This is a genomic window from Rhodovulum sp. DZ06, from assembly GCF_050586345.1.
In the GTDB taxonomy this organism is placed as follows: domain Bacteria; phylum Pseudomonadota; class Alphaproteobacteria; order Rhodobacterales; family Rhodobacteraceae; genus JBOCEF01.
In genome coordinates, this window is record NZ_JBOCEF010000008.1 from 1 (window position 1) to 111,955 (window position 111,955).

General features: G+C 71.7%; 107 protein-coding genes (1 of these 107 cut by a window edge). 49 read left to right on the plus strand and 58 right to left on the minus strand.

All coding sequences use genetic code 11. The features are described from left to right. Positions 1–208 precede the first annotated feature (208 nt). Positions 209–670 (plus strand): type II toxin-antitoxin system RatA family toxin, encoded by a 462-nt coding sequence (locus ACQ5SO_RS05480; protein WP_430940572.1) that lies wholly within the window; start codon positions 209–211, stop codon positions 668–670. Beyond that, positions 667–1,191 (plus strand): hypothetical protein, encoded by a 525-nt coding sequence (locus tag ACQ5SO_RS05485; protein WP_430940573.1) that lies wholly within the window; start codon positions 667–669, stop codon positions 1,189–1,191. The genes ACQ5SO_RS05480 and ACQ5SO_RS05485 overlap by 4 nt, the downstream gene beginning before the upstream one ends. A gap of 368 nt (positions 1,192–1,559) precedes the next feature. Here the strand turns inward: ACQ5SO_RS05485 and ACQ5SO_RS05490 are convergent, their stop codons facing one another. The 5 genes from ACQ5SO_RS05490 to ACQ5SO_RS05510 form a co-directional block, all read right to left on the minus strand. Further along, positions 1,560–2,096, minus strand: a complete 537-nt coding sequence (locus tag ACQ5SO_RS05490) for a PEP-CTERM sorting domain-containing protein (RefSeq protein WP_430940574.1) — start codon at positions 2,094–2,096, stop codon at positions 1,560–1,562. Between the two features lie 129 nt (positions 2,097–2,225). Next, a complete protein-coding gene (locus ACQ5SO_RS05495; protein WP_430940575.1) occupies positions 2,226–3,386 on the minus strand; it encodes an ammonium transporter in 1,161 nt (386 codons plus the stop codon). A 203-nt stretch (positions 3,387–3,589) separates the two neighbouring features. Beyond that, positions 3,590–4,111 carry a CinA family protein gene (locus tag ACQ5SO_RS05500; RefSeq protein WP_430940576.1) on the minus strand — a complete coding sequence of 174 codons (522 nt, stop codon included), beginning with the start codon at positions 4,109–4,111 and terminating at the stop codon, positions 3,590–3,592. Continuing rightward, a complete protein-coding gene (locus ACQ5SO_RS05505; RefSeq protein WP_430940577.1) occupies positions 4,108–4,638 on the minus strand; it encodes a phosphatidylglycerophosphatase A family protein in 531 nt (176 codons plus the stop codon). The genes ACQ5SO_RS05500 and ACQ5SO_RS05505 overlap by 4 nt, the downstream gene beginning before the upstream one ends. Then, positions 4,635–5,882 carry a bifunctional 2-C-methyl-D-erythritol 4-phosphate cytidylyltransferase/2-C-methyl-D-erythritol 2,4-cyclodiphosphate synthase gene (locus tag ACQ5SO_RS05510; protein ID WP_430940578.1) on the minus strand — a complete coding sequence of 416 codons (1,248 nt, stop codon included), beginning with the start codon at positions 5,880–5,882 and terminating at the stop codon, positions 4,635–4,637. The genes ACQ5SO_RS05505 and ACQ5SO_RS05510 overlap by 4 nt, the downstream gene beginning before the upstream one ends. 140 nt (positions 5,883–6,022) lie before the next feature. On the opposite strand from ACQ5SO_RS05510, the gene dusB reads away from it, so the two are divergent. The 5 genes from dusB to ACQ5SO_RS05535 all read left to right on the plus strand — a co-directional run bounded on the left by dusB (position 6,023) and on the right by ACQ5SO_RS05535 (position 13,399). Then, complete coding sequence (gene dusB, locus ACQ5SO_RS05515; protein ID WP_430940579.1) at positions 6,023–7,033, plus strand: tRNA dihydrouridine synthase DusB; 1,011 nt, start codon at positions 6,023–6,025, stop codon at positions 7,031–7,033. Continuing rightward, positions 7,030–8,148, plus strand: a complete 1,119-nt coding sequence (locus ACQ5SO_RS05520; protein WP_430940580.1) for a two-component system sensor histidine kinase NtrB — start codon at positions 7,030–7,032, stop codon at positions 8,146–8,148. The genes dusB and ACQ5SO_RS05520 overlap by 4 nt, the downstream gene beginning before the upstream one ends. Continuing rightward, a complete protein-coding gene (gene ntrC, locus ACQ5SO_RS05525; RefSeq protein ID WP_430940581.1) occupies positions 8,145–9,626 on the plus strand; it encodes a nitrogen regulation protein NR(I) in 1,482 nt (493 codons plus the stop codon). The genes ACQ5SO_RS05520 and ntrC overlap by 4 nt, the downstream gene beginning before the upstream one ends. A gap of 84 nt (positions 9,627–9,710) precedes the next feature. Beyond that, the gene (locus ACQ5SO_RS05530; RefSeq protein ID WP_430940582.1) at positions 9,711–11,957 is read left to right on the plus strand and encodes an ATP-binding protein; all 2,247 of its coding nucleotides are present in this window, start codon (positions 9,711–9,713) and stop codon (positions 11,955–11,957) included. A gap of 32 nt (positions 11,958–11,989) precedes the next feature. Beyond that, positions 11,990–13,399 carry a sigma-54-dependent transcriptional regulator gene (locus ACQ5SO_RS05535; RefSeq protein ID WP_430940583.1) on the plus strand — a complete coding sequence of 470 codons (1,410 nt, stop codon included), beginning with the start codon at positions 11,990–11,992 and terminating at the stop codon, positions 13,397–13,399. Between the two features lie 45 nt (positions 13,400–13,444). Here the strand turns inward: ACQ5SO_RS05535 and ACQ5SO_RS05540 are convergent, their stop codons facing one another. Then, positions 13,445–14,056, minus strand: coding sequence for a hypothetical protein (locus ACQ5SO_RS05540; protein WP_430940584.1), 612 nt, complete (start codon positions 14,054–14,056; stop codon positions 13,445–13,447). Positions 14,057–14,304: 248 nt separating this feature from the next. On the opposite strand from ACQ5SO_RS05540, the gene trkA reads away from it, so the two are divergent. From trkA to hflX, 4 genes are all read left to right on the plus strand, one after another. Continuing rightward, positions 14,305–15,684, plus strand: coding sequence for a Trk system potassium transporter TrkA (trkA, locus tag ACQ5SO_RS05545; RefSeq protein ID WP_430940585.1), 1,380 nt, complete (start codon positions 14,305–14,307; stop codon positions 15,682–15,684). 3 nt (positions 15,685–15,687) lie between these two features. Further along, the gene (locus tag ACQ5SO_RS05550; RefSeq protein ID WP_430940586.1) at positions 15,688–17,217 is read left to right on the plus strand and encodes a potassium transporter TrkG; all 1,530 of its coding nucleotides are present in this window, start codon (positions 15,688–15,690) and stop codon (positions 17,215–17,217) included. Positions 17,218–17,364: 147 nt separating this feature from the next. Beyond that, entirely contained in the window at positions 17,365–17,598 is a 234-nt protein-coding gene (gene hfq, locus ACQ5SO_RS05555) for an RNA chaperone Hfq (protein WP_430940587.1), read from the plus strand. 15 nt (positions 17,599–17,613) lie between these two features. Beyond that, positions 17,614–18,990 (plus strand): GTPase HflX, encoded by a 1,377-nt coding sequence (hflX, locus tag ACQ5SO_RS05560; RefSeq protein ID WP_430940588.1) that lies wholly within the window; start codon positions 17,614–17,616, stop codon positions 18,988–18,990. Between the two features lie 31 nt (positions 18,991–19,021). Here hflX and ACQ5SO_RS05565 read toward each other — a convergent pair whose 3' ends face one another. From ACQ5SO_RS05565 to ACQ5SO_RS05630, 14 genes are all read right to left on the minus strand, one after another. Continuing rightward, positions 19,022–19,774 (minus strand): ABC transporter ATP-binding protein, encoded by a 753-nt coding sequence (locus ACQ5SO_RS05565; protein ID WP_430940589.1) that lies wholly within the window; start codon positions 19,772–19,774, stop codon positions 19,022–19,024. Continuing rightward, entirely contained in the window at positions 19,771–20,796 is a 1,026-nt protein-coding gene (locus tag ACQ5SO_RS05570; RefSeq protein WP_430940590.1) for an iron chelate uptake ABC transporter family permease subunit, read from the minus strand. Before ACQ5SO_RS05570 ends, ACQ5SO_RS05565 begins: the two co-directional genes overlap by 4 nt. Beyond that, the gene (locus ACQ5SO_RS05575; RefSeq protein WP_430940591.1) at positions 20,789–21,769 is read right to left on the minus strand and encodes an iron chelate uptake ABC transporter family permease subunit; all 981 of its coding nucleotides are present in this window, start codon (positions 21,767–21,769) and stop codon (positions 20,789–20,791) included. The genes ACQ5SO_RS05570 and ACQ5SO_RS05575 overlap by 8 nt, the downstream gene beginning before the upstream one ends. Next, entirely contained in the window at positions 21,769–22,686 is a 918-nt protein-coding gene (locus ACQ5SO_RS05580) for a siderophore ABC transporter substrate-binding protein (RefSeq protein ID WP_430940592.1), read from the minus strand. The genes ACQ5SO_RS05575 and ACQ5SO_RS05580 overlap by 1 nt, the downstream gene beginning before the upstream one ends. 497 nt (positions 22,687–23,183) lie before the next feature. Continuing rightward, entirely contained in the window at positions 23,184–23,633 is a 450-nt protein-coding gene (locus ACQ5SO_RS05585; RefSeq protein ID WP_430940593.1) for a YtoQ family protein, read from the minus strand. 100 nt (positions 23,634–23,733) lie between these two features. After that, positions 23,734–26,301, minus strand: coding sequence for a CHAT domain-containing protein (locus ACQ5SO_RS05590; protein ID WP_430940594.1), 2,568 nt, complete (start codon positions 26,299–26,301; stop codon positions 23,734–23,736). Further along, the gene (locus tag ACQ5SO_RS05595) at positions 26,298–32,339 is read right to left on the minus strand and encodes a filamentous hemagglutinin N-terminal domain-containing protein (RefSeq protein WP_430940595.1); all 6,042 of its coding nucleotides are present in this window, start codon (positions 32,337–32,339) and stop codon (positions 26,298–26,300) included. The genes ACQ5SO_RS05590 and ACQ5SO_RS05595 overlap by 4 nt, the downstream gene beginning before the upstream one ends. 14 nt (positions 32,340–32,353) lie before the next feature. After that, complete coding sequence (locus ACQ5SO_RS05600) at positions 32,354–34,114, minus strand: ShlB/FhaC/HecB family hemolysin secretion/activation protein (RefSeq protein ID WP_430940596.1); 1,761 nt, start codon at positions 34,112–34,114, stop codon at positions 32,354–32,356. Between the two features lie 181 nt (positions 34,115–34,295). After that, positions 34,296–34,616: a hypothetical protein gene (locus ACQ5SO_RS05605; protein ID WP_430940597.1), complete on the minus strand. Its 321-nt coding sequence runs from the start codon at positions 34,614–34,616 to the stop codon at positions 34,296–34,298. A gap of 410 nt (positions 34,617–35,026) precedes the next feature. After that, entirely contained in the window at positions 35,027–37,093 is a 2,067-nt protein-coding gene (locus ACQ5SO_RS05610; RefSeq protein WP_430940678.1) for a CHASE2 domain-containing protein, read from the minus strand. A gap of 141 nt (positions 37,094–37,234) precedes the next feature. Continuing rightward, entirely contained in the window at positions 37,235–38,569 is a 1,335-nt protein-coding gene (gltX, locus tag ACQ5SO_RS05615; RefSeq protein ID WP_430940598.1) for a glutamate--tRNA ligase, read from the minus strand. Positions 38,570–38,620: 51 nt separating this feature from the next. Further along, complete coding sequence (locus ACQ5SO_RS05620) at positions 38,621–39,133, minus strand: hypothetical protein (RefSeq protein ID WP_430940599.1); 513 nt, start codon at positions 39,131–39,133, stop codon at positions 38,621–38,623. A gap of 10 nt (positions 39,134–39,143) precedes the next feature. Further along, positions 39,144–39,605, minus strand: coding sequence for a hypothetical protein (locus tag ACQ5SO_RS05625; protein WP_430940600.1), 462 nt, complete (start codon positions 39,603–39,605; stop codon positions 39,144–39,146). After that, the gene (locus ACQ5SO_RS05630) at positions 39,602–41,272 is read right to left on the minus strand and encodes an NAD+ synthase (RefSeq protein WP_430940601.1); all 1,671 of its coding nucleotides are present in this window, start codon (positions 41,270–41,272) and stop codon (positions 39,602–39,604) included. The genes ACQ5SO_RS05625 and ACQ5SO_RS05630 overlap by 4 nt, the downstream gene beginning before the upstream one ends. Positions 41,273–41,652: 380 nt before the next feature. On the opposite strand from ACQ5SO_RS05630, the gene ACQ5SO_RS05635 reads away from it, so the two are divergent. After that, positions 41,653–43,086, plus strand: coding sequence for an MORN repeat-containing protein (locus tag ACQ5SO_RS05635; RefSeq protein WP_430940602.1), 1,434 nt, complete (start codon positions 41,653–41,655; stop codon positions 43,084–43,086). 152 nt (positions 43,087–43,238) lie between these two features. Here ACQ5SO_RS05635 and ACQ5SO_RS05640 read toward each other — a convergent pair whose 3' ends face one another. Beyond that, positions 43,239–43,853, minus strand: a complete 615-nt coding sequence (locus ACQ5SO_RS05640) for a PEP-CTERM sorting domain-containing protein (RefSeq protein ID WP_430940603.1) — start codon at positions 43,851–43,853, stop codon at positions 43,239–43,241. Positions 43,854–44,249: 396 nt separating this feature from the next. Between ACQ5SO_RS05640 and ACQ5SO_RS05645 the strand changes: the two genes are divergently transcribed. The 3 genes from ACQ5SO_RS05645 to ACQ5SO_RS05655 all read left to right on the plus strand — a co-directional run bounded on the left by ACQ5SO_RS05645 (position 44,250) and on the right by ACQ5SO_RS05655 (position 48,134). After that, on the plus strand, positions 44,250–45,806 hold the full coding sequence (locus tag ACQ5SO_RS05645) for a 2-isopropylmalate synthase (RefSeq protein WP_430940604.1): 1,557 nt from the start codon (positions 44,250–44,252) through the stop codon (positions 45,804–45,806). Positions 45,807–46,284: 478 nt separating this feature from the next. Further along, positions 46,285–46,620 (plus strand): hypothetical protein, encoded by a 336-nt coding sequence (locus ACQ5SO_RS05650; RefSeq protein WP_430940605.1) that lies wholly within the window; start codon positions 46,285–46,287, stop codon positions 46,618–46,620. After that, entirely contained in the window at positions 46,617–48,134 is a 1,518-nt protein-coding gene (locus ACQ5SO_RS05655; protein ID WP_430940606.1) for a TadG family pilus assembly protein, read from the plus strand. The genes ACQ5SO_RS05650 and ACQ5SO_RS05655 overlap by 4 nt, the downstream gene beginning before the upstream one ends. 123 nt (positions 48,135–48,257) lie before the next feature. Here ACQ5SO_RS05655 and dksA read toward each other — a convergent pair whose 3' ends face one another. Next, entirely contained in the window at positions 48,258–48,680 is a 423-nt protein-coding gene (dksA, locus tag ACQ5SO_RS05660) for an RNA polymerase-binding protein DksA (RefSeq protein WP_430940607.1), read from the minus strand. Positions 48,681–49,022: 342 nt separating this feature from the next. Here dksA and ACQ5SO_RS05665 point away from each other — a divergent pair, with 342 nt between their 5' ends. From ACQ5SO_RS05665 to ACQ5SO_RS05690, 6 genes are all read left to right on the plus strand, one after another. Further along, on the plus strand, positions 49,023–49,868 hold the full coding sequence (locus ACQ5SO_RS05665) for an AAA family ATPase (protein WP_430940608.1): 846 nt from the start codon (positions 49,023–49,025) through the stop codon (positions 49,866–49,868). A gap of 294 nt (positions 49,869–50,162) precedes the next feature. Further along, positions 50,163–51,146 carry a glycine betaine ABC transporter substrate-binding protein gene (locus ACQ5SO_RS05670; RefSeq protein WP_430940609.1) on the plus strand — a complete coding sequence of 328 codons (984 nt, stop codon included), beginning with the start codon at positions 50,163–50,165 and terminating at the stop codon, positions 51,144–51,146. A 129-nt stretch (positions 51,147–51,275) separates the two neighbouring features. Then, positions 51,276–51,752 (plus strand): GNAT family N-acetyltransferase, encoded by a 477-nt coding sequence (locus tag ACQ5SO_RS05675; RefSeq protein ID WP_430940610.1) that lies wholly within the window; start codon positions 51,276–51,278, stop codon positions 51,750–51,752. 73 nt (positions 51,753–51,825) lie between these two features. Further along, positions 51,826–51,999 (plus strand): hypothetical protein, encoded by a 174-nt coding sequence (locus tag ACQ5SO_RS05680; RefSeq protein WP_430940611.1) that lies wholly within the window; start codon positions 51,826–51,828, stop codon positions 51,997–51,999. A gap of 30 nt (positions 52,000–52,029) precedes the next feature. Continuing rightward, positions 52,030–53,217, plus strand: coding sequence for a vWA domain-containing protein (locus ACQ5SO_RS05685; protein WP_430940612.1), 1,188 nt, complete (start codon positions 52,030–52,032; stop codon positions 53,215–53,217). A gap of 78 nt (positions 53,218–53,295) precedes the next feature. Beyond that, entirely contained in the window at positions 53,296–54,045 is a 750-nt protein-coding gene (locus tag ACQ5SO_RS05690) for a methyl-accepting chemotaxis protein (RefSeq protein ID WP_430940613.1), read from the plus strand. A gap of 484 nt (positions 54,046–54,529) precedes the next feature. On the opposite strand, the gene ACQ5SO_RS05695 is transcribed toward ACQ5SO_RS05690, so the two are convergent. Further along, complete coding sequence (locus tag ACQ5SO_RS05695) at positions 54,530–55,249, minus strand: TetR/AcrR family transcriptional regulator (protein WP_430940614.1); 720 nt, start codon at positions 55,247–55,249, stop codon at positions 54,530–54,532. A 132-nt stretch (positions 55,250–55,381) separates the two neighbouring features. Between ACQ5SO_RS05695 and ACQ5SO_RS05700 the strand changes: the two genes are divergently transcribed. After that, positions 55,382–55,840, plus strand: a complete 459-nt coding sequence (locus tag ACQ5SO_RS05700; protein ID WP_430940615.1) for a DUF6653 family protein — start codon at positions 55,382–55,384, stop codon at positions 55,838–55,840. After that, the gene (locus ACQ5SO_RS05705) at positions 55,834–56,523 is read left to right on the plus strand and encodes a M48 family metalloprotease (protein ID WP_430940616.1); all 690 of its coding nucleotides are present in this window, start codon (positions 55,834–55,836) and stop codon (positions 56,521–56,523) included. Before ACQ5SO_RS05700 ends, ACQ5SO_RS05705 begins: the two co-directional genes overlap by 7 nt. 17 nt (positions 56,524–56,540) lie before the next feature. On the opposite strand, the gene ACQ5SO_RS05710 is transcribed toward ACQ5SO_RS05705, so the two are convergent. Continuing rightward, positions 56,541–57,098 (minus strand): RSP_2648 family PIN domain-containing protein, encoded by a 558-nt coding sequence (locus tag ACQ5SO_RS05710; protein ID WP_430940617.1) that lies wholly within the window; start codon positions 57,096–57,098, stop codon positions 56,541–56,543. A gap of 12 nt (positions 57,099–57,110) precedes the next feature. Then, positions 57,111–58,346, minus strand: coding sequence for an RSP_2647 family RNA methyltransferase (locus ACQ5SO_RS05715; RefSeq protein WP_430940618.1), 1,236 nt, complete (start codon positions 58,344–58,346; stop codon positions 57,111–57,113). A 209-nt stretch (positions 58,347–58,555) separates the two neighbouring features. Here ACQ5SO_RS05715 and mazG point away from each other — a divergent pair, with 209 nt between their 5' ends. Both mazG and ACQ5SO_RS05725 read left to right on the plus strand, forming a co-directional pair. Beyond that, a complete protein-coding gene (mazG, locus tag ACQ5SO_RS05720) occupies positions 58,556–59,383 on the plus strand; it encodes a nucleoside triphosphate pyrophosphohydrolase (RefSeq protein WP_430940679.1) in 828 nt (275 codons plus the stop codon). A gap of 220 nt (positions 59,384–59,603) precedes the next feature. Continuing rightward, positions 59,604–60,605, plus strand: a complete 1,002-nt coding sequence (locus tag ACQ5SO_RS05725) for a Fe(3+) ABC transporter substrate-binding protein (RefSeq protein ID WP_430940619.1) — start codon at positions 59,604–59,606, stop codon at positions 60,603–60,605. 149 nt (positions 60,606–60,754) lie between these two features. Here the strand turns inward: ACQ5SO_RS05725 and ACQ5SO_RS05730 are convergent, their stop codons facing one another. Continuing rightward, positions 60,755–61,780 (minus strand): hypothetical protein, encoded by a 1,026-nt coding sequence (locus ACQ5SO_RS05730; protein WP_430940620.1) that lies wholly within the window; start codon positions 61,778–61,780, stop codon positions 60,755–60,757. Positions 61,781–61,974: 194 nt separating this feature from the next. Here ACQ5SO_RS05730 and ACQ5SO_RS05735 point away from each other — a divergent pair, with 194 nt between their 5' ends. The 7 genes from ACQ5SO_RS05735 (at position 61,975) to ACQ5SO_RS05765 (ending at position 68,999) form a co-directional block, all read left to right on the plus strand. After that, entirely contained in the window at positions 61,975–62,415 is a 441-nt protein-coding gene (locus ACQ5SO_RS05735) for a Fur family transcriptional regulator (protein ID WP_430940621.1), read from the plus strand. A gap of 84 nt (positions 62,416–62,499) precedes the next feature. Further along, the gene (gene eno / locus ACQ5SO_RS05740; RefSeq protein WP_430940622.1) at positions 62,500–63,774 is read left to right on the plus strand and encodes a phosphopyruvate hydratase; all 1,275 of its coding nucleotides are present in this window, start codon (positions 62,500–62,502) and stop codon (positions 63,772–63,774) included. 154 nt (positions 63,775–63,928) lie between these two features. Then, positions 63,929–64,234 (plus strand): FtsB family cell division protein, encoded by a 306-nt coding sequence (locus ACQ5SO_RS05745; RefSeq protein WP_430940623.1) that lies wholly within the window; start codon positions 63,929–63,931, stop codon positions 64,232–64,234. Positions 64,235–64,405: 171 nt separating this feature from the next. Beyond that, the gene (pdhA, locus tag ACQ5SO_RS05750) at positions 64,406–65,416 is read left to right on the plus strand and encodes a pyruvate dehydrogenase (acetyl-transferring) E1 component subunit alpha (protein WP_430940624.1); all 1,011 of its coding nucleotides are present in this window, start codon (positions 64,406–64,408) and stop codon (positions 65,414–65,416) included. Between the two features lie 168 nt (positions 65,417–65,584). After that, positions 65,585–66,271 carry a hypothetical protein gene (locus ACQ5SO_RS05755; protein WP_430940625.1) on the plus strand — a complete coding sequence of 229 codons (687 nt, stop codon included), beginning with the start codon at positions 65,585–65,587 and terminating at the stop codon, positions 66,269–66,271. Positions 66,272–66,280: 9 nt separating this feature from the next. Next, positions 66,281–67,669 (plus strand): pyruvate dehydrogenase complex E1 component subunit beta, encoded by a 1,389-nt coding sequence (locus ACQ5SO_RS05760; RefSeq protein ID WP_430940626.1) that lies wholly within the window; start codon positions 66,281–66,283, stop codon positions 67,667–67,669. Positions 67,670–67,682: 13 nt separating this feature from the next. After that, the gene (locus ACQ5SO_RS05765; protein ID WP_430940627.1) at positions 67,683–68,999 is read left to right on the plus strand and encodes a pyruvate dehydrogenase complex dihydrolipoamide acetyltransferase; all 1,317 of its coding nucleotides are present in this window, start codon (positions 67,683–67,685) and stop codon (positions 68,997–68,999) included. 85 nt (positions 69,000–69,084) lie between these two features. Here ACQ5SO_RS05765 and cysE read toward each other — a convergent pair whose 3' ends face one another. The 26 genes from cysE to fabD form a co-directional block, all read right to left on the minus strand. Further along, entirely contained in the window at positions 69,085–69,900 is an 816-nt protein-coding gene (gene cysE, locus ACQ5SO_RS05770) for a serine O-acetyltransferase (protein ID WP_430940628.1), read from the minus strand. A gap of 208 nt (positions 69,901–70,108) precedes the next feature. Beyond that, positions 70,109–70,345: a hypothetical protein gene (locus tag ACQ5SO_RS05775; protein WP_430940629.1), complete on the minus strand. Its 237-nt coding sequence runs from the start codon at positions 70,343–70,345 to the stop codon at positions 70,109–70,111. 33 nt (positions 70,346–70,378) lie between these two features. Continuing rightward, complete coding sequence (locus ACQ5SO_RS05780; RefSeq protein WP_430940630.1) at positions 70,379–71,086, minus strand: DUF2793 domain-containing protein; 708 nt, start codon at positions 71,084–71,086, stop codon at positions 70,379–70,381. Further along, a complete protein-coding gene (locus ACQ5SO_RS05785) occupies positions 71,079–75,005 on the minus strand; it encodes a baseplate multidomain protein megatron (RefSeq protein WP_430940631.1) in 3,927 nt (1,308 codons plus the stop codon). The genes ACQ5SO_RS05780 and ACQ5SO_RS05785 overlap by 8 nt, the downstream gene beginning before the upstream one ends. 3 nt (positions 75,006–75,008) lie before the next feature. Next, positions 75,009–75,461, minus strand: coding sequence for an NlpC/P60 family protein (locus ACQ5SO_RS05790; RefSeq protein ID WP_430940632.1), 453 nt, complete (start codon positions 75,459–75,461; stop codon positions 75,009–75,011). Next, positions 75,458–76,345 (minus strand): DUF2163 domain-containing protein, encoded by an 888-nt coding sequence (locus ACQ5SO_RS05795; RefSeq protein ID WP_430940633.1) that lies wholly within the window; start codon positions 76,343–76,345, stop codon positions 75,458–75,460. The genes ACQ5SO_RS05790 and ACQ5SO_RS05795 overlap by 4 nt, the downstream gene beginning before the upstream one ends. Continuing rightward, positions 76,342–76,968, minus strand: coding sequence for a phage distal tail protein, Rcc01695 family (locus tag ACQ5SO_RS05800; protein WP_430940634.1), 627 nt, complete (start codon positions 76,966–76,968; stop codon positions 76,342–76,344). The genes ACQ5SO_RS05795 and ACQ5SO_RS05800 overlap by 4 nt, the downstream gene beginning before the upstream one ends. 15 nt (positions 76,969–76,983) lie before the next feature. Beyond that, a complete protein-coding gene (locus tag ACQ5SO_RS05805) occupies positions 76,984–77,649 on the minus strand; it encodes a phage tail tape measure protein (RefSeq protein ID WP_430940635.1) in 666 nt (221 codons plus the stop codon). Next, a complete protein-coding gene (locus tag ACQ5SO_RS05810) occupies positions 77,642–77,860 on the minus strand; it encodes a rcc01693 family protein (protein ID WP_430940636.1) in 219 nt (72 codons plus the stop codon). Before ACQ5SO_RS05810 ends, ACQ5SO_RS05805 begins: the two co-directional genes overlap by 8 nt. Then, the gene (locus ACQ5SO_RS05815; protein WP_430940637.1) at positions 77,857–78,180 is read right to left on the minus strand and encodes a gene transfer agent family protein; all 324 of its coding nucleotides are present in this window, start codon (positions 78,178–78,180) and stop codon (positions 77,857–77,859) included. Before ACQ5SO_RS05815 ends, ACQ5SO_RS05810 begins: the two co-directional genes overlap by 4 nt. Positions 78,181–78,184: 4 nt before the next feature. Then, positions 78,185–78,592, minus strand: a complete 408-nt coding sequence (locus ACQ5SO_RS05820; protein WP_430940638.1) for a phage major tail protein, TP901-1 family — start codon at positions 78,590–78,592, stop codon at positions 78,185–78,187. A 21-nt stretch (positions 78,593–78,613) separates the two neighbouring features. Then, the gene (locus ACQ5SO_RS05825) at positions 78,614–79,027 is read right to left on the minus strand and encodes a DUF3168 domain-containing protein (protein ID WP_430940639.1); all 414 of its coding nucleotides are present in this window, start codon (positions 79,025–79,027) and stop codon (positions 78,614–78,616) included. Continuing rightward, positions 79,024–79,383: a head-tail adaptor protein gene (locus ACQ5SO_RS05830; protein WP_430940640.1), complete on the minus strand. Its 360-nt coding sequence runs from the start codon at positions 79,381–79,383 to the stop codon at positions 79,024–79,026. The genes ACQ5SO_RS05825 and ACQ5SO_RS05830 overlap by 4 nt, the downstream gene beginning before the upstream one ends. Next, positions 79,380–79,964, minus strand: coding sequence for a head-tail connector protein (locus tag ACQ5SO_RS05835; RefSeq protein WP_430940641.1), 585 nt, complete (start codon positions 79,962–79,964; stop codon positions 79,380–79,382). The genes ACQ5SO_RS05830 and ACQ5SO_RS05835 overlap by 4 nt, the downstream gene beginning before the upstream one ends. Positions 79,965–79,975: 11 nt before the next feature. Further along, entirely contained in the window at positions 79,976–80,269 is a 294-nt protein-coding gene (locus ACQ5SO_RS05840; protein ID WP_430940642.1) for a hypothetical protein, read from the minus strand. A gap of 112 nt (positions 80,270–80,381) precedes the next feature. Beyond that, positions 80,382–81,533: a phage major capsid protein gene (locus tag ACQ5SO_RS05845; protein WP_430940643.1), complete on the minus strand. Its 1,152-nt coding sequence runs from the start codon at positions 81,531–81,533 to the stop codon at positions 80,382–80,384. Between the two features lie 57 nt (positions 81,534–81,590). After that, positions 81,591–82,196 carry an HK97 family phage prohead protease gene (locus ACQ5SO_RS05850; RefSeq protein ID WP_430940644.1) on the minus strand — a complete coding sequence of 202 codons (606 nt, stop codon included), beginning with the start codon at positions 82,194–82,196 and terminating at the stop codon, positions 81,591–81,593. A 13-nt stretch (positions 82,197–82,209) separates the two neighbouring features. Continuing rightward, positions 82,210–82,470 (minus strand): GTA head formation protein, RCAP_rcc01685 family, encoded by a 261-nt coding sequence (locus ACQ5SO_RS05855; protein ID WP_430940645.1) that lies wholly within the window; start codon positions 82,468–82,470, stop codon positions 82,210–82,212. Positions 82,471–82,473: 3 nt separating this feature from the next. After that, the gene (locus ACQ5SO_RS05860) at positions 82,474–83,655 is read right to left on the minus strand and encodes a phage portal protein (RefSeq protein ID WP_430940680.1); all 1,182 of its coding nucleotides are present in this window, start codon (positions 83,653–83,655) and stop codon (positions 82,474–82,476) included. Between the two features lie 25 nt (positions 83,656–83,680). Then, positions 83,681–84,952, minus strand: a complete 1,272-nt coding sequence (locus ACQ5SO_RS05865) for a DNA-packaging protein (protein ID WP_430940646.1) — start codon at positions 84,950–84,952, stop codon at positions 83,681–83,683. 4 nt (positions 84,953–84,956) lie between these two features. Beyond that, positions 84,957–85,283 carry a hypothetical protein gene (locus tag ACQ5SO_RS05870; protein WP_430940647.1) on the minus strand — a complete coding sequence of 109 codons (327 nt, stop codon included), beginning with the start codon at positions 85,281–85,283 and terminating at the stop codon, positions 84,957–84,959. Between the two features lie 365 nt (positions 85,284–85,648). After that, a complete protein-coding gene (gene mltG, locus ACQ5SO_RS05875; protein WP_430940648.1) occupies positions 85,649–86,635 on the minus strand; it encodes an endolytic transglycosylase MltG in 987 nt (328 codons plus the stop codon). Positions 86,636–86,645: 10 nt separating this feature from the next. Then, a complete protein-coding gene (gene fabF, locus ACQ5SO_RS05880; RefSeq protein WP_430940649.1) occupies positions 86,646–87,905 on the minus strand; it encodes a beta-ketoacyl-ACP synthase II in 1,260 nt (419 codons plus the stop codon). Between the two features lie 255 nt (positions 87,906–88,160). Then, a complete protein-coding gene (locus ACQ5SO_RS05885) occupies positions 88,161–88,400 on the minus strand; it encodes an acyl carrier protein (RefSeq protein WP_430940650.1) in 240 nt (79 codons plus the stop codon). A gap of 240 nt (positions 88,401–88,640) precedes the next feature. Then, a complete protein-coding gene (gene fabG, locus ACQ5SO_RS05890) occupies positions 88,641–89,378 on the minus strand; it encodes a 3-oxoacyl-[acyl-carrier-protein] reductase (protein WP_430940651.1) in 738 nt (245 codons plus the stop codon). Positions 89,379–89,383: 5 nt separating this feature from the next. After that, positions 89,384–90,325, minus strand: a complete 942-nt coding sequence (fabD, locus tag ACQ5SO_RS05895; RefSeq protein WP_430940652.1) for an ACP S-malonyltransferase — start codon at positions 90,323–90,325, stop codon at positions 89,384–89,386. 228 nt (positions 90,326–90,553) lie between these two features. On the opposite strand from fabD, the gene rpsF reads away from it, so the two are divergent. Genes rpsF through rplI form a run of 3 tightly spaced genes read left to right on the plus strand, consistent with a single transcriptional unit; the run spans position 90,554 to position 91,855 of the window. Then, the gene (rpsF, locus tag ACQ5SO_RS05900; RefSeq protein ID WP_430940653.1) at positions 90,554–90,943 is read left to right on the plus strand and encodes a 30S ribosomal protein S6; all 390 of its coding nucleotides are present in this window, start codon (positions 90,554–90,556) and stop codon (positions 90,941–90,943) included. A 20-nt stretch (positions 90,944–90,963) separates the two neighbouring features. Next, entirely contained in the window at positions 90,964–91,191 is a 228-nt protein-coding gene (gene rpsR / locus ACQ5SO_RS05905; RefSeq protein WP_430940654.1) for a 30S ribosomal protein S18, read from the plus strand. A gap of 10 nt (positions 91,192–91,201) precedes the next feature. Continuing rightward, positions 91,202–91,855: a 50S ribosomal protein L9 gene (gene rplI / locus ACQ5SO_RS05910; protein WP_430940655.1), complete on the plus strand. Its 654-nt coding sequence runs from the start codon at positions 91,202–91,204 to the stop codon at positions 91,853–91,855. A gap of 160 nt (positions 91,856–92,015) precedes the next feature. Here rplI and ACQ5SO_RS05915 read toward each other — a convergent pair whose 3' ends face one another. Then, complete coding sequence (locus ACQ5SO_RS05915) at positions 92,016–92,774, minus strand: metallophosphoesterase family protein (RefSeq protein ID WP_430940656.1); 759 nt, start codon at positions 92,772–92,774, stop codon at positions 92,016–92,018. Positions 92,775–92,870: 96 nt separating this feature from the next. Beyond that, the gene (locus tag ACQ5SO_RS05920; RefSeq protein ID WP_430940657.1) at positions 92,871–93,527 is read right to left on the minus strand and encodes a peroxiredoxin; all 657 of its coding nucleotides are present in this window, start codon (positions 93,525–93,527) and stop codon (positions 92,871–92,873) included. 137 nt (positions 93,528–93,664) lie between these two features. Between ACQ5SO_RS05920 and ACQ5SO_RS05925 the strand changes: the two genes are divergently transcribed. From ACQ5SO_RS05925 to ACQ5SO_RS05980, 12 genes are all read left to right on the plus strand, one after another. Beyond that, positions 93,665–95,167 carry a replicative DNA helicase gene (locus ACQ5SO_RS05925; RefSeq protein WP_430940658.1) on the plus strand — a complete coding sequence of 501 codons (1,503 nt, stop codon included), beginning with the start codon at positions 93,665–93,667 and terminating at the stop codon, positions 95,165–95,167. Positions 95,168–95,186: 19 nt separating this feature from the next. After that, positions 95,187–96,263, plus strand: a complete 1,077-nt coding sequence (alr, locus tag ACQ5SO_RS05930; RefSeq protein ID WP_430940681.1) for an alanine racemase — start codon at positions 95,187–95,189, stop codon at positions 96,261–96,263. Between the two features lie 58 nt (positions 96,264–96,321). Continuing rightward, the gene (locus ACQ5SO_RS05935; RefSeq protein WP_430940659.1) at positions 96,322–97,116 is read left to right on the plus strand and encodes an MlaE family ABC transporter permease; all 795 of its coding nucleotides are present in this window, start codon (positions 96,322–96,324) and stop codon (positions 97,114–97,116) included. A gap of 11 nt (positions 97,117–97,127) precedes the next feature. Continuing rightward, the gene (locus tag ACQ5SO_RS05940; protein ID WP_430940682.1) at positions 97,128–97,874 is read left to right on the plus strand and encodes an ABC transporter ATP-binding protein; all 747 of its coding nucleotides are present in this window, start codon (positions 97,128–97,130) and stop codon (positions 97,872–97,874) included. Beyond that, positions 97,871–98,422 (plus strand): paraquat-inducible protein A, encoded by a 552-nt coding sequence (locus ACQ5SO_RS05945; protein WP_430940660.1) that lies wholly within the window; start codon positions 97,871–97,873, stop codon positions 98,420–98,422. The genes ACQ5SO_RS05940 and ACQ5SO_RS05945 overlap by 4 nt, the downstream gene beginning before the upstream one ends. Beyond that, the gene (locus ACQ5SO_RS05950; RefSeq protein ID WP_430940661.1) at positions 98,419–98,730 is read left to right on the plus strand and encodes a hypothetical protein; all 312 of its coding nucleotides are present in this window, start codon (positions 98,419–98,421) and stop codon (positions 98,728–98,730) included. Before ACQ5SO_RS05945 ends, ACQ5SO_RS05950 begins: the two co-directional genes overlap by 4 nt. Positions 98,731–98,737: 7 nt before the next feature. After that, positions 98,738–100,108: a DNA repair protein RadA gene (gene radA, locus ACQ5SO_RS05955; RefSeq protein ID WP_430940662.1), complete on the plus strand. Its 1,371-nt coding sequence runs from the start codon at positions 98,738–98,740 to the stop codon at positions 100,106–100,108. Positions 100,109–100,270: 162 nt separating this feature from the next. Then, positions 100,271–100,909 (plus strand): CvpA family protein, encoded by a 639-nt coding sequence (locus ACQ5SO_RS05960; RefSeq protein WP_430940663.1) that lies wholly within the window; start codon positions 100,271–100,273, stop codon positions 100,907–100,909. A gap of 167 nt (positions 100,910–101,076) precedes the next feature. Beyond that, on the plus strand, positions 101,077–102,579 hold the full coding sequence (gene purF / locus ACQ5SO_RS05965; RefSeq protein ID WP_430940664.1) for an amidophosphoribosyltransferase: 1,503 nt from the start codon (positions 101,077–101,079) through the stop codon (positions 102,577–102,579). Further along, positions 102,576–103,256: an SDR family NAD(P)-dependent oxidoreductase gene (locus ACQ5SO_RS05970; RefSeq protein WP_430940665.1), complete on the plus strand. Its 681-nt coding sequence runs from the start codon at positions 102,576–102,578 to the stop codon at positions 103,254–103,256. The genes purF and ACQ5SO_RS05970 overlap by 4 nt, the downstream gene beginning before the upstream one ends. A 267-nt stretch (positions 103,257–103,523) precedes the next feature. Further along, positions 103,524–104,444, plus strand: coding sequence for a cation diffusion facilitator family transporter (locus ACQ5SO_RS05975; protein WP_430940666.1), 921 nt, complete (start codon positions 103,524–103,526; stop codon positions 104,442–104,444). A 223-nt stretch (positions 104,445–104,667) separates the two neighbouring features. Continuing rightward, complete coding sequence (locus tag ACQ5SO_RS05980) at positions 104,668–104,952, plus strand: hypothetical protein (protein ID WP_430940667.1); 285 nt, start codon at positions 104,668–104,670, stop codon at positions 104,950–104,952. A 39-nt stretch (positions 104,953–104,991) separates the two neighbouring features. Here the strand turns inward: ACQ5SO_RS05980 and ACQ5SO_RS05985 are convergent, their stop codons facing one another. The 4 genes from ACQ5SO_RS05985 to ACQ5SO_RS06000 form a co-directional block, all read right to left on the minus strand. Continuing rightward, positions 104,992–105,399, minus strand: coding sequence for a (R)-mandelonitrile lyase (locus ACQ5SO_RS05985; protein ID WP_430940668.1), 408 nt, complete (start codon positions 105,397–105,399; stop codon positions 104,992–104,994). A 41-nt stretch (positions 105,400–105,440) separates the two neighbouring features. Next, a complete protein-coding gene (gene der, locus ACQ5SO_RS05990; RefSeq protein WP_430940669.1) occupies positions 105,441–106,811 on the minus strand; it encodes a ribosome biogenesis GTPase Der in 1,371 nt (456 codons plus the stop codon). 197 nt (positions 106,812–107,008) lie between these two features. Beyond that, a complete protein-coding gene (locus ACQ5SO_RS05995) occupies positions 107,009–108,376 on the minus strand; it encodes a PQQ-binding-like beta-propeller repeat protein (protein WP_430940670.1) in 1,368 nt (455 codons plus the stop codon). Continuing rightward, positions 108,376–109,032, minus strand: a complete 657-nt coding sequence (locus ACQ5SO_RS06000) for a tetratricopeptide repeat protein (protein ID WP_430940671.1) — start codon at positions 109,030–109,032, stop codon at positions 108,376–108,378. The genes ACQ5SO_RS05995 and ACQ5SO_RS06000 overlap by 1 nt, the downstream gene beginning before the upstream one ends. Before the next feature lie 455 nt (positions 109,033–109,487). Between ACQ5SO_RS06000 and ACQ5SO_RS06005 the strand changes: the two genes are divergently transcribed. Together ACQ5SO_RS06005 and ACQ5SO_RS06010 are read left to right on the plus strand one after the other, a co-directional pair. Further along, positions 109,488–110,567 (plus strand): efflux RND transporter periplasmic adaptor subunit, encoded by a 1,080-nt coding sequence (locus tag ACQ5SO_RS06005; RefSeq protein WP_430940672.1) that lies wholly within the window; start codon positions 109,488–109,490, stop codon positions 110,565–110,567. After that, on the plus strand, positions 110,564–111,955 hold the 5' end (the start) of the coding sequence (locus tag ACQ5SO_RS06010; protein WP_430940673.1) for an efflux RND transporter permease subunit. The gene runs 2,082 nt beyond the window's last position; the window shows 1,392 of its 3,474 coding nt (coding positions 1–1,392); its start codon is at positions 110,564–110,566; its stop codon lies beyond the right edge, outside the window. The genes ACQ5SO_RS06005 and ACQ5SO_RS06010 overlap by 4 nt, the downstream gene beginning before the upstream one ends.

The following is a 111,955-nucleotide window of genomic DNA, read 5'->3' on the forward strand; positions in this document are numbered from 1 at the left end:
CCCCCCCCCCCCCCCCCCCCCCCCCCCCCCCCCCCCCCCCCCCCCCCCCCCCCCCCCCCCCCCCCCCCCCCCTCCTTTCCTCCTTCCCCCCCCCCCCCCCCCCCCCCCCGCGTTCATAGCCATAGCGAAAGGCGCGGGCGGCGTCGACCGCCCCCCCGCGACAATGCGCGCGTCGCACGCGCCCGGGCGGGCGCCTATGGCTGCGGCCATGCCCACGCACGCCGAAAAACGCCGCCTTCCCTATGACGCGCAGGAGATGTTCGCCCTGGTCGCGGATGTCTCGCGTTACCCCGAATTCCTGCCCTGGTGCGAGGGCGCGCGGATCCGCAAACGGACCCCGACGCCGGACGGGGGCGAGGTGATCGAGGCCGACCTGATCATCGGCTTCAAGATGTTCCGCGAGACCTTCGGCTCCCGCGTGACCATCAACCGGGCCGACAGCGTGATCGACGTGAAATACCTCGACGGCCCGTTCCGCTATCTCGACAACCACTGGCGGTTCGAGGAGATCGAGCCGGGCGCCTGCATCGTCGATTTCTTCGTGGATTTCGAATTCAAGAGCATCGTGCTCCAGAAGGTCATCGGCGTGGTGTTCAACGAGGCGATGCAGCGGATCGTGCGCGCCTTCGAGGACCGCGCGGCGCAGCTTTACGGCCCGCGGAGCCTGTGAGCGGGGCGGGGGACGACGCGCCCCCCTGGCGGCGCAAGACCCCGCGCTGGGTCCTCGCGGCGTTCGCCGGCGCCGTCGTCTTCCTGGCCGGCAGCGGCAAGCTCGCCTCCATGTGCGGCGATCCTTCCTACTCGCCGCAGACCCGCATGCTGATCTGCGCCCTCGCCGATCCCGGAATGCGCATCGGGACCGCGGATCACCGCTGGGTCCGGTTCCTCGCCGACCGGGCCATGGCCGCCGAGGCCGCCGGACACCGCGAGCGGGCCTTCGAGTTGCTGGACGACGCCTGGGCCGAGGCCCGCGCCGATCAGGACTGGAAGACCCTCTGGCGCTCCGGGAAAGAGCCGCGCTACCGGCCGCTGCCGTTCCTGATGATACGCGAGCTTCACGCCGGGAACCCGGCGCTGCTGGACGCCTGGGTCGCGAAGCCGCCCCGCGGCATGGGGCCGAACACTGAAAAGCGCAAAGCCTTCGAGCTGGCGTTGCAGGCGACGCAGGAGGGGGAGGCGGCCCCGCGCTGACCCGCGCCGCCCCGGGCCCGGCGCCGCATTGCGGCGCGCCATCCCACCGACCGGACCATCGGCTTGAAATGCGCGCCGTCCGCCGCATTTCTCTGGTCATGAGCGATCGCTGAACATTCGGCTGATGACCGCCGCCGCCCCATCTCTCTCTCCGGGGCCTGCGCGGCGGTCCCGTTCGAGCCCTTCCCGCTGCGCCGACGGCTCCGTCCGTCGGCCCCCGCGCCGGCCGCCCACGGGTTGCGCCAGGGCGGCGGGGCGCGTGGGGGACGGGCCGAACGGCGCTCTGCTTACAGTCCGGGCGCGCATATGCAAACGCCGCCGCGAGGGGGAGCCCTCGCGGCGGCGTTTCGCGTCGTGCAGCCCCGGCCTCAGGCCCGGCGGCGGCGCCCCACGAGGCCCAGCGCCCCGAGGCCCAGCAGCGCCAGCGGCGCGGCGGCGGGGAGGGGGACGTCCGACGGCCCGGTCTCGCCCGGCGCGGTCACGAAGGCGCCCCAGAGCACCACGCCGCCGACGGCGGTCGCGCCCTCGAAAGTCCAGGTGAACAGGATGCTGGTGGCGTCGAGCGACCAGGTCAGGTCCCGCAGCTGCGTGTCGATGAGCGAGAAGCCCACCAGCTCCTCGCCGCCCGAGAAGTCGAGATCCGAGAGCGAGATCTGGTAGTTGGGCCCGTAGGACACGCCGGGGTTCAGCGCGTTCCAGACGAACTGGTCGGCGCCGGTCCCGGAATCGAGGTCCATGGAGAAGCCGCCGAGCGTGTAATCATCGCCGGCGCCGACGGTCACGCTGTTGGCGTCGGCGTCCTGCACCCAGGTGATGGTCGCCTGGTCTCCGGTCAGGTTGGCGGCCTGGGCGGCGAAGGGCGCGGCGGCGCAGAACAGGGCGGCGGTGAAAATCGGTCTCATCATGTCTTCAATTCCCTGGATCCCGGGGGTTACGCACGCCGCGCAGCCTAATTTCGCGGGTGATGATTTGGAAACGAAAAGACCGCCGGAAGGTCTCCCTTCCGGCGGTCCATGTCGTCGCGTCCTGTCCGATCAGCCCACGATGTCGTAGGCCCGCTCGCCATGCGCGGTGTAGTCGAGGCCCTCGATCTCGTCCTCTTCGCTGACCCGCATCGGGAAGATGAAGGACACGCCCTTGGCGATCAGGAAGGTGGTGACCAGGGTCCAGACGCCCACGGCCCCGAGGGCGATGAACTGCGGCCCGAAGGCGCCGTGGCCGAAGACGGCGATCATGATGGTGCCGAAGATGCCGCCCACGCCGTGCACCGCGAAGACGTCGAGCGTGTCGTCGACCTTCAGCACCTCTTTCATCAGGGTCACCGCGTACTGGCAGATCACGCCCGCCGCGCCGCCGATGATCAGCGCCTGCACCGGGGTGGCCCAGCCCGAGGCCGGAGTGATCGAGGCGAGGCCCGCGATGGTGCCCGTCACGAGGCCGACCATCGACGCCTTGCCGTAGCGGATCTTCTCGAGCGCCGCCCAGGACAGGGACGCGGCGGCGGCCGAGATATGGGTGACGGTCAGCGCCATCGCAGCCCCGCCATCGGCGGCGAGCTGGCTGCCCGCGTTGAAGCCGAACCAGCCGACCCACAGCATCGAGGCGCCGATCATTACATACCCTGGGTTGTGCGGGGGCTTGTGGTCGCGCCGCTCGCCCAGCATCAGCGCCAGCACCACGGCCGCGAGGCCCGCGGTCTCATGCACCACGATGCCGCCGGCGAAATCCATGGTCCCCAGCTCGGACAGCCAGCCGCCGCCCCAGATCCAGTGCGCCACCGGCGCGTAGCAGATCAGCATCCACAGCGCCGAGAAGGTCATCACGAAGGCGAAGCTGATCCGCTCGACATAGGCGCCGACGATCAGCGCCGGGGTGATGATGGCGAAGGTCATCTGGAAGGCGAAGAACAGCACCTCGGGGATGGTCCCCGAGACGGTGTCGGCGTCGACCCCCGCCAGGAACATCTTGTCGAGGCCGCCCCACCAGCCGCCCTCGGCCGGGCCGAAGGCGATCGAGTAGCCGCCGATCAGCCACAGCACCGACATCAGGCAGGCGATGGCGATGCACTGCATCAGCACCGAGAGCACGTTGCGCGAGCGCACGAGCCCCCCGTAGAAAAGCGCCAGACCCGGCAGGGTCATGAACAGGACCAGCGCCGTCGCGACGATGATCCAGGCGGTGTCCGCACCGTTCATTCCGAGAACCCCTCGTTCTTGTCCCGCGGCCGGTTGATCCGCCGCGCGTTGATTTCCCGCGCGAGGGGATAGGCGCGGGGCAGGGGATTGGAAACGCTTTTACCGTTTGGTAAACGTGTTTTTGGTGCAGATCGGCGCGATTGCATAATTTGAGCGCAGGCGGCGCCCATATCCGGGGCGCCGCCTGGTCAAATTTTGCGTGGTCAAGAATCGGGCGCCGTTCCCTCGGCCTTCGCCGCCCGCGCCGCATCGCGCAGCAGGCGCAGCGCGTGATGCACCGAGGCGCGCCGCACCTCGCCGCGCCCCAGCGCCCCGAAGCGCATGTCCTGGGTCACGGTCGCGGCCCCGCGGCGGGCGAGGCCGAAGCACACCATGCCCTCGGGTTTCAACGCCGTCCCGCCCGGCCCCGCGACGCCGGTGAGGGAGACGACCAGCCCCGCGCGGGCGTGTTTCATCGCGCCCTCGGCCATCGCCTGCGCGACCTCCTCCGACACCGCGCCATGGTCGCGGATCAGGTCCGCGGGCACGCCCAGCGCCTCCATCTTCGCCCAGTTGGAATAGGTCACGAAGCCCCGCTCGGCCACGTCCGACGACCCGGCGACGGCGGTCAGCGCGCCCATCACCAGCCCGCCGGTGCAGCTTTCGGCGGTGGCGATCCTGAGGCCCGCCTCGCGCGCGGCCTGCAGGGTCTCGGCGGCGAGCGCCTCGGTTTCCGCGTCGATCACATCAGCACCCCGTGCGAGATCACGGCGGCGATGATCACCAGGATCGCGGCGAAGACGCCCGCCACCAGGTCGTCCAGCATCACGCCCACGGCGCCGTGCATCCGGTCGGCCCGGCCCACCAGCCAGGGCTTCCAGATGTCGAACAGGCGGAAGGCGAGGAAGGCGCCGACCCAGCCCGGCCAGGCGGCGAAGAACACCATCGGGTCGGCCTCGGCGTACCAGAGGCCGATGGAGAGGGGCAGGAGGGCGATCAACTGGCCCGCCACCTCGTCGATCACGACCTCCTGCGGGTCCTCGACCATCACCTCGCGCATGTAGAGCTCGGTCGCCACGAACCCCGCGGCGATGACCAGCGACAGGCCCAGCAGCAGCGCCACCGGCCCGCCCAGCGCCTGCAGCGCCATGCCGAAACCGAGACCGGCGAGCGAGCCCACGGTGCCGGGCGCCTTGGGCGACAGCCCCGCGCCGAAGAAGGTGGCGATGGGTTTGACCAGCGGGCTGGGCCCGGGAAGCTTCACGTCGCTCATGCGGCGTCTCCTTCAAGGATGATGCAGGCGGCGGCCTGGGCGGCGATGCCCTCCTGGCGCCCGGTGAAGCCGAGCTTCTCGGACGTGGTCGCCTTCACGGACACGCGGCCGACCTCGATGCCGAGGATCCGCGCCAGCTCCGCGCGCATGGCGTCGGCATGGGGGCCGATCTTGGGCCGCTCGCAGATGATCGTCACGTCGACATTCTGGATCCGCCCGCCGCGGGCGGCGACCCGCTCGGCGGCCTTTTCGAGGAAGATGTGGCTCGCCGCGCCCTTCCACTGCATGTCCGAGGGCGGGAACCAGCGGCCGATATCGCCCTCGGCGATGGCCCCGAAAATGGCGTCGGTCAGCGCGTGCATGGCGACGTCGGCGTCCGAGTGCCCGGACAGGGTGCGGTCATGGGGAATGTCCACGCCGCAGAGGGTCACGTGATCCCCCTCGGCGAAGGCGTGGACGTCGAAACCGGTTCCGAAACGGATGTCCATGGCGGGTCCTGTGATGAGAGCCGCGGCGCGGGCGATGTCCTGCGCCGTGGTCAGCTTGAAATTCTCGGCCGCGCCCGGGGTGAGGGCGCAGCGCAGCCCGGCGGCGGCGGCCACCGCGACGTCGTCGGTCAGCGCCTGTCCCGCGGCGGCCTCGTGCGCCGCAAGGATGGGGCCGAGGCGGAAGACCTGGGGCGTCTGCGCGCGCCAGAGCCCGTCGCGGGGCACGATGTCGCCAGCGGTGACATGGGGCGCGGCGGGGCCTCCGTCACCCCCTGCGTCACTCCCTGCGTCACCGGCGACGCCGCGGCGCAGGGTGTCGACGACGGGCTCGGACGGGCAGGCGCCGTCCCAGCCCGCCTCCAGCGCCGCCAGCGCCGCGTCCACCAGCGCGATGGGTACGAAGGGGCGGGCGGCGTCGTGGATCAGCACCGGCGTCTCCGGCCCGTGGGTCTCGGCCAGGGCGGCGAGGCCGAGGCGCACGCTGTCCTGCCGCTCGGCCCCGCCGATGACGGGGGGCGCCAGGGGCAGGGCGAGGCCGGCCACGGCGCGCTCGTATTCCGCCCGGTCGTCCCTGTGAATCACCACGCAGAGCGCGCCGACCGCCGGATGCGCGGCCAGCGCCTCCAGCGTCCGGCGCAGCACCGGCGCGCCCGCCAGGTCCCGATACTGCTTCGGCCCGCCCGGCCCCGCGCGCGTGCCGCGGCCTGCGGCCACCGCCAGGGCGACGGCGGGGCGGGTCTGGGTGGTGGCGGTCATGATCTGCTCAATCCATGGGCGATGCCGGGGGACAACAGGTCGCCCGGGCGGCGCCGCACGCTATCCCCCGGGCTTGCGAGGCTCAAGCATGAGAGGTACATGAAAGCACCCGTGCACAAACCTTGACCAGACAGACCCCGATGGCCCTTCGTATAGGCGACATCGATATTCCATCCATCGCGCTGCCCGCGCCGATGGCAGGGATCACCGATCTTCCGTTCCGTCGCCTTGCGGCGCGCTTCGGCGCGCCCGTCACCGTGTCCGAGATGGTCGGCGCCCGCGAGGTGGTCACCGGCCACGCGCAGACCCGCGCCAAGGCCGAGCTCGGCGGCGGCGGGATCGAGGGCGTGCAGATCGCCGGCCGCGACCCCGAGAGCCTGGCCGAGACCGCGCGCATGGCCGCGGGCGCCGGCGCGCGCTTCATCGACATCAACATGGGCTGCCCGGCCAAGAAGGTCACCCAGGGCCTCTGCGGCTCGGCCCTGCTGCGCGAGCCTGACACCGCGCTGCGGCTGATCGAGGCGGTGGTGGCGGCGGTGGACGTGCCGGTGACGCTCAAGACCCGGCTCGGCTGGGACGAGACGCTGATGACCGCCCCCGGCCTCGCCGCCCGCGCCGAGGCCGCGGGGGTGCAGCTGATCGCCATCCATGGCCGCACCCGGCAGCAGTTCTACAAGGGCCGCGCCGACTGGTCCGCCGTGCGCCGGGTGCGCGAGGCGATCTCGGTCCCGCTGCTGGTCAATGGCGACATCCTGGACGCCGAGGACGCGCGCGCGGCGATGGCGGCCAGCGGCGCCGACGGGGTCATGATCGGCCGCGCGCAGCAGGGCGCGCCCTGGACCGTGGGCGCGATCGGCGCCGAGCTTGCCGGGCGCCCCGGCCCCGCCATTCCCACCGGCGCCGCGCTGGCGGAGCTGCTGGTCGAGCACCACGAGGCGATGCTGTCCTTCTACGGGCTCGATGTCGGCCTGCGCTGCGCGCGCAAGCACCTGTCCTGGACGCTCGAGCGCCTTCCCGGCGCCGCGCCCCTGCGCGCCGAGCTGATGACCGCGCGCGACCCGGCCGCGATCCACGCCGCGCTGCGCGCCCGCCTTCCCGATCTTCCCGCCGAAGCCCCCCGCACCGAGGGGCGAAAGGACCGCGCCGCATGAGCACCGATCCCGCCTTCGAGGCCGTCTGGAACGCGCTGCCGCAAGCCGCGCTGATCCTTGACGAAAACGACCGCTTCAGCCGCGTGAACGGCGCCGCCGAAAGCTTCCTGGGCCTCTCCGCCCGGGCGCTGGTGAAGCGCCGCGCGCCGGACGTGTTCGGCCAGTCGAGCCGGGTGATGGACCTGGTCGGCCAGGCCCGCCGCGGCGCGGGCGTCAGCGTGGGCGAGCACGGGATGGAGCTCTCGCTCCCCGACCGGCCGCCGCGGATCGTCGACCTGCATGTCTGCTCGCTGACCGACATGCCCGGCTGCGCCCTGCTGCTGATCCATCCCCAGAGCATCGCCGAGCGCATGGACCGGAGCCTCACCCACCGGGCCGCCGCGCGCTCGGTCATGGGCCTGTCGGCCATGCTGGCGCACGAGATCAAGAACCCGCTCGCGGGCATCTCCGGCGCGGCGCAGCTGCTCGAGATGCAGCTCGGCGACGGCGAGACGGAGCTGTGCGAGCTGATCCGCGAGGAGGCCGACCGGGTGGCCAAGCTCCTCGAGAAGGTCGAGCAGTTCGGCGACAACCGCCCCGCGGCGCTGGAGCCGGTGAACATCCACGACGTGCTCGACAAGGCCAAGCTCTCGGCCAAGTCCGGTTTCGGCCAGCATGTGCGCTTCGCCGAGGAATTCGACCCCTCGCTGCCCCCCACCGCGGGCGACCCGGACCAGCTGATGCAGGTGTTCCTGAACCTTCTGAAGAACGCGGCCGAGGCCGCGCCCAAGGTCGGCGGCATGATCACCATCCGCACCTCCTACCGCCCCGGCATCCGCATGGCGGCCCCGAGCGGGCGGCGCGAGAGCCTGCCGCTCCAGGTCCTGATCTCGGATAACGGGCCGGGTGTGCCGGACGCGCTGAAACGCGACATCTTCGAGCCGTTCGTCACCTCCAAGGCGACCGGCTCGGGCCTCGGCCTCGCGCTCGTGAGCAAGATCATGGCGGACCATGGCGGGGTGATCGAATGTGAGTCCGACCCCGGCTGGACCACCTTCCGCCTGCTGCTTCCGGTCTGGTCCGAACCCAAACCCGCCGCCAAGGCGAAGACCCGCAAAAAGGGAGCCACGGCATGAGCATGCCCGCATCCATCGGCGGCACCGTTCTGATCGCCGACGACGACCGCGCCATCCGCACCGTGCTGTCCCAGGCGCTGACCCGCGCGGGCTGCCGCGTGCGCTCCACCGGATCGGCCAACACCCTGTGGCGTTGGGTCGAGGAGGGCGAGGGCGACGTCGTCGTCACCGACGTGATGATGCCCGACGGCGACGCGCTGGACCTGCTGCCCGCCATCCGCCGCCGCCGCCCGGAGCTTCCGGTGATCGTGATGTCCGCCCAGAACACGGTGATGACCGCGATCCGCGCCGCCGAAGTGGGCGCCTATGAATACATGCCCAAGCCGTTCGACCTGCGCCAGGTGATCGAGCAGGTGAAGAAGGCGGTCGACAGCCTCAAGACCAACCCGGGCGCCGCCGCCGCGATCAAGGCGGACGAGGGCGCGGGGCGCGACGAGGGGCTGCCGATCATCGGCCGCTCCACCGCCATGCAGGAAGTCTACCGGATCATGGCCCGGCTGATGAACACCGACCTGACGGTGATGATCAACGGCGAGTCCGGCACGGGCAAGGAGCTGGTCGCCCGCGCGCTCCATAATTTCGGCTGGCGCAAGCAGGGCCCGTTCGTGGCCGTGAACATGGCCGCCATCCCGCGCGACCTGATCGAGAGCGAGCTTTTCGGCCACGAGAAGGGCGCCTTCACCGGCGCCACCGAGCGGGCCGTGGGCAAGTTCGAGCTGGCCAAGGGCGGCACGCTGTTCCTGGACGAGATCGGCGACATGCCCCCCGACGCCCAGACCCGCCTGCTGCGCGTGCTGCAGGAGGGGGAGTTCACCCGCATCGGCGGCCGCCAGCCCATCGCCGCCGACGTGCGCGTGGTCGCCGCCACCCACCAGGACCTGCGCGAGCTGATCGCCGACGGCAGCTTCCGCGAGGACCTGTTCTACCGCCTCAACGTCGTGCCGATCCGCCTTCCCCCGCTGCGCGAACGGGTCGAGGACGTGCCCGACCTCGCCCGCGCCTTCCTGCGCCGCGCGGCGGATGAGGGGCTGCCGAAAAAGGCGATCTCGCCCGAGGCGCTCGAGGTCCTCAAGCGCCAGACCTGGCCCGGCAACGTGCGCGAGCTGGAGAACCTGATGAAGCGCCTCGCCGCGCTCTGCGCCGACGAGGTGATCGGGGCCGACGTGGTGGAGGAGGAGCTCTCGGCCCGCCCCACCTCGGGCGCGGCGCCGGAGGGCGAGCGGGGGGCGTCGCTGGGCGCCTCCGTCGAATCGCACCTGCGGGCCTATTTCCACCTGCATGGCGACTCGCTGCCGCCGCCGGGCCTCTATGACCGGATCGTGCGCGAGGTGGAGCTGCCGCTGATCGCGCTGACCCTCTCGGCCACCCGCGGAAACCAGTTGCGCGCAGCGGAACTGCTGGGGATCAATCGCAATACCTTGCGCAAGAAGATCCGCGACCTTGACATCCCGGTCACGCGCGGCAAGAAACTGATGTAATCGCGCAACAGCAGAAGGGGCCACGCCCCATTGTCCGGCGAGAGCATCGACGTTTCGGGGTTCGTCTCCCGGCATTTACGCGGGTTGCGGTCATCCCTGTCGCAGCCCGCGCCGACGCGGCGCCTGCGCAACTGGCTGGCGCTGGCGCTGGTGGCGATCGCGCCGCTGCTGATCTGGCTGACCGTCGCGGCGCTGTCCGAGGGGCGGGCCGGGCCGTCGGGCGCGTCGATGTCCGAGCTGCGGACCATCTTCCTCGCCGATCTCGTCTACATCATCACCGCCGCGGGGCTGCTGGTCTGGCGCATGGCGGCGCTGATCTCGGCCCGCCGGGCGCAATCGGCGGGCTCGCGGCTGCACCTGCGGCTGACCGGCATCTTCGCGCTGATGGCGCTGGCGCCGACCATCGTGCTGGCGGTCTTCGCCACGCTCACCGTCTCCTTCGGCCTCGAGGGCTGGTTCTCCTCCCAGGTCGGGGCGGTGGTGCGCAACGCGCTCTCCACCGCGCAGGCCTATGAGCAGGAGCACAAGCGCGCCATCCGCGGCGAGATCCTGGCCATGGCCAACGATCTGAATCGCGCCGGGGCGCAGGGGATCAACGACGGCGCCCTGGGCGAGCTGCTGCGCGCCCAGACCCGGATCCGCGAGATCCCCGAGGCCTATGTCTTCGACAGCGGCCTGACGCTGCGCGCGCGCGGCGAATTCTCGTATCTCTTCAGCTTCGATCCGCCCTCGCCCGAGGAACTCGCCCAGGCCCGCGCCGGCGACGTGGTGATCATCGACGACGACCAGAACGACGAGATCCGGGCGCTGGTGCACCTCACCAACTTCCTCGACTACTACCTCTACGTCACCCGGCGCGTGGACGGGCAGGTGCTGCGCCTGCTGGACGAGACCGAGGCGACGGTGCAGCTCTATGAGCACCTGGAGCGCGACCGCAGCGACATCCTGCTGCGTTTCTCGGTGCTCTATATCGGCTTCGCGATGCTGGTGATCCTCGCCTCGATCTGGCTCGGGCTGTGGTTCGCCGAACGCCTGGCGCGGCCCATCGGGCGGCTCGCGGGCGCGGCGAACCGGGTCGGGGCGGGGGATCTCGACGTGCGGGTGAAGGAGGAGCGCGGCGATGACGAGATCGCCGTCCTGTCCCGCGTCTTCAACCGGATGACCGAGCAGGTGAAGGGCCAGCGCGACGCGCTGGTGGACGCCAATCTCGAGACCGAGCGCCGCCGCCGCTTCATCGAGGCGGTGCTGTCGGGCGTCACCGCCGGGGTCATGCGCCTCGACGCCGAGGGGCGGGTGTCGCTGCTGAACGCCGCCGCCGCGGACCTCCTGGGCGTCGACCCCGGGGCCGCGACGGGCGAGCGGATGGCCGCGCTGGCCCCCCTCTTCGCCCCGGCCTTCGAGCGGGCGCGCGGGCGCGGCTCGGCCGAGGACCGGGTCTCGGGCCTCGTGCACGGGCGCGAGCGGGAGTTCTTCCTGCGCATCGAGCGGATCGAGCGCGAGGCGGATGACGCGGGCGAGGAGGGCGGCGCCGCCTGGGTGGTCACCTTCGACGACCTCACCGACCTCGCCTCGGCGCAGCGCATGGCCGCCTGGGGCGACGTCGCCCGCCGCATCGCGCACGAGATCAAGAACCCGCTCACCCCGATCCAGCTCTCGGCCGAGCGGCTGAAGCGCAAGTTCGGATCGCGGCTCGAGGGCGAGGACCGCGAGCGGTTCGACCAGTACGCCGCGATGATCGTGCGCCAGGCCGGCGACATCCGCCGCATGGTGGATGAGTTCAGCCAGTTCGCCCGGATGCCCGCGCCCGAGCTCGGGGCCCATGACCTCGGGCAGATCCTGCGCGAGGCGGTGATGCTGCAGGAAGAGGCCGGGACCCCCGTGCGCTTCACCTGCGAGATCGAGGGCGAGGCGCGGAAAATTCCCGTGGACCGGGGGCTTGTCATGCAGGCTCTCACCAACCTTCTGAAGAACGCCGGCGAGGCGGTGGAGGCGCGGCTGGCCGAGACGCCGGAGCCGGCGGGCGAAGTGCGCGCCGTGCTGACCCGCGACGCGGCCGGGGAGGTGGAGGTGATCCGCATCATCGACAACGGCGTCGGCCTGCCCGCCAATAGAAGCCGGTTGCTGGAGCCCTATGTCACGACGCGGGAGAAGGGCACCGGCCTCGGCCTCGCGATCGTCAAGAAGATCGCGCAGGACCATGACGGCTCCTTCGCCATCGACGACGCCCCGCAGGAATGGGCCGAGGGGCGGCGCGGGGCGATGGCGGTGATGCGGCTGCCGGTCGGCGGGCAGCCGAAGAAACTTGCCGGAAAGACTGAAGAACATGCCTGAAGGCATTGAAAATAATATGAAGGTGCGAGCAAATGGTTGACATCCTTGTGGTCGATGACGAGCCGGACATCCGCGAGCTCCTGACCGACATCCTGGAGGATGAGGGCTATTCGACCCGCCAGGCCTCGGATGCCGACGGCGCCTTCGCGGCGGTCGAGGCCGCCGCCCCGGACCTCATCATCCTCGACATCTGGCTGCAGGGCAGCCGCATGGACGGGATCGAGATCCTGCGCCGGGTCAAGGCCAACCAGCCCGACATTCCCGTGGTCATCATTTCGGGCCATGGCAACGTGGAGATCGCCGTCGCCGCGGTGAAGCAGGGCGCCTATGACTTCATCGAAAAACCCTTCAATATCGACCAGTTGATGATGGTGGTTTCGCGCGCGCTCGAAGCCAGCCGCCTGCGGCGGGAGAATACCGAGCTGCGCCGCACCGAGGCCCAGGCGGCCGAGATCGTCGGCGCCTCGCACGCCGTCGCCGCGCTGCGCGGCAAGCTCGACCGCGTGGCGCGGACCGGGTCGCGCGTCCTGCTCTCCGGCCCCGCCGGCTCGGGCAAGGAGGTCGCGGCGCGCTATATCCACGAGAATTCGGACCGCGCCGAGCGGCCCTTCATCGTGGTCAACGCCGCCACCATCACCCCCGACCTGATGGAAGAGACCCTGTTCGGGCGCGAACACGATGACGGGCGCACCGCGCCCGGCTGTTTCGAGCGCGCCCATGGCGGCACGCTCTTCATCGACGAGGTGGCGGAGATGCCCGCCGCCACCCAGTCCAAGATCCTCCGGGTCCTCGTCGACCAGCGCTTCCAGCGGCTTGGCGGCGCGGACACGATGAAGGTCGATGTGCGGGTGATCTCGGCCACGAGGGCCGACCTCGAAGCCCTTATTCGCGAAGGGAAATTCCGCGAGGACCTCTATCACCGCCTCTCGGTCGTCCCGCTCGAGACCCCGCCGCTGGCGGCCCGGCGAGAGGATATCCCGGCGCTGGCGGATCATTTCCTGGAAAAGCTCTCGATCGCCGAGGGACTGCCGCGCCGCTCGCTCTCCGACGAAGCGATCGCGCTGCTGCAGACCCAGGAATGGCCCGGCAACGTGCGCCAGCTGCGCAACATGATGGAGCAGGTGCTGATCCTGTCCCCCGGCGCGGGCGAGATCGCGGCGGACGAGCTGCCCTTCTCGGGGCAGCCCTCGGGCGAGGACGGGGACGGGCCGCGGCTTTCGGCGCTGATGGCCTCGATGCCGCTGCGCGAGGCGCGCGAGCTGTTCGAGCGCGACTACCTGATCGCCCAGATCAACCGCTTCGGCGGCAACATCTCCAAGACCGCGAACTTCGTCGGCATGGAACGCTCGGCGCTGCACCGCAAGCTGAAGAGCCTCGGGGTGGTCACCACCACCCGCGGCGGCGCGCGGGTCGCCGTGGCGGGCGAGGAAGACGAGGAATGAGGGCCGCGCCGGACGTCGCGTCCGGCGCGAACATCCCGCCGTATCTTACTGCGCCTGGATGTTTTTCGGGGCAGGGGGCAGCTTGCCCTTGCACGGTCCGAACGCCGTGAGGATGGTGCGCGCGCCGTCGAGCGGGAACTGCCCGATCCGCTGGCCGCGCGCGTCGTGGACATAGAGCGTCCGGCCGTCGGCCAGCGCCCGGATCAGGGCGCGCTTGGCCTCGGAGGCGTCGTCGACCGGGAAGGTCGCCGCGCCGTTGATCATCCGCCCCACCATGCCGCGGTTCTCGCCCGCGTCGATGCGCAGGATGATGCGCAGCTCGGCGTTGTTCTCCACCTCGGCCAGCTCGGGGCCGAGGAAGCGGAACATGCTCAGCCCCACATTGAAGGACATGTACTCGAACACCTGCTGCTGCGGGTTGCCCACCCCGGCGAAGCAGGAGGCGACGTTGTTCTCCATCCGCCGCAGGCCCAGCACCCAGGACCCGTCCTTGCGCAGCGGGTAGACCCCCGGCTCGGTCGGCAGCGCCTGGCGGTTCTTGGCCAGCGGCCCCTGCGCGCGCGGGGTCTGCGCCCCGGCGGGGGTTGCGGCCAGCAGCGCCGGGGCGGACAGCGCGGCGGCGACCAGCGCGGCGGTGAAAATGGATCTGGTGCTCATGTCGCTTGACGCTCCCTCGACGCTCGACCGTCCCGGGCCCCGGCGCGGCCATTCCGGCGCGCGCGGTCCCGGGCGGGCGGGGCGCAGCATAGCGGCGCGGGCGGCCGCGGGGAACCGGCGGGGGCGCGGCGCGCCGCCCATTTGACCGCGGCGCGGCGACGCTCCATAGTCCGGGCTTCAAGGGCGCGAGGGCGCCCGGCAGTCAAGGGAGCCTCCCGGCCCGCAAGGCGATCGGGAGCGCACGCGACATGAAGATCATCATCTGCGGCGCGGGGCAGGTCGGCTCCCAGATCGCGCGGCATCTTTCCAGCGAAAACAACGACGTGACCATCGTGGACCAGGACCCGGCCCTGGTTCGGCGGGTCACCGACAGCTACGACGTCTCGGGCGTCACCGGCTTCGCGTCCCATCCCGACGTGCTGGAGCGCGCGGGGGCCGAGGACGCGGACATGCTGATCGCCGCGACCTTCGCGGACGAGGTGAACATGGTGGCGTGCCAGGTGGCGCACTCGGTGTTCTCGGTGCCGCAGAAGATCGCCCGCGTGCGCGCGCAATCCTACCTGGCCCCGGCCTGGTCGGACCTGTTCCGGCGCGACCACATGCCGATCGACGTGATCATCTCGCCCGAGCTCGAGGTCGCGCGCGTCGCCCTGCGCCGCCTGCGCAGCCCCGAGGCGTTCGATTCCGAGAATTTCCTCGATGAGAAGGTGAGCCTGGTCGGACTGTCGCTGACCGATGAGTGCCCGGTGCTGAACACGCCGCTGCGCCAGCTCTCCGAGCTGTTCTCGACCCTGCGCGCCATCGTGGTGGCGTATCGGCGCGACGGGGTGCTGCACACGGCCTCGGCCGACGACCAGCTGCTGGCGGGCGACTCGATCTATCTCGTGGCGCTGAAGGAGGATGTCGCGCGCGCGGTGCAGCTGTTCGGGCGCAAGTCCGAGCCGGCGGCGCGGGTGGTGATCGTCGGCGCCGGCAACGTGGGCCTCTCGGTCGCGCGGATGCTGGAGAAGGACCCGGCCCGCCCGCGGGTGAAGATGGTGGAGCGCGACCGGCGCAAGGCCGAGGCGGCGGCGGAGACGCTGAACCGCACCATCGTGCTGCTGGGCGACGGCATGGACCCGATCCTGCAGGAAGAGGCGAATATCCGCGACGCCGACGCGATCCTGTCGCTGACCGATGACGACAAGTCCAACCTTCTGTCCGCCGCGCGCGGCAAGGCCGCGGGCTGCCGCGTCGCCATCGCGCTGACCAACGACCCGGGGTATGGCGAGCTTGGCGAGCGGCTCGGGCTCGACGCGCTGATCGTGCCGCGGGCGACCACGGTGTCCTCGATCCTGCGCCACGTGCGCCGGGGCAAGGTGCGCGCGGTCTACGCCGTCGGCGACCAGGAGGCGGAGGTGATCGAGGCGCAGGTCCTCGCCACCTCGCCCATCGCCGGCAAGCGGCTGCGCGACGCCAGTTTCCCCGAGGAGGCCGTGGTCGGCGCGGTGCTGCGCCAGAACGGGACCGTCGAGATGCCCTCGGGCGACCTGGTGATCCACGAGGGCGACCGGGTGGTCGTGTTCTCGGAGCGCCGCGTGGTGCGGCAGGTCGAGCAGCTGTTCCGCGTGTCGGTCGAGTTCTTCTGAGCCATGCGGTTCCGGGGCGTCCCGCTCATCCTGTGGTTCATCGGCGCGCTCGGCGCGCTGATGCTGGTCCCGGCGCTGTTCGCGGCGGTGGAGCGGGACTGGGCGGCGGCGCGCATGTTCCTCTACTCGGGCATCTTCACCCTCGCCGCCTGCGCCATCGTCGGGGTGGCCATGCGCCGCCCGTCGCGCGAATTCGCCGCCGCGCGGGGCGAGCTTCTGACCTTCGCGGGGGTGTTCGCGCTCGCCCCCGTCGCCGCCGCGATCCCGATGGCGCTGGCGCATCCGCCGCTGGGCGCCTTCGCGGCCTATTTCGAGGCGGTCTCCTCCCTCACCACCACCGGCGCGACGATGATCCCGCGCCCCGAGGCGGCCCCGCCCGCGCTGCACCTGTGGCGCGCGATGCTGGGCTGGATCGGCGGGCTGGCGACGCTGGTCGCCGTGGCCGCGGTGCTGGTCCCGCGCGGGCTGGTGGAGATGCCGGACGGCCCGACCCCCGATGACGGGCGCACGCCGGGATCCGGCGCGCGGCTGATCGCGCTCGACCGCGGCGACGCGCGGGTGCGCCGGGCGCTGGGGCGAATCGCGCCGCTCTATGCCGGGCTGACGCTGCTGCTGACGGTGCTGCTGCTGGCGGGGGCAGGGGGCGGCGAGGGGTTCCTCGCGCTCAGCCACGCGATGGGCGTGATCTCCACCAGCGGCATCACCGCGGCCTCGTCCGAGATGGGGCTCGGCGGCCGCTGGGCCGAGGCGGCGGCGCTCGTATTCATGGTGCTGGGGGCCAGCCGGCTGCCCTGGCGGCGGGGCCAGCGGGGGGTGCCCGCGCTCGAAGCCGCGCGCGCGGACCCGGAGCTGCGGCTGCTGGGGCTGACGGTGCTGATGGCGACCGCCTGGCTGTTCGGGCGGCACTGGATCGGCGCGCTGGAGCTGTCGGGCGGCGAGGAGGAGGGCATCGGCGCCGCGCTCGCCGCGCTCTGGGGCACGGTGGCGACGGTGGTCAGCTTCGCCACCACCACGGGCTATGTCTCGGCCGACTGGGTCGGGGCGCAGAACTGGTCGGGGCTCGACACCCCGACGCTGCTGCTGCTGGGGCTCGCCGGGCTCGGCGGCGGCGTCGCCTCCACCGCGGGGGGCGTGAAGCTGTTCCGGGCCTTCGCGCTGTTCCAGCACGCCCGGGTGGAGCTGACGCATCGCGCCCATCCCCATGCGGTCGAGCGCCCGCGACGGCCCGGCGGGCGGCTGGCGAATGAAACCGTGACCAACGCGCTGGTGTTCACGATGTTGTTCCTCGCCGCGCTGTCGGTCGCGCTGACGGCGCTGACCATGACCGGCATGTCCTTCGACCGGGCGCTGACCGCGGCCATCGCGGCGCTGGCCAATACCGGCCCCGCCTTCCCGCTGGTGACCGGAGATCCGGCGGCCTACGCCAAGCTGAACGACGGCGCGCTGGGGGTGCTCTGCGCCGTCATGGTGCTGGGCCGGATCGAGGTGCTGGCCTTGATCGCATTGGCGAATCCGACCTGGTGGCGCAGGTGACGCAAGCGCGCGGGGCGCATTTCGCACTTGCAGCATAAGCATGGGGCGTGCAATTCTGCCCCCGTCGGTCCGTGTGCGATCCGACAACAACTTTCCTTGCCCGGGGCGCCCCCCCCGCATCCGGGCCAATAACACCGGGGCCGAACCATGGCTGGCGACAAGCAGAACCTTCAGGACGCATTCCTCAATCACATCCGCAAGAACAAGATCGCCGTCACGATTTTCCTCGTGAACGGGGTCAAGCTGCAGGGCGTGGTGACCTGGTTCGACAATTTCTGCGTGCTGCTGCGCCGGGACGGGCAGTCCCAGCTGGTCTACAAGCACGCGATCTCCACCGTGATGCCGTCCCAGCCGATCAACCTTTACGACGGCGAGGATTGAGATTATCTGGCGCGCATGACAACGCGCGTCCTCGTCCTTCACCCCGATCTGAAATCCCGCGGCGCCAGGGGCGCGCGCGATGACGGCGCGCTTCTGCGCGACGCCCATGGCAAGCTGGAGGAAGCCTCCGGCCTGACCGCCGCCTTGCCGGGGCTGGAGGTCGCGGACGCCATGGTCGTCCGCGTCGCCGCCCCCAACCCGGGCCACCTGTTCGGCTCGGGCAAGGTCGAAGAGCTGAAAGCCCGCATCGCCGCCGAGGATGTCGGGCTGGTGATCATCGACGGCCCGGTCAGCCCGATCCAGCAGCGCAACCTCGAGAAAGCCTGGGACTGCAAGATCCTGGACCGCACGGGCCTGATCCTCGAGATCTTCGGCGACCGGGCCCGCACGCGCGAGGGCGTGCTGCAGGTGGAACTCGCCCACCTGCACTACGCCAAGTCGCGCCTCGTGCGGTCCTGGACCCACCTCGAGCGCCAGCGCGGCGGGCTCGGCTTCGTCGGCGGCCCGGGCGAGACGCAGATCGAGGCGGACCGCCGCGCGATCAACGAGAAGATCGCCAAGATCGAGAAGAAGCTGGAATCGGTGGTCAAGACGCGGACCCTGCACCGGGCCTCGCGGCGCAAGATCCCCTATCCGATCGTGGCCCTCGTCGGTTACACCAACGCCGGGAAATCCACGCTTTTCAACTACATGACCGAAGCGGACGTGATGGCGAAGGACATGCTCTTCGCCACGCTCGACCCGACCATGCGCGGCCTCACGCTGCCCTCGGGGCGCAAGGTGATCCTGTCGGACACCGTCGGCTTCATCTCGGACCTGCCCACCCAGCTCGTCGCCGCCTTCCGCGCGACGCTGGAGGAGGTGCTGGAGGCCGACCTGATCCTGCACGTGCGCGACGTCAGCCACGCCGATGCCGACGCGCAGAAGGCGGACGTGCTCTCGGTGCTCGGGCAGCTCGGCGTCGATGAGCGCGGCCGCGAGGCGATGATCGAGGTGCGCAACAAGATCGACCTGATGCCCGAAGAGGCGCGGCTGGCGATCCTGAACGAGACCGGGCGCGCCTCGGACGCGGGCGCGGTCTCGGCCGTGACCGGCGAGGGGGTCGAGGAGCTGGTGTCGATGATCGACGCGCGCCTCGGGGCCGAAGAGGTGGTGCGCCGGATGCGCCTGCCGCTGCAGGCGGGCGAGGGCCTGGCCTGGCTGCGGGCCCGCTGCACGATCCTCGACATGCGCCAGGACGACAAGGGATTCTGGCTGGCGCTGCGCGGCTCGCCCGAGGATTTCGGCCGCTTCGACAAGCGTTTCGCGGGCGTCGCCGACATCCTGTTCGAACAGCGCCCCCAGCCCGTGGCGGTGGAGGAGCCCGAGGAACCCGGCGGCTGGCAGCCCTGAGCCGCCGCCGCCGGACCCCGCCGGGCGCGCTTCAGATCAGCACCACCGGGCGGCCCGAGACCCGGGCCACCTCGGCCCCGGCGCCGAACACGTCGCGCAGCAGGGCAGGGGTGACGGCCGCGTCCGGCGGCCCGTCCACGGCGATGCGCCCGTCCTTCATCGCGATCACCCGGTCGGCATAGGCGGCGGCGGCGTTGATGTCGTGCATGACCACGACCACCGTCTTGCCATCCTCCTGCGCCAGGCGCCGCAGCTCCTGCATCAGCGACCGCGCGGCGGCGATGTCGAGATTGTTCAACGGCTCGTCCAGCAGCAGCACGTCGGTGGACTGCGCGAAGCTCATCGCCACGAAGGCCCGCTGGCGCTGACCGCCCGAGAGCGTGTCGAGGAACCGGTCCTGCAGGCCCGCGAGGTCGAACCGCGCGATGGCCGCCTCGACCGCCGCGCGGTCCTCGGGGCCCGGGCGGCCGCGCGACCACGGGTGGCGGCCGAAACCCACCAGCTCGCGCACCGTGACCCGGGCCGAGACCTCGGCCGATTGCGGCATGATGGCGAGGCGCCGGGCCACGTCGCGGTCCGGCGCGCGCCCGATCTCCAGCCCCCCGACGGTGATCCGCCCCGCCTGCAGCGGCGCCAGCCGCGCCACCAGCGACAGCAGAGTCGACTTGCCCGCGCCGTTCGGCCCGATCAGCGCCGTAAGGCCGCCCGCGGGAATGCTCAGGTCGATCCCGTGCAGGATCGGCGCGCCGCCGACCTGGTGGCGCACGCCCTCGATCTCGATCATTTCAGGCGTCCTTTCACCAGAAGCCACAGGAAGATGCCGCCGCCGATCACCTCGATCACCGCGGTGACGGGGGTGGCGAGGGCGAAGATCCGCTCCATCGCCAGTTGCCCGGCGACCAGCAGCAGCGCGCCCGAGAGCGCCGCCGCGGGCAGCAGCAGCGCGTGGCGGGCCGAGGGCAGGACCGCGTGGACGAAGGCCGAGACGACGAGTCCGAAGAAGGCCGACGGCCCCGACATGCCGCCCGAGAGCGGCCCGACCAGCGCGGTCGCCGCCGCCGTCAGCACGCAGGTCAGCGCCAGCGCCATGCGGCGCAGGGGGGCCGGCGGCTCGCCCAGGCCCGCCGCCGTCACCGGCCCCAGCGCCAGCACGTCGAGCCGCCGCCGCAGCGCCCAGGCGGCGGCGAAGGCGGGCAGGCAGGCGGCGGAGGAGGCGGCCAGCAGCGCCGTGTCGGCCTGCGTGAACCGCGCGAAGCTCAGCGCCTGCACGATCTGGAAATCCGCTGGATCGATCATGCGTTGCAGGAAGTTGGTGAGCGCGCGGATGAGGATCCCCAGCACCACGCCCGCCAGCACCAGCCGGACCAGGTCCTCGCCCGTCCGGCGCAGCAGCAGCCCGAACAGCAGCATCCCCAGCAGCGTCATCGCCCCGAGGTTCAGCGCGAACACCAGCGCCGGCGGCAGCGCCGAGAACCCCGCGCCGCCAAGCGCCGAGACCAGCGCCGTCAGCGTGAACACGTAAAGCGCGTCGAACCCCAGCGCCGAGGGCGTCAGGATCCGCGCCCCCGCGGCGGTCTGGAACAGGATCGTGGCGACCGAGATCGCCGCCCCGACCAGCGCCAGCTGCGCCAGTTTCGCGGCCCGGAACGGCAGCAGGAAGGCCCAGGCGCCCTCGGCCCCGATCAGCATGTAGCCCGCGCCCGCGACGCCCAGCAGCGCCGCAAGGATCAGCAGAACCCGCGCCCCGGGGGCGATGCGCGGGGGGCGGGGCGCGGCGGCGGCGGCGGTCATCGACAGCTCAGCCACGGGTCGGCCCCCGCAGCAGCACGGCGAGGAACAGCGCCCCCCCGAGCACGCCTGCAAGAACCGCCACCGGCACCTCGTACGGCGCGCGGATCACCCGCCCGAGGATGTCGGCGCCCAGCACCAGCCCCGCGCCCAGCAGCGCCGTCACCGGCAGCGCCCGGCGCAGGTCGTCGCCCATCCAGCGCGACACCAGGTTCGGCGCCACCAGCCCGATGAAGGGGATCGCGCCGACCGTCGTCACCGTCACCGCCGTCACCAGCGCCGTGGCCCCGAGCCCCAGCGCCCGCGCCCGCGCCACGTTCAGCCCGAGGCCCCGCGCCGTGGTCTCGCCCAGCCCCAGCAGCGTCAGCCGGTCGGCGGCGAACCAGGCCGCGACGGTCGCGCCGCCGGCGAGCCAGAGAAGCTCATACCGACCCTCAAGAACGCCCGATAACTCTCCGGTCAGCCACGTATCCACGAATTGCATCATGTCGGCCTGGAAGGCGACGAACGCCGTCGCCGCGCCGATGGCGCCGCCATAGACCAGCGCCGTCAGCGGCGCCAGCAGCGGCTGCGTCGGGGGCAGGGGCCGCAGCAGCGCCATCAGCCCCAGCGCGCCCGCCAGCGCCGCCAGCGACGCGATCCCCATCTTCACCCAGAGCGGCGCGGCGGGAAAAACCATCGCCGCCAGCAGGATGCCGAGCGCCGCGCTCTGGCCCGCGCCCGCGGTCATCGGCTCGACGAAGCGCGAGCGGGCGAGGATCTGCATGATCTGCCCAGAGACCGCCAGCGCCGCCCCGGCCAGCAGCGCCGCCGCGGTGCGCGGGATGCGGCTGACCAGCAGCAGCTCTCCCGCCGCCGGGTCGCGCCACAGGTCCGCGGGGCCCAGCGGAATGCGCCCGATGAACAGCGACGCCGCCGCCATGAGCAGCACGCCGAGCCCGCCAAGCAGCAGCCAGGGCGCGCCCGCGGCCGGAGCGCCTGCCGCGCGCATCACGCGCCTTCGCCGAGCGCGGCGATCAGCTCGTCCAGCGTGCGCGACAGCGCCTGCACGCCGCCCGAGGCGATGTACATCTCGGCCGGGGACAGGAAGATCACCCGGCCCGTGCGCCAGGCCGCGGTCCCGCGCACCAGAGGGTTGTCGAGCGTCGCCCGCGCGCCCTCGGCCGAGGCGCCGATGGCCGCGGCGCGATCGATGACGATCAGCGTGTCGGGATCGGCCTGGGCGATGTATTCGAAGCTGATCGCCTCGCCATGGCGGCCCGACTGGATCTCGGGCGCGGCCTGGGGCCAGCCGAGGGCGCTGTGCAGCCAGCCGAAGCGGCTCTCGGCCCCGAAGGCCGAGACGCGCGGGCCGTTGGTCAGCACGATCAGCGCGCGGCCCGCATCAGCGGCCAGCGCCCGGGCGCGCTCCAGCTTCGCCTCGAGCGCGGCGCGCAGGGCGTCGGCCTTGTCCTCTTCGCCCAGCAGCACGCCATAGGCCGAGAGCCGCGCCAGCCCCTCGGCCAGCACGTCGGTCCCGAAGGTCATGTCCGCCACGGGCGCGATCCCGGCCAGCGGCGCCGCGCGGGCGGCGGAGCGGCCGCCGGTGATGACCAGGTCGGGGCGCAGCGCGGCGATGCGTTCGAAATCGGGCTCGAACAGCGTGCCGGCCTGGGTGGCTTCGGCCAGCGCTTCGTCCATCCAGGGCGTGTGCATCGGCGCGGGAACGCCGACCGGGACATGGCCGAGCGCCAGCAGCGTGTCGACCGCGGCGGCGTCGAGCGCGACGATCCTTTCAGGGCGGGACTCGAGCGTCAGCGGCCCGGCCGCGGTCTGGATCACCCGCGGGCCGTCCTGCGGCGCGGCCCCGGCGGCGGGCGCGGCGAGGGTGAGGCAGGCGGCGGCGAGAAGGGCGCGAATGGCTGGCATGGGGGGCTCCGGGGGTCCGGGCGTCGCGGCCCCGGGGGGCGGGTTTGCGGCGACGCATAAAAGTTGACTGTTTCTGTCGGTAACTCCGAAGCGGCCGCAGGGTCAACGGCTTGCTCGACGGAAAAAGTCAGGTATTCGTGAGGCGCATGGCCCGGCGCGGCGCTCCCATGGCGCGGCGGAGCTTCCCGACAGGCCCGGCTTGCGCCAGGATGCGCCGCGCAAACCCCGTCCGATCCCGGATCCCCCAATGGATCAACGGGTTGGCAAATCTTTTACTATACATAATATGGATTATCAGGATTACGCATGCGCCGTGCAGCGCGCGGATGATCGGCGCCTGCACGCCCCGTTTTCCCGCGCTTCACCTGCACCCTGCTAGCCGTGGGATGCGCGGCGACGGGACGATCCTTTCATCCCCCTGGACACGGACCGGCGACGCGCGTGGATGGGGCGGCCCGGCCGCTCCATCCACCACCCCCGCCGCGCCCCCGTGCGGGTCAGCCCGGCAGGCGGCCGGTCAGCACGTAATCCAGCATCTGCACCACCTGCTCCGGCGTCTCGGCCACCGCCAGCGCGGCGGCGTCGACTTCCTTGAGCGCGTGCTGGTGCTCGGCCCCGTGCAGGATGATCAGCGATTTCCCCAGCGCCGCGGCATAGCCCGCATCGAAGGCGGCGTTCCACTGCTTGTACTTCTCGCCGAAGCGCACGACGACGACGTCGGCGTCCTCGATCCCCTTGCGGGTGCGGATGGCGTTGAGCTGCGCGCCCTTGCGGTCATGCCAGAACTTGTTCGGCTCGGCGCCCAGGATCGCGACGCCGCAATCATCGCTCGCCGCATGGTCGGTGACCGGAGAATTGAACGACACATCAAGGGCTTGCGCGCCCTCGGTGATGCGCTCGCGCCAGTCGGTGTGGATCTCGCCCGAAAGGTAAACCTTCAGCGTCATGTCTGCTCTCCCTCGTCCGGTTCGGGCCAAGGGATAGCGGCGCGGGGGGCCCGGGACCAGCCCCCTGCCCCCCGAAGGCGCCCCCGCCCCGCGGAAAAGATCACAGCGTGGTCGAGGCGTCGCCGATCAGCACGAAGGGCGCCCAGAACACCGGGTGGGACGAGCGCGGATCGCGCCGCATCCGCCGCTGCGCCTCCTGCAGGGCCTCGGACAGGGTCAGCCCCTCGTCCCGCAGCTCGCGGAAGAAATCGACCATCAGCGCCGTCGTCTCCTCGTCCGCCACGGGCCAGTGGGTCGCCAGCACCGCCCGCGCCCCGGCCGAGAAGAAGGCGCGCGCGAGGCCCGACAGGCTCTCGCCCCCCGCGCCGCTGATCCCGCGGGACCGCACCGCGCCATTGGCCGAGGCCGAGGCGCTCACCAGGTAGCCCGAGGCGGTGTTGCAGGCCGACAGGACCACCAGCTGCGCATCCATCTGCAGCCCGCGGATCTCGGACGAGGACAGCAGCCCGTCCGACTGTTCGCCATCGGTGGCGGTGACGGTCAGCGCGGGTTCGGTGAAGCAGTCCGGCGTGGGCCAGAGGATGCCGTGGGTGGCGAAATGCAGGACCTTGAAATCCGCCAGCGCGCCCTCGGCCGAGGCCGCCTCCAGCGCCTCCTGCGTGAAGGCCTCGCCCGTCTCCAGCTTCGCCGCGTCGCCGAACATGGTGGCGATCGCCCGCGCCTCGGCCCCGGTGCCCGGCAGCGCGCCGACCCGGTCCACCGCCTCGGCCAGCCGCCGGCAGGTGTCCGGCAGCCCCGAGACGCGCAGCACCTTGTCCGGGTCCACCCCGTCGCGGAAATCGCCCCAGGAGGCGACCATCTTCTGCGCCCGGCTGTCGCCCGCCCCGCGGCGGATGTCCACGAGGTTGCGCGGGGAAGGCACGTAGGAAATCGACACGCTGTCCCCGAGCCAGTCGAGCGCCTGGGGCCGCAGCTGCTGCCAGCCCTCGCGCGGGGGTTCCGTCAGCAGTACGTCCAGCGGCAGCGATTGCAGCGCGCCGGTGGTGGCGAAGACGAGGCGGTCATAGGCCAGCAGCCGCTCCTTGTCGGCCTGGAACAGCAGGCGGAACATCTGGTGCGACAGCGGCGCCGGGAACACCGGCGCAGGCGCCCCCGCCTTGGCCGTCAGCCCGCCGCGCAGGATCTGCACCAGAACCGCGATCTGGTCGCCGGTCACCGCGACGGGGCGGAAGGTCACCTCCTCGCGGTCGATGATCAGCAGGAAGCTGCGCGGCGCGCCGGCCAGCACCTGCACCATCGCCTCGCCGGGCGCGAGCTGGGCCTGGAGTTCTTCAAGCGACACCGGGGCCGAGATCGCCGACTGGTATTCCGGCGCGATCCGGTCGCGCGCCGCGCGCAGCGCCTCGACCTCCTCGCGCGCCGCCGCCACCTCCTCGGCCAGCGCCCGGGCCTGGTCGGCCTGGGAGAGCGGGTCGCGCAGCTGCAGCACCTGCAGCGCCTTGAGGTTGGAGTACCGCTCGGACGCCGCCTGCCAGGCGCGCACCGCCCGGGCCGCCTCGCCGTCGCCCTGCCCCAGCAGCGCCGCGGCGCCCGCCACGGTGCGCGCGGTGATCGACTGGCGGATGATCTGCGCCGCGCGGAAGATGCGGGCCCCCATCTCGCGCCGCCGCTCCGGCTGGTCTTCGGAGATCGCGAGCGCGAGGCGGAAGAACGGCCAGATGGTCCGGTAATCCACGATCACCGGGTTCTCCTCGTAGACGTGGAAGGCGCGCTCATAGGCGGCCAGCGCCGCGTCCCCGCGCCCCAGCGCGGTCAGCGCGCGCCCCTCGCGCAGCCGCGCCAGCGCCTCGAGCGGGGTGTCCGGCAGCAGCGCCGCGAACTGGTCCCCGGCCGAGGCGGCGTCGCGCCGCGCGGCCTCGTAATCGCCCTGTTCGAGCTTCACCAGGCTGCGCTGCGACAGGAACCGGGGCCGGTAGGCGGCGGCGGTGCGCGGGGCCACCGAGATCACGTCGAGCGCGCGGTTGATCGCGCGTTCGGCCCCCGCCGCGTCGCCCTCGAGCAGGCGGATATGCGCGAGCGTGTGCTGGTTCGACGCCTCCTCGATCAGGCTGCGCTGGTTCTCCACCCCGCCGCCGAGCGCCGACTGCGCCCCGGCGGCCGAGAGCGCCAGCTGCGCGCCGCCCGAGCTGCGCTCGAGCCGCTCCGCCGCCACCTCGACGAAGCTGCGGGCGCCCTCGAGGATCGAGCGGTTGAGCTGGTCCTGCGCGCGGTAGGCGCTGAGCAGCGCCCGGTCGCGGGCGCTTTCCTGCGGGTCCATGCCCGGCGCGTCGAGCAGCGTCTCGGCCCGGTCGAACAGACCGTCCGCGGTCACGAAACGCTCCTGGCTCGAATGCGCCAGCGCCTGGTTCATCAGGATGAAGGGGCGCGAGGGCGCGCGCGGGCAGGCCACGGCGTCGGGATCGAGATCATAGAGCCCCAGCAGTTCCGAGAACGCGTCCTCGGCCGCCTGGAAGCGCAGCCCGAAGCTGGCGCGCTGGCCGCGCAGCAGGGTCTCGGCCACCTGTCGGCATACCCCGCCCGAGGCCGAGAGCTGCGTCCCCTGCCCGGCGCAGCCCGCCAGCGCGGCGAGCGCGAGGATCGGCGCGGCGAGCCGCTTGAAGCGTGTCATTCCCCGCCCTCCGTTTCGGCGTCGGCCCCGTCTTCTTCCTCCTCCTCCTCGCGCTCTCGGCGCGCGAGGTCGACGGCGTCGAGATCGTCGAGATAGCCCGAGGGCACGCCCCAGAGCTCCTCGTTGCCGTAGGAGACGAAGAGCTCGAACAGGTCCTCGCGCTCGACGTTCAGGATCTGCGCGCGTTCGACCCGCAGCGTGGTCAGCACCCGCGGCGCGGCGGCGCCGGTGCAATCCACGATGTCGCCGATCACGCAGCCGTTGAGGTTGTAGACCGGCGCGCGCGGACCGCTGGGGAACAGCCCCGCGGCCTTGGCGCCCGAGCCGCCGATGAAGCCGAAGATCGACAGGAATTCGGGGGCCGTCGTCCCGCCATAGGTGAAACTGGCGACGTTGACGCCGAAATAGGCGTCGTCGGCCTCGAAGCTTGCGAACAGCGCGTCGGGGGCGAAGCCGACCACGTCGCCCGAGGCGTCGATCACCAGGTCGTCGGCGAAGAGATAGTCCGACAGCGCCTCGCCGCCCCCATAAAGGAACCGCGTCGCCGGGCTGTCCGCGTCCGGGTCGCGCGCGGCATAGGTGTGCCCGAAGCTGACATTGCGGGCCGAGACGATGGTCACGTCCCCCAGCGGCCCGGCCGCGCCCCAGTAGTCGCGCACGCGGATGTCGCCCGCCCCGGCCTTCAGCACCACCGATCCGCCCCCGGCGCGGTCGCCCACCGTCGCCGGGTCCCGGTCGGCGGGCAGGTCATTGGCGCCGTCCACGGCGCGGTCGAAGCGGATCAGGCCGCCCGACGGGTCCGCCCCGCCCGCGGTCGCGTCGACCGTCAGCGTCGCGCCGTCCGAAAGGAACAGGCGCAGGTCGGCCTCGGCCACCGCCTCGGCGCCCTGCAGGACCGGGTCTTCGCGCCCCGGCAGGCCCGGGCCGGTCTCGGGGATCGTCTCGTCACCCAGCGCGGTCATGCGCCCGTCGAAGATCACGTCGTCCGAGGTGGCCAGCGCGATGTCGCCCAGCACCTCGACCTGGCGGATGTGCAGCGCGCCGCCGTCGGTCTCGTCCCGCGCGGTGTAGCCCGCCGCGGCTTCCTCGGTCACCTCGAGCGATCCGGCGATGCGGCGGGCCGAGAGCGCGCCGCCGACATGGTTGCGTCCGTCATCCAGCACCACGTCGCGGTCGAACTCGGCCTCCGATCCCGGGACCTCGCCGAACGCGCCGGCCAGCGGCGCGCCCTGCGCCCAGCCCGAGGACAGGTCGAGATCGCCGGTCACGTCCAGCGGGCCCGAGAACGCCTGCGTCCCGGTCTCGGGCGCGCCTTCGGTCATCGCCAGCGCGGCGACCACGGCCGTGCCGCCCTGGCGGATGGCGGCGTCGCCCACGGCGCCGTCCGCGCCCGCCTGGAGCCGCGCATTCCCGCCCGCGGTCACGTCCGCAAGCAGGATCGAGCCGCGCTCGCTCCAGTGGAAATCGCCGCCGCTGAAGGCCGAGACCGCTCCGCCCACGATGTTGCCATTGGAAAGATAGATTTCACCCGCGGACAGGCGCAGATCGCCGCCGATGACGACAGCCGTGCCCGCGTCCTGGGTCAGCGCGCCCGTCGCCTCGATGCGCGCCGAGGCGGGCGTGGCGATGTCGGCCAGCGCCAGGTCCCCCGCGGCGGCGACCGCGATGGGTCCGCCCGCGTCGATCCCCAGCGTGCCGCCGAACCGGTGCGCGTCGGCGCCGGTCGGCCCCGGTAGACGCACCGCGCCCCCGGCGGCCAGCTCCGTGTCGCCCGCGACGTCGATCCGCGCCGCGCCCGCGGAGGCCCCGGCGGCGGGGATGACGCTTCCCTGGGGCTCTGCGGCCAGGATGTCGCCCCCGGCGGTCCCGCTCAGCGCCCCGCCGACCGTCGCGCCCGCGATCCGCAGGTCATCCCCTGCCCCGAGGCTCATGTCCCCGGTCGACGACACCGCCTCGGCGCGCAGCTCCGCCGCGGCCTCGACCGTCGCGGCGCCGTCCACGGCCACCCGGGTCAGCGCCACGTCGCCCCCGGTCGTCGCGGCGTCGAAGCTCCCCCCCAGCGCGGCGTCCGTCACCGTCATCCCCGCCCCGGCCGAGGCGCGCAGCGCCCCGCCGCCCGGGGCCCCGGCGGTCTGCAGGTCGGCGATGACCATCGCCCCGCCCGAGGTCAGCACCGCCGTGCCCGCCGCCGCCTCGGGCGGCAGCACGGGCGAGGCGCTGGGCCCGCCGATCAGCGCCCCGACGGTCCCGCCCTTGGCGCCGCCCCCGGCCGCCGCGGCGCCCGGCGCGCCGCCGACCGCGATCCGCACGTTCTGCGCCGCCAGCGCGCCCTCGGCCACGGCGCTGAGCGAGGCCGCCGCGATCCCGGTCAGCGCCGCGTCGCCGCGGCTGACCGCACGCAGCGCGCCCCCGGCGTCCAGCGCGTCCACCACGACGCCGCTCATCCCCGCGAAATCCGCGCCCAGATCGACCAGCAGGCGGCGCGCGTCGACGCCGCCCCCGGCCTCGACCGACAGCGCCCCCGCGCGCAGGTCCGCGACCACGGCGTCGCCCGTCTCCGCGGCCAGCCGCGCATCGCCGCCCGCGGTCAGCCCCGAGGCGGTCAGCGCCCCGGTCGCCACGGCGACGAGCCCGTCGACGGAGAGGGTGTCGAGGCTCATGTCACCAGTGGAAACAAGCGTCGCGTCACCCCCCGCGTCGACGCGCGAAAGCTGCATCCCGGCGCCCGACAGGTCCATCGCCCCGGCGACGGAGAGGTCGGTGAAGGTCCCGTCGCCGCTCACCGCCGTGGTGAGCGCGCCGGCCGTCAGGTTCGCCAGCGCCACGTCCCCCGCGCCCGAGACCCCGAGCGCGCCGCCGACGGTCCCGGTCGCGTCCAGCGCGCCCGACAGGTCCAGCCCGGCATCGCCCGCGACGGCGAGGGTCAGCAGCCCCTCCACCGCCACGCCCGAGATCGAGGCCGCCCCCGCGGTCAGCGCCACGCCCGCGTCGCCCTCAAGCCCGCCGAGATCCGCCGCCCCGCCAGCGACCAGCGCGCCGCCGCCGTCAAGGCGCAGCGCGCCCGGGCCGCTCACGTCGCCCGCGGCGTCCACGAGGCCCCCGGCCCCGAAACGCGCGCCCTCGGCCAGGATGCCGACCGCGTCGGCGCGCGTCTCGGACCCGGCGGCGAAGTCTCCGCCCAGCGACACCGTCCCCGCCTGCCGCGCGCCCGGCCCGCCGACCGTCAGCCGGTCGCCGCCCCAGCCGGTCACCGCGAACCCGTCCGCGTCGCCCAGGGCCGCGCCGCCCGCGGCGCCGCCCGTCACCGTGGCCAACTGGTTGTCGAGCCGCGAGAAATCCGCCGCCCCGCCCGTGTCCAGCGTCAGCAGCCCCGTCAGCGCCAGCGCGCCCGACTGGCCCGCCGTCCCGGGGGTGCGCACCACCAGGTTGCGCGCCGCGACCGAGGCGAAGTCGAGATCGCTCGCCGCGTGGACCACCACGTCGTCGCCGCTCAGCGACAGGGGGCCGAGCAGCAGGTTGGCGTCGTCGGTCAGCAGGATGTCGGCGGTCGAGGCGATGGTCAGCGGGCCCGTCACGGTCAGCGTCCCGCTCTGGGTCACGTCGCCGTCGGCGTTCACGAACAGCCCCGCGACCGAGGTCGCGCCGATCTCCAGCCCCGACTCCGAGACCAGCGTCACGTCGCCCCCGGTGCTCAGGCTCAGCGAGCCTTCGAACTGGTTGCCCGCGCTGGTCAGCTCCAGCGCGCCGCCGACGTCGAGCACCGCGTCGCCGCTGACCAGCAGGTTGCTGGTCTGCACCAGGTCGCCGCCGACGGTGATGCTGACATCCTCGCCCACCACCTGCGCGACGCTCAGGTCCCCGGCCGCCGCCAGCACGATGTCGCCGCGATTGTCGAGGGTCCCGAGGATCGACACCAGCCGCAGGTCGCCCCCGAAGCTGTTGGCCGGGTTCGACAGGTCGATCAGCCCCGCGAAGCTCTGGATCGTCGCGGGTCCGGCGACCGAGAGCGCCCCCGGCGCGATGATGTCCGTCCCGCCGGTCAGCTGCAGGCTTCCGGCGGTGATCCCGTCGATGGTCATCACCCCGCCGAGCCGCGCCGCCACCAGCGACGCGCCGCCGTCAAGGGTCAGCCCCCCCGCGACCGTGCTCATCCCGTTGCCGAAATAGAGCCCGCCCGCGTGGGAGATCGCGGTCACCGCGCCGCCATGCACCGAGGTCAGGTTGAGGCGCATCCGCCCCTGGCTCTCGTAGCGCGCGTCGCCCGCGACGGCGATGTCGCCCGCCTGGGTCAGCGTGCCGCCCGCCGTCACGTCGATCCCGCCCGCAAGGGCGAGGTCGGGCAGCGCCAGGTTCGCGCCGCTCTCGATCCGCAGCACGTCCGCCGCCGCCATCCCGGCGCCGTCCACCGCGCCCGCTTCCCCGACCCCGAGGGTCAGCGCCCCCGCGGCGGCGAGGCGGCGCGCGCCCGTGACCTGGATCGCGCCGTCCGCCGCATCGACCCCGCCGGGCATGGACGCGCCCGCGAAGACGGAGAGGTCCCCGGCCGAGACGAGATCGGCGTCCAGCACGATGTGCCGCCCGGCCTCGAGCGCCAGGGAGTCGCCGCCGAAATTCACGTCCGCGGCGATGGTCAGCGTGTCGGTGGCCTGGAGCAGCACGTCGCCGGTCATCAGCGACAGCGTTCCGGCATCGATGAACCAGCTGTCCCCGGCGCCCTCGCCCGCCAGGATCTGCGAATCCGACAGCGCGCCGTCATGCGTGTCCAGCAGCCCGACATTCAGGAAGGCCGGGTCGAACAGCACCGCGCCATCCGCGATCAGCCCCGAGACGTCCGGCGCGCTTTCCACCAGCAGCCGCCCGGCGGAGGAGACCGAGACCTCGCCCCCCGTCCGCCCGGCGGCGAAGACGTCGCCGCGCAGCGCCGTGCCCCCGGTCGACCACAGGGCCACCTTGCCGCCCGCGCCGAGGCCGCCATCCGCGCGCAGCGACGCGCCGGCCGAGACCAGCGCGATCCGCGCCGCCGACGCGGCGCCGTCGGCCTTGCCGATCGCGATCTCGCCGCCCCCGTCGCGCCCCGAGGCGTCCAGCGCCGCGCCCCCGGCGACGTGGATCACCTCGCCCGCAAGGCCGATCTTCCCGCCCTGCGCCCCCGACGCGTCCAGCGTGCCGGAGACGGCGACGGACTCGCCGCGCAGGATGATGTCACCACCGGAAACTTCCGCCGACGCGGCCGACACGACGCCGCCGACCGAGACCGTCCCGTCCACCGCGTCGCGCAGCCCCGCGGCGTCGAGCACGACCAGCCCGCCCTCCACCGCGATCTCGCCGTCGGCGATGATCTTCGCATGGGCCGCGGGGGCGGCGTCGGCGAGGTCCATCTCGAACATCCCGTCGCCCGAGATGTCGACCGAGAAGCTCTCCTTGCCCGCCATCACCACGCGGCCGAGCCGGGAGACGATGCGCCCGCGATGCCGGATCTCGGGCGCCACGAACCCGGCCAGCCCGGCCTCGGCGAAGCTGATCTCGCCCTGCAGGTCGATCAGCGCGTCGGCGGATCCGGGCGTGTCGAAGCGCACCGCGCCCCCGGCCATGAACCCCTCGTCATCCGAGATGTCGACCGAGGAGACCAGCAGCCCCCCGACATCGATCCGCGAGCTCGCGCCGAACATCACCCCGTTGGGGTTGATGATCCAGACATTGCCGTTCGCCTCGAGCGCGCCGTCGAACCGGGTCGCGTCGGTCGAGGTCACGCGGTTGAGCGCGACCGACCCCGCGTCGGGCTGCTCGAAGCGCACCACCTCGCGCGCGGAGGTGTTGAAGCCGTCCCACTCGATGATGATCCGGCGGCTGTCCTGCCGGATCGTGGTCACGTCCCCGGCCCGGTCGATCACGCCCTGCCCGCCGGTCACCACCCCGCCATCGGGGCCCGCAAGGACGGGCGCCCCCCAGCCGCAGGCGGCGGCGAGGGCGAGGGCGGAGGCGGCGCGGGTCGCGCCGGTGCGGGTCGGGCCCGGGCGGACGAGGACGGAGCGGGACACGGCGCGGCCTTTCGTCAGAATTCGCGCGAGGCGCTGAAGAAGAACCGCCACGCCTTCGACTGCGTGCGCTGGAGCGGCTGGTTCAGGGGGCGGGCGGCCTCGAGGTTCAGCGCGAAGCCGTAGGGCAGCGCGCTGCGCACCCCGAGGCCGGCCGAGGCCAGGGTGGCGACGCTCGGCGCGCCGCCCTCGAGGTTGCGGACCTTGGCGATGTCGGCGAAGCCGTAGAACGTCGCGTCGATGCGCGCGTCGAACGCATCGAACGTGGTCGGGATGCGGACCTCGCCCGCCAGGCCGACGCCGAGATCCCCGGCATATTCCGTCGGGTCGAAGGCGCGGCCCAGGGTCGGGCCGCCGATGGCGAATTCCTCGTAGGACAGCAGCGGCCGGTCGGCCCACTGCCCCGACAGCTCGGCCCAGAATTCCAGCGGCGCGACGGCGGGATGCACCAGCGTGCGCGCCGCGCGGCCGCGCACCAGGAAGAAGGTTCCGTCGCCGTCGGAGCGGCTCAGCCCCGCCTCGCCCGCCGAACTGGCGCCGAGGATCGGCAGGCCCGCGCGGGCCTCGAACGCCGCCTCGGCGGCGCCGAACGCGTCGCGCTGCTCCACCGACAGGGCCAGCTCGACCGCGCGGATGGAATCGTTCGCCGTCACCTGCCCCGGCGCGGTCGAGGTCCCCGGCAGCTCGCCGTCCATCTCCACGATCTCGACCCCGGCGCGGCCCGTGACCGACAGCGCGCGCGAGCGCAGCAGCGGCGTGACCAGCGCCAGCTCGAGCTCGGCCTGGCTGCCGAAGATGTCGAACGCCTTCACCTCGCCGCCCGGCCGGGTTTCGGAGTAGAGGGCGCGCGCCTGCAGCGCGGCGCCCCCGGCGGTCAGGTGGCGCTGGTGCTCCAGCTGCACCGTGAACCGCTCGGTGAAATCCTCTGGGAACGGGTCGTCGAAATCGCCCGAGCCGAACACCGAGAGCGCGGTGCTGTCGGCCATGTCGGACCAGCTGTTCCAGGCCGCGACCACGCCGTAGAGGCCGCGCCCGGCCAGCGGCGCCTGGCGGTTGTCGGCGAAGGCGACGATGTCGAGCGGCGCGCGCTCCATGTTGATGAACAGCCGCACCGCCCCGCGGGTCCCGTCGGCCCCGAGCTTGGGGACCGCGGCGGCGCGGGTGACGCCGGGAATGTCCGAGAGCCGCAGCAGCACGTCCTCGATCTGGTCGAGCCGCGGATTGCGCAGCCCGCGCAGCGGCGCGACGATCCGCTCGGCCAGCGCCCTGACCGGGCCGAGCGGGCCCGCCGGCTCCTCGACCGTCACCTCCTCGAGCACGGCCTCGAGCATCTCGAGCCGCGCCCGCCCGCCCTCGATCGACTGGGCCGGAACGATGACGCGGTTGAACAGGTAGCCGTCCGCGCGATACCGCGCCTGCAGCTCGGCCGCGATCTCGTAGAGCGCGTCGAGCCGGATCTCCTGTCCGATGCGGTCCTGGTAATAGGGGGCGAGCGCCCCGGGGGCGTAGACCGTGCCGCCCGACAGCTCGAGCGCCGTCAGCACGAAGCGGATCTCGGACGCGCCCGCGGGCGGGGTCTGCGAGGTGAGGGGGATCCGCGGCGGCCCGCCCAACGGCCCGGCCTGCGGCGTGCGCGTGTCGCGCAGCGCGTTGATCGCGTCGGCGGGCGCGATGTACCCGCCCTCCTGCGCCCATGCCGCCTTCGGCACGGCGCCCTGCAGCGCGAGGATCGCGGCCCCCAGAACCGCGACCGCCCGCCGGCGGCCTTGTATCGACAACCCCTCATCCTTCCAAAACGCCGGGGACCGCAATGCCGCCCCCGGCCTGCGCCGCCGGTCCCGCCGGGATCGGCCGCGCGGTGCGTGTTGCGACGGGTCCCCGGTCCGCGCCCCCTGCGCGCGGGTCCGGGCCGTCGCGCCCCCCTCGCCGCCTGCGGTCAGGCGGCGGGGCGGCGGCGGCTTACTGGTCCCAGGCGGGCGCGCGGATCGCGCCGACCACCTGCGCGCTGTCTTCGCGCGCGCGGGCGATGCGGGCCAGCGCGCCCGGCGTGTCGGCGGCGCCGCCGGCGATCGGGCCCTTGTAAGGCCCGGAGATGACGCGGGTCGAGCCGTCCTCGGCGATCAGGGTCACCGTCTCGCCTGCGGCGAGGGCGACGAGCTGGGTGTCGGCGGCGAAGGCGCCGACCGGCAGCGCGGCGGCGGTGGAGTCGACGACGTAGAGGTCCCCCGCCGCCGCGGGCGCGGCGGCGAGAAGGGCGAGTGCGAAAATGCTGCGTTTCATGGCGATGACCTTCATGCGGTATCGGGCGAACGCGGCGACCGTGGGTGACGGACGGCCTGTCGAAAACCAAAGTCGTGACGCGGCCGAACAGCGGCGCGCGCGGAGAGCTGTGTGACGGTGTCTGTGACCGAGCCCCCTCTCGATGAACGAATGGTAGCACGGCCATGGGCGCGCCGTCACACTTAAGGGCAATGCGGGCGAAATTGTGTTGGCGGAGCCCGCCGCGCCGCCGCGGGGTTTTAAAACCGTGAAATAATTGCGATCTCTGGCGCGCACGCCGCGGCCGGGCGCCGAACGCGCTGCATTCACGAGAAGAAAAAGGAAAATCGCGCACAGCTTCCGGGGGCGTCGATGACTGCGGAATTCCATTCCGCGACCTTCCACCCCCCCGCGCGCGGCCGGTCTTCGACTCAGGCGCCGACCCGGTCGTCGCGCGCCCCGGCCCGCAGCCGCGCCAGGTGCAGCGCCGCCAGCGCGTCGTCCGGGCGCGCCGCGACCAGCCCCGCGAAACGCGCCTCGGCCGCCGCCTCGCCGGCCGCCATCGCGTCATAGGCGGCGGCGTAATCCGACAGCTCGCGCGCGCTCATGTCCCGCGCCAGGCTCCAGGCCGGGGTCGCCCCCGCCTTGCCCTTGAGCGCGAGCCGCCCCGCCCGGCGCATCGGCGGCAGCGCGTCAGTCCCCGTCCCGGCCCCCGCCCCCGTCCCGGCCCCCGCCCCGATCTGGGCCAGCGCCGCCTCCCGCGCGGCGGAGGAGACGACGACCCGCGTGCCCAGCGTCTTGTTGATCGATTCCAGCCGCGCGGCGGTGTTCATCGCGTCGCCCATGGCGGTGAAGTCGAACCGCTTGCGGCCGCCGAAATTGCCCACGCTCGCCGCCCCCGAATGCACCCCGATGCGGGTGACCCCGAGGCCGAGATCGGCGTGGCGGCGGCGGAACTCCTCGGCGAAGACGTCCATCGCCGCCGCCGCGCGCACCGCGTTGGCGGCATGCATCGGGTCATGCGCCGCCGCCCCGAACAGCGCCACCACCGCGTCGCCGATGAACTTGTCGATCATCCCGTCATGGGCCCCGAGAATGTCCGACATGCCGTCGAAATACTCGTTCAGAAGCCCCGTCAGCACGTCCGGCGCCAGCCGCTCGGACATCTCGGTGAACCCGGCGATGTCGGTGAAGATGAACGAGATTTCCCGCCGCTCGCCGCCAAGCCTGAGGCTGTCGCGGTCGCGGGCCAGCCGGTCGACCATCGCCGGCTCGAGGTAATGCGAGAAGGCCTGGCGGATGAACGCCTTCTCGCGGAACGAGATGAACGCCTCGGCCACGCCGCCGAGGCCGAAGGCCAGCACCAACGCGATCATCGGCGGCGCGATCGGCAGGTACGGCCCGCCCCGCGCCGCCAGCGTCCAGGTGAGCGCGAGATACGCCCCCGCCGAGGCCGCGAAGGACGCCGCGCGCAGCCAGGCCGAGCCGCCCCGCAGCCCCAGCGCCGCGCCGATCAGCGCCAGGAACCCGGTCGCCAGCGCGCCCTTGGTCCCGTCCATGTCCCAGTTGTCGACCACCCGCCCGTCCAGCAGCTGCGCCAGCACATGCGCATGAAGCAGCACCCCCGGCTGGGTGCGGTTGGTCACCGTCGGATCGACGGCGAGCGAGGTTTCGTGCCGGTCCGTCTGCTCGAGATCCGCGCCGATCAGCACGTAGCGCCCGCCGAACCAGCCCTTCAGAAGCTGCGGCGGCAGGTTGGGGTTCAGCAGCACGTGCGCCGGCAGCACCGGGAAGGCGGGCTTGCCGTCCTTCGTCTCGCGCCGCCAGTCCACCAGGCCGCCCTCGAACGGAACCCGCCCGCCGGCGGTTTCCAGCAGCCGCGCGGGCAAGGAGCGGATCTCGGTCCCCTCCATCCCCACGGCGAAGCGGCGCACCACGCCGTCGCGGTCATAGCGCACCGTGGCGAAGCCCGGATCGGCGCCGGAGCGGGCGACGAAATCGTTCAGCCAGGCCTCCTGCTTGGGGCGCAGCCCGGCGCGGGAATCGGCCCAGGCCACCACCTTCGGCCCGTCGAAATCGCGCAGCGCCGCGGCCAGCGCCGCGTCCTTCTCGGGCTCGGTGGCCTGGTCGAACAGGATGTCGACCCCCACCGCCTTCACCCCGGCCTGCGACAGCCGCTCCACCACCGTCGCCAGGAACCCGCGGTCGACGGGCGAGCGGTAGGGGAACAGCGCCAGCGTGTCCTCGGTGATCGTCAGGATGGAAATGCGCGTGTCCTGCGCCCCGGAGAGCGGCGAGACGATGACCCGCAGCGTGTCGTTGGCCCCGGCCTCGAGATAGCGCAGCGTGTCGCGGTCGCGGAAGGCCGAGACGCAGAGCACGCTGATGGCGACGACGAGCAGGATGCCGACCGAGAGCCGCGGCGGCGGTCGGCGCAGGCGCGGCCGCGCCGGGGCGGCGGCGCCGTCCGGCGCTGGCCCGGTCTCCTGCTCGGTCACGGTCAAGCGCCCCTCCCCCGGTCCGGCCGCGGCCCGCCGGGGGCCGGGCGGACTGCTACGCCCTGCTTGCGGTCATGCTGCCGCCTGGCAGGAAATTTTACAAGCATGCCATGCGGTTCGGGGCCATGGCGCGGCGCGGGCTCAGCCGTGCGGGCCGCGCGGCGGCAGCGGCCCGCGCATCAGCGGCAGGAAGGCGGCCATGTCCGGCCCCGCCCGCCGCCCGGTCAGCGCCCGGCGCAGCGGCATGAACAGCGCCTTGCCCTTGCGCCCGGTCTCGGCCTTCAGCGCGCCGGTCCAGTCCTTCCAGGTCTCCGGGCCCCAGGGCCGGTCCGGCAGGCGCGAGAGCGCGAGCGCCACGTAATCGGCGTCGTCATGGTCCACGTCCGGCGCGGCGCCGTTCTGCGCGATGTCCCACCACTCCGCCGCCTCGGCCAGCGTCCCGAGATTGCCCTGCACCGCGGCCCAGAACGGCGCCGCGTCCGGCCCCTCGATGCCGAGGGCGGCGAGGCGCGGCGCGGCGTCCGCGAAGGGCGTCTCGTGCAGGATCCGGGCGGTCAGCGGCCCGAGATCCGCCGGATCCAGCTTCACCGGCGCCGCGCCGAAGCGCGAGAGGTCGAAGCCGGCGGCGATCTCGGCAAGGTCGCGCCGCGGCTCCACCGGGTCGGCCGAACCGAGGCGGGAGAGGAGCGAGAGGATCGCGGCCGGCTCGATCCCCTGCCCGCGCAGGTCCTGCAGCGACAGCGCGCCGAGACGTTTCGACAGCGCCTCGCCCCCCGGCCCGGTCAGCAGCGAGTGATGCGCGAAGCGCGGCGGCTCGGCCCCGAGGGCGCGGATGATCTGGATCTGCGCCGCGGTGTTGGTGACATGGTCGGCGCCGCGCACCACGTCGGTCACGCCCATCTCGGAATCGTCCACCGCCGAGGCGAGCGTATAGAGCACCTGCCCGTCCGCCCGGATCAGCACGGGGTCGGAGACGGAGGCTGCGTCGATGGACTGCTCCCCGAGGATTCCATCAACCCATTCAATGCGTTCGTGGGAGAGCTTGAAGCGCCAATGCGGGGCGCGCTGCGCCGCCAGCTCGGCCTTCTCCGCCTCGGTCAGCCGCAGCGCGGCGCGGTCATAGACCGGCGGCCTGCCCTGCGTGCGCTGGATCTTGCGGCGACGGTCGAGCTCCTCCGGCGTCTCCCAGCAGGGATAGAGGCGCCCCGACGCCTTCAGCGCCTCGGCGGCGGCTTCGTAGCGGTCGAGGCGCGCGGACTGGGTTTCCTCGCGGTCCCAGGCGAGGCCGAGCCAGGCCAGGTCCGCGCGGATCGCCTCGGCGAATTCGGGGCGCGACCGCTCCGGGTCGGTGTCGTCGAGGCGCAGAAGGAACGTGCCCCCGGCCTTCCTCGCAAGCGCCCAGTTGAACAGCGCGGTGCGCAGGTTGCCGAGGTGCAGCAGGCCGGTCGGGGACGGGGCGAAGCGGGTGATCGTCATGGGATTTCCCTGTCTGCGCAGAGGATTGTCAGGCGTTCTTTAGGCGGCGTATCAGGGCCGTTCCTTCTCCGGCGCGACCTGGCGGCAGGCCAGCGCCATCGGCTCCAGCCCCAGCGGCATCATGTGTTTGAGCCAGATCCGCTGCGGCCGCCCCGAAAGCGCGTTCATCAGCCCCTGCACCCGCAGGATGGCGACGCCGCGCGCGGGCTTCACCCCCTTCTTCACCGAGTAGCCGAAGTACTTGGACAGCATGGCGTTCTTGATCTGCCAGTATTCCACGTCCTCCCAGCGGATCAGCCCGTGGCGGCGGTCCTCCAGCCCCTCCGGGGTCACCCGCAGCAGCGGGCGCGGGTCCAGCGCCTCGCGGATCATGACCCCGCCGATCAGGAACAGGATCATGCAGGCGACCGGGACGACCGCGTCGCCCGCGCCGCCCTCGACCCATTTCCACAGCACGAACAGGCCGATGCCGTATTGCGCCAGCGCCCCGAGCCAGAGCTTGAAGCGGTTCGGCGGGAACTCGGTCGGCACGAGGTCGGGGTCGATCATGTCCGGGTGCATCATGGCGCGTCCCTCAGGGCTTCTGTTCGAGGTCGGGGCGGATCGCCCGGGCGGCGTTGAGCGGATCGCCGTTCGAGGTGTCGAAATCGTCCGCCGGGATGCGCAGCTGGTGTTTGTCGGCCATCATCTGGTCGCCGTGCAGGTCCTTGAATTCCGGGCCGCCGGGCGCGGTTTCGACCCAGAAACAGGTCTTGCCGCGGCGGCGCGATCCGAAATGCGCGAGGCCGTAGCCCGTGACCTGGTCCCAGCGCGCTTCCCCGGCACGCGACCAGATGCCGTCCGCGGTGACGCGCAGCAGCGGGCGCGGGTCGCGCGCCCGGCGCAGCGCGATGACCGCCCCCAGCGCCATGGCGGCGGCGAAGACATAGATGAAGGGGTGGAACACCGCGGCCACCGCCACGAGCACGGCGGCGGCGACCCCCTGGAAGGTGGCGGTGTTGCGGGCCCCGAGGCGCTTGGGGTGGAACTCGGTCATTCCGCCCGCCCCGAGCGGTCGCGCCAGGCGTTGGCGATGGGATAGCGGCGGTCGAGCCAGAAGGCCCGCTTGCCCAGCTTGGGCCCCGGGGCGGACTGGTGGCGCTTGTACTCGGCGATATGCAGCAGGCGCTCGACGCGCTCGACCGTCTCGAGGTCATGGCCCGCGGCCGTGATCTCCCGCACCGACTGATCTTCTTCGATCAGCCTGTAAAGAATGTCGTCCAACACATCGTATTCAGGGAGAGAATCGGAATCCTTCTGATCCTCCCGCAGCTCGGCCGAGGGCGGTTTCTCGATCACCCGGAGCGGGATCACCTCGCCCGCCGGGCCCTGCATCCACTCGTAATGCACCGAGTTGCGCCAGCGGCAGGCCGCGAAGACCTCGGTCTTGTAGAGGTCCTTGATCGGGTTCCAGCCGCCGTTCATGTCGCCATAGAGCGTGGCGTAGCCGACCGCGACCTCGGACTTGTTGCCGGTGGTCAGCAGCAGCTCGCCGAACTTGTTCGACACCGCCATCAACAGCAGGCCGCGGAAGCGGGACTGGATGTTCTCTTCGGTGATGTCGGGCGCGCGGCCCTCGAAGAGCGGCGCCAGCGTGGCCTCCGCAGCCTCGACGCCGTTCGAAATCGGGAGCTCATGCAAGGCGACGCCGAGCGCCCTGGCAACGCCCGCGGCATCCTCCAGCGAATGCGCCGAGGTGTAGCGCGAGGGGAGCATGATGCAGCGCACGTTCTGCGGCCCCAGCGCGTCGGCGGCGATGGCGGCGACCAGCGCCGAATCCACGCCCCCCGACAGGCCCAGCAGCGCCCGCTTGAACCCGGTCTTGCGCGCGTAATCCCGCGTCGCCTCGACCATGGCGCGATAGTTCAGCGCCGGCGCGTCGGGGATCGGCGCGAGCATCCCGGGCGCCACGCGCCAACCCTCGTCCCCGCGCTCCAGCGTCACCATCTCGGAATGGATGTCGAAGGGCGGGGCCTGGAAGGCGAGCGCGCCATTGGGCTGCACCGCGAAGCTGCCGCCGTCGAAGGCCTGGTCGTCCTGCCCGCCGGTGCGGTTGAGATAGATCACCGGCAGCCCCGTCTCGACCGCGCGGGCGACCATGTGCTGGTGGCGGATCTCCATCTTGCCGCGCTCGAAGGGCGAGCCGTTGGGGACCAGCAGGACCTCGGCGCCCGATTCCTCGTGCGTCTCGGCCACGTCCGGGAACCAGGCGTCCTCGCAGATCGGGATGCCGATGCGCACGCCGCGCACCGCGACCGGGCCCTGCGGGTCGGCGGAGGTATAGAGACGCTTTTCGTCGAACACGCCGTAATTCGGCAGGTGGTGCTTCTTCGCCGCCGCGATCACCTTGCCGCCGTCGAGCACGTGCCAGGCGTTGTAGAGCGCGCCCCCCTCGACCAGCGGCGCGCCGATGCCGAGCGCGGGGCCGTCGGCGCAGTCCTTCGCCAGCTGCGCGATGGCGGCGGCGCAGGCCTCCTGGAAGGCGGGCTTGAGGATCAGGTCCTGGGGCTGGTAGCCGGCGAGGAACATCTCGGGCAGCGCCACGAGATCGGCGCCGCGCGCCTTGCCGTCCTCCCAGGCGGCGCGGGCCTGGGCGGCGTTGCCGGACACGTCTCCGACCACGGGGTCGAGCTGGCCCAGCAGGATCCGGAACGTTTCGGTCATGGCGGCGCGGCCTCCTTCGCGGCGGGCGCGCGACGCGGCGCCCCGAAGCCGCGGCCTTAGCGCGGGGGGCCGGGACCGGCAAGCCTTAACGCCCGCGACGCGGCCCCGGCGGCAGGGGCCCGGCGGGGGTGCGGCGGGGGTCCGGCGGGGCGCGCGGCGCGGTGTCGGGGGCGTGGAAGACGGCGTTCATATCCGCCTGACGGATTAGATCCGGCAACGATGAACGACACTTGCACGCAAGTGTTGCGGGCCCGGATTGATCCACCTAAGGTGCTTTTGAACGCCGGTTCTTTGACTCGGCGTGGAGGACGTTTTCAGGGGGAACACGGCCGCGGGACCGGACTGGATTTCGGCGCGGCCCGGACAGGGACGAAAACGGTATGCGTGACTTGCGTTGCCATGTTCTGGCTGGCGCCGCCTTCGCCGCCGCGGCGGGTCTGGCCGCCGCTCCTGCGCTCGCGCAGGTGCAGACGAAACAGTACGACAGCGGCGATATCTACGAAGGCGAATTCAAGGACGGCCGCCAGCATGGCCAGGGCACCTTCCGGCGCCCTGACGGCTTCCAGTACACCGGCGAATGGGTCGAGGGCCGCATCGAGGGCCAGGGCGTCGCCACCTATCCCAACGGGTCGGTCTACGAGGGCTCGTTCCTCGACGGCGCGCCCGCGGGGATCGGCAAGATCACCTATGCCGACGGCTCGACCTTCGAGGGCGAGTGGAAGGCCGGCGTGATCGACGGCAAGGGCGTGGCCCGCTACGCCAACGGCATCGTCTACGAGGGCGAGTTCAAGAACTCCACCCAGAACGGCATGGGCGTGATGACCCGTCCGAACGGCTATCGCTACGAGGGCCAGTTCAAGGACGGCATGCCCCATGGCGAGGGCGCGGTGACCTATCCCGACGGCTCGGTCTACACCGGCCAGCTGGTCGCCGGTCAGCGCCACGGCCAGGGCGAGATCCGCCTGCCCGACGGCTTCACCTATGCCGGCGAGTGGTCCGAGGGCCGCATCCACGGCCAGGGCATCGCCACCCAGCCGAACGGCGACATCTACGAAGGCCAGTTCGTGGACGGAGAGCGCGAGGGCGAGGGCATCGCCCGCTACGCCAACGGCGACGTCTACACCGGCAGCTTCAAGGCGGATGAGCGCGACGGCGTCGGCCGCTTCGTCGCCGCCGACGGCTATGAATACGAGGGCGCCTGGGTCGAGGGCCGGATCGAGGGCGACGGCGTCGCCCGCTATCCCAACGGCTCGGTCCACGAGGGCCAGTTCGTCAACGGCGCGCCCCATGGCTACGGCAAGATCACCTATGCCGACGGCGGCTCCTACGAGGGGCAGTGGGCCGAGGGCGTGATCCAGGGCGACGGCAAGGCCACCTATGCCAACGGCGCGGTCTATGAAGGCCAGTTCCGCAACGGCAAGAACCACGGCACCGGCACCGTCTCCTACCCCGACGGCTACACCTATACCGGCGAATGGCGGGACGGGCTGCAGCATGGCGAGGGCGAGACGACCTTCCCCGACGGCGCGATCTACAAGGGCGGCTTCGTCGAGGGCCTGCGCGAGGGCCAGGGCTCGATCAAGATGCCCGACGGGTTCGAATATGTCGGCGGCTGGCTGGACGGAGAGATCCACGGCGCCGGCAACGCCAAATACGCCAATGGCGACGTCTACACCGGCAACTTCCTGAAGGGTCAGCGCCATGGCGAGGGCCGGATGGAATACGCCTCGGGCGCCGTCTATGACGGCTACTGGGTGAACGGTCGCCGCGGCACCAAGGAAGAGGCCGAGGCCTACGAGCAGCAGAACCAGTAAGGGCGCCTGCAGCCGCAAGATCAGGGGGGCGCCTTTCGGGGCGTCCCCTTTTTCGTTTGCGCCCCTGCCCCCGCCGGGCCGCGACCGGGGAGAAAGCGAAACGGCCGCCCCGTCGCCGGGGCGGCCGTTTCTCTCTCGCAGCCTGGGGCGGATCAGCCCCGGCGGCTTCGGCCCGCCAGCGCCAGCGCGCCGAAGCCCAGCAGCGCCAGCGGCGCGGCGGCCGGAAGCGGCACGTCCGAGGTGATCGACGGCGCGTCGTCGAAGGTCAGCGCGTCGAGGTAGAAGCCGCCGCAATTGGCCGAGCAGACCGCGGTCGGCGTCGGCAGCACCAGGTCCATGTAGGTCACGCCCTCGAACGCCGTCAGCCCGGCGAAGGAGAGGACGCCGACATCGACGCCGTTGGGGATCACCATGGCCGAGGCCTGGGCGCTGGTGTGGATGGTCAGCGTCTCGTCCCCCGTGCGGTCATAGACCGAGGTGACGGTGAAGGAGAGCACGTCGACGGCGGACCCGAAGGTGAAGCGCACCGCGTTGCCGCCATTGCCGTTATGGATCGAGATCGACCAGGTCCCGTCCGAGGCGTTCAGAGGGTCGTTGTTGACGTCGTAATGGTTCACCAGGTGCGTGAGCGTCACCCCGGCCTCGGTATAGGGGGTGGAGATCACCCCGGCCGCGGTCATGCCCTCGAAGGACACGACCTGGATGGCGGCGGAGGCCGGCGCGGCGAGCGCGGCGACGGCGGCCGCCAGAAGAAAGCGCGTTTTCATGGTGAAAGTCCCCTTCTACGGACGGATTTCAAAAACATCCGCCCATTCATGGCACCTTAACCTTGGCGCCCGCCTGGCGCAATGACGGCCCGGCCCCTCGGCCTGCAAGCGGGGCCGGGCCATCCGCCGCAATTCACCCTTTCCCTGGCGGGATGGCTGGCCTATAACCTCGGCCCATGAAGACGCCCTCGCGCATCCAGGCCCTCGCGGCCCCCAAGTCCCCGGCCCTTTCGGCCGGCGCGGACCTGCGCGCGCTTCTTCTTAGCCGCCCCTGAGCGTGCCGAGGTTTCGGCGCGCGCGCTCAGGGGGGGCTGTCCTTCGCGCCGGAAGAAACCTCAAGCGAAGCGTGACATGGCCTGAAGGCCCCGCTTCGCAGACCATCCAAGGACCGACGACATGACCGAAGCGACCGCGAAGAAAGACCGCGTGCTGATCTTCGACACCACCCTGCGCGACGGCGAGCAGTCGCCCGGCGCGACGATGAGCCATGCCGAGAAGCTGGAGATCGCGCAGCTGCTGGACGAGATGGGCGTGGACATCATCGAGGCCGGGTTCCCGATCGCCTCGGAGGGTGATTTCGCCGCCGTCTCCGAGATCGCCAGGCGCTCGAAAAACGCGGTGATCTGCGGGCTGAGCCGGGCGAACGAGAAGGACATCGACCGCTGCTGGCAGGCCGTGAAGCACGCCGCGCGCCCGCGGATCCACACCTTCATCGGCACCTCGCCGCTGCACCGCGCGATCCCGAACCTGACCATGGACCAGATGGCCGACCGGATCCACGAGACGGTCACCCATGCGCGCAACCTGTGCGACAATGTCCAGTGGTCGCCGATGGACGCGACGCGGACCGAGCATGACTACCTGTGCCGGGTGGTGGAGATCGCGATCAAGGCCGGCGCCACCACGATCAACATCCCCGACACCGTAGGCTACACCGCCCCGCGCGAGAGCGCCGACCTGATCCGCATGTTGATCGAGAAAGTGCCGGGCGCGGACGAGGTGATCTTCTCGACCCACTGCCACAACGACCTCGGGATGGCGACGGCGAACAGCCTGGCCGCCGTCGAAGCCGGTGCGCGGCAGATCGAGTGCACGATCAACGGCCTCGGCGAGCGCGCGGGCAACACCGCGCTGGAAGAGGTGGTGATGGCGCTGAAGGTGCGCGGCGACATCATGCCGTTCGAGACGGGCGTGGATTCGAAGAAGATCATGAACATCTCGCGCCGCGTGGCCGCGGTGTCGGGCTTCCCGGTCCAGTACAACAAGGCCATCGTCGGCAAGAACGCCTTCGCGCACGAGAGCGGCATCCACCAGGACGGGATGCTGAAGAACGCCGAGACCTTCGAGATCATGCGCCCCTCGGACGTGGGCCTGTCCGAGACCAACCTGGTGATGGGCAAGCATTCGGGCCGCGCGGCGCTGCGGGCCAAGCTGAAGGATCTCGGGGTCGAGCTGGCGGACAACCAGCTGAACGACGCCTTCGTGCGGTTCAAGGAGCTGGCCGACCGCAAGAAGGAGGTCTATGACGACGACCTGCTGGCGCTGGTCTCGGAGACCGGCGCGGGGCCCGAGGACGACCGCATCGTGGTCAAGGACCTGGTGGTGACCTGCGGCAGCCAGGCCCCGATGGCCCGCCTGACGCTGAGCATCGACGGCGAGGAGAAGACCGCGACCGCCACCGGCGACGGCCCGGTCGACAGCTGCTTCAACGCCGTCAAGCAGCTGGTCCCGCACGAGGGCAAGCTGGCCCTGTTCCAGGTCCACGCGGTGACGGAAGGGACCGACGCCCAGGCGACCGTCTCGGTGCGGCTCGAGGAAGGCGGAAAGATCGCCACGGCGCGGTCGTCCCACACCGACACGATCCTGGCCGCCACCAAGGCCTATGTGCAGGCGATCAACCGGCTGATGGTCCGGCGCGAGAAGACCGCGCCCGCCGCCGCGGCCGAGGGCTGATCGCCCCGCCCCGGCGCCCCGGGGCCAGGACGACGCGCGCGCCGCGCGGACCTTCCCGGTCCGCGCGGCGTTTTTCTTCGGGAATTTCCGGGGGCTGGCATTGATCGGCGGGGCGCGCTAAGCCTGCATTCAAGGTCTAGGCGCCACGATGCGAGCCGGGCCCGGCGAGGCCTCCGCGCCCGTCGGCCGCGCCCGCGCTGGTTGCGCGCCGGTTGCGCGGCGTCGCGATGCGTGGCGTTGTGGGGCGTGCGGGGCGGCTGCGCCCCGACCGGCCCCGGGCCTTCCCAAGGGCGCGCCCGGGGGGGGCGACGGCCCCGGGGTGTGACGACCCCGGGTTCGAGACGGCCCCGAGTTGAGACGGAGCGGCGAGCGTATGACGATCGGACAGTCCCATCCCGGCCCCGCGGCCGGTCCCGCGACACCCCTGGCCCGGACCCGCGCGGCGCTTGCCGACCGGCGCGGATCGGGACCCGGCCAGATGCTGTTCTGGACCGCGGTCTTCGCGGTGATGCTGGCGCTGATCGCCGATCTCTCGATGCTCTACACCACCAACGCGGCGATGTGGGACGCGGCGCGCGACACGGCGCGGCGGATGTCCGTGGGCGCGCTGAGCGCCGCCGACGCGCCCGGCCATGCCGCCCGCTCGGTCGCGCTGGGCGAGGCCTCCGCCTACACCGTCACCGCGACGGATGGCGCGGACGTGGTGGTGACCATCTCCACCCCGGTCTCCACCGCCTCGGTGGTCGGTCTCTACGCGGCCGCGGTGCCGGGCGAGCTGACGGCCCGGGTGACGATGATGAAGGAACCGAAGTGAGCGCCCCGACCCGGCGCCGGGCCGCGCCGGAGACGCAACCCGGCCCCCGCCTCCCGTCCCCGTCCCCTGCCCGCGCCCTGCCCGGCGCCGCCGCGGCGCGCGCCCGCGCGGCTTTCGCCGACCGCAGCGGCGCGATCAACATCTGGGCCGCGCTGGCGGTGGGGGTGGGCGGCGCGGTCGGCCTGTTCGCCCTCGACACCGCGAAATCCTACGAGGTGCAGGCCCAGCTCGCCGCCGCCGCCGATGCGGGCGCGCTGGCCGGGGCGATGACGCTCGAGGACGGCGCCGAGGCGGCCGGCAAGGCCGCGCGCGCCGCCGCCGGGCGGGTGCTGCAGGACGCGGGGCTCGCGCAGCAGGTCAAGACGGTGCGGATCGAGGTCGGCGGCTGGACGGTGGACGAGCGGCGCTTCGTCGAGGGCGTCGACCGGCCGGACGCGGTGCGGGTGATGCTGTCGCGCGCCGCCCAGGGCGGCAGCGCCGGGGACACCGCCTTCCTGCCGATCCTCGGCCAGCGCAGCTGGACCGCCACCGCGGAATCCGTGGCCGGGGCGCGCACGCTCTACGCCCCGCCGGACCAGCCGCTCGACCCCTGCCTCTCGGCCGGGATCGCGGCGCGGGGCGTGGTGGCGGCGGGCGGGAATCTCAGCCTCGCCGACGCCTGCATCCACGGCGCGCAGGGCGTGAGCCTCGGGGCCGGGACCACGCTGTCGGGCCTGGCGGAGGTGTCGATGGCCGATGCCGCGCAGCTCAATTTCGGCGAGACGCCGCCCGCGGACGTGGTCGCGGCGCTGGAGGGCGCCGAGGCGCTGAAGGCGCGCGAGATCGAGATCGGCGCGCCGGAAAGCGCGGACGAGCTGATCGCGGCCTATGCGCTGAACGCGCAGATGATCTCCATCGTCGACTGGAACCCCGCGGCGCTGTCCGACGGCGCGCGGGTCTACGTGCATTGCACGATCCCCGGGGTGCTGGACCTGCCCGCGGGGGCGTATGACGACGTGCATGTCACCACCAACTGCACCATCGGCTTCCGCCCCGGCGCGGTGTTCGCCAACTCGGTGATCGGCACCACGATGGACGCGGTGCAGGGCGGCGGGCTGCTGGACGCGGTGGCCATCGACGTGCTGGGCCTGCTGGTCGAGGCGCCGAAGGCGGATGCCGGGAAGAATGCGGGCAAGGAGGCCGACGCGGCCCCGGCGGTGGAGGCGCCGCTGGAGGGCTGGGCGATCTCGGGCGCCTCGGACGTCGCCATCGGCGCCCCGGACGGCTGCGCGCCCGGGGGCGGGACGCTGCTGATCGCGGATGGGGACGTGCGCTTCGGCTACGGGATGGGCCTGCACGGCTCCACCGTCATCGCGGCGGGCGACGTGGCGCTGCCGGTGGCGCCCTCGGGGCTCGAGGGGCTGGCGGTGCAGGCGGGCGGGCATGTCGGCCTGCCGCCGGACGCGGCGATCACGGGCTGCGACGGCACCGACTGGCGGATCGGCCTGGCGCGGCGGATCTCGCTGCTGCGCTGAGGGCGGACGCGGGCCGCGCGAGGGCCGCTTGCGCCCTGCCCGGCCCAGCAAAAACCCCCGCGGCCCGATGGGCCGCGGGGGTCTTCGTTCCAGCTCGGCGCCGGCGGGCGGCGGGCGCGCCGATCACTCGTCGCGGTAGACCCGCTCGCGGCGCTCGTGCTGCTCCTGCGCGGCGAGCGACAGGGTCGCGATCGGCCGGGCCTCGAGCCGCTTGAGGCTGATCGGGTCGCCGGTCACCTCGCAGTAGCCATAATTGTCTTCCTCGATCCGGCGCAGGGCGCTGTCGATCTTGGAGATCAGCTTGCGCTGGCGGTCGCGGGTGCGCAACTCCAGCGCGCGATCCGTTTCCGCGGAGGCGCGGTCGGCGATGTCCGGCGTGTTGAGCGCGGATTCCTGGAGGCCGGAGATGGTGTCGCGGCTGTCGTCGAGAAGGGATTCCTTCCACTCGATCAGCTTGCGGCGAAAATATTCCTTCTGACGGTCGTTCATGAAGGGTTCGTCATCGGAAGGCCGGTAGTCCGCCTCCAGCGCGATGTCGGCAACCATGTCTTTTTCACCCCAACTTGGTCGGGTGCAGCCGCGGCGCCTGGGCGCCAGCCGACCCGAGCTTTCTTCCCGGCCCGGTCGGGCGCCGCCCTTCCGCAAACCGTGGGGGGGATATAGACCCGCTGCGCCGGGTTGTCACGGCAATAAGCGTAAACCTTTGTAAAAGTTTAAAAACAGCACATCTCGCAGGCGGATTTTCCCGGGGGCGCCCGTTCGATGGGCGCCGCCTGACCGGATGACCAGCCCCTGCCGCGCGCCCGGATTGAAGCGTCGCTTGCATCCGGGCGCCCCAGCGGGCAGGTTCGCATACCACGGAGTATGCGCATTGAGGGAGCCTGTTTGATGCGGTTCGAAGGCACGCAGGATTACGTCGCGACCGAAGACCTGAAGGTCGCGGTGAACGCGGCGATCACGCTGGAGCGCCCGCTCCTGGTCAAGGGAGAGCCGGGCACCGGCAAGACCGAGCTGGCCCGCCAGGTCGCGGATGCGCTGGGGATGCGGATGATCGAGTGGTCGGTCAAGTCCACCACCCGCGCGCAGCAGGGCCTTTATGAATACGACGCCGTCAGCCGGCTGCGCGACAGCCAGCTCGGGGACGCGCGGGTCGAGGACATCGGCAACTACATCAAGCAGGGCAAGCTGTGGGAGGCCTTCGCGTCGGAGGAGCGCGTGGTGCTGCTGATCGACGAGGTCGACAAGGCGGATATCGAGTTCCCGAACGACCTTCTGCAGGAACTCGACCGCATGGAGTTCTTCGTCTACGAGACCGGCGAGACGATCCGGGCGAAGCACCGCCCCATCGTCATCATCACCTCGAACAACGAGAAGGAGCTGCCCGACGCCTTCCTGCGCCGCTGCTTCTTCCACTACATCCAGTTCCCGGACGCCGAGACGATGCAGGCCATCGTCAAGGTCCACTTCCCGGACATCAAGCAGACCCTGCTGCGCGCGGCGCTGGAGCAGTTCTACGAGATCCGCGACGTCTCGGGGCTGAAGAAGAAGCCCTCGACCTCCGAGGCGCTGGACTGGCTGCGGCTCCTGATGAACGACGACATGGACGCCGGGGACCTGCGCAAGGACCCGACCGAGATGCTGCCGAAGATGCATGGCGCGCTGCTCAAGAACGAGCAGGACGTGCACCTGTTCGAGCGCCTGGCCTTCATCGCCCGCCGCCAGCGCGGGGGCTGAGGCGGGGCCAGCGGGGCGTTCGCGTTTGCGGCTAGTAGTTCGGCGCCGCGGCGCCCTTGTGGCGAGTTCCGGGCGATAATCGGGCGAGTCGCGACTGTTCAATAAATTCTGAAATTACAACCCTCGCGCTTCAGCATGGCGCGGGGGTTTCCTTTTGCGTGTGATGTTGAATCGCAACATGTGTCGGAAACAGGCGCTGAATGTTCGGTTCGCGCCTGCACAAACCCTCATCCCGGCCTCAGCATTTTTTTCGCAGGCGCACAAAGCTTCCAGATGCCTGCGAAAGGGGAACATATGCGTATTTCATCCCGTGTCGCTTTCGGCGCTGCAGCAATCGCCGCGCTGCTCTCCGGTCCCGTGTCGGCCGCAGAGGACGTGATCCGGATCGGCGCCCCGAACTGGTTCACCGGCAAGGCGGCCGCGGCGGTGCTGGGCGAGATTTTCCAATCCCGCTACGGCTACGACGTGGAGATCCTTCCCGGCGGCAACCCGGAGATCTATGCCGGGATGATCGAGGGCGACGGCCCGCTGGGCCGGATGGACATCCATGCCGACAGCTGGCAGCCGGGGCATTCGAGCTGGACCGCCGCCGCCGAGAAGGCGGGCGAGATGGCGATGTCGGCGGGCGGCTACCAGGGCAAGGTCGGCCTGTGCGCGCCGCGCTACACGGCCGAGGCGCTCAACCTCAAGACCCCCCGGGACCTGATGCGCCCCGAGGTGGTCTCGGCGCTGGATCGCGATGGCGACGGCAAGGTCGAGATGTGGGTCGGCGCCGCGGGCTGGCAGATGTCCGCCGCCTACGAAGTGAAGATCCGCGATTACGGCCTCGATTCCGTCTACAGCGCGCGCCTCGCGCCCGAGGGCGAGTACCAGGTCGAGCTTTATGACGACTTCGCCAACCGCCGCCACGCGGTGTTCGCCTGCTACGAGCCGATGTCCTGGTTCGCGATGGAGTATATCGAGTATATCGAGGAGCCGGCCTACGACCCCGCCCGCCACAACCTGGTGGTGCCGAGCGAGAGCGACAATTGGCTGGCCGAGAGCAAGGTCGAGACCGGCGAGCAGGTGGCCGACGTGCGCATCGCCTGGGTGACCTCGCTGCGCGAGCGGTTCCCGCGCGCGGCCAAGGTGCTGCAGCACTTCGCCTTCACCAATGAAGACATGGTCGAGTTCCTGTTCCTGGTGGACATCAAGGGCTTCGACATGGACTCGGTCGCCCGCGACTGGGTGAAGGCGAACGAGAAGAAGATCACGGCCTGGGAAGGCGCCTCCGGCTGATCCCGGCCCCACCCTCCCCGTCCCCCCCATCGGCGCATGTTGCGCCCCATCGACCGGCCCCGGCTTCCCCCCGGGGCCGGTCCTCGTTATGGGATGGGCGTTCCCCCTGCCCCGACACGAGGCGCCGCCATGACCCCGCCCGCCCGGCCCGCGACCCGGCCCCTGGTCCGGCCCGTGATCCGCCCCGTGACCCCCGGCGACGCGCCCGCCTGGGCCGCGCTCTGGGCCGGGGTGCAGGCGGCGGTGGGCGCGGCGGCCGACCCGGCGGCCTCGGACGCCGCCTTCGCGCGCCTCTCGGACCCCGCCGACGCGGCGATGCACGGGTTGATCGCCGAGGCGGACGGCCGGGCGCTCGGCCTCGCGCATTACCTGTTCCACGACCATTTCTGGCGCCCCGAGGGGGTGACCTACCTGAGCGATCTCTACGTGGTCCCGGAGGCGCGCGGCCGCGGCGTCGGCACGGCGCTGATGGAGGCGGTGCTGGCGGCGGCGGAGGCGGCGGGCCGCCCCTCGGTCCACTGGACGACGCAGGACTACAACCTGCCCGCGCAGATGTTCCACGACCGCTTCGGGACCCGCACGGCGCTGGTGAAGTACCAGCGCTGACGCCGCGCCCGCCTTGACCTGCCCGCCCCGCGGCCCCACAACCCCGGGCGACGCCTTTCATCCGGAGCCGCCCATGCCCCTTCTCGTGATCTTCCTGCTCGCCGGCGCCTTCGGCTGGGTCCGCGCCGCGCGCCAGCAGGCGAACCTCGCCGACAAGCTGCGCTACGCCTTCATCCACGGCCTCGCCGTCGCGCTGCTGGCCTTCCTGGTCGCCACCGTCATAGACTTGCCGCTGTTCTCCGGCTGAGCGCCGGGTCCGCCGGAAACGGGAGGTTCCATGTTCGTCGATTTCTTCCTCGGCCTGCGCAACGCCAAGGTGCCGGTCTCCCTGCGCGAATACCTGACCCTGCTCGAGGCGATGGACCGGCAGGTGGTGCAATACGACATCGAGGGGTTCTACTATCTCTCGCGCGCCGCGCTGGTGAAAGACGAGCGGAACATCGACCGCTTCGACCGGGTGTTCTCGGAGGTGTTCAAGGGCCTCGAGGCGGTGTCGGGGGCGCCCGAGGGGACGGACCCGATAAGCCTGCCCGAGGAATGGCTGCGCAAGCTGGCCGAGAAGCACCTGACGAAGGAGCAGATGGAGGAGATCGAGGCGCTGGGCGGCTTCGAGAAGCTGATGGAGACGCTGCGCGAGCGGCTCGAGGAGCAGAAGGGCCGCCACCAGGGCGGCAGCAAGTGGATCGGCACCGCCGGAACCTCGCCCTTCGGCGCCTATGGCTACAACCCCGAGGGGGTGCGCATCGGCCAGCACGAGAGCCGCCACCGGCGCGCGGCCAAGGTCTGGGACCGGCGCGATTTCAAGGATTTCGACGACACGCGGGAGCTTGGGACGCGCAACATCAAGGTCGCCCTGAAACGCCTGCGCCGCTGGGTGCGCGACGGGGCGGAGGAGGAGCTGGACCTCGACGGCACCATCCGCTCGACCGCCGAGCACGGCTATCTCGACGTCAAGACCCGCCCCGAGCGGCGCAACGCGGTGAAGGTGCTGCTGCTGCTCGATGTCGGCGGGTCGATGGACGACCACGTGAAGGTGGTGGAGGAGCTGTTCTCGGCCGCGCGGGCGGAGCTGAAATACCTCGAGCATTTCTACTTCCATAACTGCCTCTATGAAGGTCTGTGGAAGAACAACCGCCGCCGCTGGGACGAGCAGGTGTCGACCTTCGACGTGCTGCACACCTATGGCAAGGACTGGAAGTGCATCTTCGTCGGGGACGCGTCGATGTCGCCCTATGAAATCGCCTATCCGGGCGGCGCGAATGAGCATTGGAACGAGGAGTCGGGCGAGACCTGGCTGCGCCGGGCGATGGATCACTGGCCCGATTTCGCCTGGATCAACCCGGTGCCTGAACAGCGCTGGGGCTATACCCAGTCGATCGAGATGATCCGCAAGATCGCCCATGACCGGATGTACCCGATGACGCTGGACGGGCTCGATTCCGCGATGAAGGCGCTGGGCCGCTGAGGGTGCGGCGGGCGGAATATCTTCCCGCCCGCGGGGGCGTTTAACCGTCCGTTTCCCATTGCTTGCCATCGTGCGCGCATGAACACCGCTGTCGCCATGCGCTCCCGCCCCTCCGCCGCCTCCGCCGGCTCCGCCGCCGCCGAGGATTTCAACCGCCTGCTCCAGGCCTGCGATGCCGCAAGGCGCCTTGCGCCATCGGCCATCGCGCGCATCGCGCTGGCCCATCACGCCGACGAGGGCGACCGGGCCCGCCGGATCGAGGCCGCCCTGCCGGAGGTGGAGCGCCTCGGGGCCGCGCTGGCGGCGATGCGGGAAGGCGACCAGGGCAAGGGGGTGCCGCGGGATTCGTCCCGCGCCGTGATCCAGGAGATGGAGGCGGGCGAGCGGGCCGCGATCGACGAGGCGGCGGCGCGGTTCAAGCGGCTGGCGGAGCACGCGCGGGCGGGCGAGATCCCGGCGGGGGACGTGATGGACTCGCTGCTGGACCACGCGATGGACAAGTTCCTGCCGGCGGCGGATTCCTATGCCCAGATCGCCCGGCGCCTGCGCGAGGCGGCCTCGGAGGGCGAGGAGAGCCAGGCGCGCCGCTCGATGAAGGTGATCGAGACGGCGATCGCGGAGATCGACCATATCAGCCGCTCGGTGAACCTGATTTCGCTGAACGCGAGCGTCGAGGCGGCGCGGGCGGGCGAGGCCGGCAAGGGCTTCGCGGTGATCGCGGCCGAGATCCAGGAGCTGTCGGCCAAGGCGCAGGCGGCGGTGAAGAACGTGCGCGCCCGGCTGTCCGGCGCGGGCGAGAACGGCAAACCCGCGGGCGCGCGGCACTGACCCCGGCGCCGGGGCGCGGCGCGGGCCGAGGTGCGGGGCGGCGGCGGCCTCCGTCCCCGCGGCGCGAAGCTGCGGGACGCGCGGCGCAGCCCGGCCACGCACCGCCGCGCCGGACGCAGGACGCCGGGCGAAGGACGCCGGGCGCAGGACGCGCGACCAGGGCGGGGGCCGGGGTGATGCAAGCCCCGGCCCCGGCCAGGTCCACCTGGCGGCGGCGCGGCGCCGACCCGGCGCCGGGAAGCAGACTTCGGACGCCAGCAAAACCCCGCGAACGCCCCGGACCCAATGACGGGCGGCCCATGGTCCGCGCCCGGCGGGCGCCATCGCCGGGGCGCGCGGCAAGCCGCGACAGGCGCCGACCCGTCGTCCGGCGGAGAGCGCCAGCCGCCTTCTGGCCTCCTCCATGGAGACGGGCAGCCGCCGTCGAAAGCGCGTTCCCGCGGCCGCCCGCTGGCGGACGTCGCGCCCCTGCCCGGCGGCGCCCCTAGCCTTTCCCCTCCTGCGCGCGCAGGGCGGCGGCCACCAGGTCCTCGATCCGCATGTCGTCGCGCGCGCCGGGGCGGGAGGTCTTCGGCGCCTCCCGCTCTTCCACGTCGAAGGTCAGGTCCGCGGCGACGGCGAGGCGCACGAGGCGCTGGAACCGGTTCGCCTGCACCTGGTGCTGCACCGCGTCGCCCTCGGGCCAGACCACCAGCCCGCCGATGAAGGCGGCGTATTCGAGCCGCGCCAGCGCCCGCGCCGCCCCGCGCGGCACCTTGTGCAGGTCCCGGTGCAGCCGCTCGAGATAGGCGATGCGGGCCGCGTCCACCTCGGCCAGCCGCGCCGCCGCGCCGGCGTGGGTGCGCGCATAGGCCCGAAGCGCGCCGTCGAGCCGGTGATCCATCTTCAGCGACGCCAGCACCAGCATCCCCGAGCGTTCCTCGGGCGGCGCGGCCTCGACCTCGGCCAGGACCGACAGCGTCTGGCGATCGGCCCAGCGGCGCAGCATCGCGTCGATGAAGGCGTCGTGATCCTCGAAATGGTGATAGAAGCTGCCGCGCGTGCGCCCGGCGACGCGGCACAGGCGCTCGATCCCGATCTTGCCGGGGCCGTTCGCGGCCAGCTCGCGCAGCCCGAGGTCCAGCCAGTCGCTGCGCCGCAGCCGGCGGCCCGGGGCGAAGGGAGCCGCGGCCTCGTCCTCTTGCGCGTCGTCCTTGCCGGTCATCGCCGCCTCCCTGCCGCTGATCGCCAGCCCCCACCATCGCCCGGACGCGGCCGCCGCGCCACCCCCGGCACTGGCGGGGGCGCGCCCGCCGCCCCATATTCCCCTCCGAGCCGCAGCACGCCGACGGGGCCCATGTACCAGCGCATCGCCGACGCCTTCGCCATGACCGACGCCGCCTGGGCGCGCCACCAGAACCCGTGGAGCGTCTGGACCCGCGTGGCGATCCTGCCCGCGCTGACGGCGCTCCTGCTTTGGCGGGACGCGCTGGGCCCCTGGCTCTGGCCGCTCCTGGGCGCGCTGCTGGCCTGGACCTGGGCCAATCCGCGCGCCTTCCCGCCCCCCGCCGATCCGCAGACCTGGTCGGCCCGGGCGGTGCGGGGCGAGCGGCGCTGGCTGGCGGACCGCAAGGCCCCGGCGGCGGCGCGGGTCGAGGCGCGGGCGCTGAGCCCCGCTCTGGGCGCGCCGATCTGGCTCTGGGGCGTGATCGCCGAGCGGCCCTGGATCGCCTTCGCCGGGGCGGCGGCGGTGATTTTGCTGAAGCTGCGCTTCCTCGATGCGGCGGCGCGGATGGAGGAACGCGAGACGTGCTGAAATTCCTGCCGATCCTGCTGATCGCCGCCTACGCGGTGGTGATGTGGAAAATGTCCGCCTCGGCGCTGCGCCGCAAGCTCGACCGCGAGTCGCGCCCGCTGGACCAGCCGGAGCTGGAGGCGGTCTCGCGCCGCCTCGGGCGGGCCGCCGAGGTCCCGGAGCTGCGCGCCTTCGTGTTGCCGGAACCCGCGTTCAACGGCCTCGCCGCCCCCGACGGACGCATTTTCATCACCGACGGCGTGCTGCAGGCGTTCCGGCGCGGCGAGGTGAGCGCGGACGAGATCGGCTCGATCATCGCGCATGAGCTGGGCCACGTCGCCATGGGCCATTCCAAGCGGCGGATGGTGGAGATGGCGGCGCAGAACTCGGCCCGGATGGTGCTGATGATGGTGATCGGGCGCTTCATTCCGTTCATCGGACCGTGGATCGCCAACATCCTGGTGAACCTGGTGACCGCGGGGCTGAGCCGCAGGGACGAATACGAGGCCGACGCCTATGCCGCGGCGCTGATGCGGCGGGCGGGGGTGGCCCCGAAGGCGCAGTGGACGCTGTTCGAGAAGCTGGCCGACAAGCATGGCGACATCCCCGCCGGGGCCGCCTGGCTGATGGGCCATCCGCCGATGCCCAAGCGCATCGCGGCGGTGCGGCGGCTGCAGGCGCAGTGGGACGCGACGGGCCAATAACGCGAGGGCAGTAAGGCTCAGGGCGTCAGCGCCCCGGTCTTCACCAGCTTCGCCAGCCGCGGCAGGTGGGCGCGCTTGAGGATCTTCACCGGCGGATCCTGGTTGGCCAGCGGCGCGAGGGCGCGGCGGATGGATTCCTCGATCTGCGCCGGGGCGCGGCCCGCGATCTCCCAGAGCAGCGCGTCGGGGGAGAGGGGGGCGAGGCCGAGATCGCGCAGCTTGCGGGCCGGGAAATCGCGCAGGTTGAAGGTGACGACGTAATCCGCGCCGCCCGCGAGGGCCGCGGCGAGGATGTGCACGTCGTCATCGTCGGGAAGATCGTAGCGCAGCGCCGCCTCGGGGTCCGGCAGGTGCGCGGCGCCGGGCCAGCGCAGGTCCATGGCCCGGGCTTCGTCGCGGGCGGCCTCGGCGGCCAGCGGCCCGCGCTCGCGCTGGGCCGCGCGGGCCCATTCCTCGAGCGCGCGGGGCGACCAGCGCGGGTCGATCAACCCCTGCCCGGCGGTATGCAGCAGGCAGCCGCGCACCACCGGGGGGTAGAGGACGCAGGCGTCCAGGAAGGCGATGGGGGCCGTCACGGGAGGCGCCCCTCAGAGAAGGCGATAGGTGTTGGCCTTGAGGTAGCTCGTTTCCGGCAGCGCGGCGTGGACCGGGTGGTCCGGCCCGGCGCGGCCCGAGCGGATCAGCGCGGCGCGGCGGCCGGCCTTCTGGATCCCGGCGGCGGAGGCGTCGTGGAAGCTCTCGGGGTCCGCGGCGTGGGAGCAGGAGCAGAGCGTCAGGAAGCCGCCCGGGCGCACCAGCTTGGCGGCCATGCGGGCGGCGCGGGCATAGGCGCGCAGACCGTTTTCTTTCGCCTGCCGGGTCGGGGCGAAGGCGGGCGGGTCGCAGACGACCACGTCGAAGAGCTCGCCGTCTTCCGCCAGTTTGCGCATGGCATCGAAGGCATCGGATTTCATCGTGGTGAAGCGGTCGGCGGCGCCGGAGCGGCGCGCGCCTTCCTCGGCCAGCGCCAGCGCGGGGGCGGAGCCGTCGACGGCGAGCGCCGAGGTCGCGCCCGCGGCCAGCGCCGCCAGCGAGAAGCCGCCCACGTGGGAGAACACGTCCAGCACCCGCGCGCCTTTCGAGAGGCGCGCGACGAAGGCGTGGTTCGGGCGCTGGTCGAAGAACAGGCCGGTCTTCTGCCCGCCCTCGAGATCGGCCATGTAGGTGGCGCCGTTCATCTCGACCGGGATCGGGCCATCGAGCGCGCCCGAGAGGATCCGGGTCTCCTCCGGCAGCCCCTCGAGGCCGCGCACCCGGCCCGTGCCGTTCATCACGATGGTGGAGACGCCCGTGACCTCGCGCACCGCGCCGGCCAGCAGCTCGATCCGCTGGTCGGCCCAGGCGGCGTTGGGCTGGATGACGGCGGCGTCGCCGAAGCGGTCGATCACGACGCCCGGAAGCTCGTCCGCCTCGGCATGGACCAGCCGGTAGAAGGGCGCGTCATAGAGCGTGTCGCGCAGGGCGAAGGCGCCCCCGATCTTCTCGCGGAACCAGTCCGCGTCGATCTCGGCCTCGGGGTTCGTGTCCAGCACGCGCGCGGCGAGCGTCGCGCCGACATTGGCGGTCACGAGGCCGATGGGCTCGCGCTCCGCCGATTCCAGCACCGCGAGGTCGCCGGGGGCCAGCTTGCGCGCGCGGCGGTCGAGGACCAGCTCGTCCTGCCAGACCCAGGGCGCGCCCTCGGCCAGGCGCCAGCCCTTCTTGGGGCGCAGCCGCAGGACCGGGCGCGCGTTCGGATCGCGCGCGTCGTCGGCGTCGTCGGGGGTCTGCGCGTGATCGGTCATGGGGCTCTCCGGGGCTCTTGGGTCGCGTCGGGGCCGTCCTACACCGCGCCCGGCCCGCGGGAAAGCGCCGCTTGCACCGCGGCGCCGCCGGAAGGCAGGATCGCGCCCGCATGCACAAGCAGGAGCCGCCCATGACCGCCAGCCGCAATGACCGCCTCGACGCCGCCCACCCGGGGCCCGATCCGCGCGACCGGGCGCTGTCCGACGCGATGGTGCATGACGGCTCGGGCGGCACGGCGCGGCTCCTGGAGATCATGCGCCGGCTGCGGGCGCCCGACGGCTGTCCCTGGGACCTGGAGCAGGATTTCGCCACCATCGCGCCCTACACGATCGAGGAGGCCTACGAGGTCGCCGACGCGATCGAGAAGGGGGACATGGGCGAGCTGCGCGACGAGCTGGGGGACCTGCTGCTGCAGGTCGTCTACCACGCGCAGATGGCGCAGGAGGGCGGCTGGTTCGGCTTCGAGGACGTCGCGAAGGGCGTCGCCGACAAGATGCTGCGCCGCCATCCGCATGTCTTCGGCCACGGCCCCGACGGGCGCACCGCCGAGACGCAGGTGGTGAAGTGGGAGGAGATCAAGGCGCAGGAGCGCGCCGCCAAGGGCCTGCCGGAGACGCCGGAGAGTGCGCTCGACGGCGTCGCGCTGGGCCTTCCCGCGCTCTTGCGCGCGGTGAAGCTGCAGAACCGCGCGGCGCGGGTGGGCTTCGACTGGCCGGTGACCGCCGAGGTGATCGAGAAGATCCGCGAGGAGGCGGCCGAGCTCGAGGAGGCGCGGGACGAGCTGGGCCCCGAGGAGATCGAGGAGGAATTCGGTGACCTTCTGTTCGTCATGGCCAACCTCGCGCGGCACCTGAAGGTGGAGCCCGAGGGGGCCCTGCGCGCCGCCAACGCCAAGTTCGAGCGCCGGTTCCGGGCCATCGAGGACCGGCTGCGGGCGGAGGGGCGGTCGACCGATGACGCGAGCCTCGAGGAGATGGACGCGATCTGGGACGCGGTGAAGGCGGAGGAGAAAGAGGCGAAGGCGGCGAAGGGCTGAGAGGCCCGGCCGCCCGCGCCGACGCCCGCAGGCGCGCCGCGGCGCCCCCTCACGCGGGCGGCCCCCGGGCGTCTCCCGGGGGGGCGCCCGCGGGGTGCGACGGAATATCCGAGCGAAAGGGTAGGAAAATAATTCCGACCATAACGCTCACCCATTGACCCGACTATTTTCGTCAGGTTATGCACGCTCCAGATCCAGCAGGACCAAACGGGAGCCTACAATGCGCCGCACCGCCCTTCTCGCCGCGACCGCCATCGCCCTCGCCGCCCCCGCCGTCGCGGAGGAGGTCAACGTCTACTCGACCCGCCAGCCCGAGCTGATCCAGCCGCTGTTCGACGCCTTCACGGCCCAGACCGGGATCGACGTCAACGTCGTGTTCCTGAAATCCGGCTTCATCGAGCGGCTGAAGGCCGAGGGCCGCCGCTCCCCGGCCGACCTGGTGATGACCGTCGACATCGGCAACCTGAAGGCCGCGGTGGACGAGGGCGTGACCCAGCCGATCACCACCCCCGCCCTCGAGGCCGCCGTGCCGGCCGCGTTCCACGACCCCGAGGGCCTGTGGTGGGGCGTCACCGCCCGCGCCCGCGTGGCTTACGTGAGCCGCGAGCGCGTGGACGCCGAGGCGCTGACCTATGAAGAGCTGTCGGACCCGAAATGGAAGGGCCGGATCTGCACCCGCTCGGGCGCGCACCAGTACAACCTGGCGCTCACCGCCGCCTATATCGCCCATCACGGCGAAGAGGCCGCGCAGGACTGGCTCGAAGGCCTCAAGGCCAACCTCGCGCGCAAGCCGCAGGGCAATGACCGCGCCCAGGTGAAGGCGGTGTGGGCCGGGCAGTGCGACCTCGCCATCGGCAACACCTATTACATGGCCAAGATGCTGGCCGACCCCGAGCAGAAGGAATGGGCGGACTCGGTGCGCATCGTGTTCCCGACCTTCGAGGGCGCGGGCGCGCACATGAACGTCTCGGGCGTCGCCATGACCACCTCGGCGCCGAACAAGGACGCGGCGATCAAGCTGATGGAGTTCCTGGTGTCCCCCGAGGGCCAGGCGATCTATGCCGAGGCCAATGCCGAGTACCCGGTGGTCGAGGGCGTGCCCGCCTCGGACATGGTGGCCAGCTGGGGGACCTTCTCGCCCGACGCGCTGCCGCTGACCGAGATCGCCGACAAGCGCGCCGCGGCGCTGCGCCTGGTGCAGACGGTCGATTTCGACGGCTGATCGGCCGCGCGATCCCGACCCGGTCCCGAACCCGGTCCCGAACCCGGTCCCGAACCCGGCCCGCGCCAGTCCCTCGCGCGCGCGGCCGGCAGGGCGGGCGCAGCGCTCCCCCCCTCTTGCGCGGCGCCGCCCCGCAACGCCCCGCCGGATCACTCCGGCGGGGCGAATGCGTTGCGCAGGGCCGCCCGCGCGCCCCGCTGGTCCTGCCGCGCGGCGATCAGGGCGAAATAGGTGAGCGCGTGCTGCGGCCCCTCGGTATAGCGCGCGACGTCGGCCACGGGCCGGTCGGCGAAGAGATGCGGGCGCCCCAGCGCCTCCTGCGCCAGCGCGTCGTTGTCGGCGGCGTGGCGGCGCAGGATCTCCCGCCGGATCGCCTTGCCGAAGAAGGCGGCGCCCGGGGGCGCCAGTTCGGGGAGCGCGCAGGCCTCGATCAGCGCGCCGAACTCCTCGGGCGGGACCGGGCCGGGGCGCCCGGCGTTGTAGAGCGCGTGGAAATAGGACAGCGCCGGCCCGGGCGAGACATGGACGCGCCCGTCCGCGGGGCCGCCGGGGACCGGGTGGTCGGCGGCGTCGATCCCGAGGACCTCGCGCGCGAAGACAGGGGCCATGCCGCCCCCGGCCATGACGTCGTCATAAGAGATCACCCGCACCGCCGCGCCGCCGACGCGCGACCACAGCCGCCACAGCCCGCGATAGTCCAGCAGCCCCTGCGCCCCGGCGAGATACTGGCGCGGGGTCGGCACGCCGTAGCCCTTGCGCATCTTGTGGCGCAGGCCCCACTGGCGGTAGGCGGACTCGATCCACTCGTCCTGGCGGCGCAGCACCAGCACGATCTCCAGCGCATCCACGTGGGCCGAGCCCGCGAGGAAGGCGTCGAGCGCCGCGGCGATGCCCGCGCGGTTGTGCGACATGCCGATGGATTCGTTGGACCAGACGATGGCGTCGACCTCGGGCCGGGCGGCGGCGGCCTCGATCTTCTCGAGCCCCCGGGCGAGCAGGCCCGGGTCCCCCACCGCGCCCTGCCCCGGCAGGCGCATCCGGCCCGGCAGGCCCTGCAGCTCGATCCCCGCGTGGAGGATGCCGCGGGCCGCGAGCCCCTGCGCCCGGCTCAGCCAGGTCTGCAGCGCCGTGGTCCCGGTCTTGCCCAGGCCCGCATGGATGATCAGTCTGGCCATGACGCGCGCCGCCTTCCCGTTGCCGTCCCGTCCGCGCCCCTTTCGCAGGGCTTGTCGGGGCCGAAGGCTAGCGACGAATGGTTAACCATCCGCTGCCGCGACGCCGCGGCAGGGCCCGTTGCGTCCCGGCGCCCTTTATCCGGGCCCGGCTATGCGCTATGCCCCGCGCAACCGCCCGTCTTCCGGAGCCGCCCATGCCCGGCGAAAGCATTCTGAACCGCTGCGAGGCCATCGGCCTGCGCATGACCGGCCAGCGCCGCATCGTGGCGCAGGTGCTGGAGGAGGCGAAGGATCACCCGGACGTGGAGGAGCTGCACCGCCGCGCCGCGACGCTGGACGGGAACATCTCGCTGGCCACCGTCTACCGCACGGTGAAGCTGTTCGAGAGCGAGGGGATCCTCGAGAAGATCGATTTCGGCGACGGGCGCGCGCGCTATGAAGACGCCGAGCGCGAGCACCACGACCACCTGATCTGCCTGCGCACCGGCCGCGTCATCGAGTTCGTGGACGAGGAGATCGAGGCGTTGCAGGAAAAGATCGCCCGGCGCCTCGGATACGAGCTGCGCGGGCACCGCATGGAGCTTTACGGCGTTCCGCGCAAGCGCGGCGACGCACCCGAGGGCGAGGAGGGCTGAGGCCCCCCGACCCCGCCATTTCAGCCCAGCCCCCTGCAACGGGACGCGCCGGGCGCCGCACGAGAGAGAGAGCGAGAGAGAGCCATGAGCGCGATCATCGACATCACCGGCCGCCAGGTCCTGGACAGCCGCGGCAACCCCACCGTCGAGGTGGACGTGACCCTCGAGGACGGCAGCTTCGGCCGCGCCGCGGTGCCCTCGGGCGCCTCGACCGGCGCGCATGAGGCGGTCGAGCTGCGCGACGGCGGCGACGCCTATGGCGGCAAGGGCGTGCTGAAGGCGGTCGAGGCCGTGAACGGCGAGATCTTCGAGGCGCTCGCGGGCGTCGACGCGACCGAGCAGCTGGCCATCGACAACGCGATGATCGAGCTGGACGGGACCGAGAACAAGGGCCGCCTCGGGGCCAACGCCATCCTGGGCGTGTCGCTGGCCACCGCCAAGGCCGCGGCCAACGCCGTGGGCCTGCCGCTCTACCGCTATATCGGCGGCACCTCGGCCCGCGTGCTGCCGGTTCCGATGATGAACATCATCAATGGCGGCGAACATGCCGACAACCCGATCGACATCCAGGAATTCATGATCCAGCCGGTGGCGGCGGAATCCATCGCCGACGCCGTGCGCATCGGCGCCGAGATCTTCCACACCCTGAAGAAAGAGCTGTCGGCCGCCGGTCACAACACCGCCGTCGGCGACGAGGGCGGCTTCGCGCCGGGCCTGAATTCGACCCGCGACGCGCTCGACTTCATCATGAAGGCCATCGAGAAGGCCGGCTACAAGCCGGGCGAGGAGATCACCCTCGCGCTCGACGCCGCGTCGACCGAGTTCTTCAAGGACGGCACGTACGACCTGAAGGGCGAGGGCGTGAAGCTCGACAACGCCGGGATGGCCGAATACCTCGCCAAGCTGGTCAACGACTACCCGATCCAGTCGATCGAGGACGGCATGGCCGAGGATGACTGGGAGGGCTGGAAGATCCTGACCGAGCTGGTCGGCGACCGCTGCCAGCTGGTCGGGGACGACCTGTTCGTCACCAACTCCAAGCGCCTGAAGGACGGCATCGTGCAGGGCTGCGCCAACTCGATCCTGGTGAAGGTGAACCAGATCGGCTCGCTCTCCGAGACCATCGAGGCGGTCGAGATGGCGCACCGCGCCCGCTACACCTCGGTGATGTCGCACCGTTCGGGCGAGACCGAGGACGCGACCATCGCCGACCTCGCCGTCGCGCTGAACTGCGGGCAGATCAAGACCGGCTCGCTGGCGCGCTCGGACCGGCTGGCCAAGTACAACCAGCTGATCCGCATCGAGGAAGAGCTGGGCGGCGCGGCGATCTATGCCGGCAAGTCGATCCTGAAGGGCTGATCCGCCCTCCCGTCCCTGCGGGGGTGGACGAACTGGAACGCCCGGGCCGGAAGGTCCGGGCGTTTCGCTTTCGCGGGTCCGCGTTTTGGGGCATATTGCGCCCCAGACGCGAAAAATCGCGCATTGGCCAGAAGGCCCCCGAGCAGGTGACGACATGACCGAAAAGACCGTTGCGGGCCGCGGCCTGGCCGCCGCCGGCTTCTCCCTCTTCATCCTCGCGCTCGCGATGTATTTCGCCCATGCCGCCTTCCAGGGCGACACCGGGCTGGTGGAGTACATGCGCCTGACGCAGGAGGAGGAGCGGCTGGAGACGGAGCTGGCCGGGCTTCGCGCCGAGCGCGCGCGGATGGAGAACCTGACGCTGCGGCTGTCCGACTCGTATCTCGACCTCGACCTTCTGGATGAGCGCGCGCGGATCGTGCTCGGCCATGTGGGCGAGAACGACGCCGTGATTCGTTAACCGAAGGGTTCCAAACCCCCGGTTTCGCTGCGTCGCCCCGCACTAAGCTTTCATGGTGCGATGCAAACGGGCAACGCCGTTGCGCTGATTTTACGGGCTTTCGGCGCGCACCCCCGCTACCTTTCTTCTCGTTCCAGACCCGACGCGAGATCGGAAGCGAGGAGGAGCCAGATGGCCGCGACACGACGCAAGAAGCCCAACGCATCCAAAGAGGAGCTGCTCGCCTATTACAAGGACATGCTCCTGATCCGCCGCTTCGAGGAAAAGGCGGGCCAGCTCTACGGCATGGGCCTGATCGGCGGCTTCTGTCACCTCTATATCGGCCAGGAAGCGGTCGTGGTCGGCGTCGAAGCCGCCGCCAAGGAAGGCGACCAGCGCGTCACCTCCTACCGCGACCACGGGCACATGCTCGCCTGCGGCATGGATCCGAACGGGGTGATGGCCGAGCTGACGGGCCGCGAGGGGGGATACTCCCGCGGCAAGGGCGGCTCGATGCACATGTTCTCCAAGGAGAAGGAATTCTACGGCGGCCACGGCATCGTGGGCGCCCAGGTGCCGATCGGCGCCGGCCTCGCCTTCGCCAACTGGTATCGCGGCAACGACAACGTGTCCTTCGCCTATTACGGCGACGGCGCGGCGAACCAGGGCCAGATCTACGAGGCGATGAACATGGCGCAGCTGTGGAAGCTGCCCTGCATCTTCATCATCGAGAACAACCAGTACGCCATGGGCACCTCGCTCAAGCGCGCGTCCTCGACCCCCGCCCTCTACACCCGCGCCGAAAGCTTCGGCATCCCCGCCGAGGCGGTGGACGGGATGGACGTGCTCGCCGTGCGCGACGCGACCATGAAGGCGGTGGAGCATTGCCGCGCCGGCAAGGGCCCCTACTGCCTCGAGATGAACACCTACCGCTATCGCGGGCACTCGATGTCCGACCCGGCCAAGTACCGGACCCGCGAAGAGGTGAAGGAAGTGCGGGAGACCCGCGATCCGATCGAGCACGTGCGCGAGCTGCTGATGATGGGCGGCCACGTGGACGAGGAAGAGCTCAAGGGGATCGACAAGGAGATCCGCGCCGTCGTCCAGGAGAGCGCGAAGTTCGCCCAGGAGAGCCCGGAGCCCGACGTCTCCGAGCTGTGGACGGACATTTACGCCGAAACGACGCCGCAGACGGCGGGGTGACGGCGCCCGCTTCCCCCTGACCGGGGCGAAGCCGGCCCGTTCCAACGCCGTCCGACGAGGAAACGTCCGATGCTGATATCCGACAGATACGGATTCGCTTTCATACACATCCCAAAGTGCGCGGGCACGTCGGTCCGCGCGCAGCTGAGCCCCCACGCGGACTTCGAGATGCAGATGTACGGCGATCACCCGGTCCTTGGCCGGGTGGACCTGACGCATGTGCCCCTGTTCGCGCTGCGCGAGCATTTCCCCGAGGCCTGGGCGCGGCTCCAGGGCAAGCGGAAATTCGCCGTGGTGCGGGAGCCGCGGGCCCGGTTCCGCTCGTCCCTCAACCAGCATGCGAAGGTCTACCTTCACAAGCGGCTGGACGAGGCGAGCGAGGCCGAGGTCGCGCAGAACGCCGAGGCCGTCATCGCGAAGCTTCGCGGGGCGGACCGGATGCTTCCGGCCGAGCTGATCCACTTCCAGCGGCAGAGCGATTACATCGTCCTCGACGGCGAACGCGTCGTGGACGAGATCGTGCCGCTGCAGCGGATCGCCCGGCTCTACGCGGAGCTCAGCGGGATGATCGGACAGGACCTCGACCCGGCGCGGCGCCGGAACCAGCGGGTGCCCCTGCGGTTCAAGGGCCTGGCCGGCCCGCTCTACAAGGTGAACGACCTGGCGCGGAACACGCTTCCCGCCGGGCTCTATCACCGGGTCAAGAGCGCGGCCCTGCCGATCGTAAGCAAGAGCCCGGACGCCGGACCGGCCGCGGAAGAGGCCCTTGGCCCCGCGGTCGAGGCGTTCGTCGATGAATTCTACGCGGACGACCTGCGCCTTTACGGCGATCTCGTCTCAGCGCACGTGAACTGAGGATACGGCATGGCGACTGAAATCCTGATGCCCGCCCTGTCTCCGACCATGGAGGAGGGGACTCTCGCGAAATGGAACGTCAAGGAAGGGGATGAAGTCTCCTCCGGCGACGTGATCTGCGAGATCGAGACCGACAAGGCCACGATGGAGTTCGAGGCCATCGACGAGGGCGTGATCGGCAAGATCCTGATCGCGGAAGGGACCGAGGGGGTGAAGGTGAACACCCCCATCGCCGTCCTGCTCGAGGAAGGCGAGGACGCCTCGGCGGCCGACAATGTCGGCGGCGGCGACGCCGCCCCGGCCGAGGGCGGTTCGGACGAGGCCGAGCACGCCGACAAGCCCGCGGCGACCATCCCCGCCGCCCCGGTGGCCGAGCCCGCCTTCAAGGCGCCCGAGCCCGACTGGGACGCGAACGCGCCGATGAAGACCCAGACGGTCCGCGAGGCGCTGCGCGACGCGATGGCCGAGGAGATGCGCGCCGACGGCGACGTCTACCTGATGGGCGAGGAAGTGGCCGAGTACCAGGGCGCCTACAAGGTCTCCCAGGGGCTGCTGGATGAATTCGGGCCCAAGCGGGTCATCGACACCCCGATCACCGAGTACGGCTTCGCCGGCCTCGCCTGCGGCGCCGCCTTCACCGGCCTGCGCCCGATCGTGGAGTTCATGACCTTCAACTTCGCCATGCAGGCGATGGACCACATCATCAACTCGGCGGCCAAGACGCTGTACATGTCCGGCGGCCAGATGGGCTGCCCGATCGTGTTCCGCGGCCCCAACGGCGCCGCCGCCCGCGTGGGCGCGCAGCACTCCCAGGACTACGCCGCCTGGTACGCGCAGATCCCCGGCCTGAAGGTGGTGCAGCCCTATTCGGCCGCCGACGCCAAGGGCCTGCTGAAATCCGCGATCCGCGACCCGAACCCGGTCGTTTTCCTCGAGAACGAGATCCTCTACGGCAAGTCCATGGAGGTTCCCGACATCGACTACACCGTGCCGCTGGGCAAGGCCCGGATCTGGCGCGAGGGGACGGACGTGACGCTGGTGTCCTTCGGCATCGGCATGACCTACACGCTCGAAGCCGCCGAGGCGCTGGCCGCCGAGGGGATCTCGGCCGAGGTCATCGACCTGCGCTCGATCCGGCCCATGGACACCGGCGCGGTGATCAACTCGGTCATGAAGACCAACCGCTGCGTGACGATCGAGGAAGGCTTCCCGGTCTGCTCCATCGGCAACCACATCTCCGCGGTCCTGATGCAGGAGGCGTTCGACTATCTCGACGCCCCGGTCATCAACTGCACCGGCAAGGACGTGCCGATGCCCTATGCCGCGAATCTGGAAAAGCTGGCGCTGGTCACCACGAAAGAGGTGATCGAGGCCGCGAAATCCGTCTGCTACCGCTGAGGGAGGGGAGACAATGGCGACTGAAATCCTGATGCCGGCGCTCTCTCCGACCATGGAGGAGGGCACGCTCGCGAAATGGAACGTCAAGGAAGGGGACAGCGTCTCCTCCGGTGACGTGATCTGCGAGATCGAGACCGACAAGGCCACGATGGAGTTCGAGGCCATCGACGAGGGCGTGATCGGCAAGATCCTGATCGAGGAGGGCGCCGAGGGGGTGAAAGTGAACACCCCCATCGCGATCCTGCTCGAGGAAGGCGAGGACGCCTCGGCGGCCGAGGGGCTCGGGGGCGGCGCGGCCGCGCCCGCCGCCGCGCCCGCCGCGAAGGAGGAGAAGCCGGCCGAGGCCCCTGCCCCGGCGGCGGCCTCCCCGGCCCCGGCGGCGCCCGCCGCGGCCGACGGCTCCCGCGTCTTCGCCTCGCCGCTGGCGCGGCGCATCGCGGCGGACAAGGGGCTCGACCTTGCGTCCATCAAGGGCTCCGGCCCCCGCGGGCGCATCGTGAAGGCGGATGTCGAGAACGCGACCGCCGCCCCGAAAGCGGCCCCCGCCGCCGCCGAGGCGCCGAAAGCCGCTTCGGCGCCCGCCGCCGCCCCCGCCTCGGGCATGTCCGCCGACGCCGTCAAGAAGATCTACGACGGTGTGGACTACGAGGAGGTCAAGCTCGACGGGATGCGCAAGACCATCGCCGCGCGCCTGACCGAGGCCAAGCAGACCATCCCGCATTTCTACCTGCGGCGGGAGATCAAGCTGGACGCGCTGATGGCGTTCCGCGCCGATCTCAACAAGACGCTGGCGGGTCGGGGCGTGAAGCTCTCGGTCAACGACTTCATCATCAAGGCCTGCGCCCTGGCGCTGCAGCAGTTCCCGGACTGCAACGCGGCCTGGGCCGGGGACCGGGTGCTGAAGTTCAAGGGCTCGGACGTCGCCGTGGCCGTGGCCATCGAGGGGGGCCTCTTCACCCCGGTGCTGCGCAATGCCGACGGCAAGTCGCTCTCGGCCCTCTCGGCCGAGATGAAGGACCTGGCGGGCCGCGCCCGCGACCGCAAGCTGGCGCCGCATGAATACCAGGGCGGCTCCTTCGCGATCTCGAACCTCGGCATGTTCGGGATCGAGAACTTCGACGCGGTGATCAACCCGCCGCACGCCTCGATCCTCGCGGTCGGCGCGGGCGTGAAGAAGCCGGTGGTGAACGCGGAAGGCCAGGTCGAGGTCGCGACGATGATGTCCGTCACCCTCTCGGTCGACCACCGGGTGATCGACGGCGCGCTGGGCGCGCAGTTCCTCGACGCCGTGAAGACGAACCTCGAGGATCCGCTGGCCATGCTCGCCTGATCGGGCACGCCCCAGAACGCGAAAAGGCCCCCGGAGCATCGCTCCGGGGGCCTTTTTCATGCCGCCTCGCCCCGAGGGGCGGCGGTCAGACGGTCTGGTTCATGCTCTGCGACGGCTGCGAGCAGCCCGCGTCGCCGACGATCTGCGCCGGAACCCCGGCCACGGTCTTGCACGGCGGCACGCTTTTCAGAACCACCGAGCCGGAGGCGACGCGGCTGCAGCGCCCGACGGTGATGTTGCCCAGCACCGCGGCGCCGGCGCCGATCAGCACGCCGTCCTCGATCTTCGGATGGCGGTCGCCATCCTCCTTGCCCGTGCCGCCCAGCGTCACCGAGTGCAGCATCGAGACGTTGTCGCCCACGCGCGCCGTCTCGCCGATCACGATGGAATGGGCGTGGTCGATCATCACGCCCTTGCCGATGGTCGCGCCCGGGTGGATGTCCACCCCGAACGCTTCCGAGGTGCGCATCTGGATGTAATAAGCCATGTCCGTCTGCCCGCTGACCCACAGGTGGTGGGCGATGCGATAGGACTGGATCGCCAGGTAGCCCTTGAAGAACAGCAGCGGCTGCACGTAGCGATGGCAGGCCGGGTCGCGGTCATAGACCGCCACGATGTCCGCCCGCGCCGCCTGCCGGATGCCCGCATCCGCCGACAGCACCTCTTTCGCCAGGTCCCGCAGGATCAGCGCCGGCATGTCCGGCGAGGCGAGCTTCTGCGACACGCGATAGCTCAGCGCGTCCTCGAGCGTGTCATGGTGCAGCACGACCGCATGCACCAGGCTGCCCAGAAGCGGCTCGTTTTCGACGATCTCGGCCGCCTCGGAGCGCATCCGCGACCAGACGGGGTCGATTTCAGCCATCGCGGCCTTGTCCTGCATCGTAAGCTTCGCAACGGTCATCGCTCGGCGCCTCCGCTCGCACGGCCGCCGCAGATGGGCGACCTGAGCCGAACATCGACTTTTTCGTGGCGAAATCAACCTTCACCCTCGTGAACGATCGTATAAATGCAGGCGATGTCGCGCACATGCCGACGTCGCGGGGGCGCCAGGGCCCCCGCGACGCGTGGTTTTCCGGCCCGGCGGGCGACGCATCGCCCCCGCCCGGCGCTCAGGAAAACGTGAACCGCCCCCCGGCGCGGTTGGGCGGCGTCTCCTTCGCCCGGCCGACATTCACCGCCAGCAGCTCGATCAGCCGATAGAGCTTGCCGATGAAGGTGTCGTCCCGCGGCGTCGGCGTGAACGCGGCGATGACGGAGGCGACGGTCACGATGGCGGTCGCCACGGTGAACGCTTTCTCGAGGATGACGGACAGGTTCTGCCCGTCGATCAGGATGGTTTCGGTCATGCGACCCTCCTTTGCGGCGTGCCGGACCCGGCCTCAGACCGGGTCGGGCACATCAAGTTTCATGTAATGGACCTTGAAGGCCACCTGCCCGCCCGAGAACGGATCCCCCTCCGCGGTCAGGCGCAGCGGCTGCGGCGTGGTGTGGGCCAGCGGCGCCGTGGTCGGCCCGTTCACGACCGCGTTCAGCGCGACGCCATGCCCGGTCCCGAAGCGGCTCTCGGCCCCCGGAACGCCCAGGGTCCAGGCCGTCGGCCCGGTGATCGCCGCGGTCACCCGCGCCGTCACCCCGAACACCACCGCGTCGGCGGGGATCAGCCCCACCGTGTCGCTCACCGCCCCGGTCGGCGCATGGGTGAAATCGAGCACCTGCACGATGCCGGTCATCGCCGGCTGCGTGACGATCAGCTCGTTCCAGGCGCCGCTGTAATAGACCAGCTCGATGCTCTCATCCTCGACCCAGATGCGCCAACCGACGAGCGGGACCACGAAGTCCCACCCATTGTTGACGAACACCGCGATCTCGCCGGGATGAAGGTCCCAGTCCGACCCGGTAGCCCCCGCGGGGACGATCCAGCGGTCGCCCTCCGACGGGCTCGTGGGGGCCACGGTCAGCGCCCGGCTCTTGGCCGAGAGCATGAACAGCGCGTCCAGCCGCCGGAGCGAGGTGTTCACCGGGACGTGCTTGTTGGCCTGGCCTTCCGCCAGGAACGGAAGGGAGAGAACGGGGGTCACATCAGTCACTGTACGTCACCTTTCCTTCGGAACCCGGCCCGAAGGCCTCGGAAATCTGCGCCACCGCGATGGTCACGGCGCCGCTGATATTGTCTGCGGACCGGTCCGCGAAGGCGTAGGTCCAGGACGGAACGCTCGTCTCCGCCTGCCGCACCACCGCGCCGCCGGAATCCAGCACCCGCACCCGGTACCTCTCGAACGCCTCCGACAGCGGCGTGTAGGCCGCGAAGAACGTGTCGATGTCCTTGCGCGACCGCCGCGTCCAGCGCACCGAAACGTCGCCGGAGGGCTCGATCACCGCCTCCACCGCGCTGGGCGCGAAGGGCCGAAGCGCCGTCGCGTTCCAGGTGAAGGTGGTGTAGGCCACCGACGGATCGGTGAAATCCACGCCCGTGGGCGCGAAGCGATAGTGACGCTCGAGCCCCGCGCTGCCCTCGGTCTGCTCGATCTGCACGACCCGGTCGTCCAGCAGCACCAGCGTCGAGCCGGCCGGGGCCGGATCCCCGATCAGCACCTCGGTCCCCGCGATCCCGCGCAGGAAGCGCGAGAGCAGGTAGGTCCCGTCCGGCTGCAGGTCGGCCTGCTGGAACTGCAGCAGCTCCCATTGGCCGTCCGGCGTGCTGAGCGCACAGAGGTTCGCCCCGCTCGCCAGCGCCAGCCGGTCGGCGGATTGAAGCGTGCCCGACAGCATCTCGACCCGCACCGGCGCGTGCCGGGTGAACAGCCACGGATCGCCCGCGGGCAGGTCATCCAGCAGCCGGGCGACCACGCTGGGCGTGTCCACCGTGGCCTTGCGCAGGTAGCCGTCGTCGCGATCCGAGCTGAAGATCTGCACCGATCCCGGCCAGGGATCGGCCCAGACCGCCGCGAACAGCGCATTGTCGCTGCCGCCGAAGCGGTCCCACGGCGCGTCGATCAGCCGGAACGCCGGCGGTCCGCCATCGCCGCCCGCACCCGCAGCCGGCGCCTCGTCCTCGCCCGGAAGCGTGCGCAGAAGGTAGAGCGAGCCGTCGACCCGCGTCGCCTCGATCTCGCGCGCCTCGCCATCGGTGATCCGGTCGATGCGATACGTGCCGCCCCCCGCATCGGGAAGCGAGACCACGTCGCCCGGCTCCAGCGCCAGGTGACCGGGACCGAGCGCGAACTGCGCCTTGTCCCGCGCCGCGACCGCCTCGCGCAGCCAGCGCTCGGCGATGGCGCGCGCCTGCCCGCGGGTGAGCGCGAGCGTCAGCTCCGCCCCCTTCACGCCAAGCGCGTCCTCGTCGTCCGAGAGCGCCTCCTCGACGCCCGCCTGGTACGAGGCCTCGGCCCGCACGAAGCCGATGCGCACCCGTTCGGGCGCCATCGCCTCCGGCAGCCGGGTCAGCTCCAGCACCCGCCCGTCCGGCGCCTCGACCATCTCGTCGCGAGAGATCTCCGCCACCGGCGCGCGGCCGCGCATCCGGAACACCAGCTTGCCGCCGCTCTCCACCGCGTCGAACCCATAGGCCAGCATCAGCGCCTGCAGGTTCTCGCGCGGGGTGCGCACCTGCGCGTCCGCGAAGCCCGCGACCACGCCCTCGAGCCCCGAGACGTCGATCTGCGTCAGGCCTGCATCCGCGCAGATCTCCGCCACGACCGCCGCCAGCGAGGCCGCGCTCACCCGGCCCGTGATCCAGTGGCCCGTCTCGTGCGCCGACGCGTCCGACCAGACATCCGCCCGGTTCGGCCAGGCCGGCCAGGGACGGGCGTCCCAGGTCCAGACATAGGTGTTGGACAGGTCCAGCATCGGCCGGTTGTAGACCGCCGACACCGGGTTGTTGGCCGCGTCGGACCAGTGCTTCCACGCCGCCTGCAGCATCCGCCGCTGGATCAGGTCGTCGCGCTGACCGTCCGAGAAATGCGGCAGGCCCGATTCCGAGGATTTCGAGTCCACGAACACGTTCGGCTGGTTCGTGCCCTTGTCCACCGCGCCGCAGCCGATCTCGGTCAGCCACACGGGCTTGCTCTCGGGCCGCCACGCGCTCGGCGCAGACTGGCGCACGCCGTCGATCCGGTCGTGGTGATAGCGTTTCCACCAGTTGCGGATGTCCTTGTTGCGCCAGATCCAGTCCTCGCCGATCAACCCGTCCCGGATCGGCGTGCGGATCTGCGCCGCACGGTCCGCGTCCGAGGCGTAGTACCAGTCATACCCCTCGCCCGCCGCGAAGCGGGACGCGAGGTAGTCGAGGTCGTAGATCGAGCTCGTCTCCTGCGCGTCGAGATGCTCGTACCCCTCGCGCCAGTCGGTCAGCGGGGCGTAGTAGTCGATGCCCACGAAGTCGATCGCCGCGTCGGCCCAGAGCGGGTCGAGATGGAAGATCCGGTCGCCCGTGCCGTCCTGCGGCTGGTGGCCGAAATACTCCGACCAGTCCGCCGCATAGCCGAGGTTCACGTCGTCCCCAAGCACCGCGCGCACGTCCTGCGCAAGCTGCCTGAAGGCCTGCACGGCCGGGTAGCTGACACGCCCGTCGCGCACCTGCGTCAGGCTGCGCATCTCCGAGCCGATGCAGAACGCGTGCACGCCGCCCGCCGCCTTGCACAGCCAGGCGTAGTGCAGGACCATCCGGCGCAGCGTCCACTCCGCCGGGCCGCTGTAATGCACCTGGTCGCCGACGAGCGAGAAGTCCGTCGGCTGCGCGGTCCCGAAGAAGGACGCCACCTCGGCCGCCGCCGCCGCCGTCTGGTCGGGCGAGCCGGGCTGACCGGGCGCAAGGCTGGTGGTGATCCGCCCGCGCCAGGGAAAGGCCGCCTGCTCGGCGCCCCAGCCCCAGGGATCGGGCAGGCCGTTGCCCGCCGGGATGTCCATCAGCAGGAACGGATAGAACATCACCCGCATCCCGCGGTCCTGCATCTCGCGGATCGCGTCGATGACGGACTGGTCGGACGGAGTCCCCCCGTAGACCGGCCCGCCCTCGGCGTCCCGGCTCACCTGGTAGGCGGTCGCGCGGATCTGCCCCGCGACCGTCCAGGTCTCGGGCGCGGTGACCTTCTCGTTGTACTCCACGCCCGGGCGCACAAGGCATTCGCCGCAGCGCAGGTCGTCGCCGAACCAGCTGACGACGAGCGACACGGCTTTCGCCTCCGGAAGCTCCTCCTGCAACTGGTCGAGCGAGACCAGCAGGTCCGCCTTGCCCGTCACCGCGTTGGCGTTGAGCGTGCGCGACCGGCCTTCCTCCTCGATCACCCGCACCGGCTGCGTCGAGAGCGAGAACTCCCCCGAGCCCGGGGACAGAGCGACGCCCTGGATGATCTGCTCGGGCGCGAGGCCCGCCTCCGGCACGCCCGCATCCTCCGGCGCCTCGGGCGTGCGGATCACCTCGACGGTGATCTGGGGCACGCGGTTGCCGTACTTGCTCGCCGGGAAATCCTCGAACACGATATAGGCCGTGCCGCGATAGGCCGGGGCCCAGCCCTCGGTCGCCTCGATCAGCGGATCGGGCCCCTGGTCCTCGGTCCCGCGATGCAGCCGCCAGCTCACCTTCTCCAGGTCCAGCGGCTTGCCGTCGGCCCAGACCCGGCCGATGCCGTCGATCCTGCCCTCGCACAGCGCGACGGCGAAACCGATGGTGTAGGAATAGGTCGTGACCGACGGGCCGGAGCCCTTGCCCCCGCCCGACCCGGTCGCGTTCTCAAGGAAGCGCGTCGACCAGATCACGTGGCCCGCGAAGCGCATCCGGCCCCAGCACTGGGCCACCGGCGCGCCTTCCTCGGCGCCCTGGACGCGCAGGCCATGCGCCTTGCCGCGCACCACGGCCCGCTGGCCGGAGCCGAACACCGCCTGGTCGATCAGGCCGCCGACGATGGCGCCCGCCGCCTGCCCGATCGCCGCCGCGCTGACCCCGAGGAACGCGCCCCCGGCCGCGCCGCCGATCGACGCGCCCGCCGCTGCAAGAACCACTGTCGCCATAACTCACCTCGGAAATCGGAACGCGGCCGCCACGCGGCGCCGCCAGGACGGGCCCAGCGAGTTCTCGACCACGCCGCGCCCGCTATAGGCATGGATCATCCGCGGCTCCCCGGCGCCGACGGCGCTCAGGATGCCCAGATGCTTGGCCGGACCCGTCCGGCGCATGCGGAACAGCAGCACGTCGCCGGGCCGCGCCTCGGGGATCGGAACCCGCGCCAGGTGGCGCGCGGCCGCCTCGAACAGCACCTCGCGCCCCGACGCCTCGGACCAGTCCGGGGTGTAGGGCGGCGGCGTCTCCGGCTCGGTCCCGCGCAGCTCGCGCCAGACCCCGCGCACGAGGCCGAGGCAGTCCGCCCCGGCGCCCTTCGCGCTCGCCTGGTGCTGGTAAGGGGTGCCGAGCCAGCCGCGCGCCGCGGCCACGATCCGGGCCGCCATCGCGTCGTCAGCCCCGGTCATCGGAACAACGAGCCCCCGTCGTGATCCTCGTCCGAGGTCGGGTAGTCCGTCATCCAGTCCTCGCCCGGAAGATGCGGGAAGCCGCGGAAGTTCAGGATGTTGTCGAACTTCCCCCGGCAGGTCGCCGCGCTCTTGTCGCAGCCCGCGGCGATGTCGAACGCATCCCCGACCTCCACCGCGCCCGGCGGCGCCGTCCACAGCGTCACCACGTGGACGCCGCCGCGGATCGCGTGCACCTGCACCCGCATCGTCTCCCCGGCATTGCCGCCGGAGGTCCAGGCCACGCGGCCGAGCGAGAACCACCCGGCCTCCTGGCCCAGCCCCGAAACCTCGAAGCTGCGGTCGTCGATCACGCGCGTCACCGCGCCCGACGCGGCGAAGGCGCCGGTCAGCGCCACGCCGCAGCGCCCGTCCCCGAGCGCCGCGTCGCAGCTGCGCATGTAGACCCGGCCCGCCGGGCGGTTCAGCGCCTCCGACAGCCCGAGGATCTCCACCTCGAACCCGAGCAGCCCGCGCCGCACCTCGCCGACCGAGCCCGCGAAGACCAGCGTGCGGTTCTCGGGGTCGGTCCAGTCCACGACCCACTGCCGGATCACCGCCCCGTCATAGAGGCCGCGCTCCAGGTCCGCCTCGGTCACGGCCTCCGAGCGCAGCGCGCCCGCGGCCTCCATGTTGTCGACCGAGAGGCCCAGGCCCTGCTCCAGCGCCGTGCGCGCGAACCCGGATTCGGGCTCGAACGTCACGCCGTCGAACTCCAGCGCGCCGTCATGGTCGGTGAACCCCAGGCGCACGCCGTCCCGCCGCTCCAGCAGCCAGCACCGCGCCAGCGTCGCGCAGCCCTCGGCCAGCGCGGCAAGGATGTCGTCGTCGATGTTCCGGGTCACAGCCGCACCTCCACGACGGGGATCGAGGGGATCTCGCCCGCCTCCATCGCCGTCAGCGACACGTCGATCGCGTCCTCGGCGAAACGCACCGGCACGTCGAACTCGAACCCCGCCGTCACCGAGGCGCCCGCGCCGGGGGCCGAGGCCAGCTCCACGAACTCGCCGTCGAAGGTGTAGCCCGTGCCGAAGGACTGCTCGGCGCCGTCCACCGCCACCCGCACCGTGCCGATCACCGCCTTCTGGATCGGGCGGAAATAGGTGTGACCGCCGCTGGCATAGGCCTTGCGCAGCGCGAATCTGGTGGTCGACCCGTCGCCCTGGCCCAGCTCCTGGTCGATGGGCGAGATCTCCTGGCTCGGAAGGCAGGACTTGCAGTCCAGCCAGTCCTTCCAGCGAAACCCGTGCAGCCGCCCGCGGCGGGCCTCGAAAAAGGCCAGGATCTCCATCAGGTCGTCGCCCGAACTGATCCCCACCCCCGCGTCATAGCGCCGGCGCGCATGTTCCCAGGCCGCGTTGCGCGCCTCGAACCCGTTGGCCAGCGTCACGATCTCCGTGCGCCGCTCCGGCCCGCCCGAGGACCCGCGCGACAGCCGGGTCGGGAAGCGAACGTCATGAAAGCCCATCCCGCTCTCCTCTCATCACAGCTGGCGCGTGCCGGCATTGGCCGCGCGCGAAATCGCCGCCGCCACCTGCCCGCGCGATTTCAGGAAGCTCTGCGCGTCGCGCGTGTGCACGTTGACGGTGACATGCGTGCCCCCGCCCCCGGCCGAGGCGACGCCCAGCCGCCCGTCCGGGCCGCGGGTCAGCGGCAGGATCGCCTCCGGCCCCGCCTCGCCCATCAGCCCCGTGCCGCCCCGCATCGGGAACAGCGTCGGTCCCTCGACCACGCCGCCCCCCGCGAAGGCCCGCACCCGCCCGGCCGAGAAGGCCGCGCCGTCGGCGAAGAGGTTCAGCCCCCCCAGCACGCTGCCGACGCCCGAGCTGACCAGCCCGCTGATCCCCGAGCCGACCGCCTTCTGGATCGGCCCCAGGGCGGCGTTCAGCACGTTGTTCGACAGGTCCCGCCCGAGGCCGCGCAGCGTCTCGGAGGCGCGCTTGCCCCCGAACACCAGCCCGTCCAGCGCCCGCCGCAGCGAGCCGCTGATCGAGCTCGACAGCCTGTCGGCCTCGGCGCTGGTGCGCTTCATTTCCTCGCGCACCTCCGACAGCTCGGCCGCGAACGCGTCCGACAGCCCCTGCGCATCGCGCGACAGCGACCCGAGGCTCAGCGCCTCGCCGCCCAGAAAATCGTCCAGATCAGCCATCGTCCCGTCTCCTGACCGGTTCGTCGGGATATTTCGCGCGCAGGGCGTCCAGCCCCGCGCGCGTCATCGCCGCCCGCCCTGCGCCGAAGCCCAGCCCCGTGCAGGCGGCCTCGAACTCGCGCGGGGTCATCGACCAGAAGGCCTCGGGCGTCAGGCGCAGCGCGCCGAACCCCACCCGCATCAGCCCCGGCCAGTCGATCCGGCCCTTCATTCGCCGTCTCCGAGCGGCGCGAAGGTCCGCGACAGAAGCACCGCCGCGGCCCGCGCCGCGCCCGCCGCCCCGCCGCCGACCTCCATGCCCGCCAGCTCGTCGTCCGAGATCTCCGCGCCCGCGCCGCGCAGCCCGGCGCCGATCAGCAGCACCAGGTCGCGCGCCCGCACCCCGCCGCCCTCGAACCGGGCCACGAGGTCCGCCAGGCACTCGGCCCCCAGCGCGTCTTCCAGCTCCGCGAGCGCGCCCAGCGTCAGGCGCATCCCGCGCGCCTCTCCGCCGAGCACGATCCGCGCATCCCCGCGCATCGCGTTCGCCATCGGATCAGGCCGCCGTGAAGCTCAGCGCCCCGGCCGAGGCCAAGGAGACCTCGTAGACCGCCTCGCCGTCATGCTGGCCGCTGTATTCCAGCGCCGTGATCTGGAACGGACCCTCCACCACGCCGAAATCGGGGATCACCGCCTGGAAGGTGGGGATCTCGCCGTTGAAGAAGGCCGCGCGCATCGTCTCGTCCGACGCGCCGTCCAGGAACACGCCCGAGCCCGACAGCGACGCCGCCTTGACCCCGACGCCCGCCAGCAGCTCGCGCCAGCGCGACGTGCTCGCCGCATTGGTCACGTCCACCGTCTCGGCGTTGAACGACACGCGGCTGGCGCGCAGCCCCGCCACCGTCACGAACACGCCGCCATCATCGACCTTCAACAGCAGGTCCTTGCCCTTTTGAGCCGCCATTTTCCGTTCTCCTGAATAAGGTTACGCTTCGACGCGGAACTCGAACCGAAGGTCGATCCGCCGGCCGCCCTCGGCCACGCGCCGGGCCCGCGCCCCGCGCAGGACCTGCGTGACCACCCGCCCCGAGGCCGGCGCCAGCGGCGCCGACAGCACCCGCTCCACCTCGGCCGCGATGCCCTTCACGGACGCGAAGCCCCCCGTCGGCGCGTGGACCGAGACCTGGGCCTCGTGGATCCCGCCCGTCAGGCCGATCGCCGACCAGTCGCGCACCGTCTCGTCGCCGAGCGTCACGTAAGGCCCCGGATCGGCGCCCGGGGCGTCGAGATGCACGGCCTCGTCGAAGATCCGGCCCTCGACCAGGCCCGACAGGACCGCGTCGCCCGACAGCGCGGCGTAGATCGCCTCCTGCAGGGCGGCGGACTTCAGAACGCTCATCGCACCGCCTCCTCGTCCGCCCAGCACAACAGGTACCGCCCGCGGGCGTCCGCCTCGGTCACCGCGCGGATCAGGAACACCCGGCCGCCATCCTTGAAACGCTGGTCGGCGCGCGGCCGCGCGGCCGACCCGGGCGGCGCCGCGCGCACCAGGATCCGGTGCGAGACGCGGGAGCGCCCCTGGGCGCCCTGCTCGATCTCCCGCCCCGAGCGCGCCCGGACCGCGGCCCAGATCGCGCCCAGCGTCGTCCAGCTCTTGGACCAGCCGCCGGCGCCGTCGCTGGCCAGCGCCAGGTCCTGGAGCTCCAGCTTGCGGTCGAGGACCGGGCTCGAGACCTCCTCGCGCACCCAGCTCACAGCCGCACCTTGCGCCAGCGCATCAGCAGCGCGGCGACCCCGTGCGGAATCTCGTCCATGCGCCCGCCCGCGGCGTGGCGCTGTTCGTGGTAATGCGCGGCCAGCAGCGTCACCGCCTGGCGCAGGTCATGCGGCAGGCCAGCGCCGTCATCGGCATGGCCCGCCAGGACCTCCACCTCGGCCACCCCCGCGGTGGGGATGCTGGGCAGCCAGCCCGAACCCGCCCCCGCCAGCGCCGGCGCAAACGTGTCCTGCACCAGCCGCCAGCGCGACGGGTCCACGCTCTCCCAGCCGCCATCGGCGGCCACCATGGTCACCGCGTTGACCTGCACCACCGGCGCGATGGGCAGCACCTCGCGGCACGCGTCGCGCCAGCGCTCGACCGTCCACTTGAACCGACGCCGGATCAGCGCCCGGCCCGTATACGCCTCCACCGCCGCGCCCGCGGCGCGCGCGAAGCCGTCCAGCGCCGCCACCTCCTCGGCGTCCAGCGGCGCAAGCCCCGTGTTCAGCCGCAGATGCGCGGCCAGGTCCGCCGCCGCCACCGGCGCGACCGGCGCTTCCTCGAGTTCCGTGAGCATGCGCGCTCTCCTCAGCGTTCGACCACGCGCAGAAGGAAGGCCCGGGACACCGCCCTGCCCTCGCTCGTCCGCACGCGATGAGAGACGTGGTACACGTGCCCCGGGCGCCCGCCCGCGGCCACGACGGCCGACCGCCCGTCCCCGGCCTCCGCCTCGCGCAACACAAGCGCGTCGGCATCCGCCTCCCGGGGCGTCACGGTCCAGCCAAGCGATTCCGCCAGCGCCTCGCCCGGCCGCAATCCCGGCCAGTCGATCACGCAGCGGCGGTCCTCGCCCGGCGCCTTGATCAGGTATTCGGTGCTCATCCGGCGCCTCCCGGCCCGAAAGGGGACGCGCCGGGGCGGACGGAGGGACGCCCCCCGCCCCGGCGCGCCGGAAACCGGCCGGGCCGCATCAGCGCGGCCCGGCCCGCCAGGGTCAGGAGACCGCGAACTTCAGCAGCTTGATGGCCGAGAAGTCGGTCACGTCGCCGCCCACGCGCTTGGTGGCGTAGAACAGGACATGCGGCTTGGCCGAGAACGGGTCGCGCAGCACCCGCAGGTCCGGGCGCTCCGCCACCGTGTAGCCGGCGCCGAAATCGCCGAAGGCGATGGCGTAGGCGTCGCCCGCGATGTCGGGCATCTTCTCGGCGATCAGGACCGGGTAGCCCATCAGGCGGGGCGGCTCGCCCTGCGCGATGTTGTCGGTCCACAGGAACCGGCCGTCCGCGTCCTTCATCTTGCGCACCGCGCCCGCGGTCTTGGAGTTCATCACGAACGAGGCCTTGGAGCGGTACTGGGCGCCGAGCGAGTACACCAGGTCGACGATCGCGTCCGCCGGGTCGGCGGCCGAGAAATCGCCGGCCGAGCCGGTGGCGACATAGCCGATCTCGCCCCAGGTCTCGGTCCCCGCCGGCACGTTGGTGTAGCTCAGGAAGCCCTTGGGCTTGTCCACGCCGTCGCCGTTGATGAAGGCGTCCGCCTCGGCCGCGGCGAAGCGGTCGGCGATGCGGCCCGCCAGCCAGCCCTCGACGTCGAAGGCGCTGTCATCGAGCAGGCGCTGCGAGGCCTTGGGCATCGCCGACAGCTCGTGCAGGCCGATCGACACGCGCTCCACCACCGGCGCGGCGGTCTCGGAGACGGAGGCCGCCTCGGTCGACCAGGCCGAGCCCAGCTCGCCATGGTCCACCAGCACGTCGAAGCTGTTGGCCTCGACCTGCACCACCTGGGCGATGGCGCGGATCGACCCGGCGCTCTCCAGCACCGACTTGATGCGCTCGGAGGTCTGCGGGTCCACGAGGAAGCCGCCCTCGGCGTTGACGGCGGTGTTCAGGCCCTTGGTCTCGACCTCGAGCCCGCGCAGGGCGTCGTCATCGCCCGAGCGCAGGTAGGCGGCCATGGCCTTCTGGTGGGGGGCCTCCACCTCGGCGGCGCGGGACAGCGCCGGACGGGCGGCATTGGCCGACTTGCGGTCCAGCGCCTCGACGCGGGATTCCTGCGCCTTCATGCGCGACAGCACTTCGTCCTGGAAGTTCTTGAACTCGTTCAGGAAACCGTTCACGGCCGACTTGGCCTCATACCCGGTGGTCATGCTCATGCACCTCAGTTTGGAAGATTGCAGATCGTCAGGGAAAGACGGATGCGCGCCTCAGCCGCGCAGACGGCCGCGCGCCTCGGACAAGGCGTCGGCCAGAACGCGGCCGAGGTCTTCCTGCGCATCCTCGGCCTCGTCGCCGGGACGGCAGGCCGCGGCCCGCGCTTCGGGAAGCATCGGAAACGTGACCAACGACACCTCCCAAAGATCGATTTCAGTCAGGATCCGGCCGCCATGGTCGCCGCGCACGGATCGGATGGCGCGATAGCCGATGGACAGCCCGTCGATCGCCCCCGCGCGCAGAAGCGCCAGCGCCTCGCGGCCCCGGCGGGTCTCGGTCAGAAGGCGGCCGCGGACCTTCAGGCCCCGGTCGTCCTCGCGCACCATGTCCCACACGCCCATCGGCTCGGCCGGATCGTGCTGCCACAGCAGCTTCACCGCCCGCCCCGCCGCGCGCAGGCGGTCCAGGGACTTCGCGAACGCCCCCCGCTCGACCACGTCGCCCGACTGGTCGGGCGACCCGAACAGGCTCGCATAGCCCTCGATCCGCCCGTCATCGGCCACCGTGGCGACCTGTTCGAAGGCCACGTCCTTCGTCTCCAGGCCATACCCGGCCAGCCCGGCCGCGAACCCGCGGCCGGTTTCGGCAATTCCATCCATGGCTTGCAGCTCCTTACCGCAGCGGAAGCGTGAAGCTTCCCGCCAGCTTCTGCGCGAGCTCCGCCGAAAGCGCGCCCGCGATCCCGAACACGACCAGCCAGAGCCGCCGCTCCAGCCGCTCCATGCCCTTCTCCACCGCGGCGAAGGTCTTCTCCAACGCCGCCCAGCGTTCATCCAGGACGCGCTCGAGCGTCTCCACCCGCGCCTCGGCCGGGTCGAACGGCTCGTACAGGAACCGCGACCCGGGGATCCGCCCCCTCAGGGAATTGCGCATCGCTCACCCTCCCGCCGGAAGGCCCAGCATCCGGCGTTTCTCTTCATCGGTCAGGAAATCGGCGTCCGCGACCGCCTTCCACTGCGCCCGCCGCTCCTCGGCCAGCGCCGGAACCTTGTCGAGGTCGGGGGCCAGGACCAGCGGCTCGCCCGACCAGTCCGACAGCCACACCGACAGCGCGCCCGACACCTTGCGCACCAGCGGCAGCACCGTCTGGCGCCAGAACGCCCGGTTCGCCTCGGCGTAATTGGCATAGGTCGCATCCCCCGGCAGGCCCAGCAGCATGGGCGGGACGCCGAAGGCGATGGCCACGTCGCGGGCCGCCGCGGTCTTGGTCTGCAGGAACTCCATGTCCGAGGGGCTGAACCCCATCGGCTTCCAGTCGAGCCCGCCTTCCAGCAGCATCGGGCGGCCCGCGTTGCGCGCGCCCTGGTGGTTGGTCTCCACCTCGTCCATCAGCCGCCGGTACTGCTCGTCCGACAGCGTCGCGCCATCGGCGCCGCGATAGACGATGGCCCCCGAGGGCCGCGCCGCGTTGTCCAGCAGCGCCTTGGACCAGCGCGAGGCGCTGTTGTGGATGTCCAACGCCGAGGCCGCCGCCTGCATCGGGCTCAGCCCGTAATGATCGTCGAGCGGATGGAAGCTGCGCAGGTGCAGCAGGGGCCGCAGCTCCTGCGCCATGTCGAAGCGCACCTTGCGCCCGCCGACGCTGTACTCGTAGGCGCTGGGCCAGCCATCGGCGCCCGGCACCACCCGCATCCGGTCGGGCCGCAGCGCGTGAAGCTCAAGCGGCGCGCCATCCGCGCGCCGGCCCGCGGCCTCGATATACGCATCCCCGGCCAGCATCAGGTGGCCATAGACCGCCTCCAGGAACTCCGCCCCCAGCTGCCCCTGGTTGGGGGCGCGCAGCAGCCGCTCCACCGGGTGGCGCAGCAGCGCCCGCTCCCCGTCCGACAGCGCCAGCGGGGCCGAGGCCGCCGCCTCGGCGATCATCCGCACGCAGCGAAACGCGATCACGTTCCCGAGGAAGCCGTTCTTCGTCAGCGACACCGCGTCCCGCGGGCTCCAGGCCGGGCGGCCCACCCCCGTGCTCATAGCCACCACCGGCCCCGTGGCCGACGCCTTGCGCTCCGGGACCTCACGGTCCGCCCTCTTGAACCAGTCGAACACCGCCAGGACCTCCATCCATTTCAGAAACACCAAGGGCGGCTCACAGCCCCCGCACCCGCGGGACGCCGCCGCCGCCCTTCAGCAACAGTTCCGTGATCGCCCAGACCAGAGCATCCACCCGGTCCGGGCTGCCGCCCCGCCGGTCGCCCGTGAAGGCGCACATCTGGTCTTCCAGCGCGGGCAGGCTGCCGACATGGCGCACCAGCCCCTGCTCGTACTTGGCCGAGACAGGCTCGGCCCGGGCCGCCTTGCCGCGGCTCGCCCGGACGGCGGTATAGGGAACATCCGGCGCCACCTGGCGCAGCACGCTCTCCACCAGGTCGCCGCCCTGGTTCACCTCGGCCACGATCCGGTCGGCCTGGAACGTCTCGAAGGCCGCCACAGCACGCGCGGCCCAACCCTCGGGCCGAAGCCCCTGCACGCTCTCGTCGGCGAGCACATACGCAACGCGCTTCCCGCCTTCGCTCGCCACGCCCGCGACCACGATCCCGCATTCGTCCGAACCTGCATGGCCCGTCACCGGCGGGTCGACCGCCACCACCACGCGCTCCAACGCCGGAGCTTCACGCACGCGGCCCGCCTCCAGGATCGCCCGGGGCCACAGCGCCCCCGGCTCCTCGGACAGGAATTCGCCCTCCAGCTCCTGGCGGGCGAGCGCCGTGCCCCCGAACTCCCGCTCCATCTCGGCGATGAAGTCGGGCGCCAGGTTGGCCCGGTTGGCGCTGGTCGGCGCCCGGCCCACGACCGTGCCCGGCGCCTTCATGATCTCGGCCAGAAGCGGAACCCGCCGCGGCGTCGTGGTCACCAGCTGCCGCGGACGACGCCCGAGGCGCAGGCCGAATTGCAGCATCTGCCAGACCGCCCGCGCCTTCGGCCACTTGGCGAGCTCGTCGCCCCAGGCCGCATCGAACTGGGGCCCGCGAAGCCCTTCCGGGTCGCGGGCGCTGAACACCCGCGCCTCGGCCCCGTTCGGCCACACCAGGCGCTTGCGCGTCGCCTCCCATTTCGGGCGGCGATCAGGCGGCGAGACCGCGCGGATCCCGCTCGGGCCCTCGATCATCACCTCGCGCCCCTGGTCCAGCGTCTCGGCGACCAGCGCGATCCGCTTCGCCCGGCCCCTGGCCAGCGGGGTCGCCCCCTCGGCCATCCACCGGATCCACTCGGACCCCGCCCGGGTCTTGCCCGCGCCACGCCCGCCCAGCAGCACCCAGGTCCGCCAATCCCCTGCCGGGGGAAGCTGGTGGCCCCGGATCGCCCAGAAATCCCAGATGTAAGGAAGGGCCGCCGCCGCGTTGGCGCTCAGCCCCTCCACCCAGTCACGCCGAACGCTCTCGGGTTGCGAGGCCAGCCAGCTTGCCCAGGATTTCGTCCCGGGCGCGTCGCAGGTCGAACTCGCCGCGTCCGCGGCCGATCCGTTCCGAGATCTGTTTTTCAATGCGCGCCTCGAACTCCATCAGCGCCGACAGCGCCTTGTTGTGCGCCGCGGCCAGGGCCGCGAACTCCTTGGTCTCGGCGACCGTTCCCACCACGTCGCCCAGCCGCGCGGCCTCCTCCAGGAACCTCTCGGTCACCTGCCGGTAGATGCCGCGCGCATGGCGAAGCGCGGCCATCGGGCGCGAGGCCCGGGCCGTGTCCTTGTCCATCGTGATGTCGCTCCTTGCAGCGCGGGCATGTGAAAGCGCCCGGCGGAGTTCTTCCCCCGGGGGCCTGCCGCCCGTCGCCTAAAGCCTGGAAACGCGAAAGGGCGCTGGACCGTTCAGGTCCCGCGCCCTTCGCCCTGCATCACCGGGGTCCGCCCCCACGTGTCGCAGCTTGCCCGTAGGTATACCCATGAGCGTCCGAGAAGTCAACGTTTAAATTCAGGGTTGAAAGGTGTTTTTGGTTAATTTTCTACAACCACGAAACGCCCCCGCGGAGGTCTCCAGGACGCCCCCCCGAAACGCCCCCCGAAACGAAGGCGGGCGGCGCTTCTCCGCGCCGCCCGTCCCGTCTCTGCGCCCTGCCCGGCTCAGTCCGCCTGGCGCTGCCGCTCGATGGCGCGCCACTTGGCGACGTTGCGGTTGTGCTCGGCCAGGGTCCGCGCGAAGGCATGGCCCCCGGTGCCGTCGGCGACGAAGTAGAGCGCATCCGTCTCGGCCGGCTGCACCGCCGCGGCGATGGCCGCCTTGCCCGGGTTGGCGATCGGCGTCGGCGGAAGCCCGTCGATCTGGTAGGTGTTCCACGGAGTCCGCCGGTCCAGCTCCGAGCGCCGCAGCCCCCGGCCCAGGCTCCCCTCGCCCTTGGTGATCCCGTAGATCACCGTCGGGTCGGTCTGAAGCCGCATCCCCCGGCGCAGGCGGTTGACGAAGACCCCGCCCACCAGCGGCCGCTCGCCGCCGACGCCGGTCTCCTTCTCGATGATCGAGGCGAGGATCAGCGCCTCCTCCTTGCTGGCCAGCGGCAGGCCCTCGGCCCGCGCCTCCCAGGCCGCATCGAGGATCCGGGCCTGCACGGCCTCCATCCGGTCCAGCACCGCCTGGCGGCTCTCGCCCCGGCGCAGCATGTAGGTGTCGGGCGCCACCATGCCCTCGGCCGGAAGCCGCTCGATCTCGCCGGTCAGCACATCGGCGCCCTTCAGCGCCTCGGCCACCTGCCACACGGTCCAGCCCTCGACGATGGTCAGCGGGTGCTGCACCGTCCGGCCCTCGACCAGCAGCGCGGCGACCTCCTCCATCGAGGCGCCGCCGGGGATCTCGTATTCCCCGAACTTCATCCCGCGCGCCTTGCCGTCATATTTCACGCCGACGCGGAACAGGAGCGGGTCCGAGATGACCCCCGCCCCGTCCAGCGCCTCGGCGATCTGCGCCACGCCCATGCCGCGCTCGATCATCACCGTGCGCGGGCCGTCATGCGGGCCCGGCGCGCGGTATTGCTGCACGCCCCAGGCGATCGCGCCCGCGACGCACAGGCCGAGCACGATCAGGATCGTCAGCGCGTTCGCCGCGACATGGCGCATGGTGCGGCCCTCAGACCTTGCGCAGCACGAGCGACGCGTTGGTGCCGCCGAACCCGAAGGAGTTGGACAGCGCCACGTCGATCTTGCGCTTCACCGCCTGTTTCGGCGCCAGGTCGATCTTCGTCTCCACCGACGGATCGTCGAGGTTCAGCGTCGGCGGCGCCACCTGGTCGCGGATCGCGAGGGCGCAGAAGATCGCCTCCACCGCGCCCGCGGCCCCGAGGAGATGCCCGATGGCCGACTTGGTCGAGGACATGGTGATCCCCTCGGCCGCATCCCCCAGCAGGCGCGTCACCGCGTTCAGCTCGATCTCGTCCCCGAGCGGCGTCGAGGTGCCGTGCGCGTTGACGTAATCGACATCCTTCGGCTCGATCCCGGCGCGGGCCAGCGCCGCCTTCATCGACCGGTAGCCGCCGTCGCCATCCGGCGCAGGCGCGGTGATGTGATGCGCATCGCCCGAGAGGCCGTACCCGATCACCTCGGCATAGATCTTCGCGCCGCGCGCCACCGCGTGCTCGTATTCCTCGAGCACCACGATCCCCGCGCCCTCGCCCATCACGAACCCGTCCCGGCCCTTGTCATAGGGGCGCGAGGCGGATTTCGGATCGTCGTTATAGCCGGTCGACAGCGCCTTGCAGGCCACGAAGCCCGCGACGCCGATCTCGCAGATCGGGCTCTCGGCCCCGCCCGCGACCATCACGTCCGCGTCCCCGAACGCGATCAGCCGCGCCGCGTCGCCGATGGCGTGCGCGCCGGTCGAACAGGCCGTCACCACCGCGTGGTTCGGGCCCTTGAAGCCGTACTTGATCGACACGTGCCCCGAGCACAGGTTGATCAGCGAGCCGGGGATGAAGAACGGCGACACCCGCCGCGGACCCTTGTCGCGCAGCGTGATCGCGGTCTCGGCGATCGTCTGAAGCCCGCCGACGCCCGAGCCGATCAGGACGCCCGTGCGCTCCTTCTGCTCGTCCGTCTCGGCCACCCAGCCCGAATCCTCCACCGCCTGCGTGGCGGCGGTCATCGCGTAGGTGATGAAGTCGTCGACCTTGCGCCGCTCCTTGCCCGACATCCAGTCGTCCGGGTTCCAGGTCCCGTCCGTGCCGTCGCCCACGGGGATCTCGCAGGCGATGCGGCAGCCGAGCGCCTCCGCGTCGAACCGCGTGATCGGCCCCGCGCCGGATTCCCCGGCCACAAGGCGCTTCCAGGTTTCCTCGACCCCGCAGGCCAGCGGCGTCAGCAGCCCCAGCCCGGTGATGACCACCCGTCTCACGTGCGCAACCTCGCTCTTGTCGTCTGATGTCAGCGGCCTTCCGGTCCCGCGCCCCGAAGGGGCGCGCCCGGTCGCCCGGCGCAGGCCGCGAACTTAACCACCGCCCCGCCGCGGTTCAAGCGCGCGCGGTCCAGGCGCGCCCGCCTCGGGCGCGGTCGGGGGCCAGCCCCCGCCCATGCGCCCGACCCGCAACGAAAAACGGCGCCCCGCTGGGGGGCGCCGCCTTCAGTCTTCCGTCTCTCCGGCGCGCTGCGCTCAGGAGTCGGCGTTCTCGGTGATGAACTTCACCGCGTCGCCGAAGGACTGGATGCTCTCGGCCGCGTCGTCCGGGATCTCGATGCCGAACTCCTCTTCGAACGCCATCACCAGCTCGACGGTGTCGAGCGAGTCGGCGCCCAGGTCGTCGATGAACGAAGCGTTCTCGGTGACCTTGTCTTCCTCGACGCTCAGGTGCTCGACGACGATTTTCTTCACGCGCTCGGCGATATCGCTCATGTCCAGGGTCCTCGTCTGTTCCGGCCCGGTTTCATTCGGGGCCTTCGGTCAGTTCCGTGGAAACGTTCGGAGAGTTTTTCCCCGGCGCTCCCACGCTCAAATCAGCCTTCTTCGCCCCGCGCGCGGGGCCGGCCTCGGGCCGGTCAGGCGGCCTGTCTGGGCCGCGCCTATAGCACACGTGAAGAAGGTGGCAAGCGCTTTCGCGCCCCGCAAGCCCCGGGGACGCGAAAGCGGCGCCGCTCAGATCATCGCCATGCCGCCGTTCACGTGCAGCGTCTGGCCGGTGACATAGCCCGCTTCCGGCGAGGCCAGGTACACCACGGCCGAGGCGATCTCGTCCGCCTCGCCCATCCGCCCCGCCGGGATCGCGCCCAGCAGCTTGGATTTCTGGTCGTCGTTCAGCGCGTCGGTCATCGCCGTGGTGATGAAGCCCGGCGCCACGCAGTTCACCGTCACGCCGCGGCTCGCCACCTCGGCGGCCAGCGACTTGGAGAACCCGATCATCCCCGCCTTCGACGCGGCATAGTTCGCCTGCCCCGGGTTGCCGGTCACGCCGACGATCGAGGTCACGCCGATGATCCGGCCCCAGCGCGCCTTCATCATCCCGCGCAGCACCGCCTTCGAGAGACGGAACGACGCCGTCAGGTTCACCGCGATCACCTGGTCCCACTCCTCGGGCGACATGCGCATCGCGAGGTTGTCGCGGGTCAGCCCGGCATTGTTCACCAGGATGTCGACCGAGCCCATCGCCTCGGCCGCCGCCTTCGGCAGCGCGTCCACGGCCGCGAGGTCCGAGAGGTTGCAGGGCACGACATAGGCGCCCTCGCCCAGCTCCGCCGCCAGCGCCTCGAGCGGCTCCGTGCGGGTGCCGCTCAGCGCCACCTTGGCACCGCGCGCGTGAAGCTGGCGCGCGATGGCGCCGCCGATGCCGCCCGAGGCGCCGGTGACCAGCGCCCCCTTGCCCGTCAGATCGAACATGGCTCTCACTCCCCTTTCAGCGCCGCGGCGGCCTTCGCCGCGTCGGCTGCGGTGTTCACGGCCACGCAGGCCACCGATTTGTCGATGCGCTTGATCATGCCCGACAGCGCCTTGCCCGCGCCGATCTCCCAGGCCTCGGTCACGCCCTGCGCGGCCATCCACGCCACGCTCTCGCGCCAGCGCACCGCGCCGGTGACCTGCTCGACCAGAAGCCGCCGGATCGCCTCGGGGTCCTGCGTCGCCTCGGCGATCACGTTGGCCACCACGGGGACCTTCGGCGCGTCGATATGCGCGTCCGCCAGCGCCGCCTGCATGGCGTCCGCCGCGGGCTGCATCAGCGCGCAATGGAACGGGGCGGAGACCGGCAGCATCAGCGCCCGCTTGGCGCCCGCCTCCTTGGCCAGCGCCGCGGCGCGCTCGACCGCCGCCTTGGCGCCCGAGATCACCACCTGCGCGGGATCGTTGTCATTGGCGGCCTGGCAGACCTCGCCCTCGGCGGCCTTCCCGGCCACTTCGCGCACCTGCTCGAGCGACAGCCCCAGGATCGCCGCCATGGCGCCCTCGCCAACCGGCACCGCCGCCTGCATCGCCTGCCCGCGCAGCCGCAGCAGCTTCGCGGTGTCTTCCAGCGACAGCGCGCCCGCGGCGCAGAGCGCCGAGTACTCGCCGAGGCTGTGGCCCGCGACGAAGGCGGCCGCCTCCACCGTCACGCCCTCGGCCTCCAGCGCCGCCATCGCGGCCATGGAGGTCGCCATCAGCGCCGGCTGCGCATTCGCGGTCAGCGTCAGCTCGGCGATGTCCCCCTCCCAGATCAGGGCCGAGAGCTTCTCTCCCAGCGCCTCGTCGACCCGCCCGAACACCTCGGCCGCCGCCGGATGCGCGTCGGCAAGGTCCTTGCCCATGCCGATGGTCTGGGCGCCCTGGCCCGGAAACACGAAGGCGCGCATGGCCCTCTCCCTCTGGTTCATTACCCGTCGCCCCACCGCTTAACGGCCCGCAAGGCAAGGTTCAACCGCCCTCGCGTCCCGCTTTCCCTTGCATCCCGCCCCGTTCTGGTGCAAGGGGGGCGCGCTTCCACACCCCACTCCACGCGACGCCCCTCGTATGCGGACCCGGAAGCCGCGCCCCGGCGCGATCCCGCATTGTGAAGCCTCGCATACATGACAGGTGACAGCATGGCTCTCTACGAGCATGTCTTCATCGCGCGTCAGGATCTTTCCAACGCGCAGGCGGAAGGGCTCATCGAGCACTTCGGCCAGGTCCTCAAGGACAACGAGGGCGACGTGGTCGGCTTCGAGTACTGGGGCCTCCGGACCATGTCCTACAAGATCAACAAGAACCGCAAGGGCCACTACGCCTTCATCCGCTCCAACGCCCCCTCGGCCGCGGTGCAGGAGATGGAGCGCCTGATGCGCCTGCATGACGACGTCATGCGCGTGATGACCGTCAAGGTGGACGAGCACGAGGAAGGCCCGTCGGCGGTCGTTCTCGCCAAGCAGTCCCGCGACGATCGTGGGCGCGGCGGGCGCGGCGGCGACCGCGGCGGCCGCGGCCGGCGCGATTGATCTGACAGGAGTATTCGCACATGGCTCGCAAACCCTTCTTCCGCCGGCGCAAGACCTGCCCCTTCTCGGGCGAGAACGCGCCGAAGATCGACTACAAGGACGTCAAGCTCCTGCAGCGCTACATCTCCGAGCGCGGCAAGATCGTCCCGTCCCGCATCACCGCCGTCTCGGCGAAGAAGCAGCGTGAACTGGCCAAGGCCATCAAGCGCGCCCGCTTCCTCGCCCTGCTCCCCTACGCTGTGAAGTAAGGAGGACGACATGCACGTTGTTCTGCTCGAACGCGTCGAGAAGCTCGGCCAGATGGGCGACGTCGTCACCGTCAAGCCCGGCTTCGCGCGCAACTTCCTCCTGCCCATGGGCAAAGCGCTTCGCGCCACCAAGGCCAACCTGGCCCGGTTCGAAGCCGAACGCGCCCAGCTGGAGGCCCGCAACCTGGAGCTCAAGGCCGAGGCGGAAGCCGTGGCCGACAAGCTCAACGGCGAAGCCTATGTCGTGATCCGCTCCGCGTCGGATTCGGGCGCCCTCTACGGCTCCGTCTCCACCCGCGACGTGGCCGACTGCGCCACCGAGGCCGGCTTCTCCGTCGCCCGTTCCCAGGTCGTGCTCAACAAGCCGATCAAGGAACTGGGTCTGCACGAGGTCCGCATCATCCTGCACCCCGAGGTCGACGCGACGGTCACCGTCAACGTCGCCCGCTCGCAGGAAGAGGCCGAACTGCAGGCCTCCGGCAAGTCGATCCAGGAGCTCCGCGCCGAAGAGGACGCCGAGGCTGACTTCGACATCGCCGAGCTGTTCGACGACATCGGCGCCGCGGCGAACGATGACGACGACCTCGACCCGCGCGGCGCCTCGGATGACGAAGGCCCGATCGTGGACGGCGACAGCCAGGCCGAGGAGCAGCCGCAGGTCTGATCCTGCCGCGCTTCGCGACCCTGCAAGACCTGGAAAAGCCGCGGCCCTGCGCCGCGGCTTTTTCTTTTCATGTCATCGCCTTATAGCTCGAAGCTTACAGATTTCAAATTTAGGAAACCCCGTCCGATCGGGACCGCGATAAGAAAACCTTATCGCCCCTTCAGCCCGCATATCCCGTCGCCACCGCCCGCGCCCAATCCTCGCGCCCCGCCGCCCGCGCCGCCGCGACCATCCGCGCGGCGTCATAGGGCACCGCGCGCAGATCCGCCCGCCACAGCCCGCCCTCGCGCCATGCGACCGCGTAGCGCGCATCCGCGCTCCCGGTCTCCATCGCGTGCGGAACCGGGGTCTCGTCACGATACGCCGGGCACCCGACCGAGCCCGGGTTCACCCACAGCCGCCCATCCCCCAACCGCGACACCCGCGGCTGGTGCGAGTGTCCGCAGGCCAGCAGCCCCGCATCTATCCCCGCCGCCTCCGCCGCGATCTCCTCGGCCCCGCGCAGCACGACCCGCCCGTCCGGCGTCACCCGCTCGGCCCAATACGTCTCGTCATGGCGCGGGATCGCGTGGCAGAAGAACCCGTCCCCGATCCGCAGAACCTCCGGCATCTCGCGCAGCCAGGCGATGCGCGCCGGGCTCAGCCGATCCACCGTGAAGCGGTCCGTCGCGCCCATCTCCCGCGGCGCCGCCGTCCCCACCACCCGGTCATGGTTGCCGCGCAGGAACACCATCTCCCGCCCCTCCAGCAACTCGGCCGTCCCCGCGGGGTCCAGCGGCCCGCTCAGGTGATCCCCGAGGTTCACGATCCGCGCCCCCGGCGCCTCGCGCGCGTCGATATCGGCCAGCACCGCGGCCAGCGCGTCGGCATTGCCGTGGATGTCGGCGATCAGGATGAAACGGTCCGGGTCGTCATGCATGGCGGCTCTCCTTCGCCCGCCACCATGCGGCGCCGCAGCACCAACGCAAAGGGGCCGCCCGAAGGCGGCCCCGTTCGTCGGCGCGGCAGGCCCGGATCAGGCGGGCTGCTTGGTCACCCGCAGATAGGGCAGCTTCTTGTCGAAGGCGCCGAATTTCGCGGTCGCGTCCTCGTCCGACACGGCCGGGGTGATGATCACGTCGTCGCCCGGCTGCCAGTCCGCCGGGGTCGCCACCTTGTGCGCCAGGGTCAGCTGCATCGAATCGAGGATGCGCAGCAGCTCCGGGAAGTTGCGGCCCGTGGTCATCGGGTAGGCCATGTACATCTTTATGCGCTTGTCGGGGCCGACGAAGAACACCGTGCGCACCGTCTGGTTGTCGGCGGCGGTGCGGCCCGCGGAGACGCCCTCCACCTCGGCCGGCAGCATGTCATAGAGCTTCGCCACCTTCAGATCGGTGTCCGCGATCATCGGGTAGGACACCGCATTGCCGGTGACGGCCGAGATGTCGGACTTCCACTTCTGGTGATCCTCGACCGTGTCGACCGAGATCCCGATCAGCTTGCAGTTCCGCTTGGCGAATTCCTCGGCCATGCCCGCGGCGGCGCCCAGCTCGGTCGTGCAGACCGGGGTGAAGTCCTTGGGGTGCGAGAACATGATCGCCCAGCCGTCGCCGATCCAGTCGTGGAAGCTGATCGGCCCGTCCGTCGTCTCGGCGGTGAAATCCGGGGCGATGTCATTGATGCGGAGGCTCATTTGCGCCATCCTCCTGTTGGGTTCGCGGCATTGCGGCATGACCATGCCGCCCCGCGCGCCCGCACGCAACCCGCCGAATTCCGCGTGCGCCGCCGCCCGCGCCCGGCTATGTTGCGCCCGCACATCGGAGAGGTGACATGCACGACGGACCGCCCCCCCCGGACGGCGCCCCGGAGCAGGCGCACGGCGCCGGCGCCGACAGCCCCATCCCCTGCAATGTCGAGGCCGAGCAGGCCCTTCTCGGGGCCATCCTGGTCAACAACGACGTCTACGAGCAGGTCGAGCGCCTGGTCGAGCCGCAGCATTTCTACGACCCGGTGCACGAGCGGATCTACGAGCTGATCAAGAATCGGCGCGCCAAGAACCTGCTGGTCTCGCCCGTCACCCTCAAGCCGTTCCTCGAGGACGACCCGGGCATCGCCGAGCTCGGCGGCACCGCCTATCTCGCCTATCTCGCCGGCGCCGCGGTCAGCTTCTCGGCCGCCAAGGATTACGGCCAGGCGATCTACGACATGTTCCTGCGCCGCGAGATCATGAATCTCGGGCAGGAGATTCACCACCGCGCCGTCACCATCCATCCCGACGACGACCCGCGCGAGCAGATCGTGAAGGCCGAGCAGGCGCTGTACGGTCTCGCCGAAAAAGGCAGGTTCGAAGGGGGGTTCAAGAGCTTCGTCAAAGCGGCGGCTGAATCCGTCGACGCCGCCAACGCCGCCTATATGCGCGACGGCAACCTCGCCGGCATCTCCACCGGGCTGATCGACCTCGACAAGCAGATGGGCGGGCTGCACCCGTCGGACCTCATCATCCTCGCGGGCCGCCCCTCCATGGGCAAGACCACGCTTGCGACGAACATTGCATTCAACATCGCAAGGGATTGGCGCGAAGGCGAAAAACCCGACGGCACCTACGGCACCATCGACGGCGGCAAGGTCGGGTTCTTCTCGCTCGAAATGTCCGCCGAACAGCTCGCCACCCGCGTGTTGTCCGAGGCCGCCCGCGTCCCCTCCCACAAGCTGCGCCGCGGCGACATGACCGAGGACGAGTTCGCCCGCTTCGTCGAGGCCGCGCGCGAGCTCGAGCGGATGCCGCTCTATATCGACGACACGCCCGCGCTGCCCATCTCCACCGTCGCCGCCCGCGCCCGGCGCCTCAAACGCCAGCACGGGCTCGACCTGCTGGTGATCGACTACCTCCAGCTGCTGCGCCCCGCCACCGCCAAGGACAGCCGCGTGAACGAGGTGTCGGAGATCACCCAGGGCCTCAAGGCCATCGCCAAGGAGCTCGACATCCCCGTCATCGCCCTCTCCCAGCTCTCCCGCCAGGTCGAGTCGCGCGAGGACAAGCGCCCCCAGCTCTCGGACCTGCGCGAATCCGGCTCCATCGAGCAGGACGCCGACGTGGTGATGTTCGTGTTCCGCGAGGAGTATTACCGCGAGCGCGAGAAGCCCTCCGAGACCGAGCACGAGAAGATGATGTCCTGGCAGGAGCTGATGGAGCAGGTCCGCGGCAAGGCCGAGGTGATCCTCGGCAAGCAGCGCCACGGCCCGATCGGCTCGGTCGAGCTGTCCTTCGAGGGCGAGTTCACCAAGTTCGGCAACCTCGCCAAGGAAGACCAGCGTGGCATCGAGTATGAGTGACGATTTCGTCGACGGGGGCCTGTCGCGCCCGATCCTGACCATCGACCTCGGCGCGCTGGCCGCGAACTGGCGCGCGCTGGCCGACATCGCCGCCCCGGCCGAGGCGGCGGCGGTGGTGAAGGCCGACGCCTATGGCTGCGGGCTGGACCGCGTGGCCCCGGCGCTGGCCGCGGCGGGGGCGAAGACCTTCTTCGTCGCCCAGGCCCTGGAAGGCGCGCGCCTGCGCCGGATCCTCGGGCCCGGCCCGGTGATCTATGTCTTCAACGGGTTCATGCCGTCGGACCTGGAACTCTTTGCGTCCAATGACATGCGGCCCGTCGTCAGCTCGCCGTCTCAACTCAAGGCGCTCCGCTCCGCCCTCTACGCCTTCGAGGCGCCGCCGAAGATCGGCGTCCATATCGAAAGCGGCATCAACCGGCTCGGCTTCACCTCGGAGGAGATCGACCTTCTGCGCGCCGACGGCGCCGGCGGCTGCGAGATCACCCTCGTGATGTCCCATCTCGCCATGGCCGACGAGCCCTCGGCGGGCATGAATGCGCGCCAGCGCGGCGCCTTCGCGGGCCGCTCCGCGCTGCTGCGCGCCGCCGCGCCCGGCGCGCAGCTCTCCCTCGCCGCCACCGGGGGCACGCTGCTCGGCGCGCCCTTCCATTTCGACCTGGTGCGCCCGGGCGTCGGCCTCTATGGCGGGCTGCCCTTCGGCGCGGCGAAGAGGGTGGTGACGCTCGAGGCGCCGCTGCTCCAGGTCCGCCGCGTCCCCGCGGGCGACACCGTCGGCTACGGCGCCGCCTGGACCGCGCGGCGCGACAGCCGCATCGGCGTGCTGCCGCTGGGCTATGCCGACGGGTTCTTCCGCACCCTCAAGGGCGTGAAGACGTACCTTCGCGGCCGCCCCGCGCCGCTGGTGGGCCGCATCTCTATGGACATGGTCACGGTCGACCTGACCGACCATCCCGACGTGCAGACCGGGCAGCTGCTCGAAATTCTCGGGCCCAACCAGTCGGTCGACCAGCTCGCCGCCTGCTGCGGCACCATCGGCTACGAAGTCCTCACCGCCCTTGGCGACCGCTACCAGCGCCGTTACATAGAGGCGGACTGAAGACAGACCTCCCGACGGGGCGCACGCGCCCCCGAAGCGCCCGGAAAGGCCACGAAGCATGCCCGTCATCGCCCTCGTCATGGGCCTGCTCGCATCCGTCGGGCGCACGGTGATCGACCTGTGCGCCTCGGTCGGCGCGCTGGCGCTGTTCGCCCTGCGCGCGACCAGCCACGTCTTCCGCCCCGCCTGGTACCCGGTCGAATTCGGCCGCCAGCTGGTGCGCATCGGCTATTTCTCGCTCCCCGTCGTCGGCATGACCGCCCTCTTCACCGGCGGCGCGCTGGCGCTGCAGATCTATGCCGGCGGCGCGCGGTTCAACGCCGAAAGCGTGGTCCCGTCCATCGTCGCCATCGGCATGGCGCGAGAGCTCGGCCCCGTCCTCGGGGGTCTCATGGTCGCCGGGCGCGTCTCCGCCTCCGTCGCCGCCGAGATCGCGACCATGCGGGTGACCGAGCAGATCGACGCGCTCTCCACCCTCTCCACCAACCCGCTGAAATTCCTCGTGGCGCCGCGCCTTGCGGCCGCCACCATCGCGATGCCGGTCCTCGCCCTCGTGGGCGACGCCATCGGCATCATGGGGGGCTTCCTCGTCGGCGTCGGCCGCCTCGGGTTCAACGAGGGGGCGTACCTGCACAACACCGCCCAGTACCTGACCGCGGGCGACGTCACCTCGGGCCTGATCAAGGCGGCCGTGTTCGGCTACATCATCGCGCTGATGGGCTGCTATCACGGCTACTCCTCGGGCCGCGGCGCGCAGGGCGTGGGCCGCGCGACCACCAACGCCGTGGTCTCCGCCTCGATCCTCATCCTCGCCGCCAACTACATCCTGACCGAGGCCCTGTTCGCCACATGACCGCAACGCCCATGATCGAGCTGACCGGCGTCGCCAAGGCGTTCGGATCCAAGGAAGTCCTGCGCGGGGTCGACCTGGCCGTGCCCAGGGGGACCTCCACCGTCATCATCGGCGGGTCGGGCACCGGCAAGTCGGTGACCCTGAAATGCATCCTCGGGCTGATCCAGCAGGACGCGGGCGAGATCCGCGTGGATGGCGAGGCCCTCGGGCGGCGCAACCGCGACGAATTCCTCGCCCGCTTCGGGATGCTGTTCCAGGGCGCGGCGCTGTTCGACAGCCTCAGCGTCTGGGAGAACGTCGCCTTCCGCTTCCGCCGCGGATCGGGGCGCAAACCGAAGGCCGAGGCGCGCGACATCGCCGTCGACAAGCTGCGCCGCGTGGGCCTGTCCGCCGATGTCGCCGACCTGTTCCCCGCGGAACTCTCCGGCGGCATGCAGAAGCGCGTCGGCCTCGCCCGCGCCATCGCCCATGACCCCGAGATCATCTTCTTCGACGAGCCGACGACGGGCCTCGACCCGATCATGTCCGGCGTGATCAACGAGCTGATCCGCGAGCTGGTGACCGAGATGGGCGCCACCGCGCTGACCATCACCCATGACATGACCTCGGTGCGCGCCATCGCCGACCGGGTGGCGATGATCCATGGCGGCAAGGTGTGCTGGGAGGGGCCGGTCTCGCGCCTCGACGACTCGGGCGACCCTTACGTCGACCAGTTCATCCACGGGCGCGCCCAGGGCCCGATCGAAGCGATCCGGTGAGCGGCCCGGTGACCGGCCCCGCCCGGCAGGACGCCGCCCCGACCGGCCCCGCGGCGCCCGCTGCCGACGCCCCGCGCGCCGCCGCCGCCGCGCTGCGCGTGCCGCCGGCGCTGTTCCTCGCCAACCTCTCCTTCGTGCTGCTCTGGCCCGCGGCATGGTCCGTGCCGCTGCTCGAACTCGGGCTGGTGGAGATGATCGGCGGGCGCACCGTCTCGGTGCTCGGCGGGCTCGAGATCCTCTGGGCCAAGGACGCGCTCCTCGCCTGCCTCGTCGCCCTGCTCGGCGTCGTCATGCCGATGGGCAAGACGCTGCTGCTGGCCGCGGTCCAGGCCGGAAAGCTGCGCGCCCGCGCCCTGCCCCTCATCGAGATCGCGGGCAAGCTGTCGATGGCGGACGTGTTCCTGCTCGCCATGATCGTGGTGGTCGCCAAGGGGGTGGGCATCGGCTTCGCCAGGCCCCTCTGGGGCCTCTACGCCTTCGCGCTGTGCGTGCTCGCCTCGATGCTCGTCTCGCACCTGACCAAACAGAAGCTCCGGAGCGCCCCATGACCATCATGCTTGTCGGCATCTTCATCGGCGCGGTGGTCTTCGCCGCCACGCTCAACGCCGCCTGGCGCGCCTATTCGGCCGAAGGGGGCCTGCGCTGGACGCAGGGCATCGCCGCGGCCTCGACGATCCTCGCCATCGGCGCCGTGTCGCTCGGCCTGCCGGTCGGCGTCGCCCGCGCCTTCGGCCTCGTGCTCACCCTCGTCTCCATGGCGAACGTGATCCAGGAGCGGGGCTGGAACCGCGCCTTCCCGGTCATCCATTTCGCCATCGGCATGACCATCGCCGACGGCGAGATCTTCGAGGGCTGAGCCGCCCATGGCCCGCAAGGACGCCCCCTCCTTCGCCTGCAACGCCTGCGGCGCGGTCCACGCCAAGTGGGCCGGGCGCTGCGACGCCTGCGGGGCGTGGAACAGCATCGAGGAGCAGAAACCCCTCTCCTCCGGCCCCGGCGCGAAATCCCTCGGGGCCGCGCGGGGCAAGACGGTGCCGCTGGTGGACCTGTCGGGCGAAGAACCCGCGCCGCCGCGCATCGCCACGGGGGTGGCCGAGCTTGACCGCGTGCTCGGCGGCGGGCTGGTGCCCTCCTCGGCCCTGCTGATCGGCGGCGATCCCGGCATCGGCAAGTCCACGCTGCTCCTCCAGGCCGCCGCCGCCTACGCCCATGCCGGCGCCAAGGTCGTCTACGTGTCGGGCGAGGAAGCCACCGCCCAGATCCGGATGCGCGCCGCGCGGCTCGGCCTCAAGGACGCGCAGGTGAAGCTGGCGGCGGAGACCAACCTGCGCGACGTCCTGACCACGCTCGACGCCGAGAAGCCCGACGTCGCCATCATCGACTCGATCCAGACCATGTGGCTCGACTCGGTCGACAGCGCCCCCGGCTCCGTCTCCCAGGTCCGCGCCTCGGCGCATGAACTCACCAGCTTCGCGAAGCGCGGCGGCTCGGCGGTCATCATGGTCGGCCATGTCACCAAGGACGGCCAGATCGCCGGCCCGCGGGTGGTCGAGCACATGGTCGACGCGACGCTTTACTTCGAGGGCGACGGCGCCCGGCCCTTCCGCATCCTGCGCTCGGTCAAGAACCGCTTCGGCCCCGCGGCGGAGATCGGCGTGTTCGAGATGACCGGCGGCGGGCTGCGCGAGGTCGCCAACCCATCGGCCCTGTTCCTGTCGGACCGCGAGAAGGACGTCAGCGGCTCCGCCGTCTTCGCGGGGCTCGAGGGCACCCGCCCGATGCTGTCCGAGATCCAGGCCCTCGTGGCCGACAGCCCGCTCGGCACGCCCCGGCGCGCGGTGGTGGGCTGCGACTCGGCCCGCCTCGCGATGATCCTCGCGGTGCTCGACGCGCGCTGCGGCATCTCGTTCGCGCAGATGGACGTGCATCTCAACGTCGCGGGCGGGCTGCGGATCATGGAGCCCGCCGCCGACCTCGCCATCGCCGCCGCGCTCCTTTCCGCCCTGCGCGACCGCCCGCTTCCCGCGCAGGCGGTGGCGTTCGGCGAGATCTCCCTCTCGGGCGCCGTGCGCACCGCGCCGCAGCCCGAACTGCGCCTGCGCGAGGCCTCGCGCCTCGGGTTCACCTCGGCGTTGATCCCTTCGCAGGTGAAGACGCGCGAAAAATCTGGCATGAGAGTCACGAGAATCGAGGACCTGGGCGCGCTCCTGGAACACGCCTTCGACGCAAGCTGAAGCCGCCCGCCCCCGGCCCACCGGCCGTCCCGCCTACCGGCCGCCCCGGCCGCCACATTCCGCGCCGCGCGTCCCCGGGCCTTCCCCGTCCCGCCCGCGTCCGCCGACCCAAGCGTCGCCTGTCCCTTCCGCAGGGGCCGGGCGCCAGCAACGGAGCGTTACATGCAGTTCACCATCGCCGACGGCGGCATCGCCCTCGTCCTGCTCCTGTCGGGCATGCTCGCCTGGAACCGGGGCCTCGTGCGCGAGGCGCTGGCCCTCGGCGGCTGGGTGCTCGCGGCCTTCGCCTCGCTCTATGGCGCGCCGATCGTCGAGCCGCTGGTGCAGGAGATCCCCGCCATCGGCCCCTGGCTCGCCTCGCAGTGCTCGCTCTCCAAGCTGTTCTCCTTCTCGGTGGTCTTCGCGCTGGCGCTGATCATCCTGTCGATCTTCACGCCGCTCTTCTCCGGCGCCATCCAGGACAGCCCCCTCGGCGTGTTCGACAAGGGCCTCGGCTTCCTCTTCGGCGTCGCCCGCGGCCTCGCGTTGCTGATCATCGCCTACGCCGTCTACACCTTCGTCGTCGCCCCCGACGCCCGGATGCCCGAGATCGAGAACGCCCGCCTGCTGTCGCTGATCGCCGAGCCGGCCGAGATGGCCCGCGCCTGGGTCGAAACCACCACCGCCCAGCTCTCGGCCCGCGCCCAGAGCGGCGAGGCCGCCCTGCCCGAGTGGTTCACCTCGATGTGGGCCGGGTTCGCCGGGGAATGCGAGGGGCTGCAGCTCTTCGACGCCCCCGAGGGCGGCCCCACCGACGCCTGACGACGCCCCCGCGCGCCCCGGTCCTTCCGGGGCGCGCGGCGCTTGGGCACGCCCCCATGCGCCCAACGGATGACGCTATGATGACGCCGCGGTGGTGACACGCCGCCGCCCCGGGCCTATAAGCCTGCCCGACTCCGGTTTTCGCACCGCACAAGGGACCGCGCCCCATGCCCCTCGACGAGCACCGCTTCCCCCGCCACCCGTTCGACCCGCGCTCGGACGACGCCGACGGCGACAAGCTGCGCGAGGAATGCGGCCTGTTCGGCTGCATCGGCGTCGGCGACGCCGCGACCTTCGTCGCCCTCGGCCTGCACGCGCTCCAGCACCGCGGCCAGGAGGCGGGCGGGATCGTCACCTACGACCCCGAGGCCGGCTTCAACTCCGCCCGCAAGCTCGGCTACGTGCGCGACAACTTCACCGAGCGCGAGACCATCGAGCAGCTGCCCGGCCGCGCCGCCATCGGCCACGTGCGCTACTCCACCTCCGGCGCCAAGGGCCAGACCGCGATCCGCGACGTCCAGCCCCTCTACGCCGAGTTCGCCATGGGCGGCTGCGCCGTCGCCCATAACGGCAACCTGACCAACGCCGCCGCCCTGCGCCGCGCGCTGACCGAGCGCGGCTCGATCTTCCAGTCCTCCTCGGACACGGAATGCATCGTCCACCTCATCGCCCGCGGCTTCCAGCCCAACATCCCCGAGCGGATGAAGGAGGCCCTGCGCCGCGTCGAGGGCGCGTTCTCGGTCATCGCGCTGACCCGCACCAAGCTGATCGGCGTGCGCGACCCGATGGGCGTGCGCCCGCTGGTCCTCGGCCGCCTCGGCGACGGCTGGGCGCTCGCCTCCGAGACCTGCGCCTTCGACATCTGCGGCGCCGAATACGTGCGCGAGATCGAGCCCGGGGAGATGGTCATCATCACCGAGGAAGGCGGCGTCGAGAGCTCCCGCCCGTTCGAGCCCGCCCCCTCCCGGTTCTGCATCTTCGAACATGTCTATTTCTCGCGCCCCGACAGCGTGATCGGCGGCCGCTCGGTCTACGAATCGCGCCGCCGCATCGGCGTGGAGCTGGCGCGCGAGGCGCCGGTGGAGGCCGACCTGGTCTGCCCCGTGCCCGACAGCGGCACCCCCGCGGCCATCGGCTTTTCCCAGGAATCGGGCATCCCCTACGCCATGGGGATCATCCGCAACCAGTACATGGGCCGCACCTTCATCGAGCCGTCCGAGCAGATCCGCAACATGGGCGTGCGCCTCAAGCTCAACCCCAACCGGGCGCTGATCCGCGGCAAGCGGGTGGTGCTGGTGGACGACTCGGTCGTGCGCGGCACCACCTCGATCAAGATCAAGGACATGATGCTGGACGCCGGCGCGAAGGAGGTGCATTTCCGCATCGCCTCGCCGCCCACCTCCTGGCCCTGCTTCTACGGCGTCGACACCCCGGACCGCGAAAAACTCCTCGCCGCCACCATGTCCGAGGAAGAGATGCGCGCCCATCTCGGCGTCGATTCCCTGCGCTTCGTGACCCTCGACGGCCTCTACCGCGCGGTGGGCGAGAGCGAGCGCGACGCCGCCTGCCCCCAGTATTGCGACGCCTGCTTCTCGGGCGAATACCCGATCCCGCCCTCGGACCAGATCGCCTCGGGGCGCATCCCCGCCCAGCGGAAGGCCGGGGCATGAGCCGCCCCTTCGACGGCAAGCTCGCCCTCGTCACCGGCGCCTCGCGCGGGCTGGGCCGGGCGATGGCCCGCCGCCTCGGCGCGCAGGGGGCCGAGGTGATCGCGCTCGCCCGCACCACCGGCGCGCTGGAAGAGCTCGACGACGAGATCCGCGCCGCGGGCGGTCCGCAGGCGACGCTGGTTCCCGCCGACATCACCGACGACCCGGCGCTGGAACGGCTCGGGCTGGCGATCCACGAACGCTGGGGGCGGCTCGACATCCTCGTGAACTGCGCCGCCCACGCCCCGCCCCTGTCGCCGGTCGAGCATGGCGGCAAGAAGGATCTCGAGCGGACCTTCGCGGTCAACGCCCTCGGGGTGCAGCGGCTGGTGCGCTGCATGGACCCGCTGATGCGCGCCGCCCCGCAGGCGGTGGCGGTGTTCCCGGCCGACCGGGTGAATGCGGGCAAGTTCCACTCGGTCTACGAGGCGTCCAAGGCCGCGGCCGAGGTCTTCGCCCGGGCCTGGGCGGCCGAGACGGCGCAGGCGAACATCGCCGTCCTGCGCCCGGCGCCGCCCGCGATGGACACCGCCCTGCGCGCCCGCTTCCGGCCCGGAGAGATCCGCGACGCCCTGCCCCCGGTGGACGAGGCCGCCGCGGGCATCGTCGACGCGATCCAGGCGGCGCTGGAGGGCTGAAGGCCCGCGCCCCGCGCGGCCCCCGCAGAACAGCCCCGACCGCCCCGCGCGGCCGGGGCTTTTTCATGCGCATCCGGTCCACGTGGGGCCGCCCTCGGGGGCATCGAGCCCCCTCGGCCGGCGCGGCCCCCGTCACCCGTCGCGGCGGCTTCGGGCGCTGCGCCGGGGGCCGCAGGACCGGCGGGCGGCCCTGCGGCCCCCTGCCGCGCCCCTTCCGGCTGCTGGACCGCCTCGACCCCGCCGCCGCCGCGCCGTAGCGTCCGGGGCATGAGCGGACATCATCACCACCACGGCCACCACGGTCACTCACAAGGCCACTCCCACGGCCACCACCACCACGCCGAGGGCGCGTCTTCCCGCGCGCTCGGCATCGCCTGCCTGCTGACCGGCGGCTTCATGCTGGCCGAGATCGCGGGCGGGGTCATCTCCGGCTCGCTGGCGCTGCTGGCCGATGCAGGCCACATGGCGACCGATTTCGCCTCGCTCGCGCTGGCCTGGATCGGCATGCGCCTCGCCCGACGCCCCGCGGATGCAAAGCGCAGCTACGGCTGGGGCCGGTTCACCGTCCTCGCCGCCTTCGCCAACGGCATGGCGCTGTTCGCCGTCGCGCTGTGGATCTGCGTCGAGGCCGTCCAGCGCCTCGCCGCCCCCGCGCCGGTGCTCGGCGGGCTGATGCTGTGGATCGCGGCCGCGGGCCTCGCGGTCAACGTGCTCGCCTTCCTCGCCCTGCAATCGGGCGACCGGTCGTCGCTCAACGTCCGCGCGGCGGCGCTGCACGTGATGGGGGACCTGCTCGGCTCCGTCGCCGCCATCGCCGCGGCGCTGATCATCATGGCCACCGGCTGGACCCCGATCGACCCGATCCTCTCGGTCCTCGTCGCGCTCATCATCCTGCGCTCCGCCTGGGCGGTGACCCGCGAAAGCGCGCAGATCCTGCTCGAGGCCGCGCCCCCCTCGCCCACCGCCGAGGAAGTCGCGGGCGCCCTGCGCGCCGAGATCCCCGAGGCGCTGGAGATCGCCCATGTCCACCTCTGGTCGCTGACCGAGAGCCGCCCGCTCGCCACCCTCCACGCCCGGATCGCGGACGATGCCGACCCCGAGGCCGCCGCCGACCGCATCCGCAACGTGATGGCCGAGCGCTGGTCCATCGAGCATGTCACCGTGGAAGTCCGCCGCGCCGGGCGCTGAGCCTCCATCCCGGCGACAGGCCATTTCCCCACGGGCCGCTTCCCCAAGGGGCCGCTTCCCCGGGGTCAACCCGTTTCGCTTGACGAAACGCGGCCCGGGCCGCAGGCTATTTTAAGAAAACATTCACCGCTCGAGGTGACGTTTTCCCGCGGGTCTGCACCCGCCCGGCGCCGACCTCCGCGCCGCCCGGGCCGCGCCCGCCCGAAGCCTGGGGAGAACGCCCATGACGCCGTCCGCCCGCCTCGCCTGCGCCGCCGCGCCGGCCCTTGCGCCCCTCGCCGCCGCCGCGTCCGAGGACGCCTGGGACCCGGTCTGCGACATGCCCCCGGTGATGTCGAACGACGCGGCGGAGCTGAGCGCCGCCCTCGCCTGCATGCAGCTGCGCATCGACGACCTGCGGGCCGAGAGCGCGGCGATGCGCGCCCGCGCCGAAGCCGCCGAGGCCATGGCCCGCATGGCCCTGCGCATCGCCCGGGACATGGCCGACCAGGTCGCGCGGGCCGAGTGAGGCCCCCGCGCGCCTGTCACGATACCTGAAGAAAAGGCGTCAGCCTGCTGCACTGAAAAGGTAATCTTCGTCCGAAACCGGCTCCAGCCAGGTCGCGAAGGACCCGTCCAGCTCCTCCTGCGCCGCGATGTGCTCCATCTCGGTCTCGGGCCCCGCGCCGTGCCAGTGCTTCTCGCCCGGCGCGAACTCGATCACGTCGCCGGCGCGGATCTCCTCCACCGGGCCGCCCTCCCGCTGCACCCGGCCCACGCCGGACACCACCCACAGGGTCTGCCCCAGCGGATGCGTGTGCCAGTTGGTCCGCGCGCCCGGCTCGAACCGCACGCGGCTCATGCGCAGGCGGGCGGGCGCGGGCGGCGCGGTCAGCGCGGCGTGATGCACCGCCCCGGTGAAGTTCGCCGGGTTCGGCGCAACCTGAGGAACCTCGGCCAAACGCTTGATCTTCATAGCATCCTCCCATGCCGCCCCCGGACGAGGCGGCGCGGGGATCAGTGGATCTTGCGCTTGTTCGCCTTCGCCTCGTAGGGGTTGTCCGACTTGCGATAGAACAGCCGGATCGGCACGCCGTCGAGGCCGAAATCACGCCGCAGCCCGTTCACCAGGAAGCGGGTGTAGCTGTCCGGCAGGTCGTCCCCCTTCTGGCAGAACACCGCGAAGCTGGGCGGGCGCGACTTCACCTGGGTCATGTAGCGCAGGCGGATGCGGCGCCCCGAGGGGGCGGGCGGCGGGTGCGCCTCGGTCTGCGCGATCAGCCAGCGGTTCAGCTGGCCGGTGGTGATGCGCATGTTCCAGGTCTCGTAGACCTTGAAGATCGCGTCGCGCAGCTTGTCGAGATTCTTGCCCTGCAGCGCCGAGATGAAGACCAGCGGCGCGCCGCGCAGCTGCGGCAGCAGGCGGGCGAATTCCTCGCGCAGCTCCTTGGCGCGCACCGACTTGTCGTCCTCGAGGTCCCACTTGTTGACCGCGACGACCACCGCGCGCCCCTCGCGCTCGGCCAGGTCCGCCAGCCGCAAATCCTGCTGCTCGAACGGGATCGTGCTGTCCAGAAGCACCACCGCGACTTCGGCGAACTTCACCGCGCGGATGCCGTCATGAACCGAGAGTTTCTCAAGTTTCTCAACGACTTTCGCGCGCTTCCTCATCCCCGCCGTGTCGAAGATGCGCACCCGCTCCTCGCCCCAGGTCACCTCGACCGAGATCGAGTCGCGCGTGATCCCCGCCTCGGGGCCGGTCAGCATCCGCTCCTCGCCGAGGATCGCGTTGACCAGCGTCGACTTGCCCGCGTTCGGGCGGCCCATGATGGCGATCTGGAGGGGCTTGTCGTCGCGCGCCGCCTTCTCCTCCTCGCTCATCAGCTCTTCCTTGGCCTCGACCAGCGGCGCCAGCGCGGCGAAAAGGTCGCCGAACCCCTCGCCATGCTCGGCCGACAGGCCGATCGGCTCGCCGATCCCGAGGCTCCAGGCCTCCATCACCCCGGTCTCGCCCTGCACGCCCTCGGCCTTGTTCACGCCGAGCACCACCGTCGCCTCGGCCTTGCGCAGCAACGTGGCGAGCTGCTGGTCCTGGGCGGTGATGCCGGTGCGCGCGTCGACGACGAAAAGGCAGGCGTCCGCCATGCCGATGGCGCGCTCGGTCAGCGCGCGCATCCGGCCCGGCAGGCTGTCATCGGTGGCGTCTTCCAGCCCCGCGGTGTCGATCACCGTGAAGCGCAGGTCGCCGAGCCGCGCCTCGCCCTCGCGCAGGTCGCGGGTCACGCCGGGGGTGTCGTCCACCAGCGCAAGGCGCTTGCCCACCAGGCGGTTGAACAGCGTGGACTTGCCGACGTTCGGACGGCCGACGATGGCGAGGGTGAAGGACATGGCGACGAGCGCTCCTGAAGCGGGTCGCCCCCGCGGAGGAGGGCGCTGAAATACGACAAGAGGGGCCGGGCGGGATGCGCGGCCCCTTCTCTCTCTCTTCTCGGTCCCCGCGCCGGGCGCGGGAGGGGTCGAAGCGGGCGCGTATCGCCGAAGCGGCGCGCGGCGTCAAGCCCCCGCGCGCGCCCCGGCGCCGGGCCTCAGCGATAGGTCAGCAGCCGGCCGTCATCGGTCAGCACGTGCAGGCGGCCATCGACGGCGATCGGGCCGGCGCTGGCGCCGCCCGGCATCTCCACCACCGGGCCCGGCTGGCCCGACACCGCGTCGAAGCCCGCGAGCCGCCCGTCCGAGCTCACGGTCCAGACCGTGTCCCCGGCCAGCACCGGCCCGGCCCAGGCCACCGGGTCCTCGCGGTCCTCCATGTCCTCGAACCCCTCGAGGGCGCGGGACCAGAGCGTCGCGCCGGTGCGCGCGTCGATGCGCAGGATCCGCGGCTCGGTGGTCACCACATAGGCCGTGTCCAGCGCCGCCCAGGCGGGCGAGAGAGACCCGAAGCCGCGCGACCAGATCTCGGTCCCCCGGCGCCCGTCGATGCCCTTGAACGGGCCGCCCGCGACGCCGGCCAGGATCACGCCGCCCATCACCACCGGCCCGGAGGTCACGTCGGTGAAGGCCGACAGCCCCTCGCCCGCGGCGCCGGCCGACAGGTTGATCGACCAGACCCGGACGCCCGAGGGCGTGCGGATCACCGCCAGCTCGCCCGAGCCGAAGGGCGCGAGCACCGCGCCCGGCACCCCCGCGGGGGCGCCGCGGCCAAGGTTGCCGCGGCGGGTCGACAGCCCCTCGACCGTCCAGGCCGGGGACCCGTCGGCGATGGAGAAGCCGCGCACCATGTTGGCGGTGTCGACCGCGGCCACCTCGCCGCCCGTCACCACCGGCGCGCCGCGATAGGGCGCGGTCCCGCGGGCGCGCCACGCGATCTCGCCGCTCGACGGATCCAGCGCGACCACCTCGCCATGCCCGGTGGTGGCGTAGACCCGGCCCCGCGGCCCGATCGCCAGCCCGCCGCCATAGGCGTCGTCGCTCTCCTCGCCCTCGAGCGCGAGGTCGGCGGTCCACAGCACGGAGCCGCTCGCCGCGTCGAAGGCCCGGACCCCCGCGGCGCCGTCGCGCGCGAAGATGCGGCCATCCGCGGCCACGAGGCCCGTGGGCAGCGTCTTCTCGCCCGGCGCGTCGCCGACCGAGGCCGACCAGGCCAGCGCCGGCGCGCCCGCCAGGCCCTGGCGGCGACCGCCGCCATGCGCCGCGTCGCCGCCCGCATGGGTCCAGGACCCGCTCTCGGCCACCGGCGGCAGCGGGCGCGAGGCGATCAGCCCCTCTTCATTCGCGCCCAGCTCGGCCGCGCGGATCGCGATCCGCTCGCCCGGCAGGCGCGGCGTCTCGTTCGAGGAACAGGCGCCGAGCGCCAGCAGCGCCAGCGCGGCGGCCGAGAGGCGCGCGCCGGACCGCGCCGTCATGCGAAGCGAAGCGGGACGGGACGCCGGGCGGCGCGTCGGGGCGAGGCTCATCACGCGTCCTCCTCGGGGCCGATCAGCTCCAGCAGCTGCGCCAGCCGCTCGCGCAGCCCGCGCGAGGCCATCTGGTCCTGCAGCGCGGCGGTCGCGTCGGCCCGGGCCGCTTCGCGGTCCCCGGCGGCCAGCTGCGCGCCCGCGCGCTGCTCCAGCGCCAGAAGGCGGAAGGGATGGGTCTCGGCGGTGAAGGGGGTCATCGCGGCGACGCGCTCGGACGGGGTCAGCTTCGGAAGCTCCACCAGCGCGGCCTTGAAATCGGCGAGGTCGCGATAGAGCGGGTCCACCCCGCCGCGCGCGGCGACGTCGCGCAGGATCGCGGCGGCCGCGTCCTCCTCGCCCGCCTCGATGCGCGCGTTCGCCTCGCCCAGGCGCGCCAGCAGCGCCGGGCCCTCGGGCAGCGCCTCGGCGGCCTCCGAGAAGCGCAGCGCCTTCGCCTCGGGGGTGGAGGACTGCAGCGCCTCGATCAGCGCCGCGCCCGCCTCCTGCGCCGCGGCCTCGTCGCGCTGCTTGCGCCATTCGAGCACGGCGGTGGCGGCGACGACGGCCACCACGGCGAAGATCACGCCCGGCCCCCAGGATTTCCAGAGCTTGAGCATGCGGTCGCGCCGCAGCTCCTCGGTCACCTCCTGGACGAAGCTGTCTGTGTCGCTCATCCGCCTGCTCCCTCGCCGTAAATTCGGGCCCGGACTGCGGGGGCGAAACGCCGTCCCCCCGGGCCTGAACGGCTATGCACCAGCGCCGCGCATGATGCAACAGCGTGAAAATCGCGCCGCACCCCTTGATTTGGGACGCCGTCCGGTCGATATCGGCAGGAGAACGGCGTTCTCTTGTCCGCCCGACTCGCCCCCTCGCGCCCCCGGTCCGCCCGGCGGCGGCGGCAAGGCGCGTCGAATTGACGGAACATGCGCCCTTGCGGCCCCCGCCGGCCGCGCCATATCGCCTGCAATGCTTCCGCGCGCGCGCCTGCGCGGGGGCCTCGCCCCGCCGCCCGCGCCCGCCGCGCGGACGGACCGCGCCCGCCGCGACATTCCTCGCGACGGAAACCGGCCCCCGGTTCGTGCTACACGTACCCCCTGGCCGTCGGATCAGCACAGTCGGAGCCCACGCAATGCGTCCTCTTCCCCTTCTCATGGCAGCGCTGGTCTGCATCGGCCTCTATTTCTGGATCGTCCACCCGACCGACGCCCAGGAAACCGGCGGCGCCGACGGCCCCGCGGCGGCCGAGGCGCAGGCCCAGCCCCCGGTCAAGGTGGTCGCCTTCCAGTCCGTCGCCCGGCCCGTCGAAAGCGCGCTGATCCTGCGCGGGCGCACCGAGGCGCACCGAAACGTCTCGGTGCGGGCCGAGACCTCGGGCCTCGTCGTCTCCGAGCCGAGCCGCGCGGGCGCGAAGGTGTCCCGCGGCGACCTGCTGTGCCGGATCGAGGAAGGCTCGCGCCAGGCGCAGCTGGCCCAGGCCCGCGCCGCCCTCGCCCAGGCCCGGGTCGACAACGACGCCGCCCAGAAGCTGTCCGAGCGCGGCTACGCGGCCGAGACCACCGCCATGGCCCGCCTCGCCCAGCTCGAGGCCGCCACCGCCGCGGTCCGGCAGATCGAGCTCGACATCCAGCGCCTCGAGATGCGCGCCCCCTTCGACGGCGTGCTTGAAAGCGACACGGCCGAGCTCGGCGCCCTGCTGCGCGCCGGCGACCAGTGCGCCCAGGTCATCGCCCTCGACCCGATCGAGATCGTCGGCTACGCGCCCGAAACCGATGTCGACAAGGTCGAGGCCGGGATGCCCGCCCGCGCCCGCCTCGTCTCGGGGCGCGAGGTGGACGGCATCGTCACCTTCGTCTCCCGCGCCGCCGACCAGCAGACCCGCACCTTCCGCATCGAGGTCTCGGCCCGGAACCCCGACGGCAAGATCCGCGACGGCATGACCGCCGAGATCTGGATCCCGCTCCAGGGCCGCACCGCGCATCTCGCGCCCCAGGCGGCGCTGACGCTCAACAACGCCGGGACCCTCGGGATCCGCGCGGCGGTGGACGGCAAGGCCAAGTTCATGCCCGTCACCATCCTGCGCGACGAGGCCGAGGGCGTGTGGCTGACCGGCCTGCCGGACGAGGTGAACATCATCTATGTCGGGCAGGAATACGTCTCCGACGGCCGCGCCATCGACGCGACCATCAGCACCTGGGACGCGCGCGGATGACCGGCCTCGTCGACTGGGCCACGTCCCGCACCCGCACCATCTTCGCCTTCATCCTGCTCTCCATCGCCGCCGGGTGGTTCTCCTACTCGTCCCTGCCCAAGGAAGGCGAGCCCGACATCGACGTGCCGATCATCTTCGTGTCGGTCAGCTTCCCCGGCATCTCGGCCGTCGACAGCGAACGCCTCCTGGTCAAGCCGCTTGAAACCGAGCTGTCCGACGTCGACGGGCTCGACGACATGACCGGCTTCGCCGCCGACGGCTATGGCGGCATGTTGCTCAAGTTCGACTTCGGCTGGGACAAGAACGCGACGCTGGCGCAGGTGCGCGAGGCGACCGACCGCGCCAAGTCCGAATTCCCCGACGGCTATAACGAGCCGACGGTGGAGGAGGTGAACCTCTCCGAGTTCCCGATCCTCATCATCTCCCTCTCGGGCGACGTGCCCGAACGCACCCTGCTGCGCCTCGCCAAGGACATGCAGAAGGAGGTCGAGGGCCTGACCCCGGTGCTCGAGGCCGGGCTCGCCGGCCACCGCGAGGAGATGCTCGAGGTCCTGATCGACCCGCTGAAGCTCGAGGCCTACAACGTCACCGCGGCCGAGCTGGCCGCCGTCGTGACCAACAACAACCGCCTCGTGGCCGCCGGCGCGGTCGAGGCGGGCACGGGCCAGTTCTCGGTCAAGCTGCCGGGCAGCTTCGACAGCCCCCAGGACGTCTACGGCCTGCCGATCAAGACCAATGGCGACCGGGTGGTGACCCTCGGGGACATCGCCACCATCAACCTGACCTTCGAGGACCGCCAGGGCACGGCGCGCTACAACGGCGAGCCGACGATCGCGCTGCAGGTCGTGAAGCGCAAGGGCGTGCCGATCATCGACACCGTGGCCGAGGTGCGCGCCGCGGTCGAGGAGATGCGCGCCTCCTGGCCCGCGCCGCTGCAAAGCGCGGTGCAGGTCGATTTCTCGATGGATGAAAGCCGCCAGGTCGAGGGCATGGTCAGCCAGCTCGAGGGTTCGGTGCTGACCGCCGTCGCGCTGGTCATGGTGGTGGTGCTGGGCGCGCTCGGCATCCGCTCGGCGCTGCTGGTGGGCTTCGCGATCCCGACCTCGTTCCTGCTGTGCTTCGCGCTGCTGGCCGTGTTCGGCATGTCGATCACCAACATCGTGATGTTCGGCCTGATCCTCGCCGTCGGCATGCTGGTCGACGGCGCCATCGTCGTCGTCGAATACGCCGACCAGGAGATCAACCGCGGCACCGGCCCGATGCGCGCCTATGGCGACGCGGCCAAGCGCATGTTCTGGCCCATCGTGTCCTCCACCGCCACGACCCTCTGCGCCTTCCTGCCGATGCTGTTCTGGCCCGGGATGCCGGGACAGTTCATGGGCAACCTG

Bases quoted from the DNA above. Each gene is read 5' to 3' on its own strand.
- ACQ5SO_RS05540 (WP_430940584.1), bottom strand. From the start codon at position 14,056: ATGAGCACCAGATCCATTTTCACCGCCGCGCTGGTCGCCGCCGCGCTG.
- ACQ5SO_RS05855 (WP_430940645.1), bottom strand. From the start codon at position 82,470: ATGCGCAATTCCCTGAGGGGGCGGATCCCCGGGTCGCGGTTCCTGTAC.
- ACQ5SO_RS05825 (WP_430940639.1), bottom strand. From the start codon at position 79,027: ATGAGCGTTCTGAAGTCCGCCGCCCTGCAGGAGGCGATCTACGCCGCG.
- ACQ5SO_RS05730 (WP_430940620.1), bottom strand. From the start codon at position 61,780: ATGGCCAGACTGATCATCCATGCGGGCCTGGGCAAGACCGGGACCACG.
- fabG (WP_430940651.1), bottom strand. From the start codon at position 89,378: ATGTTCGATCTGACGGGCAAGGGGGCGCTGGTCACCGGCGCCTCGGGC.
- ACQ5SO_RS05630 (WP_430940601.1), bottom strand. From the start codon at position 41,272: ATGACCGAAACGTTCCGGATCCTGCTGGGCCAGCTCGACCCCGTGGTC.
- ACQ5SO_RS05805 (WP_430940635.1), bottom strand. From the start codon at position 77,649: ATGGCTGATCTGGACGATTTTCTGGGCGGCGAGGCGCTGAGCCTCGGG.
- ACQ5SO_RS05975 (WP_430940666.1), top strand. From the start codon at position 103,524: ATGAGCGGACATCATCACCACCACGGCCACCACGGTCACTCACAAGGC.
- ACQ5SO_RS05580 (WP_430940592.1), bottom strand. From the start codon at position 22,686: ATGCCAGCCATTCGCGCCCTTCTCGCCGCCGCCTGCCTCACCCTCGCC.
- eno (WP_430940622.1), top strand. From the start codon at position 62,500: ATGAGCGCGATCATCGACATCACCGGCCGCCAGGTCCTGGACAGCCGC.
- ACQ5SO_RS05575 (WP_430940591.1), bottom strand. From the start codon at position 21,769: ATGCGCGCGGCAGGCGCTCCGGCCGCGGGCGCGCCCTGGCTGCTGCTT.
- ACQ5SO_RS05800 (WP_430940634.1), bottom strand. From the start codon at position 76,968: ATGGGCTTTCATGACGTTCGCTTCCCGACCCGGCTGTCGCGCGGGTCC.
- ACQ5SO_RS05640 (WP_430940603.1), bottom strand. From the start codon at position 43,853: ATGAAAACGCGCTTTCTTCTGGCGGCCGCCGTCGCCGCGCTCGCCGCG.
- trkA (WP_430940585.1), top strand. From the start codon at position 14,305: ATGAAGATCATCATCTGCGGCGCGGGGCAGGTCGGCTCCCAGATCGCG.
- rpsR (WP_430940654.1), top strand. From the start codon at position 90,964: ATGGCTCGCAAACCCTTCTTCCGCCGGCGCAAGACCTGCCCCTTCTCG.
- ACQ5SO_RS05840 (WP_430940642.1), bottom strand. From the start codon at position 80,269: ATGAGCACCGAATACCTGATCAAGGCGCCGGGCGAGGACCGCCGCTGC.
- ACQ5SO_RS05715 (WP_430940618.1), bottom strand. From the start codon at position 58,346: ATGACCGATCACGCGCAGACCCCCGACGACGCCGACGACGCGCGCGAT.
- ACQ5SO_RS06005 (WP_430940672.1), top strand. From the start codon at position 109,488: ATGCGTCCTCTTCCCCTTCTCATGGCAGCGCTGGTCTGCATCGGCCTC.
- ACQ5SO_RS05850 (WP_430940644.1), bottom strand. From the start codon at position 82,196: ATGGATGGAATTGCCGAAACCGGCCGCGGGTTCGCGGCCGGGCTGGCC.
- ACQ5SO_RS05995 (WP_430940670.1), bottom strand. From the start codon at position 108,376: ATGAGCCTCGCCCCGACGCGCCGCCCGGCGTCCCGTCCCGCTTCGCTT.
- cysE (WP_430940628.1), bottom strand. From the start codon at position 69,900: ATGACCGTTGCGAAGCTTACGATGCAGGACAAGGCCGCGATGGCTGAA.
- mazG (WP_430940679.1), top strand. From the start codon at position 58,556: ATGGTGCATGACGGCTCGGGCGGCACGGCGCGGCTCCTGGAGATCATG.
- ACQ5SO_RS05495 (WP_430940575.1), bottom strand. From the start codon at position 3,386: ATGAACGGTGCGGACACCGCCTGGATCATCGTCGCGACGGCGCTGGTC.
- ACQ5SO_RS05510 (WP_430940578.1), bottom strand. From the start codon at position 5,882: ATGACCGCCACCACCCAGACCCGCCCCGCCGTCGCCCTGGCGGTGGCC.
- hflX (WP_430940588.1), top strand. From the start codon at position 17,614: ATGACAACGCGCGTCCTCGTCCTTCACCCCGATCTGAAATCCCGCGGC.
- ACQ5SO_RS05870 (WP_430940647.1), bottom strand. From the start codon at position 85,283: ATGGACAAGGACACGGCCCGGGCCTCGCGCCCGATGGCCGCGCTTCGC.
- ACQ5SO_RS05845 (WP_430940643.1), bottom strand. From the start codon at position 81,533: ATGACCACCGGGTATGAGGCCAAGTCGGCCGTGAACGGTTTCCTGAAC.
- ACQ5SO_RS05700 (WP_430940615.1), top strand. From the start codon at position 55,382: ATGTACCAGCGCATCGCCGACGCCTTCGCCATGACCGACGCCGCCTGG.
- ACQ5SO_RS05760 (WP_430940626.1), top strand. From the start codon at position 66,281: ATGGCGACTGAAATCCTGATGCCCGCCCTGTCTCCGACCATGGAGGAG.
- ACQ5SO_RS05970 (WP_430940665.1), top strand. From the start codon at position 102,576: ATGAGCCGCCCCTTCGACGGCAAGCTCGCCCTCGTCACCGGCGCCTCG.
- ACQ5SO_RS05960 (WP_430940663.1), top strand. From the start codon at position 100,271: ATGCAGTTCACCATCGCCGACGGCGGCATCGCCCTCGTCCTGCTCCTG.
- ACQ5SO_RS05915 (WP_430940656.1), bottom strand. From the start codon at position 92,774: ATGCATGACGACCCGGACCGTTTCATCCTGATCGCCGACATCCACGGC.
- ACQ5SO_RS05645 (WP_430940604.1), top strand. From the start codon at position 44,250: ATGACCGAAGCGACCGCGAAGAAAGACCGCGTGCTGATCTTCGACACC.
- ACQ5SO_RS05920 (WP_430940657.1), bottom strand. From the start codon at position 93,527: ATGAGCCTCCGCATCAATGACATCGCCCCGGATTTCACCGCCGAGACG.
- ACQ5SO_RS05625 (WP_430940600.1), bottom strand. From the start codon at position 39,605: ATGACCGAGTTCCACCCCAAGCGCCTCGGGGCCCGCAACACCGCCACC.
- dksA (WP_430940607.1), bottom strand. From the start codon at position 48,680: ATGGTTGCCGACATCGCGCTGGAGGCGGACTACCGGCCTTCCGATGAC.
- fabD (WP_430940652.1), bottom strand. From the start codon at position 90,325: ATGCGCGCCTTCGTGTTTCCGGGCCAGGGCGCCCAGACCATCGGCATG.
- ACQ5SO_RS05835 (WP_430940641.1), bottom strand. From the start codon at position 79,964: ATGCTCACGGAACTCGAGGAAGCGCCGGTCGCGCCGGTGGCGGCGGCG.
- ACQ5SO_RS05790 (WP_430940632.1), bottom strand. From the start codon at position 75,461: ATGACCGGGGCTGACGACGCGATGGCGGCCCGGATCGTGGCCGCGGCG.
- ACQ5SO_RS05785 (WP_430940631.1), bottom strand. From the start codon at position 75,005: ATGGCGACAGTGGTTCTTGCAGCGGCGGGCGCGTCGATCGGCGGCGCG.
- ACQ5SO_RS05480 (WP_430940572.1), top strand. From the start codon at position 209: ATGCCCACGCACGCCGAAAAACGCCGCCTTCCCTATGACGCGCAGGAG.
- ACQ5SO_RS05695 (WP_430940614.1), bottom strand. From the start codon at position 55,249: ATGACCGGCAAGGACGACGCGCAAGAGGACGAGGCCGCGGCTCCCTTC.
- ACQ5SO_RS05810 (WP_430940636.1), bottom strand. From the start codon at position 77,860: ATGAAGGGCCGGATCGACTGGCCGGGGCTGATGCGGGTGGGGTTCGGC.
- ACQ5SO_RS05605 (WP_430940597.1), bottom strand. From the start codon at position 34,616: ATGAAACGCAGCATTTTCGCACTCGCCCTTCTCGCCGCCGCGCCCGCG.
- ACQ5SO_RS05985 (WP_430940668.1), bottom strand. From the start codon at position 105,399: ATGAAGATCAAGCGTTTGGCCGAGGTTCCTCAGGTTGCGCCGAACCCG.
- ACQ5SO_RS05635 (WP_430940602.1), top strand. From the start codon at position 41,653: ATGCGTGACTTGCGTTGCCATGTTCTGGCTGGCGCCGCCTTCGCCGCC.
- rpsF (WP_430940653.1), top strand. From the start codon at position 90,554: ATGGCTCTCTACGAGCATGTCTTCATCGCGCGTCAGGATCTTTCCAAC.
- ACQ5SO_RS05885 (WP_430940650.1), bottom strand. From the start codon at position 88,400: ATGAGCGATATCGCCGAGCGCGTGAAGAAAATCGTCGTCGAGCACCTG.
- ACQ5SO_RS05620 (WP_430940599.1), bottom strand. From the start codon at position 39,133: ATGATGCACCCGGACATGATCGACCCCGACCTCGTGCCGACCGAGTTC.
- ACQ5SO_RS05815 (WP_430940637.1), bottom strand. From the start codon at position 78,180: ATGGCGAACGCGATGCGCGGGGATGCGCGGATCGTGCTCGGCGGAGAG.
- ACQ5SO_RS05650 (WP_430940605.1), top strand. From the start codon at position 46,285: ATGCTGTTCTGGACCGCGGTCTTCGCGGTGATGCTGGCGCTGATCGCC.
- ACQ5SO_RS05735 (WP_430940621.1), top strand. From the start codon at position 61,975: ATGCCCGGCGAAAGCATTCTGAACCGCTGCGAGGCCATCGGCCTGCGC.
- ACQ5SO_RS05665 (WP_430940608.1), top strand. From the start codon at position 49,023: ATGCGGTTCGAAGGCACGCAGGATTACGTCGCGACCGAAGACCTGAAG.
- ACQ5SO_RS05940 (WP_430940682.1), top strand. From the start codon at position 97,128: ATGATCGAGCTGACCGGCGTCGCCAAGGCGTTCGGATCCAAGGAAGTC.
- ACQ5SO_RS05535 (WP_430940583.1), top strand. From the start codon at position 11,990: ATGGTTGACATCCTTGTGGTCGATGACGAGCCGGACATCCGCGAGCTC.
- ACQ5SO_RS05520 (WP_430940580.1), top strand. From the start codon at position 7,030: ATGAGCACCGATCCCGCCTTCGAGGCCGTCTGGAACGCGCTGCCGCAA.
- ACQ5SO_RS05935 (WP_430940659.1), top strand. From the start codon at position 96,322: ATGCCCGTCATCGCCCTCGTCATGGGCCTGCTCGCATCCGTCGGGCGC.
- purF (WP_430940664.1), top strand. From the start codon at position 101,077: ATGCCCCTCGACGAGCACCGCTTCCCCCGCCACCCGTTCGACCCGCGC.
- dusB (WP_430940579.1), top strand. From the start codon at position 6,023: ATGGCCCTTCGTATAGGCGACATCGATATTCCATCCATCGCGCTGCCC.
- ACQ5SO_RS05755 (WP_430940625.1), top strand. From the start codon at position 65,585: ATGCAGATGTACGGCGATCACCCGGTCCTTGGCCGGGTGGACCTGACG.
- radA (WP_430940662.1), top strand. From the start codon at position 98,738: ATGGCCCGCAAGGACGCCCCCTCCTTCGCCTGCAACGCCTGCGGCGCG.
- gltX (WP_430940598.1), bottom strand. From the start codon at position 38,569: ATGACGATCACCCGCTTCGCCCCGTCCCCGACCGGCCTGCTGCACCTC.
- ACQ5SO_RS05680 (WP_430940611.1), top strand. From the start codon at position 51,826: ATGCCCCTTCTCGTGATCTTCCTGCTCGCCGGCGCCTTCGGCTGGGTC.
- ACQ5SO_RS06000 (WP_430940671.1), bottom strand. From the start codon at position 109,032: ATGAGCGACACAGACAGCTTCGTCCAGGAGGTGACCGAGGAGCTGCGG.
- ntrC (WP_430940581.1), top strand. From the start codon at position 8,145: ATGAGCATGCCCGCATCCATCGGCGGCACCGTTCTGATCGCCGACGAC.
- ACQ5SO_RS05820 (WP_430940638.1), bottom strand. From the start codon at position 78,592: ATGGCGGCTCAAAAGGGCAAGGACCTGCTGTTGAAGGTCGATGATGGC.
- ACQ5SO_RS05675 (WP_430940610.1), top strand. From the start codon at position 51,276: ATGACCCCGCCCGCCCGGCCCGCGACCCGGCCCCTGGTCCGGCCCGTG.
- pdhA (WP_430940624.1), top strand. From the start codon at position 64,406: ATGGCCGCGACACGACGCAAGAAGCCCAACGCATCCAAAGAGGAGCTG.
- hfq (WP_430940587.1), top strand. From the start codon at position 17,365: ATGGCTGGCGACAAGCAGAACCTTCAGGACGCATTCCTCAATCACATC.
- ACQ5SO_RS05490 (WP_430940574.1), bottom strand. From the start codon at position 2,096: ATGATGAGACCGATTTTCACCGCCGCCCTGTTCTGCGCCGCCGCGCCC.
- ACQ5SO_RS05670 (WP_430940609.1), top strand. From the start codon at position 50,163: ATGCGTATTTCATCCCGTGTCGCTTTCGGCGCTGCAGCAATCGCCGCG.
- ACQ5SO_RS05775 (WP_430940629.1), bottom strand. From the start codon at position 70,345: ATGACCGAAACCATCCTGATCGACGGGCAGAACCTGTCCGTCATCCTC.
- ACQ5SO_RS05765 (WP_430940627.1), top strand. From the start codon at position 67,683: ATGGCGACTGAAATCCTGATGCCGGCGCTCTCTCCGACCATGGAGGAG.
- rplI (WP_430940655.1), top strand. From the start codon at position 91,202: ATGCACGTTGTTCTGCTCGAACGCGTCGAGAAGCTCGGCCAGATGGGC.
- ACQ5SO_RS05725 (WP_430940619.1), top strand. From the start codon at position 59,604: ATGCGCCGCACCGCCCTTCTCGCCGCGACCGCCATCGCCCTCGCCGCC.
- ACQ5SO_RS05745 (WP_430940623.1), top strand. From the start codon at position 63,929: ATGACCGAAAAGACCGTTGCGGGCCGCGGCCTGGCCGCCGCCGGCTTC.
- ACQ5SO_RS05980 (WP_430940667.1), top strand. From the start codon at position 104,668: ATGACGCCGTCCGCCCGCCTCGCCTGCGCCGCCGCGCCGGCCCTTGCG.
- ACQ5SO_RS05565 (WP_430940589.1), bottom strand. From the start codon at position 19,774: ATGATCGAGATCGAGGGCGTGCGCCACCAGGTCGGCGGCGCGCCGATC.
- ACQ5SO_RS05690 (WP_430940613.1), top strand. From the start codon at position 53,296: ATGAACACCGCTGTCGCCATGCGCTCCCGCCCCTCCGCCGCCTCCGCC.
- ACQ5SO_RS05550 (WP_430940586.1), top strand. From the start codon at position 15,688: ATGCGGTTCCGGGGCGTCCCGCTCATCCTGTGGTTCATCGGCGCGCTC.
- ACQ5SO_RS05685 (WP_430940612.1), top strand. From the start codon at position 52,030: ATGTTCGTCGATTTCTTCCTCGGCCTGCGCAACGCCAAGGTGCCGGTC.
- der (WP_430940669.1), bottom strand. From the start codon at position 106,811: ATGTCCTTCACCCTCGCCATCGTCGGCCGTCCGAACGTCGGCAAGTCC.
- mltG (WP_430940648.1), bottom strand. From the start codon at position 86,635: ATGCGCCATGTCGCGGCGAACGCGCTGACGATCCTGATCGTGCTCGGC.
- ACQ5SO_RS05585 (WP_430940593.1), bottom strand. From the start codon at position 23,633: ATGACGCTGAAGGTTTACCTTTCGGGCGAGATCCACACCGACTGGCGC.
- ACQ5SO_RS05925 (WP_430940658.1), top strand. From the start codon at position 93,665: ATGCACGACGGACCGCCCCCCCCGGACGGCGCCCCGGAGCAGGCGCAC.
- ACQ5SO_RS05950 (WP_430940661.1), top strand. From the start codon at position 98,419: ATGACCATCATGCTTGTCGGCATCTTCATCGGCGCGGTGGTCTTCGCC.
- ACQ5SO_RS05505 (WP_430940577.1), bottom strand. From the start codon at position 4,638: ATGAGCGACGTGAAGCTTCCCGGGCCCAGCCCGCTGGTCAAACCCATC.
- ACQ5SO_RS05590 (WP_430940594.1), bottom strand. From the start codon at position 26,301: ATGACACGCTTCAAGCGGCTCGCCGCGCCGATCCTCGCGCTCGCCGCG.
- ACQ5SO_RS05860 (WP_430940680.1), bottom strand. From the start codon at position 83,655: ATGGAGGTCCTGGCGGTGTTCGACTGGTTCAAGAGGGCGGACCGTGAG.